The 112,499-nt window shown below is 65.9% G+C and carries 109 protein-coding genes, 2 tRNA genes and 1 pseudogene (2 of these 112 running past the window's edge); 43 read left to right on the top strand and 69 right to left on the bottom strand.

Annotated features, from left to right (window positions below; genetic code table 11):
• Positions 1-597: the 3' portion of a glutamine--fructose-6-phosphate transaminase (isomerizing) gene (glmS, locus tag BFF94_RS20750; RefSeq protein WP_128843363.1), read on the top strand. The gene continues 1,221 nt to the left of window position 1, outside the view; 597 of the gene's 1,818 nt are visible here — the last part of the coding sequence; its start codon lies off the left edge, out of view; its stop codon occupies positions 595-597.
• Positions 598-744: 147 nt separating this feature from the next.
• Here glmS and BFF94_RS20745 read toward each other — a convergent pair.
• Both BFF94_RS20745 and BFF94_RS20740 read right to left on the bottom strand, forming a co-directional pair.
• Positions 745-1,092: pseudogene (locus BFF94_RS20745) on the bottom strand (transposase); the annotation flags it as partial.
• 220 nt (positions 1,093-1,312) lie between these two features.
• Positions 1,313-2,233, bottom strand: coding sequence for a LysR family transcriptional regulator (locus BFF94_RS20740; RefSeq protein ID WP_128843391.1), 921 nt, complete (start codon positions 2,231-2,233; stop codon positions 1,313-1,315).
• 110 nt (positions 2,234-2,343) lie between these two features.
• Between BFF94_RS20740 and BFF94_RS37970 the strand changes: the two genes are divergently transcribed.
• From BFF94_RS37970 to BFF94_RS20715, 5 genes are all read left to right on the top strand, one after another.
• Positions 2,344-3,465, top strand: coding sequence for an SDR family oxidoreductase (locus BFF94_RS37970; protein ID WP_246637377.1), 1,122 nt, complete (start codon positions 2,344-2,346; stop codon positions 3,463-3,465).
• Complete coding sequence (locus tag BFF94_RS20730) at positions 3,462-3,851, top strand: DUF4031 domain-containing protein (RefSeq protein ID WP_128843364.1); 390 nt, start codon at positions 3,462-3,464, stop codon at positions 3,849-3,851. Before BFF94_RS37970 ends, BFF94_RS20730 begins: the two co-directional genes overlap by 4 nt.
• Complete coding sequence (locus BFF94_RS20725) at positions 3,848-4,228, top strand: hypothetical protein (protein WP_128843365.1); 381 nt, start codon at positions 3,848-3,850, stop codon at positions 4,226-4,228. Before BFF94_RS20730 ends, BFF94_RS20725 begins: the two co-directional genes overlap by 4 nt.
• Positions 4,225-5,106 carry a hypothetical protein gene (locus tag BFF94_RS20720; protein ID WP_128843366.1) on the top strand — a complete coding sequence of 294 codons (882 nt, stop codon included), beginning with the start codon at positions 4,225-4,227 and terminating at the stop codon, positions 5,104-5,106. The genes BFF94_RS20725 and BFF94_RS20720 overlap by 4 nt, the downstream gene beginning before the upstream one ends.
• 208 nt (positions 5,107-5,314) lie before the next feature.
• Positions 5,315-6,409: a tyrosine-type recombinase/integrase gene (locus BFF94_RS20715; RefSeq protein WP_128843367.1), complete on the top strand. Its 1,095-nt coding sequence runs from the start codon at positions 5,315-5,317 to the stop codon at positions 6,407-6,409.
• Positions 6,410-6,419: 10 nt separating this feature from the next.
• On the opposite strand, the gene BFF94_RS20710 is transcribed toward BFF94_RS20715, so the two are convergent.
• Together BFF94_RS20710 and BFF94_RS20705 are read right to left on the bottom strand one after the other, a co-directional pair.
• Positions 6,420-6,496: transfer RNA gene (locus BFF94_RS20710), tRNA-Arg, on the bottom strand.
• Between the two features lie 169 nt (positions 6,497-6,665).
• Positions 6,666-7,496: an undecaprenyl-diphosphate phosphatase gene (locus tag BFF94_RS20705; protein WP_128843368.1), complete on the bottom strand. Its 831-nt coding sequence runs from the start codon at positions 7,494-7,496 to the stop codon at positions 6,666-6,668.
• 480 nt (positions 7,497-7,976) lie between these two features.
• Between BFF94_RS20705 and BFF94_RS20700 the strand changes: the two genes are divergently transcribed.
• From BFF94_RS20700 to BFF94_RS20680, 5 genes are all read left to right on the top strand, one after another.
• Positions 7,977-8,888 carry an aldose epimerase family protein gene (locus BFF94_RS20700; RefSeq protein ID WP_128843369.1) on the top strand — a complete coding sequence of 304 codons (912 nt, stop codon included), beginning with the start codon at positions 7,977-7,979 and terminating at the stop codon, positions 8,886-8,888.
• A gap of 131 nt (positions 8,889-9,019) precedes the next feature.
• Positions 9,020-9,721, top strand: a complete 702-nt coding sequence (locus tag BFF94_RS20695) for a peptidoglycan DD-metalloendopeptidase family protein (protein ID WP_128843370.1) — start codon at positions 9,020-9,022, stop codon at positions 9,719-9,721.
• A 368-nt stretch (positions 9,722-10,089) separates the two neighbouring features.
• Positions 10,090-11,709: an acyl-CoA synthetase gene (locus BFF94_RS20690; protein WP_219139755.1), complete on the top strand. Its 1,620-nt coding sequence runs from the start codon at positions 10,090-10,092 to the stop codon at positions 11,707-11,709.
• A gap of 73 nt (positions 11,710-11,782) precedes the next feature.
• On the top strand, positions 11,783-12,106 hold the full coding sequence (locus BFF94_RS20685; RefSeq protein WP_128843371.1) for a DUF2288 domain-containing protein: 324 nt from the start codon (positions 11,783-11,785) through the stop codon (positions 12,104-12,106).
• Positions 12,107-12,116: 10 nt separating this feature from the next.
• Entirely contained in the window at positions 12,117-13,508 is a 1,392-nt protein-coding gene (locus BFF94_RS20680; protein ID WP_128843372.1) for an MATE family efflux transporter, read from the top strand.
• Between the two features lie 19 nt (positions 13,509-13,527).
• Here the strand turns inward: BFF94_RS20680 and BFF94_RS20675 are convergent, their stop codons facing one another.
• Positions 13,528-13,704, bottom strand: coding sequence for a hypothetical protein (locus tag BFF94_RS20675; RefSeq protein WP_164497735.1), 177 nt, complete (start codon positions 13,702-13,704; stop codon positions 13,528-13,530).
• Positions 13,705-13,840: 136 nt separating this feature from the next.
• On the opposite strand from BFF94_RS20675, the gene BFF94_RS20670 reads away from it, so the two are divergent.
• Entirely contained in the window at positions 13,841-14,011 is a 171-nt protein-coding gene (locus tag BFF94_RS20670) for a hypothetical protein (protein ID WP_164497736.1), read from the top strand.
• A 201-nt stretch (positions 14,012-14,212) separates the two neighbouring features.
• On the opposite strand, the gene BFF94_RS20665 is transcribed toward BFF94_RS20670, so the two are convergent.
• Both BFF94_RS20665 and sixA read right to left on the bottom strand, forming a co-directional pair.
• The gene (locus BFF94_RS20665; RefSeq protein ID WP_128843373.1) at positions 14,213-15,019 is read right to left on the bottom strand and encodes a GNAT family N-acetyltransferase; all 807 of its coding nucleotides are present in this window, start codon (positions 15,017-15,019) and stop codon (positions 14,213-14,215) included.
• Positions 15,020-15,189: 170 nt separating this feature from the next.
• Positions 15,190-15,651: a phosphohistidine phosphatase SixA gene (sixA, locus tag BFF94_RS20660; RefSeq protein WP_128843374.1), complete on the bottom strand. Its 462-nt coding sequence runs from the start codon at positions 15,649-15,651 to the stop codon at positions 15,190-15,192.
• 160 nt (positions 15,652-15,811) lie between these two features.
• On the opposite strand from sixA, the gene BFF94_RS20655 reads away from it, so the two are divergent.
• The 3 genes from BFF94_RS20655 to BFF94_RS20645 all read left to right on the top strand — a co-directional run bounded on the left by BFF94_RS20655 (position 15,812) and on the right by BFF94_RS20645 (position 17,022).
• A tRNA-Pro gene (locus tag BFF94_RS20655) sits at positions 15,812-15,888 on the top strand.
• 202 nt (positions 15,889-16,090) lie between these two features.
• The gene (locus BFF94_RS20650) at positions 16,091-16,447 is read left to right on the top strand and encodes a hypothetical protein (protein ID WP_128843375.1); all 357 of its coding nucleotides are present in this window, start codon (positions 16,091-16,093) and stop codon (positions 16,445-16,447) included.
• Positions 16,448-16,596: 149 nt separating this feature from the next.
• Positions 16,597-17,022 carry a hypothetical protein gene (locus BFF94_RS20645; protein ID WP_128843376.1) on the top strand — a complete coding sequence of 142 codons (426 nt, stop codon included), beginning with the start codon at positions 16,597-16,599 and terminating at the stop codon, positions 17,020-17,022.
• A gap of 607 nt (positions 17,023-17,629) precedes the next feature.
• Here BFF94_RS20645 and BFF94_RS20640 read toward each other — a convergent pair.
• Genes BFF94_RS20640 through BFF94_RS20615 form a run of 6 tightly spaced genes read right to left on the bottom strand, consistent with a single transcriptional unit; the run spans position 17,630 to position 24,795 of the window.
• Complete coding sequence (locus tag BFF94_RS20640; protein WP_128843377.1) at positions 17,630-18,094, bottom strand: hypothetical protein; 465 nt, start codon at positions 18,092-18,094, stop codon at positions 17,630-17,632.
• 12 nt (positions 18,095-18,106) lie between these two features.
• Positions 18,107-19,240, bottom strand: coding sequence for a hypothetical protein (locus BFF94_RS20635; protein WP_201260392.1), 1,134 nt, complete (start codon positions 19,238-19,240; stop codon positions 18,107-18,109).
• Between the two features lie 15 nt (positions 19,241-19,255).
• Positions 19,256-20,167 (bottom strand): ankyrin repeat domain-containing protein, encoded by a 912-nt coding sequence (locus BFF94_RS20630; protein WP_246637376.1) that lies wholly within the window; start codon positions 20,165-20,167, stop codon positions 19,256-19,258.
• Positions 20,168-20,204: 37 nt separating this feature from the next.
• The gene (locus BFF94_RS20625) at positions 20,205-21,395 is read right to left on the bottom strand and encodes a Tle-like phospholipase domain-containing protein (RefSeq protein ID WP_246637375.1); all 1,191 of its coding nucleotides are present in this window, start codon (positions 21,393-21,395) and stop codon (positions 20,205-20,207) included.
• Positions 21,380-22,672, bottom strand: a complete 1,293-nt coding sequence (locus BFF94_RS20620; RefSeq protein ID WP_128843378.1) for a DUF2169 family type VI secretion system accessory protein — start codon at positions 22,670-22,672, stop codon at positions 21,380-21,382. The genes BFF94_RS20625 and BFF94_RS20620 overlap by 16 nt, the downstream gene beginning before the upstream one ends.
• A gap of 11 nt (positions 22,673-22,683) precedes the next feature.
• Entirely contained in the window at positions 22,684-24,795 is a 2,112-nt protein-coding gene (locus BFF94_RS20615) for a type VI secretion system Vgr family protein (protein ID WP_128843379.1), read from the bottom strand.
• A 140-nt stretch (positions 24,796-24,935) separates the two neighbouring features.
• Between BFF94_RS20615 and tssF the strand changes: the two genes are divergently transcribed.
• Positions 24,936-26,816, top strand: coding sequence for a type VI secretion system baseplate subunit TssF (tssF, locus tag BFF94_RS20610; protein WP_128843380.1), 1,881 nt, complete (start codon positions 24,936-24,938; stop codon positions 26,814-26,816).
• Position 26,817: 1 nt separating this feature from the next.
• On the opposite strand, the gene BFF94_RS20605 is transcribed toward tssF, so the two are convergent.
• The 3 genes from BFF94_RS20605 to gstA form a co-directional block, all read right to left on the bottom strand.
• Positions 26,818-27,387: a hypothetical protein gene (locus tag BFF94_RS20605; RefSeq protein WP_128843381.1), complete on the bottom strand. Its 570-nt coding sequence runs from the start codon at positions 27,385-27,387 to the stop codon at positions 26,818-26,820.
• A 17-nt stretch (positions 27,388-27,404) separates the two neighbouring features.
• Complete coding sequence (locus tag BFF94_RS20600) at positions 27,405-27,821, bottom strand: DUF3592 domain-containing protein (RefSeq protein WP_246637374.1); 417 nt, start codon at positions 27,819-27,821, stop codon at positions 27,405-27,407.
• Positions 27,822-28,338: 517 nt separating this feature from the next.
• Entirely contained in the window at positions 28,339-28,983 is a 645-nt protein-coding gene (gstA, locus tag BFF94_RS20595) for a glutathione transferase GstA (protein WP_128843382.1), read from the bottom strand.
• Between the two features lie 96 nt (positions 28,984-29,079).
• On the opposite strand from gstA, the gene BFF94_RS20590 reads away from it, so the two are divergent.
• Positions 29,080-29,934 carry a LysR family transcriptional regulator gene (locus BFF94_RS20590; protein WP_128843395.1) on the top strand — a complete coding sequence of 285 codons (855 nt, stop codon included), beginning with the start codon at positions 29,080-29,082 and terminating at the stop codon, positions 29,932-29,934.
• 295 nt (positions 29,935-30,229) lie between these two features.
• Positions 30,230-30,664, top strand: a complete 435-nt coding sequence (locus BFF94_RS20585) for a hypothetical protein (protein ID WP_128843383.1) — start codon at positions 30,230-30,232, stop codon at positions 30,662-30,664.
• A 54-nt stretch (positions 30,665-30,718) separates the two neighbouring features.
• Here the strand turns inward: BFF94_RS20585 and ppx are convergent, their stop codons facing one another.
• On the bottom strand, positions 30,719-32,233 hold the full coding sequence (gene ppx, locus BFF94_RS20580; RefSeq protein ID WP_128843384.1) for an exopolyphosphatase: 1,515 nt from the start codon (positions 32,231-32,233) through the stop codon (positions 30,719-30,721).
• Between the two features lie 281 nt (positions 32,234-32,514).
• Here ppx and ppk1 point away from each other — a divergent pair, with 281 nt between their 5' ends.
• Positions 32,515-34,578 carry a polyphosphate kinase 1 gene (ppk1, locus tag BFF94_RS20575; protein ID WP_128843385.1) on the top strand — a complete coding sequence of 688 codons (2,064 nt, stop codon included), beginning with the start codon at positions 32,515-32,517 and terminating at the stop codon, positions 34,576-34,578.
• Positions 34,579-34,706: 128 nt separating this feature from the next.
• Here the strand turns inward: ppk1 and phoR are convergent, their stop codons facing one another.
• From phoR to BFF94_RS20520, 11 genes are all read right to left on the bottom strand, one after another.
• Positions 34,707-36,026 carry a phosphate regulon sensor histidine kinase PhoR gene (phoR, locus tag BFF94_RS20570; protein ID WP_128843386.1) on the bottom strand — a complete coding sequence of 440 codons (1,320 nt, stop codon included), beginning with the start codon at positions 36,024-36,026 and terminating at the stop codon, positions 34,707-34,709.
• Between the two features lie 57 nt (positions 36,027-36,083).
• Positions 36,084-36,785: a phosphate regulon transcriptional regulator PhoB gene (phoB, locus tag BFF94_RS20565; protein ID WP_027787869.1), complete on the bottom strand. Its 702-nt coding sequence runs from the start codon at positions 36,783-36,785 to the stop codon at positions 36,084-36,086.
• Between the two features lie 32 nt (positions 36,786-36,817).
• Positions 36,818-37,522 carry a phosphate signaling complex protein PhoU gene (gene phoU, locus BFF94_RS20560; protein ID WP_128843387.1) on the bottom strand — a complete coding sequence of 235 codons (705 nt, stop codon included), beginning with the start codon at positions 37,520-37,522 and terminating at the stop codon, positions 36,818-36,820.
• 18 nt (positions 37,523-37,540) lie between these two features.
• Positions 37,541-38,389 carry a phosphate ABC transporter ATP-binding protein PstB gene (pstB, locus tag BFF94_RS20555; protein WP_128843388.1) on the bottom strand — a complete coding sequence of 283 codons (849 nt, stop codon included), beginning with the start codon at positions 38,387-38,389 and terminating at the stop codon, positions 37,541-37,543.
• Between the two features lie 15 nt (positions 38,390-38,404).
• Complete coding sequence (gene pstA / locus BFF94_RS20550) at positions 38,405-39,298, bottom strand: phosphate ABC transporter permease PstA (protein ID WP_128843389.1); 894 nt, start codon at positions 39,296-39,298, stop codon at positions 38,405-38,407.
• Positions 39,295-40,281, bottom strand: coding sequence for a phosphate ABC transporter permease PstC (pstC, locus tag BFF94_RS20545; RefSeq protein ID WP_128843390.1), 987 nt, complete (start codon positions 40,279-40,281; stop codon positions 39,295-39,297). The genes pstA and pstC overlap by 4 nt, the downstream gene beginning before the upstream one ends.
• Before the next feature lie 94 nt (positions 40,282-40,375).
• Entirely contained in the window at positions 40,376-41,410 is a 1,035-nt protein-coding gene (gene pstS, locus BFF94_RS20540; RefSeq protein WP_219139754.1) for a phosphate ABC transporter substrate-binding protein PstS, read from the bottom strand.
• A gap of 443 nt (positions 41,411-41,853) precedes the next feature.
• Positions 41,854-43,209, bottom strand: a complete 1,356-nt coding sequence (glmM, locus tag BFF94_RS20535) for a phosphoglucosamine mutase (protein WP_219139753.1) — start codon at positions 43,207-43,209, stop codon at positions 41,854-41,856.
• A gap of 66 nt (positions 43,210-43,275) precedes the next feature.
• Positions 43,276-44,169, bottom strand: coding sequence for a dihydropteroate synthase (gene folP, locus BFF94_RS20530; RefSeq protein ID WP_443627109.1), 894 nt, complete (start codon positions 44,167-44,169; stop codon positions 43,276-43,278).
• A gap of 76 nt (positions 44,170-44,245) precedes the next feature.
• Positions 44,246-46,144: an ATP-dependent zinc metalloprotease FtsH gene (gene ftsH, locus BFF94_RS20525; protein ID WP_128842914.1), complete on the bottom strand. Its 1,899-nt coding sequence runs from the start codon at positions 46,142-46,144 to the stop codon at positions 44,246-44,248.
• Between the two features lie 166 nt (positions 46,145-46,310).
• Positions 46,311-46,973, bottom strand: coding sequence for an RlmE family RNA methyltransferase (locus tag BFF94_RS20520; RefSeq protein WP_128842913.1), 663 nt, complete (start codon positions 46,971-46,973; stop codon positions 46,311-46,313).
• A 193-nt stretch (positions 46,974-47,166) separates the two neighbouring features.
• Between BFF94_RS20520 and BFF94_RS20515 the strand changes: the two genes are divergently transcribed.
• On the top strand, positions 47,167-47,694 hold the full coding sequence (locus BFF94_RS20515; protein ID WP_128842922.1) for a YhbY family RNA-binding protein: 528 nt from the start codon (positions 47,167-47,169) through the stop codon (positions 47,692-47,694).
• A gap of 49 nt (positions 47,695-47,743) precedes the next feature.
• Here the strand turns inward: BFF94_RS20515 and BFF94_RS20510 are convergent, their stop codons facing one another.
• From BFF94_RS20510 to gloB, 8 genes are all read right to left on the bottom strand, one after another.
• On the bottom strand, positions 47,744-48,202 hold the full coding sequence (locus tag BFF94_RS20510; protein ID WP_128842912.1) for a DUF4149 domain-containing protein: 459 nt from the start codon (positions 48,200-48,202) through the stop codon (positions 47,744-47,746).
• 14 nt (positions 48,203-48,216) lie between these two features.
• Entirely contained in the window at positions 48,217-48,693 is a 477-nt protein-coding gene (gene greA / locus BFF94_RS20505; RefSeq protein WP_128842911.1) for a transcription elongation factor GreA, read from the bottom strand.
• Between the two features lie 118 nt (positions 48,694-48,811).
• Entirely contained in the window at positions 48,812-52,066 is a 3,255-nt protein-coding gene (gene carB / locus BFF94_RS20500; RefSeq protein ID WP_128842910.1) for a carbamoyl-phosphate synthase large subunit, read from the bottom strand.
• Positions 52,067-52,115: 49 nt separating this feature from the next.
• Positions 52,116-52,775: a leucine efflux protein LeuE gene (gene leuE / locus BFF94_RS20495; protein ID WP_128842909.1), complete on the bottom strand. Its 660-nt coding sequence runs from the start codon at positions 52,773-52,775 to the stop codon at positions 52,116-52,118.
• A 37-nt stretch (positions 52,776-52,812) separates the two neighbouring features.
• Positions 52,813-53,958 carry a glutamine-hydrolyzing carbamoyl-phosphate synthase small subunit gene (carA, locus tag BFF94_RS20490; protein WP_128842908.1) on the bottom strand — a complete coding sequence of 382 codons (1,146 nt, stop codon included), beginning with the start codon at positions 53,956-53,958 and terminating at the stop codon, positions 52,813-52,815.
• Positions 53,959-54,322: 364 nt separating this feature from the next.
• On the bottom strand, positions 54,323-55,540 hold the full coding sequence (locus BFF94_RS20485) for an MFS transporter (protein ID WP_128842907.1): 1,218 nt from the start codon (positions 55,538-55,540) through the stop codon (positions 54,323-54,325).
• A 157-nt stretch (positions 55,541-55,697) separates the two neighbouring features.
• Entirely contained in the window at positions 55,698-57,272 is a 1,575-nt protein-coding gene (locus BFF94_RS20480; RefSeq protein ID WP_128842906.1) for a transglycosylase SLT domain-containing protein, read from the bottom strand.
• 151 nt (positions 57,273-57,423) lie between these two features.
• On the bottom strand, positions 57,424-58,230 hold the full coding sequence (gene gloB, locus BFF94_RS20475) for a hydroxyacylglutathione hydrolase (RefSeq protein ID WP_128842905.1): 807 nt from the start codon (positions 58,228-58,230) through the stop codon (positions 57,424-57,426).
• 18 nt (positions 58,231-58,248) lie between these two features.
• On the opposite strand from gloB, the gene BFF94_RS20470 reads away from it, so the two are divergent.
• From BFF94_RS20470 to dnaQ, 3 genes are read left to right on the top strand one after another with little or no spacing between them, the layout of a single operon-like run.
• Positions 58,249-59,061: a class I SAM-dependent methyltransferase gene (locus BFF94_RS20470; protein ID WP_219139751.1), complete on the top strand. Its 813-nt coding sequence runs from the start codon at positions 58,249-58,251 to the stop codon at positions 59,059-59,061.
• Positions 59,058-59,501: a ribonuclease HI gene (rnhA, locus tag BFF94_RS20465; RefSeq protein ID WP_128842904.1), complete on the top strand. Its 444-nt coding sequence runs from the start codon at positions 59,058-59,060 to the stop codon at positions 59,499-59,501. The genes BFF94_RS20470 and rnhA overlap by 4 nt, the downstream gene beginning before the upstream one ends.
• Positions 59,502-59,539: 38 nt before the next feature.
• Positions 59,540-60,274: a DNA polymerase III subunit epsilon gene (dnaQ, locus tag BFF94_RS20460; protein ID WP_128842903.1), complete on the top strand. Its 735-nt coding sequence runs from the start codon at positions 59,540-59,542 to the stop codon at positions 60,272-60,274.
• A gap of 27 nt (positions 60,275-60,301) precedes the next feature.
• Here dnaQ and BFF94_RS20455 read toward each other — a convergent pair whose 3' ends face one another.
• A complete protein-coding gene (locus BFF94_RS20455) occupies positions 60,302-60,634 on the bottom strand; it encodes a YnfA family protein (RefSeq protein ID WP_219139750.1) in 333 nt (110 codons plus the stop codon).
• Positions 60,635-61,175: 541 nt separating this feature from the next.
• Between BFF94_RS20455 and proP the strand changes: the two genes are divergently transcribed.
• Entirely contained in the window at positions 61,176-62,666 is a 1,491-nt protein-coding gene (gene proP, locus BFF94_RS20450; RefSeq protein ID WP_128842901.1) for a glycine betaine/L-proline transporter ProP, read from the top strand.
• A 108-nt stretch (positions 62,667-62,774) separates the two neighbouring features.
• Here the strand turns inward: proP and BFF94_RS20445 are convergent, their stop codons facing one another.
• A complete protein-coding gene (locus BFF94_RS20445) occupies positions 62,775-62,972 on the bottom strand; it encodes a hypothetical protein (protein ID WP_128842900.1) in 198 nt (65 codons plus the stop codon).
• Positions 62,973-63,155: 183 nt separating this feature from the next.
• Entirely contained in the window at positions 63,156-63,785 is a 630-nt protein-coding gene (locus BFF94_RS20440) for a glutathione S-transferase family protein (RefSeq protein WP_128842899.1), read from the bottom strand.
• A gap of 171 nt (positions 63,786-63,956) precedes the next feature.
• On the opposite strand from BFF94_RS20440, the gene BFF94_RS20435 reads away from it, so the two are divergent.
• Complete coding sequence (locus BFF94_RS20435) at positions 63,957-65,168, top strand: polyhydroxyalkanoate depolymerase (RefSeq protein ID WP_219139749.1); 1,212 nt, start codon at positions 63,957-63,959, stop codon at positions 65,166-65,168.
• A gap of 7 nt (positions 65,169-65,175) precedes the next feature.
• On the opposite strand, the gene BFF94_RS20430 is transcribed toward BFF94_RS20435, so the two are convergent.
• The 11 genes from BFF94_RS20430 to madL form a co-directional block, all read right to left on the bottom strand.
• Positions 65,176-65,820, bottom strand: a complete 645-nt coding sequence (locus BFF94_RS20430; protein ID WP_219139748.1) for a phosphoribosyltransferase — start codon at positions 65,818-65,820, stop codon at positions 65,176-65,178.
• A gap of 125 nt (positions 65,821-65,945) precedes the next feature.
• Complete coding sequence (locus BFF94_RS20425; RefSeq protein ID WP_128848713.1) at positions 65,946-66,467, bottom strand: phospholipase D-like domain-containing protein; 522 nt, start codon at positions 66,465-66,467, stop codon at positions 65,946-65,948.
• A gap of 105 nt (positions 66,468-66,572) precedes the next feature.
• Positions 66,573-67,505, bottom strand: a complete 933-nt coding sequence (locus BFF94_RS20420) for an acyltransferase domain-containing protein (protein ID WP_219139747.1) — start codon at positions 67,503-67,505, stop codon at positions 66,573-66,575.
• The gene (gene mdcB, locus BFF94_RS20415; protein WP_219139746.1) at positions 67,502-68,368 is read right to left on the bottom strand and encodes a triphosphoribosyl-dephospho-CoA synthase MdcB; all 867 of its coding nucleotides are present in this window, start codon (positions 68,366-68,368) and stop codon (positions 67,502-67,504) included. Before mdcB ends, BFF94_RS20420 begins: the two co-directional genes overlap by 4 nt.
• Entirely contained in the window at positions 68,365-69,033 is a 669-nt protein-coding gene (mdcG, locus tag BFF94_RS20410; protein ID WP_219139745.1) for a malonate decarboxylase holo-[acyl-carrier-protein] synthase, read from the bottom strand. Before mdcG ends, mdcB begins: the two co-directional genes overlap by 4 nt.
• A complete protein-coding gene (gene mdcE, locus BFF94_RS20405) occupies positions 69,020-69,727 on the bottom strand; it encodes a biotin-independent malonate decarboxylase subunit gamma (protein WP_219139744.1) in 708 nt (235 codons plus the stop codon). The genes mdcG and mdcE overlap by 14 nt, the downstream gene beginning before the upstream one ends.
• Positions 69,714-70,727, bottom strand: coding sequence for a biotin-independent malonate decarboxylase subunit beta (locus BFF94_RS20400; protein ID WP_246637373.1), 1,014 nt, complete (start codon positions 70,725-70,727; stop codon positions 69,714-69,716). The genes mdcE and BFF94_RS20400 overlap by 14 nt, the downstream gene beginning before the upstream one ends.
• Complete coding sequence (mdcC, locus tag BFF94_RS20395; RefSeq protein ID WP_006485317.1) at positions 70,727-71,041, bottom strand: malonate decarboxylase acyl carrier protein; 315 nt, start codon at positions 71,039-71,041, stop codon at positions 70,727-70,729. Before mdcC ends, BFF94_RS20400 begins: the two co-directional genes overlap by 1 nt.
• A 10-nt stretch (positions 71,042-71,051) precedes the next feature.
• Positions 71,052-72,698: a malonate decarboxylase subunit alpha gene (gene mdcA / locus BFF94_RS20390; protein WP_128851259.1), complete on the bottom strand. Its 1,647-nt coding sequence runs from the start codon at positions 72,696-72,698 to the stop codon at positions 71,052-71,054.
• 132 nt (positions 72,699-72,830) lie between these two features.
• The gene (gene madM / locus BFF94_RS20385; RefSeq protein WP_128851256.1) at positions 72,831-73,598 is read right to left on the bottom strand and encodes a malonate transporter subunit MadM; all 768 of its coding nucleotides are present in this window, start codon (positions 73,596-73,598) and stop codon (positions 72,831-72,833) included.
• Positions 73,599-73,609: 11 nt separating this feature from the next.
• Positions 73,610-74,005, bottom strand: a complete 396-nt coding sequence (gene madL, locus BFF94_RS20380; protein WP_128851254.1) for a malonate transporter subunit MadL — start codon at positions 74,003-74,005, stop codon at positions 73,610-73,612.
• Positions 74,006-74,334: 329 nt separating this feature from the next.
• Between madL and BFF94_RS20375 the strand changes: the two genes are divergently transcribed.
• Positions 74,335-75,183, top strand: a complete 849-nt coding sequence (locus BFF94_RS20375; RefSeq protein ID WP_219139743.1) for a LysR substrate-binding domain-containing protein — start codon at positions 74,335-74,337, stop codon at positions 75,181-75,183.
• A gap of 177 nt (positions 75,184-75,360) precedes the next feature.
• Positions 75,361-75,639 (top strand): DUF4148 domain-containing protein, encoded by a 279-nt coding sequence (locus BFF94_RS20370; RefSeq protein WP_128851251.1) that lies wholly within the window; start codon positions 75,361-75,363, stop codon positions 75,637-75,639.
• A 24-nt stretch (positions 75,640-75,663) separates the two neighbouring features.
• On the opposite strand, the gene BFF94_RS20365 is transcribed toward BFF94_RS20370, so the two are convergent.
• Positions 75,664-76,581: a 3-hydroxyacyl-CoA dehydrogenase NAD-binding domain-containing protein gene (locus tag BFF94_RS20365; protein WP_128851249.1), complete on the bottom strand. Its 918-nt coding sequence runs from the start codon at positions 76,579-76,581 to the stop codon at positions 75,664-75,666.
• A gap of 246 nt (positions 76,582-76,827) precedes the next feature.
• Between BFF94_RS20365 and BFF94_RS20360 the strand changes: the two genes are divergently transcribed.
• Both BFF94_RS20360 and BFF94_RS20355 read left to right on the top strand, forming a co-directional pair.
• Complete coding sequence (locus BFF94_RS20360; RefSeq protein WP_128851246.1) at positions 76,828-77,268, top strand: Hsp20/alpha crystallin family protein; 441 nt, start codon at positions 76,828-76,830, stop codon at positions 77,266-77,268.
• A gap of 22 nt (positions 77,269-77,290) precedes the next feature.
• Complete coding sequence (locus BFF94_RS20355) at positions 77,291-77,701, top strand: Hsp20/alpha crystallin family protein (RefSeq protein ID WP_128851267.1); 411 nt, start codon at positions 77,291-77,293, stop codon at positions 77,699-77,701.
• Between the two features lie 113 nt (positions 77,702-77,814).
• On the opposite strand, the gene BFF94_RS20350 is transcribed toward BFF94_RS20355, so the two are convergent.
• Together BFF94_RS20350 and BFF94_RS20345 are read right to left on the bottom strand one after the other, a co-directional pair.
• Positions 77,815-78,126 carry a TFIIB-type zinc ribbon-containing protein gene (locus tag BFF94_RS20350; RefSeq protein ID WP_219139742.1) on the bottom strand — a complete coding sequence of 104 codons (312 nt, stop codon included), beginning with the start codon at positions 78,124-78,126 and terminating at the stop codon, positions 77,815-77,817.
• Between the two features lie 91 nt (positions 78,127-78,217).
• A complete protein-coding gene (locus BFF94_RS20345) occupies positions 78,218-78,973 on the bottom strand; it encodes a TerC family protein (RefSeq protein ID WP_128851243.1) in 756 nt (251 codons plus the stop codon).
• Between the two features lie 107 nt (positions 78,974-79,080).
• Here BFF94_RS20345 and BFF94_RS20340 point away from each other — a divergent pair, with 107 nt between their 5' ends.
• Positions 79,081-79,980, top strand: coding sequence for a LysR family transcriptional regulator (locus tag BFF94_RS20340; protein WP_219139741.1), 900 nt, complete (start codon positions 79,081-79,083; stop codon positions 79,978-79,980).
• Positions 79,981-80,139: 159 nt separating this feature from the next.
• Complete coding sequence (locus tag BFF94_RS20335; RefSeq protein WP_219139740.1) at positions 80,140-81,165, top strand: DUF2242 domain-containing protein; 1,026 nt, start codon at positions 80,140-80,142, stop codon at positions 81,163-81,165.
• A gap of 238 nt (positions 81,166-81,403) precedes the next feature.
• Here the strand turns inward: BFF94_RS20335 and BFF94_RS20330 are convergent, their stop codons facing one another.
• Positions 81,404-82,324, bottom strand: a complete 921-nt coding sequence (locus BFF94_RS20330) for a pyridoxal-phosphate dependent enzyme (protein WP_219139739.1) — start codon at positions 82,322-82,324, stop codon at positions 81,404-81,406.
• A gap of 159 nt (positions 82,325-82,483) precedes the next feature.
• Here BFF94_RS20330 and BFF94_RS20325 point away from each other — a divergent pair, with 159 nt between their 5' ends.
• The 6 genes from BFF94_RS20325 (at position 82,484) to BFF94_RS20300 (ending at position 90,440) form a co-directional block, all read left to right on the top strand.
• On the top strand, positions 82,484-83,395 hold the full coding sequence (locus tag BFF94_RS20325) for a LysR family transcriptional regulator (protein WP_128851240.1): 912 nt from the start codon (positions 82,484-82,486) through the stop codon (positions 83,393-83,395).
• A gap of 701 nt (positions 83,396-84,096) precedes the next feature.
• Complete coding sequence (locus tag BFF94_RS20320; RefSeq protein ID WP_219139738.1) at positions 84,097-85,302, top strand: MFS transporter; 1,206 nt, start codon at positions 84,097-84,099, stop codon at positions 85,300-85,302.
• Between the two features lie 557 nt (positions 85,303-85,859).
• On the top strand, positions 85,860-86,345 hold the full coding sequence (locus BFF94_RS20315) for a Csu type fimbrial protein (RefSeq protein ID WP_372454255.1): 486 nt from the start codon (positions 85,860-85,862) through the stop codon (positions 86,343-86,345).
• 15 nt (positions 86,346-86,360) lie between these two features.
• Positions 86,361-87,080 (top strand): fimbrial biogenesis chaperone, encoded by a 720-nt coding sequence (locus tag BFF94_RS20310; protein ID WP_128851237.1) that lies wholly within the window; start codon positions 86,361-86,363, stop codon positions 87,078-87,080.
• A 100-nt stretch (positions 87,081-87,180) separates the two neighbouring features.
• On the top strand, positions 87,181-89,481 hold the full coding sequence (locus BFF94_RS20305) for a fimbria/pilus outer membrane usher protein (RefSeq protein ID WP_246637372.1): 2,301 nt from the start codon (positions 87,181-87,183) through the stop codon (positions 89,479-89,481).
• The gene (locus tag BFF94_RS20300) at positions 89,478-90,440 is read left to right on the top strand and encodes a Csu type fimbrial protein (RefSeq protein ID WP_128851235.1); all 963 of its coding nucleotides are present in this window, start codon (positions 89,478-89,480) and stop codon (positions 90,438-90,440) included. Before BFF94_RS20305 ends, BFF94_RS20300 begins: the two co-directional genes overlap by 4 nt.
• A 34-nt stretch (positions 90,441-90,474) precedes the next feature.
• Here BFF94_RS20300 and BFF94_RS20295 read toward each other — a convergent pair whose 3' ends face one another.
• The 4 genes from BFF94_RS20295 to BFF94_RS20280 form a co-directional block, all read right to left on the bottom strand.
• Positions 90,475-90,762, bottom strand: a complete 288-nt coding sequence (locus BFF94_RS20295; RefSeq protein WP_219139736.1) for a hypothetical protein — start codon at positions 90,760-90,762, stop codon at positions 90,475-90,477.
• Between the two features lie 104 nt (positions 90,763-90,866).
• Complete coding sequence (locus BFF94_RS20290) at positions 90,867-91,889, bottom strand: histone deacetylase family protein (RefSeq protein ID WP_219139735.1); 1,023 nt, start codon at positions 91,887-91,889, stop codon at positions 90,867-90,869.
• Between the two features lie 25 nt (positions 91,890-91,914).
• Complete coding sequence (locus BFF94_RS20285) at positions 91,915-93,186, bottom strand: Zn-dependent hydrolase (RefSeq protein WP_219139734.1); 1,272 nt, start codon at positions 93,184-93,186, stop codon at positions 91,915-91,917.
• A 31-nt stretch (positions 93,187-93,217) separates the two neighbouring features.
• Positions 93,218-94,528 (bottom strand): MFS transporter, encoded by a 1,311-nt coding sequence (locus tag BFF94_RS20280; RefSeq protein ID WP_219139733.1) that lies wholly within the window; start codon positions 94,526-94,528, stop codon positions 93,218-93,220.
• Between the two features lie 189 nt (positions 94,529-94,717).
• Here BFF94_RS20280 and BFF94_RS20275 point away from each other — a divergent pair, with 189 nt between their 5' ends.
• A complete protein-coding gene (locus BFF94_RS20275; protein WP_114176621.1) occupies positions 94,718-95,674 on the top strand; it encodes a LysR family transcriptional regulator in 957 nt (318 codons plus the stop codon).
• Positions 95,675-95,732: 58 nt separating this feature from the next.
• On the opposite strand, the gene BFF94_RS20270 is transcribed toward BFF94_RS20275, so the two are convergent.
• The 4 genes from BFF94_RS20270 to BFF94_RS20255 form a co-directional block, all read right to left on the bottom strand.
• A complete protein-coding gene (locus BFF94_RS20270) occupies positions 95,733-96,803 on the bottom strand; it encodes a porin (protein ID WP_128842601.1) in 1,071 nt (356 codons plus the stop codon).
• 158 nt (positions 96,804-96,961) lie between these two features.
• Positions 96,962-98,392, bottom strand: a complete 1,431-nt coding sequence (locus BFF94_RS20265; RefSeq protein WP_128842602.1) for a purine-cytosine permease family protein — start codon at positions 98,390-98,392, stop codon at positions 96,962-96,964.
• A 303-nt stretch (positions 98,393-98,695) separates the two neighbouring features.
• Positions 98,696-99,373, bottom strand: coding sequence for an SOS response-associated peptidase family protein (locus tag BFF94_RS20260; protein WP_128842603.1), 678 nt, complete (start codon positions 99,371-99,373; stop codon positions 98,696-98,698).
• Positions 99,374-99,502: 129 nt separating this feature from the next.
• Positions 99,503-99,967, bottom strand: a complete 465-nt coding sequence (locus tag BFF94_RS20255) for a GNAT family N-acetyltransferase (RefSeq protein ID WP_128842604.1) — start codon at positions 99,965-99,967, stop codon at positions 99,503-99,505.
• Positions 99,968-100,014: 47 nt separating this feature from the next.
• Between BFF94_RS20255 and BFF94_RS37965 the strand changes: the two genes are divergently transcribed.
• On the top strand, positions 100,015-100,464 hold the full coding sequence (locus tag BFF94_RS37965; RefSeq protein WP_308286054.1) for a substrate-binding domain-containing protein: 450 nt from the start codon (positions 100,015-100,017) through the stop codon (positions 100,462-100,464).
• Between the two features lie 15 nt (positions 100,465-100,479).
• Positions 100,480-100,629, top strand: coding sequence for a hypothetical protein (locus BFF94_RS37960; RefSeq protein ID WP_246637370.1), 150 nt, complete (start codon positions 100,480-100,482; stop codon positions 100,627-100,629).
• Positions 100,630-100,656: 27 nt separating this feature from the next.
• Here the strand turns inward: BFF94_RS37960 and BFF94_RS20245 are convergent, their stop codons facing one another.
• From BFF94_RS20245 to BFF94_RS20215, 7 genes are all read right to left on the bottom strand, one after another.
• Entirely contained in the window at positions 100,657-101,286 is a 630-nt protein-coding gene (locus BFF94_RS20245) for an NAD(P)H-binding protein (protein WP_128842605.1), read from the bottom strand.
• Between the two features lie 181 nt (positions 101,287-101,467).
• A complete protein-coding gene (locus BFF94_RS37955) occupies positions 101,468-101,752 on the bottom strand; it encodes a helix-turn-helix domain-containing protein (RefSeq protein WP_246637369.1) in 285 nt (94 codons plus the stop codon).
• Positions 101,753-101,778: 26 nt separating this feature from the next.
• Positions 101,779-103,170, bottom strand: a complete 1,392-nt coding sequence (lpdA, locus tag BFF94_RS20235; RefSeq protein WP_219139732.1) for a dihydrolipoyl dehydrogenase — start codon at positions 103,168-103,170, stop codon at positions 101,779-101,781.
• 5 nt (positions 103,171-103,175) lie between these two features.
• Complete coding sequence (locus tag BFF94_RS20230) at positions 103,176-104,486, bottom strand: dihydrolipoamide acetyltransferase family protein (RefSeq protein WP_219139731.1); 1,311 nt, start codon at positions 104,484-104,486, stop codon at positions 103,176-103,178.
• Between the two features lies 1 nt (position 104,487).
• Positions 104,488-105,534: an alpha-ketoacid dehydrogenase subunit beta gene (locus BFF94_RS20225; protein WP_219139730.1), complete on the bottom strand. Its 1,047-nt coding sequence runs from the start codon at positions 105,532-105,534 to the stop codon at positions 104,488-104,490.
• The gene (locus BFF94_RS20220; protein WP_128843718.1) at positions 105,531-106,763 is read right to left on the bottom strand and encodes a 3-methyl-2-oxobutanoate dehydrogenase (2-methylpropanoyl-transferring) subunit alpha; all 1,233 of its coding nucleotides are present in this window, start codon (positions 106,761-106,763) and stop codon (positions 105,531-105,533) included. The genes BFF94_RS20225 and BFF94_RS20220 overlap by 4 nt, the downstream gene beginning before the upstream one ends.
• 404 nt (positions 106,764-107,167) lie before the next feature.
• Positions 107,168-107,794 (bottom strand): flavin reductase family protein, encoded by a 627-nt coding sequence (locus BFF94_RS20215; protein WP_219139786.1) that lies wholly within the window; start codon positions 107,792-107,794, stop codon positions 107,168-107,170.
• Positions 107,795-109,070: 1,276 nt separating this feature from the next.
• Between BFF94_RS20215 and BFF94_RS20210 the strand changes: the two genes are divergently transcribed.
• The 3 genes from BFF94_RS20210 to BFF94_RS20200 all read left to right on the top strand — a co-directional run.
• Positions 109,071-110,186 carry a hypothetical protein gene (locus tag BFF94_RS20210; RefSeq protein WP_128843717.1) on the top strand — a complete coding sequence of 372 codons (1,116 nt, stop codon included), beginning with the start codon at positions 109,071-109,073 and terminating at the stop codon, positions 110,184-110,186.
• A 321-nt stretch (positions 110,187-110,507) separates the two neighbouring features.
• Positions 110,508-111,533: a LacI family DNA-binding transcriptional regulator gene (locus tag BFF94_RS20205; RefSeq protein WP_128843716.1), complete on the top strand. Its 1,026-nt coding sequence runs from the start codon at positions 110,508-110,510 to the stop codon at positions 111,531-111,533.
• Positions 111,534-111,609: 76 nt separating this feature from the next.
• Positions 111,610-112,499, top strand: partial view of an ABC transporter substrate-binding protein gene (locus tag BFF94_RS20200; RefSeq protein ID WP_128843715.1) — the 5' portion only. Its footprint extends 139 nt past the window's final position; the window shows 890 of its 1,029 coding nt (coding positions 1-890); its start codon is at positions 111,610-111,612; the stop codon falls past the right edge of the window.

Below are 112,499 nucleotides of genomic sequence, written 5' to 3'. Positions count from 1 at the left end.
CTGTTCATTCTCGCCGTCACGCTCGGGCGGCTGCGCGGCTATGTCGACGACGCGCAACTCGCGCGCTACACAATGCAACTGCGGCGGCTGCCCGACGCGCTCGACGACGTGCTCGGGCTGGAACCGCAGATCGAGCGCTGGGCGGCGGAATTCTCGCGGCGCGAGAATGCGCTGTTTCTCGGGCGCGGGCTGCACTACCCGATCGCGCTCGAGGGCGCGCTGAAGCTGAAGGAGATTTCGTATATCCACGCGGAAGCGTATCCCGCGGGCGAGCTGAAGCACGGGCCGCTGGCGCTCGTGACCGATACCATGCCCGTCGCGACGATCGCGCCGAACGACGCGCTGCTCGAAAAGCTCAAGTCGAACATGCAGGAGGTGCGGGCCCGTGGCGGGCAGCTTTACGTGTTCGCCGACGCCGATACGCGAATCGGCAACAGCGAAGGCGTGTCGGTGCTGCGGATGCCGGATTACTACGGGCTGTTGTCGCCGATTCTGCACGTCGTGCCGTTGCAGCTGCTCGCGTATCACGCAGCGTGTTTACGCGGCACGGATATCGACAAGCCGAGGAATCTGGCGAAATCGGTGACGGTCGAGTGATGGGGTTGTGTGGATCGATCAGATGTGTTGCGCTGAGGGAGTGATCGTACGCGATCGAGACCCTGAGTTTCGACCCGCAGACGACAAGGGACGCGAGGCAGCAAGAACCTGTCCGCATTTTTGTGGGCGACGCGGTTGAACAGCACGTTATCCGCGCGCCTGCGTGAATCGCTCACCGAACAGGATAGCAAACTGTTTCATCGCTGATTTCCAGTCGAAAGCGGCCCGCACGGTATTGGCGAGCACATTGCGCAGCGCCCGCCAGAGCAACTTGATCGCTGCCTCGTCGTTCGGGAAGTGACCACGGGTCGTGATGATCTTGCGCAGTTGCATGTTCGGACTGTCAATGGCGTTCGTCGTGTACCCAACCCGTCGAATCTCCGGCGGAAACACGAAGAACGGCATGACGTGCTCCCTTGCGCGTTGCCACGATTGCACGATGGTCGGATATTTCTTGCCCCACGGACCATCAGCGAAGTCCTGTAGCGCCGCGGCCATCACCTCGTCGGTGACCGAGCTGATGAAATCGGGAAATACCAGCGGGACCGATTCGACCGGCCGGTTCGCCGTCGCGTCCATCAATCAGTTGACGCCGTCGACATCCAATCACCAAACCGCGATTCGCGTCGCCATTCGGCACCGGTTCTGATCCGCTGCGACCCCTTCGACTCATGTGTCGAAGCGTCGCGCTGAAGCGAGCATCATCGAAAGGGTGTCACTTATCGGCCGCATACGAAGCAAAAACCTTCTTTAGGTGTGCAACGAATGCTTTGACGTTCGGGCTGCCCCGACGGCTCTCCGGCCACAGAGCAGTGATAGTGGAGCGCGGTTCAATGAACTCGGTGAGGAGCGGCACGAGCTCCCCGCGCTTGACGTAGGACGCGGCGACATAGGTGGGTGTAATTCCAACGCCTCCACCGGCGACCATCACTGCGGTGACGGCATCGCTGGTATCGACAACGATGCCGGCGTCCGGTATCAGGTTGAGCGATCTTTCACCGGTGACAAAAGTCCAGCGGAAGAGCTGTCCTGAACTCTGAAAGCGGAAATTTACACAATCGTGATCCACGAGGTCTTCGGGGTGTTTGGGGACACCGCGCTTGGCCAGATAGTCCGGGGACGCATAGGCTCCGATACGGTGAGGGGAAAGCTCGCGCGAGATCAAACGAGAACCGGTGAGATCTCCTACGCGAACGGCCACATCAACCCCTTCACCGACGAGATCGACGAAATGGTCGCCCAGGCGGAGGTCTATGGACACCTTTGGAAAGCGCTCTCGAAACGCCGGTAGCGCAGGAGCGATCAGATGGATCCCAATCGGGAGCGGCGCAGTCACTTTCAGGACGCCGGCGGGCTCAGATCGTGCCGAGACCGCCGCCTGTTCGATCGCCTCCATTTCCGAAAGCAGGCGCAACGTGCGTTCATGCAAGTCGCGACCCTCCTGGGTCAGGGTCAATGATCGAGTGGTCCGGTTGAACAGTTTGAGCTCGAAGTGCTGCTCCAGACGCTGGATACTCTTGCTCACGGCGGAAGGTGTTACGCCCAGCGCTCGCGCGGCGGCCGAATAGCTCCCCAACGAGGCCGCACGGCTGAATGCAATAAGACCGGTAAGGCGGTCCAGGCTAATTTGTTCCATGGTGGAAAGACTAAAGAGAGTTGGGCGCTGATTATCAATATCTATTTGCAAGTATAGAGTGCTGTCCACGACGCCGCATTGGGTTGCGTCAGCCGACAGGACTTACTTTCATGACCACCGATTTCGCCGCCCATTCACTCGAGAATCAGTCCGTCCTCATCATCGGCGGAACCTCCGGCATTGGCCTTGCGGCCGCCAAGCAAGCCAAGGCTGCCGGGGCTAACGTCACCGTGATCGGCTTCAACGCGGAGGGCGCTGAGCGAGTCGCCACCGAGAATGGCTTTGCCGGTTGGCGGGGCGCCGACGTGACCAAGCCGGAAACCATCACCTCGGCGCTGGCCGACATCGCGCACGTCGACCATCTCGTTCTCCTCGCAGGGACCTTCGTGGCAGGCAAGGTGCTGGAAGCGGATGTCGACTATCTACGTCGGGCGTTCGAGGAGCGCGTCTGGGCAGCCGTCCACACGTTGCGCGCGCTGGGCGACCGCCTGGCCGCCGATGGCTCCGTCACCTTCATTTCCGGCGTGCTGGCCGACCGACCCAATGCCTACGGCACCGCCATTCTTGCGTCGGCGTCCGCCGCGATGGAAGCCCTGGCCAGGGGTTTGGTGCTGGAACTTGCGCCTCGCCGCGTCAACACCGTCTCGCCCGGCACCACTGACACGCCGCTGCTTGCTCGCACGCTCGGCGAGCCGTGCGGATACTTCAAGATGAAGAAGGCACGAGACGAAGCCCGCGAAGCCGCCTTGCGTGCGCGTAACGCAGCAGTGCGCACCCTTGAAGCGAAGGGCTACACGTACGTGGACGGTGCGGAGTATTGGACAGCACCGCAGCCTGATCAGAGTGCTTACGATGTGCTCATTGAGCGGGGTAAGCAGGCCGAGGCCGAAGTATTCCGTCTCAACGCAATTATCAACACGCCGCACAACGACGACTTCTACAAGGGCGTATCGATTGAAGAGGAATACCAGCGTCAGCTTCACGGCGTCGACGCAACCGATGCGCGCTTTGACTGGGCGCAATACCTCTGGGTGACCGGCTATCTGCTCAACAAGGCTCTCGCAGCTTGCAAGACTGGCGAAGGTGACGGCGAAAAAGCCAAGCATCATCTGATTACGTCCGCTGCACTCATCAAGAACTGGCACAACGTTCTCACCGGGAAGCCGGCGGCCAGTGTTCATGAGAATAGCGGGCGAGAAATTGCGTTGCGCCTGGCAGGAGACGCGCCATGACCGTCTACGTCGACGACATGTATCTGTACGCGATCGGTGAGTTCAAAACGAAGAGCGGACGCGTCTACAAGATGTCGCATTTGATCGCGGATACCTCCGACGAGCTGCTCGCGATGGTCCGAACGATCGGCGTGAACCCGAATGACATCCAGCACCGAGGAACGCGCGACGAGCATTTTGACATCGCGAAGAGCAAGCGCGCCGCAGCGATCGCCGCCGGCGCGATTCCGATCACTTTTCGCGAGTGCGGCGCGATGAACAAGCGGCGGAAGGTCACTGGCTCTCTCGGCTCGCCGTCCGATGCGGTCGAATGGCTCGAGCGATTCGTTGCAGACCGACATGCTGCGCGCGAGGCGGCGAAGCCGGCTGTAGGGGAACTATCGTGAACGACGAATTCTATCTGCAGGACAGCCGCTCATTCGTCGGCAACGACGTGTTGTGGTGGGCGCAAAACGGAAACGGCTACACGACCGATCTGCGCAAAGCACACGTGTACACGCAAGAGGCAGCGCAGGCGCGCCACAACGCGCGCGAGACCGACATCCCGTGGCCGAAGGAATACATCGACGCGAAGTGGCGACCGGCCGTCGACGTGCAGCACATCAAGCGCGACGAGGCGCTCGCCGGTACCGGAATCATGCTGGCCAAGCCATCGAAGGCGCGAGCCTACCAGGTGAACTGCGTCGGGTGCGGCCGATTCCTGCGAGACGCTGACCGTTACTCACTCGACTGCCCGCATTGCGGCGCGGATAACCGACCATGAAAGAACGACCGATCCTTTTCAGCGGCACGATGGTGCGTGCCATCCTAGAAGGCCGTAAAACGCAGACGCGCCGCGTCGTGACCGTGCGCGGCGAGCAGCCACCTGCATGGGCGACATTCGCATCCGAGGGGCATTCGCCCACCTACACCAAGTGGTCGAAGCCGACCGGGTTGTTCTACTGGTCAGAATCCGATGATGCTCCGACGAAGGAGCTGCGCAGATGGCCTATTCTCCCGCCATCGCATGCTATGGCTGGCGATCACTACTGGACGCCATGCCCGCACGGGAAACCTGGTGATCGTCTATGGGTGCGCGAGACGCATGCCCAAGTTTTCGAGGTTGACATTCCCTCAGGTCGGCCCACCGGGCCGACTGGCACGGCCGGATCGCCAGCGCGCCCCGATTGGAAATCTCGTTACGTTTATTGCGCGGACGGCCCGATGCCGAATGTGCAGTGGCACCATATAGGCGATAGCCAGCCGGTCCGATGGACGCCCAGCATCCATATGCCACGCAGAGCGTCGCGTATCACGCTCGAGATCACCGGCGTGCGCGTCGAGCGGATGCAGAGCATCAGCGAGGCTGATGCGATTGCTGAAGGCGCTGTCTATACGGACTTCGGAATCGAGCCACCGAAAGGTTCGCTCAGTCTCGATGGCGGCCGCACCTTCCATCCAGTCGTGCGCAGCACGCAGCGCAACGGTTGGCATATGGGCGATGCGACGAGCCACAAGAGGTGTATGGGGTCGGCCAAATACGCTTTCGCGAACCTGATCAACCGGCTGCATGGCGGCGAGAACTGGAACCTGAAAGGGCCCGGCTTGTGGGAGGCAAACCCTTGGGTGTGGGTCATCGAATTCCGGAGGGTCGAACAGTGAGCGAACAAGGAGAAACCGCCCTCACCCTTCAGCAAGTCGCTGAGCGCATGCAACTCTCGTACAGCACGATTTTTGCGATGCGGAAGCAAATCGGTTTCCGGTTGCCGGGCTCTCGAGTCTGGCGCGTGTGGCCGTCTCGACTTGCCGACCTCTCAGAAAAGCGCAACAATCTGACCCGGCTGTCGTTGCGGGTCGGCGAGGAAGATAAATGTCAATCCGCAAAGATAAAAAATCCGGCATCTGGCATCTCGACGTCAGCGCGCCAGGCGGTGAAAGAATTAGACGATCTACTGAAACAACTGAAAGGCGGGCTGCGCAGGAATACCACGACCGGCTAAAGGCGGAACTCTGGCGTCAGGAAAAACTTGGAGAGGCGCCTCCAAAGCTGTTCGAGGAAGCGATCGTCCGGTTTCTCCTTCTCTGCCAGGGACAGAGGGACTTGGCGGGAAAGATCCGACATACTGAGTATTGGCGTGATCAGTTTGCCGGCAGGGCCGTACGATCGCTGACAGCCGACGACATATTCAATGCGATCCCTACGCATCGGATTGTCGACGGGAAACCGGCGAAGGCGCTTGCGCCAGGGACGCGCAATCGATACGTCAACACGATCCGGCGCTTGCTGAATCTGTGCCTTGAATGGGGATGGATCGACCGCGTGCCGAAGCTCCAGCGGTTCGAGGAGCCCGATGTGCGGGTGCGCTGGGAGTCGCCGGCGGTCATCATTTCGATGATCAACGCGTTGCGCTTGCCATGGATGCGTGACGCGGCGATTGTGGCCGTGGCGACTGGGATGCGTGAATCGGAGCTGTTTGGTATGCGTGTCTCGCAGCTTGATCTCGAGCAATGCAATGCGTGGATCACGCATGAGGGCGCGAAATCGAAGCGCGCACGATCGGTGCCGCTGAATGAGGACGCAATGAGCGTTCTCGCACGGCGGGCCCAGGCGGCGACGGATCTCATTTTTACGCGCGGGTACACGCGCGGGAATGGGCCGGCGAAGCTGATCGGGCAGATCGACAAGCGAGATTTCGCGCGGGCGTGCAAGACGGCCGGTATGGTGGATTTCAACTGGCACGATCTGCGTCACACCTGGGCAAGCTGGCATGTGCAGCGTGGGACACCGCTGATGGTGTTGAAGGAGCTGGGCGGTTGGGAGACGGTCGCCATGGTACAGAAGTACGCGCACCTCGCGCCGAGCCATCTGGCGCAGCACGCCGGCAACGTCAAGTTTCTGTCAATGTCGGCGGAACGACAACCAAAAGTGGCGCTGACAGAAACGGCGCAAAGCCTTGCTGCATAAGTGTTTTGACTGGCCCGCCCTACACGATTCGAACGTGTGACCTACGGCTTAGAAGGCCGTTGCTCTATCCAACTGAGCTAAGGGCGGTCGAGGAGAAAAGACACGACCCTGCACGGACCGCATTTGACACAAGGCTACGAGCGACAGCAAAACCACCGAACTCGAGGCCCCGAAACAAAACGGGCCCGGCATGGAGCCGAGCCCGAAATTATACCCGATCATCGCGTCACATCACGCGAGAGCGGCCGCCGCGGCCTCAAACCGGTTGCGGATGCAGCATGAACCAGCCGAGGCAGCACACGCCGGCGATCACGCAATACACGCCGAACGACGCAAGCCGGCCGCGCCCTTCGAAATAGCGCATCAGGAACCGCACGCTCAGGTACGCGGCAATCGCCGTCAGCACGCCGCCGAGCAGCGCATCGGCGAGCTGGTCGCGCGCGTGGAACAGCTTCGGCAGTTCGAGCACGCCCGCCGCGAAGATGATCGGCGTGCCGAGCAGGAACGAGAATTCCGCCGCCTTCTCCGCCGTCAGCCCCGCCGCATTGCCGGCGATCATCGTCAGCCCGCTGCGCGAGAAGCCCGGAATCAGCGCGCCGATCTGCGCGAGGCCCACGAAGAACGCCTGCTTGAACGTCATCTTCTCGGGCGGCTGATGCGCGCGGCTGCGCTGGATGCGATCGCCGAGCCACAGCAGCACGCCGTTCACGATCAGCGCAATCGCGACGATCCGCAGGTCATGAAACACGCGTTCGATGCGCTTCTCGAGCAGCAGCCCGACGATGCCGGTCGGGATCGTGCCGATGATGAGCGCCCACATCAGGTGCCCGTCGTCATTCTTGCGGCCGCCGAGCTGCGCGAAGAAGCCGCCGATCAGCGCGACCCAGCGCGCGCGGAAGTACCACAGCAGCGCCAGCGCGGTGCCAAGGTGCAGCGCGACGAGGAACGGCAGCAGTTGCGGCGCGTGCTTGTCGATGTGCATGCCGAACAGCGCCGGCACGAGCAGCGTATGGCCAAGGCTGCTGACGGGGAAGAGTTCGGTGACGCCCTGCAGGACGCTCAGGAATACCAGAAACCAGAGACTCACGCGTCGGTCCTTTTAGTGAAAATTAAGCGGGAAGAAAAGCGGACGACGCGATGCGCGTCCGAAAAAAACGCGCCCTGATTATGCCGAGCCCGGATTACCGCGCCAAGGCATTTGGCCGGATATTGCGGTAATGCACACAAACACTTGCAACTTGTAAGCATGCAGAAAGCAAAAAGCCCGCCATTTGCATGGCGGGCTTTTCGACTTCGGCAGGAATTGCCGTCAGCGGCCGAGCTGATAGAAAAATAATACCGTGCTGCCGGTGAACATGCCGAACAGTGCGAGACCCATTGCCATTGCCAGATCCATGGCCCCCTCCACGAAGTGTCATGACCCGGCAACATCACCGGTTTAGAGGCATTATCCAGACCGTTGACAGTCTTAAAAACTCGCAATTTCCCCAGAAGGGTTTTCCCCAACCGGCCGCGGCCCGATAATGGAGCGCGCCGTGCCCCGTCCACCCGCCCAACCCGATTCGCCATGCCGATCTTCCAGCAACACGACATTCACGAACTTCACGCCGGCCCGTCGCTCGTCCGGGTCGCCCCGCAATTCGGCGGCCGCCTGCTGTCATGGGACGTCGACGGCGAACCGGTCATTTTCTGGCCGGAAACGGCCGACTGGAGCAACCTCGCGCGCGTGCGCGGCGGCAACCCGCTGCTGTTCCCGTTCCTCGGCCGCCACCGCGTCGACGGCGAACTCGGCCGCTGGCGCGACGCCGCCGGCGTGGTCCGCGACCTGCCGATGCACGGCTTCGCGCGCGACCTGCCGTTCGCCGCGCAACCGTCGGCCGATGGCGCCGCGCTGTCGATGACGCTCGACGCGACCGATGCGCTGCACGCGAGCTACCCGTTCGATTTCCGGTTCGAAACGACCTATCGGCTGGTCGACACGCACACGCTCGAAGTCGCGCTCACGACGATCAATCGCGGCGACACGCCGCTGCCCTACTACGCCGGCCACCACTTCTATTTCGCGTTGCCGCACGGCGAGCGCGCCGCCACCACGCTCGAGCTGCCGCCCACGCATCGTTGCGCGCAGCGCGCGGACGGTTCGATCAGCACGCCCGAACCCGGCGAAGCCCGTTACCGCCTCGACAATCCGGACATCCTCGACCGCTTCCACTGCCTCGACGGCGGGCCGTCCGCGCCGGTGCGCATCGTGATGCCCGGCCGCCGCCGCACGATCGAGATCGCGCTCGACGTGCCGGGCTCGATTCCGTGGTACGCGGTCACAACCTGGACCGAAAAGCCGGAGTCGGACTTCTATTGCGTCGAGCCGTGGCTCGGCCTGCCGGATGCGATCCACAACGGCCTCGGGCTGCGCATGCTCGCGCCGGGCGCGACCGAAACGGCCACGCTGCGGATTCGCGTCCTCCCGCTCGCCGGCTGATACGCGGCACGCCGAACCGGCGCGCGACGGCGCCGGCAACGGCCCAAACTGCGGTGTGCGGGTCGAACCCGTTAAAATCGGACGTTTTGTGTTGCCTGCCGCGTCACGAGCGGCAGGGTTTGCGAGGTTCAATGTTCGGAACAACAACGAAGCGACTCTTTGCAGCCGCCTGCGCCGCCCTGCTCGTCGCGTGCGGCTCCGCGCCCGTCGGCCCCGGGTTCTACCGCGTCGAGCGTGGCGACACGCTCTACAAGATCGCGCGCGACAACCGCACGTCGGTACAAAACATCGTGCGCTGGAACCAGATGACCAACCCCGACGCGATCGAAGTCGGCCAGGTGCTGCGCGTCGCGCCGACGCCCGGCACGGCAACCGCATCGACGCCGTCGACCACCGGCACCGGCAGTGCGGGCCGCGCGCGCCCCGCGCCTTCCGCACCGGTCGAATCGGCAGTCAAGCCGGCCACGAGCATCGCGCTGATCTGGCCGGCAGCCGGCAACGTGGTTCGTACGTTCGACGGCTCGAAATCGAAGGGCATCGACATCGCAAACTCGCCGGGCACGCCGGTGGTTGCGGCTGCGCCGGGCGTCGTGGTCTATGCGGGCAACGGGTTGCGCGGCTACGGCAACCTGATCATCCTCAAGCACAACGCCGACTACCTGACCGCCTACGCGCACAACCGCGCACTGCTGGTGAAGGAAGGCCAGTCGGTCACGCAGGGGCAGTCGATCGCCGAGATGGGCAACAGCGACAGCGATCGTATCGCGCTGCATTTCGAATTGCGCTACGGCGGCCGGTCGATCGACCCGTCACGCTACCTGCCGGCGCGCTGAGCGCCCGACAGTCGACACGCGATGCCAGCACGCATCGCGTGCCGTCGCGGCGAAAATCGGGAAAAGTCGAGTCAGCGCTTGCGCAGACGTCCGGTGAAACGGCCGGACAACGGATCGACGTGACGAGCAAACGCTACCAGCACGCCGATTCCGATCAGGCTGAACCCCGCAGCTATCAGAAGCAAATCCATGGTCACATCACTGTTTTGTCGTGATCTTATGCGTCATTGTGGAATCGTGCACTGAGCCGTGGCTATTGGACGAGTCCGAATAATCCCTATCATCAGATGCCATTGTGGATTCGTCTACGTGAAACCCTGATGTAATCCGATCGCCCGACACCTGCTCGCCACCCAGGAGACAACGCGATGCTGCCCGCCGCCGACCGCTACGACGACCTGCTCTCCCGCTTCGCGTGGGACGTTCCGGCGCGCTACAACATCGGCGTGGACGTTTGCGACAAATGGGCCGACGGCAGCGGACGCCTCGCGCTGATCCACGAAACAGCGCAAGGCGACGTTTTCCGCATCACGTTCGACGACCTGAAGAATGCTTCTAACCGGCTCGCGAACAGCTTTGCGCGTGCCGGCCTGCGACGCGGCGACCGGATCGGCATCTTTCTCGCGCAGGGCCCCGAAACGGCCGTGGCGCACCTTGCCGCGTACAAGCTCGGCGCGATCGCGGTGCCGCTCTTCACGCTGTTCGGCGTCGATGCGCTCGAATTCCGGCTGGCGAACAGCGAGGCGGCTGCGCTCGTCACGGACGCGGCCGGCTACGCGAAAATCGCGCCGCTGAGCGCGCAATTGCCGGCACTGCATACCGTCTACTGCATTGGCGACGATGCGCCCGACGTGCCGGGCGTGCTGCGCTACGATGCGGCGCTCGCCGCCGAAACACCGGACTTCGTACCGGCCGATACGGCCGCCGACGATCCGGCGGTAATCATCTACACGTCCGGCACGACAGGCAAACCGAAAGGCGCGCTGCACGCCCATCGCGTGCTGCTGGGCCATCTGCCGGGCGTCGAGATGTCGCAGCAATGCTTCCCGCGCGACGCACGACTGTTCTGGACGCCCGCCGACTGGGCATGGATCGGCGGCCTGCTCGACGTGCTGTTGCCGTCATGGCACCACGGCGTGCCCGTGCTCGCCCGCCGCTTCGAGAAGTTCGACGGCGACGCGGCGTTCGCGCTGATGGCACGGCACGGCGTCACCCACGCGTTCCTGCCGCCCACCGCGCTGAAGCTGATGCGCGCCGTCCCGGCACCGCGCGAACGCTACGCGCTGTCGCTGCAATCGGTCGCGAGCGGCGGCGAATCGCTCGGCACCGAGCTGACGGCCTGGGGACGCGACGCGCTCGGCGTGACGATCAACGAGTTCTACGGGCAAACCGAGTGCAACATGGTGCTGTCGTCGTGCGCGGCGCTGTTCGACGCGCAGCCGGGCGCGATCGGCAAGGCGGTGCCCGGTCATGCGGTCGCGATCGTCGACGCGGACGGCACGCCGCTGCCGCCAGGCGTCGAAGGACGCATCGCGGTGCGCCGCCCCGACCCGGTGATGTTCATCGAATACTGGCGCAACCCCGACGCGACGCGCGACAAGTTCGCGGGCGACTACCTGCTCACCGGCGATACGGGCACGATCGACGCCGACGGCTTCGTGCGCTTCGTCGGCCGCGACGACGACGTGATCACGAGCGCCGGCTACCGGATCGGCCCGGGCCCGATCGAGGACTGCCTGCTCACGCATCCGGCAGTGCGGATGGCGGCCGTCGTCGGCGTGCCCGACGCGACGCGCACCGAGATCGTCAAGGCGTTCGTCGTGCTGAACCCCGGCCACGTCGGCGACGAGTCGCTCGTCCGCGCGCTGCAGGCGCACGTACGCACGCGGCTCGCCGCGCACGAGTATCCGCGCGCGATCGCGTTCGTCGACAGCCTGCCGATGACCGCGACCGGCAAGATCGTGCGCCGCGCGCTGCGCGACGCGTGAGCTGCACGCCGCCCGCTCGGCCCGCCCGGCCGGATGGTTTATAGTGGCGCCACGCAGTCTTTCCAAGAAACCGATGTCCTCTGAACACCACTCCGCCGCGGGCGCGTCGCACAGCCCGCTCTACACCAAACTCCTCGGCGAGACCGCCAAGATCGACTGGTGCGATCTCGAACGCTTCTTTGCGCAGGGCAAGCTGCTGTCCGTCGCGCGCGACCTCGATCTCGTCAGCGTCGCGGAAGCGGTCGCCGGCGACGATGCCGAACAGGTCACGCGCTGGCTGTCGGCCGGCCTCGTCGCACGCATGCCGGCCGAGACCGCCGCCGACTACGCGGCGCGCAATCCGGAGCTGTGGGCAGTCGTCGTATCGCCGTGGGTCTGCGTGCAGGAACGCGCCTGACGCGTCCGCCATGTCCGAATCCGCGTTACCGCACGGGGCCGGCACCGGCTCGGCCACCCATTCGGCCATCATCACGCACCGGCGCGTCCTCGCGCTCGCCTTCCCGATCGTCCTTGCGAACCTGACCCAGCCGATCCTCGGCGCCGTCGACACAGCCGTCGCCGGCCACCTCGACGGCGCGCAGTATCTCGGCGGCGTCGCGCTCGGCGGGTTGTTCTTCAATTTCGTGTTCTGGGGTTTCGGCTTCCTGCGGATGGGGACAACCGGCCTCGTCGCGCAGGCGCACGGCGCCGGCGACGCCGCCGGGATCCGCCTGAACCTGCTGCGCGCGCTGATCGTCGCATTCGCGCTCGGCGCCGCGGTGCTTGCGCTGCAGGTGCCGCTGCTGTCGTTCGCGCAGGCCGCGCTCGGCGGCAGCGATGCCGTCCGCGCGACGGCGCTCGCGTACAGCCACGCGCGGATCTGGAGCGCACCGTTCGCGCTCGCGAATTACGTCGTGCTCGGCTACCTGCTCGGCGTGCAGCGCGTCCGGCTTGCACTCGTCGCGCAGGTGTTTATCAATGCGGTGAACATCGGCGCCGTGCTGCTCTACGTGTATGGCTTCGGCTGGGGCATCGCCGGCATCGGCGCCGCGACCGCCACGGCAGACGCATGCGGCTTCGCGCTCGGCGCGTGGATGCTGTGGCGGCTGAGGCCGCGCGGCCTCGCGCCGATCGTCGCGCGCGCGCTCGCCGACCGCGTCGCGCTCAAGCGGCTGATCGTGCTCAATCGGGACATCTTCCTGCGCACGCTGTGCCTGCTCGGCGCATTCGGCTGGTTCGCACACCTCGGCGCGAAACAGGGCGATGCGACACTCGCGGCGAACGCGCTGCTGCTGAATTTCCAGACCTTCATGGCGTACGGCCTCGACGGCTTCGCGCACGCGGCCGAGGCGCTCGTCGGCGCGGCGGCCGGCGCACGCGATCGCCGCGCATTCCGGCAGGCCGTGCGCGTCACGCTGTTGTGGTCGGCGCTCGGCGCGCTGCTGTTCACGCTCGTTTACTGGGCGGCCGGCGGCTGGATCGTTGCGCGCCTGACCGACCAGGCCGAGATCCGCGAAGTCGCGCTGCGCTACCTGCCGTGGGCCGCCATTTCGCCGATCGTGTCGGTCTGGGGCTTCCTGCTCGACGGCGTATTCATCGGCGCCACGCAAACGCAATCGCTGATGCGCGCGATGGTCGTATCGTTCTCGATCTTCATCGTGGCCACGCTCGCCGCCGTCGGCATGTTCGGCAATCACGGGCTCTGGTTCGCGCTGCTGCTGTTCATGGCCGCGCGCGGCGCGACGCTTGCGCGCTACCTGCCGGGACTGTTGCGGCGCATTGGCGCCGACGCGCACGCCGCACCCGCGGCCCGCGCCTGACGGCTGGCCGGGCCGGCCGTTACTGCGTGGGCTTCGGCGCCGGTGCGTCGAGCATCGACGGCGGCGTCATGTCGGTCGGCACGCCACGATAGTCGGCCGGATCTTCCGGCGGGTGGCCGCGGCGCGCCTGGCGAGGATCGCTGGTGCAGGCGGCAAGGAGGGATGCGGCCAGCACGGCCAGCATGAAACGGGTCATCGGGTAGGGCTCCGGAAAACGGCGCGCCCATCGCGCGCCGGGACCGCGCCGAGTCTAGCGGAAATCCGGTTTCAGGGTCGCGCCGCACATGTCCTACTATGTACGCATGGCGCTGTGCCGAGGAAAGGAGGCTGCCATGTCGTCTGAGGAAATTGCGGGCCTGATCGGCCTGTTCATCGGTCTGATGGTGCTTGCCGCGCTGTCGTTCTTCGAGTCGCGCGAATACAAGCGCAACCATGGCGGCGAAGGGATGGTCCACCACTGGATGGCCGAACACCACCTGCTCGACTGGCGGCGCAAGCACTGACGCGCCGCCCGGCAGTCCGGCCCGCCCCCGGGCCGTTCGCGCGTGCCATCCCGCGGCACGGTGGCGCTTGCGCATCGCTGAAATTAACAGGGTCCCATACGCACACGTTGGCCGGATACACAAACGCCGTCGCGTGACAGCAGTCGCGCGACGGCGTTCGCTTGCGCGCGCCCCGCACGGGCGCGACGCGGTTCGGACGGCTCAGCCCAGGAAGTGGCGGGCGTAGCGTGCGTTGATGTCGGACAGACGGAACAGCGTCAGAAAATCGGCGCAGTTGAAGTCGGGATCCCAGGCCGGCGCACCGCAGATCTTCGCGCCGAGACGCAGGTAGCCCTTGATCAGTGGCGGCGGCGCCACGACGGTGCCCGTCTGCAGTTCGTCGACCGGCAGTGCCGTGTGCGGGAATGCGCGATACTCGGGCGCCGTCAGCGAGCCTGCCGACAGCGACTGGTACAGGTTCGCCGCATAGTGGCCGCCGTCGGCCATCGACACGCTCGCGCAGCCGAGCATCGTCTCGTAGCCGTTCTGCATCATGTACGCGCCGAGGCCGCCCCACAGCGCCATGATGACGGCGCCGCTGCGGTAGTCGCTGTGCACGCACGAACGGCCGACCTCGACCATCTTGCCGCGCAGGTGCGTGAGGCGCGACAGGTCGAATTCGCCTTCGGCGTACAGGCGGCCGACCCGCGCCGCCTGGTGCGGCGGCAGCACGCGATACGTGCCGACGACCTTCAGCGTATCGAGATCGCGAACCAGCAGGTGGTCGCAGTACGCATCGAACGGATCGACGTCGAGACCGGAGGGGCCGCTGACCTGCGCACCCATCTCTTCGGCGAACACGCTGTAACGCAGGCGCTGGGCTTCGCGCAATTCGTCTTCCGTGCGCGCCCACGCGGCGCGCAGGCGGTACTCCGATGTGACGGTTTCAGCAGCGCGCGGCAGGTGGCGCCGCGACGTCTCGAGGGGCAGCGAGGCAAAAGGGAGCGTAGGCGTCGGCAGTTCTCGCATTAGGCTTTCCTGATCGTAAGGAATAAGACGACATGCCCGCCAATGTAGTAATCGGCCGTGACCGTTATGTGGCACGACCGTGTCCTTTCAATGACGTGTCGCCGAATTGACTTTAGCAGAAAGCTTGCGAAACCGTATGATGAATCCCCTTTAACCCCTTCAGGCCGGCCTCACACGAGTTCGGGCGTCAATACCGCCCGCAGCACGGCCTGCCGGCTGCCGTCGCGCGTGCGGCTCGCGAGCCACACGATTCCGCCCTTCTTGACGCTCCAGCTGTCGTCGCTGCCGGTGATCAGTTGCGCGGCGACGCTGCCGAGTGTCGGCTGGTGCCCGACGACCACGACCGTCGGTGCGATGCCTTCCGGCCAGCCGGCCGCCTCCAGCACGTCGTCGACGCTGCCGCCCGGCGCGAGCGCGTCGACAGTCCGGTACTGGTCGGTCAGCGCCTCGACGGTCTGCACGGTGCGGGCCGCCGGGCTCGCGAGGATCACGGCGCTCGTCTCGAGCCGGCCACGCAGCCATTTCGCCATCGCCTGTGCGTCCTTGCGGCCACGCGCGGTCAACTGGCGTGCGAGATCGCTCGTCGCGTAGTCCTCGGCTTCGGCGTGGCGCCACAGGATCAGGTTCATCATGATGTTCTCCTTGCTTCGGCGAGCGGCCCCCGCACATGCGTCCGGGTCGGCCGATTACCGTGCGAATTGTCGCAAATCGCGGCCGGTTCGCCGCCGCGGCATTTACCTGCATATCGCGATTGACCGAACCAGTCATTCAACGATACAATCTTTGGCTCGTCGGAGCGTAGCGCAGCCTGGTAGCGCATCTGATTTGGGATCAGAGGGTCGTAGGTTCGAATCCTATCGCTCCGACCAAAGGAATCAAGGGGTTACAGGGATTTTTCCCTGTAACCCTTTTTTCTTTTTTGCATCCATGTAACCAAATTCGATCTGCATGTATCAATGCAGATCCATGCCAAAGCGGCGTCCTATCCGCCTCGTCCGGATTGCGGCGATCGTTCGGTACGCTATCTGACGGGGCGATCCGGCGTGCTATCTCGCCTACATCGACAAAAGCATGGGCTCGACGATCCAGGTAGAGCAGATCATTGGGCGCGCACTTCGCCAATACGGCGCGACGCGCTATGACAATGCCCTGCTGAATTCGGCGCATTTTTTCCTGCGCGTCGACGACCAAAGTGTGTTCAGCGACAAGATTGGCTTGGTCAAGAAAAAGCTTCAAAGCGAAGGCGCGCCGATCGAGATCGTGAGCAACTTCGGCGGAGCCGGTTCGGGCGCGATCGATCTACGCCCGAAAGACAACGTCAGCGCCCCGCTCTGCCATGTCACGTTGAAGCCGATGTCGCCACGAAGCACATCGCCAAGCTTGTCGCGCAGTTCACGACGTTCGCCAAAGGCGGTGTCGACGCGATAGCTGAAGCTCACGGCGCGAGCCAGCTTGTCGACCTCAAGAACCTCGGCGGCGAATTCAATCCGATTGCTTGGATTGCCCGGGGCAATACCAATCCCGTTCGCCTGCGCTGGTTGTTTAACAACGCTCTGCGCCGGCGATCCGGACGCGCCTTGGCGGCAACGAACGTCACCACCTCAAAATTTGACGTGCGCGTGCAAACGCATAGCAATGCGCACAAATATGTCGAATGGTTCGCCGACGAAGTCGTGAAGAGCTACTTCCATCATGCCGAACTGGTGTATGCCAGCGAGGATCCGTTTCATTTCGGCACGATGAGAGTGCCCAAAGGGGCAACGGCCTTCTCCAACGGACTGTATGAGCGATACCACGGCTTCAACAAATTTGAAAAATCGTTTGCTGACGCAATCGACTCGTCTGGCCATCTGTGGCATCGCAATCCGAGCGCCGGTGGCTTCTCAATCCCATTCGACACGGCGTGCTTTTATCCGGACTTCATCGTCTGGAAAAACGGCATGGTCTACTGCCTCGACACCAAGGGCGGTCATCTTTTGAGCGATGCCGTCGCTCGCAAGTAGTTCGACATTCAGGAGGACGGCAATACGAAGGTCCGGGTCCGATTCATCACCGAGGGAACCCAAAGTGAACTACGCGGCAAGGTAACCAAAGGCGGCTTCACGGTTTGGAAGATGAAGTCGGGCTCCCCGGCCGCAATTCAAGTCGACAACCTTGGCGACGCGCTGACTGAGTGTTTGAAGTAGCCATCTTGCTTAATCAAACAACCTCTATCAGGTGTCGGCAAGGAGAAAAAATAGCGACATGAAGTCTTGACGCACCTGCACGCGACGGATGATGTCCTAGCTTATATGCTGGGCCGTCTTTGGCAGCTCGCTTGTCAAGCGAGTAGGATACAAGGCCCGTACGCGACTCGGCGCGGCCATTTCCTGATCCGCTTGGGCACAAGGCATGATGTCAGCGCTTATAGAGTTCAGCACGGATCATGTGAATCATGCCCGCGATCGCCGATCGTAGACATGATCTATCTGGATCTATACTGCACCGGCAGTATCAGCTCGGCAGACGTCTGTTTGCCTACCACGTCCGGGGTACCAGTTCGACAATGCGGTTAATCACCTAAAAGAGCTCCGCTGTGGCGTGTCGAATTCTCCGAGCTGGAATTGCATATCACTCCTCTTCGGCCAAGCCACTCAAGTCTACCGGCTTAGGATTCACCTGTGCATCCACAGCACGCTGTAGTGTTCCCGGCCTTTTACGAAGCGCGTATGCTCGCATCACTGACAGCGGCGCAAACTCCAGCCCCTCGATTGGTGTATGCCCAACAATAACCGGGGTATTGAAATTTATATTCTTCTCGTCATCCAAGGGTAATACCCATTTTCCGCCATAGCTTTCCCTGACAACCTCGCCAAGGAAGCGAGCGAATGTAACAACGAGTCCCGATACATAGTCCTTGTCCTTCCCACTAGACAAAAGATTGAATAATTTCTCCAACTTCGGCAGGTCATCTAACTCAACAGCCAACTTAATTCCATGCCCCTTCGCCTCATCGGACAACCAATCCAGCTGATCATCCATTATCATCACGAAGTCATCAAACGCCTCTTCGGCTGCCTTTCTATCAAATGCCATCTCATATTCCTTTTATGGAATTTTTGGACCAATATGTGCGTCCACACCGGCCTTCTCTAGAGCGTCAAGATACGGCTTCGACGCCCCTTGCTCAAGGATGTGCTCGACCTGCCAGCCTTGCTTGACAAGTTCACCATCCTTCTGAATTGCCAAGATGTTTTCCTTGGTCAAGCTTACAGGACCTGTTTTAAGTTGTCCGGCATACATTTCGTCTGCCTTCAGAATATCAATCTGACGATTTGTAAGAGGTGTCTTGAGCGTTCCTTCCGAAGCGTCCATGGCGTCACGGTATGCAGACTCACGCGCAGCACCAAATTGATAGTTGCGCATATTCGTGTCGTATTGTTTGCTCCAAGCCTCATAGTCCTTCTTTCCCCCTCTTGCCTTGTATCTTTCCCACCTTGATGCTTTATGTTCGGGCGTACCGGGCTTCAGCTCAGCCTTGGCAGGCTTGAGCACTTTAGCGCCATCCCCCGCCGAACCTCCGGCACCGACACCATCAGTTGCGCCCGTTGCCTTGCCAACGACTGTAGGAGCATCAGCTGCCTTGGCCCCCTCTGCGATAGTCCCTTCAGTCTGAAGCACTTTCCCCGTGGCTGCGGCAGTCTTACTGAATTCAGCTCCTTCAGCAGCACCCACCTTACCTAAGGTGGCTACACCTTTTATCCCGCCCTTGACTATCCCGGCTCCCCCGGCGGCAAGCGACACCGCTGTCACAATTTTGTCGCCGCCGGCTTGGGCTGCATTACTCATCTTGAACTTGGGTAGCTCGATAGAGCCGGCGCTTGCCTTAACCTCCTGTGCCGCTTGCGTCAATGCTTCGGCAGACTGCGTTTGCCCAAACACACTTTGCATGGCCGCAGCCTGCTCCATTTGCCCTGCGGTTTGGAGCGTACTACCTTTGATCAGCAACTCGCCAATATCTGACGGTATGTTGGCGATCCCTTTGACCGCCCCTTTCGTCGCCTCCCATGGGTGATCTGCAGCCTCACTAAGCTCGTGCTTTGTGTTGCCCCACCATTTGGAGAGCCAACCCTCCTCCTCCGGTGTTTCCGCCTTCACGGGCGGATTGGCTGACGACGCAGGAGTATTCGACATGGCCGCCTGACCGTACAGTCTGCCGACAGTATTGCCCTTATCACCCACGATGCGCTCCCCGACTTATTTTTGGCTCATTTGCTCTCGGACCTTCGCCGGCGGGTCTGGCGGAAATTTCGCCCCCTTTTCAATCATCAGCGTGCGCAGGTGCTCGAATTTTTCTAGCAATTTATGCCCTTCCGGCGTAGTGCCCGGGCTCGGCTGCGCCTGAGTCGTCACGACCGGCTTACCGCCTTGATCGAGCGTGACGGCAGTTGTGCTCACAGACTTGCCATTCGGCTGAAGGTGATCAATCTCCCATTGCACCGAATAGGCCACGCTCACACCGTTGGTCGTATGTGCATTCACGTCCGCCCCGTGCTCAACCAAATAGATGGCAAGATCGGGCTTCGATACATCAATGGCCTTATCCAGAGCGGCACTGCCGATAGAGTCTCGAAGATTGACGTTTGCCCCGTGCTCCACAAGCAAACGTACATGCTCCGGCGCCTTCTCACCTTCCAGCGCGCGTTGAAGCAACGTGGTGCCGTCCGCATCCTGGAAGTTCGGCGACAGCCCACCCTCCAGCATTGCCTGTAGAACGTGCGGATCATCGTTCGTCAACGCGACATGGAGCGCACTTCCAAGACCTTCCACTACCTGCTTGTCCGGTTCAGCACCATGCGCGACCAGCTCACGAATAGCGTCGTAGTTCTTCTGCAGGATCGCGTACCAAAGCAACGTCATATCGTCGCGTCCCGCCGCATTGACGTTGAGGCCGGTGAGCGATTCCTTCAGCCGTGCGGTGTCGCGATCATTGATCGCCTTTGCTGCATTCAGGTACGGCCCCTCGAAGAACTTGCCAGGAGAATTTGCGCTCATGTTGCATCCAGTGGTGACGAGTGCCAGTACGACGAAAGATGCGCCGGCCAGCTGGCGCCATGACTTTTGGCCGAAACGCACGAGTCGTTGCAGAGAAATGGTTGTATCCGTCATCGCGTTGACGATCGACTATCTGAAAGCACGGTTGGGTTCACCCTCCAATTTCCTTGAGGATCGTTGTCTGGTCTTCCGTCTTTTGCTGCTCAATTCCGTCAATCACCTTGTCCATACCGTGCTTCGCGATCGAGCCGCCTTGGCCCGGCAAGATATGCGGCTCGCCCACTGCTGTAGGCATAAGCCCATGACTCTTTTCCTGAGACGCTGTCAGGACCTCTCCTTCAACGCGATATGCCTGAATGTCCGAGGTGACCGGCATCCCGCCGTAACGAGCAACCGTCGCGGGATTGAGACCGGCCGAGTTAAACGTAGTCGCGGCAATCCCGCTCGTTCGCGACGCAGCCGAGGCCATCCCGCCGCCCAGCGAGTGCCCGACAATATTGACGTCAGCCCCGCTCTTCGCGAGCGCCTTGCCAATCGATACAGCACGGCTGTAATACGCTGAGTCTTTGTTCATGCCCTGCATGAGGTTGTTTTTCCAATCGGACAGTTTGTACTTATCCGTGCCCTGAAACACCACCTGGGGCTTGAAATCGCTCCCGAACACGTCCTTGTCCGGTTCATACACCTGCGCACGGAAGTTCGTTCCTGGAATAGAAAAATCGCCAGATTTCAGTTTGTACTGCGCAAGTTTCGCCGGATCGCCACTGACGTTGTTCCAGCCTTCCGGTGTATCAAGCTTGGGGTTATAAACGTTTTGCGCCAACTTGGCCTGCTCAACCACGGAATTGTTCTTCTCGAAGCGATCCGCAGCGGCCTGCAACTTGTCACGCTCAGCGCCCGGCGGCAAAGAACCAGCCTTCTCCCGCGCCTCGGCAATTTGGGCCTTCCGACCTCGCCAACGTGCAGCCTTCGCGTCCTTTCCGACGTAATTACCGTTCATCCAGAACTGGTCGCTGTGGCGCACAACCATCTTGCTTTCAACCCGGACGGTCTTGCTATGGTCGATCGGCCAGCATTTGGCACCAACGGTTCCGCTTTCGATGCCATGCGCCACACCGGCCTGATCGCCAATCGTATCCGGCGCGAAACTCGAATCGAACCGAACGATCGGATTCCCGTTTGCAAACACCGTCTTCGAGGTCATCTGGCTATCGCCAAGGCTCGCCGTGACAGGATAAGGTACGGGCGGTGTGCTGCTTCCCATGGGGGTTTTGCACACGTCGGGCATCATCGACACGATGGTCCACTGGCCATCCTTGCGGGCCATTACGTTGTCTGCCACGTGTCCTCCGGTTCGCTCGTTGTTTCCAGGGCCGACATTCGCAGCAGGGGCGCATGCCGATCGAGTTCGAAACGTGCCTCACACACGCGTACTGCTGGCTGCAACGGGAAAACCGCTCGCCACGTCACCGATACATGCATTTCCTCGGTGTCGATCAAAAGCGTGTCGAGCTTCATCTCGAGTGGCACGATTTCCCCGCTCTTGAAGCGAAGCGCCACAAGCGCACGATGTCCGGGAAGCCGCGCACGCAGAAATCCTGTGCGCGTATGCTCCGGCAACGCGAGATTGGCAAGCTCGAAGGCTGGCCCGGGTGCAGGCCACGCAATCTGTTGGTCTGCCGGCGCGCCATTCCAGTAATGGAAGTCGTGATCGACGGGGTGATACGGCCACCTCGTCTCTCTCCACGTTTCATCGTAAGTCCCGGCGAACTGAAGGCGCGGCGTCCAGGCGCGGCCAACAACGCCCAAACCAACAGGCGTCGCCGCGTATCCAGCCGCGACCTCTTTCATCTGCTTGGTGTCCAGCGCTGACGCCGAGTGCTCGACGACGTCGAGGCCAGCAACCGGAATGTCCCACGCTTCGACCTGTGGCGCGGGGATTTCGGCAATTTTCGGCAACGATCCAAGCGCCCATGCAGCGCAAGGTGAGGCCACAACGGATTTGTGCGTCGCTCGGTCAAGAAAGCGCTTCTCTACCCATCCACGTCCGAGAGGGTTAGTGAAACAGACCTCGTTCAGCTCAAGTTCCGCACTCGCTCCCGTTGCACCCGGCGCAAGGGCGACGCGACTCGTGCCGCCGTACGCCTGCTCCCAGCGTACCGGAATAGCCGTCGCCGGTTGAGGATCGCCGAGCTTCCACGCACGCCAGCCTTTGGTGAATGAGCGCGGCCCCGTCACCCGAAGCCCTTTGTCGACGACCATATTGCCGTCGTCAAAAACTCTCAGGCGAACGGGCCACGAAGCGGCTGGAGTGCCATGCGGCGCGTAAGCCGTCGCGCGAACCAGAACGTCGCACTTCGGCTTGAACGGCGCGAGATCGCTTTCCCATTTCACGCTGCTTGTGCCTGTTTCGGCTTCGTATTCGTCGGCCATCGCCAATGGAACGGCGTTGTCGCCGCTCAGCAGCACGCAGCGATGCGTATCACCGGCAGAGTCATGTGATTGCGTCGGCTCCAGCCGGTACACCGCCTTGAGCGCAACCACGTGAATCTCGTTGCCGGGCACGTCGACGGCGTTGAACGCCATCGCGTGCAGCGGCGTAAGGTTACGAAACTCCATCGTCGTCGTGCTCAGTTCAAGTCGACGGTCTTGCCGTCCACTTTCACGGCATCCGAACCGAGAATGTCGATGTCCGTGCCGCTGATCGTAATGTGCCCACTGCTTTCGAGAACGATCGATGCTTTGCCGGTTCGCAACTCAATGCGATCGCCAGCCGTCACCGTGTAGGTCTTACCCACCATCGTGGTTTTCGACAGGCCGACCTCTTCGGCACTCGCAAGGCCGGCTGCCGTGTTGATCGCTCCGGCAACCGTGACCGTATATGCACCGCCGACCGTCAAGGCTTTTGCAAGCCCGACCGTTTCTGTGGACGTCAATGCGATCAAGAGGTTTTCCATTCCTTCGATCGTCTCGTTCCGGTTGCCGCCTACCGTCAGCGTCTCGTTGTTTCCGACGGTTTCTGTCCGATCCACGCCGATATGGATGGTCTCGTTGTTGTCGACCGTCTCGGTTCGGTCGTGGCCGACATGCACCGTTTCGTCATGGTCGATGTTCTTGCTGCGATCGTTGCCGACCCAGTGCGACTCATCGTGCTCGACTTCGATGCGCTGATCCTTCTCGGCATGCAGCCAAACCTCTTCCGCGCCCTTCTTGTCCTCGAAGCGAATAGCATTGGCGGTGTTAACGTTACCGGTCTTGGTTGAACGCGTCAGAATCCCGCTCTGTGTCGCGTTGGCCGGCAGTTCCCAAGGGGGCATGTTCTGCGAGTTATAGACGCGCGATGTCACTAGGGGACGGTCTGGATTTCCGTCAAGAAAACTTACGACTACTTCGTCCCCGATTCGCGGAATCTGAACCATCCCGAATCCGCTCCCCGCCCACGGCTGACTCACGCGCACCCAGCATGAACTGCCTTGATCGCGCTTGCCGAGGCGATCCCAGTGAAACTGGACCTTCACGCGGCCGAGGCTATCGGTATAAATCTCCTCGCCCTTCGGGCCAACGACGATCGCCGTCTGCGGCCCGACGATCGTCGGACGCTCGCCCTCGAACGCCGGACGGTACGGAATTTTCTTGCGAATGCACGTAAAGCTACATGAGTACGCCGAACTTCCCTCGCCGGGCTCATAGTTGTTCGTACCAGTATGAGAGACCGTCAACAACAGGAACTGCCGGTCTTCCTGTTTGGTACTCGCATGATCGTAATGGTCATCGAGCTCGAAGTAACGGCACGGCATCATCCGCCGACTGGTTGTCACCCCGGAGAACGTCTTGCTGTGCGCGGCGAGCGCCTCTGTCCGGAAGCGCGTGAGCTCCTCACCCCGGTCGCTATCGGCAAAGCCATGTTCCCCAAGATAGTCGTAGATTTCGTAGGAAGGCACCTCGCCTTGGTTGACCTCTGTCCCGCCCGAAGCGAATCGCCGTGCCTGGGGGATCTTGTAGTCGAAGGTCTTCAATCCAACCGTGCCAGGGGCAAGATGACGTTGCGCCTGAAACGACGTTACGACGGCCAGATTATCGAGCGGCTCGTCCTGGTTGTACTGCAGCGACGGACTACGTCCGTCGATCGGCTTGGCCGTCACCGAGTTATCCGCGATGATCAGCTTGTGCCCGTCCTTCGCATGCTCGAAGTAGTAGAACAGGCCATCCTCTCGCATCAGCCGTTCGACAAATGCAAGATCCGTCTCTCGGTACTGCGTGCAATAGCTGCGATTCTTCGTTCCCTTCGACAGACGGAACTCGAACGACGCGAGCTTGCCATACTCCCGGAATACGCGTGAGAGGATCGCCTCGGTATTCTCTTCCTGGAAGATGCGGATGTCTTGTCGACGAGAGAGCATCCAGAGCCACGGCAGAATCGTTGCGCTATACATCGCAAAACTGCCATCAGTATCGAGATGCGAGAACGCTGCAACATATCCGTGGAAATAGCGCTCTTCGGAACTGGCGAGCGCATCGGTCAATTGCAAGGTAATCGTAACCGGTTGACCAATCAGCTTTTTCAGTTCGATGTTCTTATCTTGAGACGCGAGTCGAACATGGGTCTCGAAATTCTGAGATAACCCCTCGGTACAATGGAAATCGACGAGCACCAAATCCGATCGACCTTTCAATGGCGTTTCGATCGTAAATAGACGATTGCTCTGGAGCTGGAAGAAGCTCGCAATTTCTGACATTTGCATATGTAGCCTCGGAATCTCTCAGCGGAGGGGCAGTTTTTGTCGGCGAAGCCATTCTAATATGGCTGTGCGTCGTTTGAGCCAGATCTCGACTCTGGAAAAACAGGGCCGGAATATTGTGGATTTTTGAATATTCGTAGCGAATGGACCATCTGCTGTCACATTACGAACGCGAAGTTGGGATACTGGTCCGCCATCTGGCGGAATTTGCTCGGCGCTTTCCCAAGATCGCGGCTCGCCTCGGCATTGCCGGCGCTCATGTGGAGGACCTGCATGTCGATCGCATGATGCAGACGTTCGCACTACTGGCTGCACGTATTGACGCGAAACTCGACGACGACTATCCGCAATTCACCGAAGCCCTTCTCGAAGTTGCGTATCCGCAGTACCTGCGCACCATTCCGTCATGTGCGCTCGCCTCGTTCGATCCGTCGATCATGTTTGGCCAGCTGACCGAGCCGATGACCATCGCACGCGGCACGATGCTTGGCGCCAACGCGGCGCCCTGCCGGTTCCGTACCGTGTACGACGTCACGTTGTCGCCATTGCGCGTTCATGCGGCCCGCTATTCACCCGCGACGCTCGCGCCTGCAGCGGCACGCATCTCCGCAGAAGTAACCGGCATCATTTCGATTAGCTTTGCGAGCGAAGCTGCATCACAGATCTTCGACGGCACGATCCCGTCCGAGCCTGTTCGCTTACACCTGGCCGGAGATAGGCCGCTGGTCGTCGCACTTACCGATGCGCTGCTGCTTCGGGCGTCGAGCGCGTATGTAGAAGTGGACGACTGCGGACGCTGGATCAGCTTGTCGAAAGTCCCCGTCGAAGCAGTTGGCTTTGGCAACGACGAGCATCTATTGCCCGACGAAGAGCCAACAAGCTCACAGTCTTTCCAGAGTCTGATCGAGTATTTCGCCTATCCGGAAAAATTCGATTTCGTCGACGTTGACCTGGGTCGAATCCGCCGCGCTGCACGCGCCGCCGGAGCGCGGCGCCTAACGCTCCACGTTGCTGTGCGAGGTACGCCCCACGAATCTGCCTCTGCTCAAATTCTGGCAACGCTAGGCACAAGCGCGCTCCGGCTATTCTGTACCCCCGTCGTCAATCTGTTCGAGCGCGCGGCAACCCCGATCCAGCTAACCAGCAGCGACGCCGCCTATCCCATCGTCCCGATCCCGTTGGCGACCGGCGTCCCCCTCGGCGTCTATTCGATCAAGGGCGTGTACCTGGGCGATCGTACGGAATCGGAGAAGGACAAGGTGCCCGCTGTCGAGCGCCCGACGTCCAGAACTCGGGTATTACCATATAGGGCGTTTAGTCACACTCAGCCGCAGGACGCTTCCACCGTGTATTGGGTCGTCGGCCGAGATCCGGAAGCTGCGCCAAGCGCTGCGCTTACAACACCATTACTGACGTTGCTTAACTTAAACGGCCATACAGCAAATCCGCGACATCCACAGGTCGACGTCGACGTACTAGCGACAAACGGAGAACTGCCGTCGCGCTTGCCGATCGGTGCGCCGGATAGCGATCTTCTGTACGAAGGCTCGGCACTTGCATGCCCCATTACCCTTCTTTCACGACCAACCTTGCCGGCATCCCTGCCGCGTGGCCACGGGGCTCTATGGCGCGTCCTGTCGGCCTTGGCACCCCACCCGCTCGATTTGACACGATCCGGATTGCCGGCCTTGAAGGATTTTCTCCGTCAGCATGCCCCACGATCCAGCGTAGTGGCTCAACGTTGCATCGACGCTATCGTGGGCCTCGACTACAAGCCGGCAATCAGGTGGATGTCCCTCGACAGTCAATTTCCCTCATTCGTCCGGGGCGTTGAAATCCTGCTGTCATTTACCGAATCAGCAACAAGAGACGTGAGCCTGTATCGATTCGCCACCGTCATAGACCAGTTCTTCGGCCCGTACGCTCAGTCAAACAGCTACATTCAACTCGTCGTTCTATCAGCTGAAACCGGCAGCGAACTCCTACGCAGTCCTCCCCACCCTGGGACGCAACCCCTGATATAGGTCAATGGACATATCCGGCAAGAATTCCCGCCCCTCCCCCGAAACCCATGCCGTTGGCATTCAGGCCGGCATTGACGCCGACCATGATCAGGAGCGCTTTCGCCCGTCGTATCACCCATTCGAACATAAATGGATTGACCGCGATCTGGCTCAAAGCGAGTGAAAGCAAAGCCGGATTGATGCCAAGCAACATCACCGATCCACCGCCACCACCCAGAATGATTTCCGCGCTTCCGTCCAGATAGACGGCACCGCCCTGCAAGTCGGATCGCTCGAGCTCCGTTCCCGAAAAAGCCGACGTCATGTAGATCCAGCCGGTACTGGGGAATGCCTCCGCCGAACCGCTTCCGCTGATAGCCTTGCTGTTGATTGCGAATTTCGGCAGCCGGACCTTGGGGATTTTGACACCGAAACCCAAACCTACACCTAGGCCACCGTACCAGAAGCGCTGAAACTGACCAGAGGGATTCTTCAACAAAATCTCACCTCCCGAGCCCATGACGAGTTCAATGCTCGCGCCAAAGGTCGAGCCGGTCTGGTACTCCCATTGACTACGTCGCAAAAAAGACATGGACTTATCCCAGAAGGTCAGGGCCGAGGGAAACTGAAGAAACCACCTAACACCGCACTAACACCAAAGAAACCCAGGAAGATGGGTACGGTCCAGATCGCCAAAAATCGATCCAAAGTTGCAGACGTCTTGGGCGAAGACGCAAGATAGCGCACCTGCACCGCGTCACCGACTTTCATGCCGAACACGAGACCGCCTTGAGCGTATGACACATGCTCGCCGGTGGACGTCACGAATGCAATTTCCGGATGACTACCGCCGGCATTTAACGCAATGACCTGTCCATTCGCGACCTCAGCTTCCTTAAGAAAGGAGCGCGTATCAACGATCGAATAGACCATGCCTGCGAGTAAGGCCACACCAAGCAGGCAAAAAAACACTGCTTTTATTGTATCGGCTGACTTCGTCATATTCGTGTATTCGCCTCGATTCATGGCAGACGGCCACCTATCGGTAGGCCAATTTTACAGTCTGAGTTTATCGGAACACCCAATCGTCGTGCCCGACAAAAATAACCTTGTGCTCTCTCTCGTTATGTCCGCGACCGCAAATTCATGATCCCGCACTCGATCGCGACCGCGCCCATGATGCCAAAAGCGATCGTCGAATCCCAAATTTCTGCAAAGAAGTTCATCGTTGCACTGCCGTCAGGATCATCGGCCTGGTATCGCACTTCAACCCGCTGGCGAAGTGACCCGCGGCGGAATTTTGTGACCAATCAGGCAGTGGCGTCGATATTATCGGAATCCAGCCAGGCTCGACGGACCGTGGCTGGAGTGTAGTGGCCCAATGAATCCGGACACTGATTTAGGCGCGAATGGTCGCCATGAAGAGGTGTCTGATGAGCAAGCAGCGACGTACGTTTTCCCCTGAGTTCAGATTGAAGGCGGCCACGCACGCTTCCGTCCTGCAAGCAAAACCCACTCGCGATCGAAAGGAAAACACCGCCCGCTAACGCTCCAGCAGCGAATGCGGAGGGCCTTCCACGTCGAGCACTTCGCGAACCGTCGGCCGCGCCATGACCCGATCGAAGAAACCCGTCAGATTGGGCCATTGCGCAATATCGAGCGATAGCCGCCGCGCCCAGGTCAGCATGGTGAACAGATACGCATCGGGCGCCGAGAACCGGTCGCCCAGCAAGAAATCGCGCCCCGCAAGCATCTGGTCGACATACGCCAGCCGCGGCGACACGCGAGCCCGGGTCTCGCCCTGACCGAATTCGGTCTTCGACAGAAAATTCGCGGCCACGCCACCGTGGCGCTCCGGCGTAATGAAATTCTTGTGCAACTCGGTGGCGATAAAAACCAGCCACGACAACGCGTGATAACGCTCGCGCGTGCCGACTGCCGGCAGCAATCCCCGCTCCGGAACCTGATCGGCGATGTACTGCAGAATCACCGCCCCCTCCGTCAGCAAATCGCCATCGTCCAGCCGAAGCGCGGGGACATAAGACTTGGCATTGATGTGCCGGTAGTCTCCTCCCGACCATTCATGCCCGACAAGATCGACCCGTTCGAGGCCAAACGGAAGTTCAGCCTCGCGAAGCAAAATATGCGACGCCTGGGAACTGGCGCCGGCAGCGTAGAACAACAACATCGACGTTCTCCGGAATTAGGTTGGAGACAAGATTAACGTCCCGATATCGTTGCGAAAATGCGTGAACGTGAAAGCCAGGCGTGCAAAAATGCACATATGTTCGACTGGCAAGACATGCGCTATTTTCTCGTCGCCGCGCGCCTCGGCTCGTTGACGGCCGCTGCGCGAGAACTCGGCATCGACCATGCGACCGTCGGACGGCGCATTGCCCGACTGGAACAGGCGGTCGGCCTGAAGCTCATCGACCGGCTGCCCCGCTCGACACGGCTGACGGAACATGGCGTCGCGCTTGCCGAAGCGGCTGCAACCATGCAGGAAAGCGCCGACACCGCAGTCCGCCACCTTCGCGGGATCGATCAGGGACCTGCGGGAAACGTCACGGTCAGCGCCTTGCCGGCACTCGCCATGTTGATCATCACCCCGAGCCTGCCGGCACTGATCGCCCGGCATCCCGGCATCCGCATGACCCTTTCGGCCACGTCTTCGCTGGCCTCGCTCGAACAAGGCGACGCCGACATCGCCATCGGCTTTGTCAGGCCGAGCCTGCCGGGGCGGGTCGTGCGGCGGATCGGTGCGGTGAAATTCGGTTTCTACGCAACGGCATGCCATGCCGAGCGCTCACCGGAAAACTGGTCCTTCATCGGATTCGAAGCGTCGCTACGCGATATCCCTCAACAACGCTGGCTGACGCAGGCCGCTACCGGACGCGTGATTGCGCTGCGATCGAACGACGTTCGGACACAAGCCGAAGCGGCACAACAGGGCGTCGGAATCGCACTGCTCCCGTCCTTCGTCGCGCACGCCGGCACGCGCCTCGTTCGCATCGACGCCCTGCCGCAGTTGCCGAGCCGGCCGCTCTGGATGTCGGTCCATGCCGACGTGCGCCGCTCGCCGGCGGTGCGCGCCGTCATGGATCACCTCATCGCGATCCTGAGCAATCTGCACGATTGATGCATCGTCTGCGGATCGGAATCCGCGACGACAAGCGAAGAGGTACGGACTGTCGGCCGAACGGCCCGGTTACAGGCACCGGGAAACGTATTGGACGTCGCGAAAAGCAGGTGAAACAACTGTTCGAATCTTTGCTTTCGTTCCAGCCCCGACACCGCGAAACGAGTCAAATCCTTCAGCTCGCCGTCTTGTCGATTTTCGGGCACGGCGCGGCGCCGCCCGGCAGCCGCTCCCGCTCGGAGCGCGCCGCGCGCGGGAACACGCGATAATGCTCGCGAACAACCCGCCTCCGCGCATGAAAAACAACATTCTCAAGACCGCCCTCTGCGCATCGCTGCTCACGCTCGCGACTGCCGGCACCGCATCGGCCAAGGCGCTCGACGACGCGCTCGACTGCCACTCGAACGGCCACAAGTTCGTCGCGCCGCTGCTCGCCGCCGGCGACATCCACCCGGAGCCGATGCACGTCGAATCGAATTCGGTCAACGCATTCCGCACGAGCCGTTCGCTGACCGCATACGGCTTCGGTGTCTACGTCGTACTCGGTTACCAGGCGAACGACCCGATCTTCCGTCCGGGCGACGGCACGCCGATCGGCGACTGGGCCTACGGCGTCGTGGTGCGCGGCACGAAGAGCGCGGTGGAGGAAGCCGTGCGCAAGGCCGGCAGCGACGCGACCGTCAAGCAGGCGTTCCCGTTCCTGACCGCGATCGTCTGCTCGTCGGACTGAACGGCCTGACGACGCACCCGTGCGGCGTGCCCGCAGGCGCGCGCCGCATCGCGGCTACGCGCCGGTATACACCACGCGATACGGGATGCCGACCTTCTCCCACTCGGCGGCCTCCTGGCTGAGGCTGTAGTCGGTCAGCGGGTTCTGCTCGACCCATGCGCTCGGCAGCCGCACCTCATACCCGCCCTTCTTCATCTGCGAAACGGAAATGTCGGGCAGCCCCGCATCGGTCCGGCGCCGGCACAGCAGCGCCGCGAGCCGCAGGCAGAACAGCAGCGGCCACTCGACCTCGCGCGCCTGCGACAGCTTGCCGAGCTTGCCCGCGTGACCGAGCACGAGCGCGGCGAGCCGCGCCTGGTCGGTACGCGAGAAACCCGGCATGTCGGCATTGCTCGCGATATAGGCCGAATGCTTGTGATACGCGCTGTGCGAGATCGACAGGCCGATCTCGTGCAACGCGGCCGCCCAGCCGAGGAACATCCGCCCTTCCTCGCGCGCTTCGTCGTCGGCTTCCTCGAGTTCGTCGTAAAAACGCGCCGCCAGCGCGCCGATCCGCTCCGCCTGTGCACGATCGACACCGTAGCGTCGCGTGAAGCCCTCGACGGTCACCGCGCGCATGTCCTCATGCTGCGTCCGGCCGAGCAGGTCGTACAGCACGCCGAGGCGCAGCGCGCCGTCGGTCGTATCGACGTAGTCGACGCCGAGCTCCTCGAACACCGCCAGCATGATCGCGAGGCCGCCCGCGAGCACGGGCACGCGATCGGGTTTCAGCGCGACGAGCTTCAGCCGGTTGACGTTCTCCGACTTGATCAGCGCGCGCTTCAAACGCTCGAGGCCGCCGCGCGAAATGCCGTGCGTGATGCCCGGATCGTTGAAGCCGTTCGCCTCGACGAGTTCCGCGAGCGCACGCGCGGTGCCGGACGAACCGATCGCCTGGTCCCACCCGGCCTTCTTGTACTCGCTCGAAATGATCTGGATCTCGCGCTTGGCCGCGAGCTCAGCCTGCCGCATCGTGTATTCGTCGACGTTGCCGGCCGGAAAGAAGGCGCGGCTATGGCTCACGCAGCCGATATAGAGACTTTCCATCACGATCGGCGTGTAGTGCGAGCCGATGATGAATTCGGTCGAGCCGCCGCCGATATCGACGACGAGCCGCTTGCCGGCGCTCGCCGGCACCGAGTGCGCGGCACCCGCATAGATCAGCCGCGCCTCTTCGCGGCCCGCGATCACTTCGATCGGGAAACCGAGCGCCGCTTCGGCCTCGCCGAGAAATTCGCCCGCGTTCTTCGCGACGCGCAACGTGTTGGTGGCCACCGCGCGCACATGATCGGGATGGAAATCGCGCAGGCGCTCGCCGAACCGCTTGAGCGCCTCCCAGCCACGTTCCTGCGACGCGCGATCGAGCATCTTGTCGCTCGACAGGCCGGCGGCCAGCCGAACGGGCTCGCGCAGCGCGTCGACGGGATAGATCTGGCTGCCCGCCGACGTTTCCTCGACACGACCGACGATCAGCCGGAAGCTGTTCGAGCCAAGATCCACGGCAGCCAGCAAGTGGGGGGTTGTAACCATCAGAATGGGGCTCCGTGCGCGTTCGCCCGCGGCAGCCGGTCCGGCAACCCTGGGCGATTAATCTCAAAGGCGACATTTTAAGCGTGGAACGCTTGCCATTGCCACGCTTCACAGGCATGCACACTGCTCGACACCATATAGCCGAAACATTTATGAGACGAAACGGTTGCGGCGTAGGATTTCCCGATATAAATACATTATCGTCATCAGCACGTCATCGTACCGTGAGAGCTTCCGAGCGTCCTTTCGAATCATCGCCTGAATCACCCCCTACTCTGCCGATGTCCGTCCGTTACCCGCTTCTCAATCGTGAACTCGGCATCCTCGGTTTCAACGAGCGCGTGCTGGCCCAGGCGGCCGATCCGCAAGTACCGTTGCTCGAGCGCCTGCGCTTCATCTGCATCACCAGCAGCAACCTCGACGAATTCTTCGAAGTGCGGATGGCCGGCCTTCAGGAGCAGATCCGAGACAACCCCGGCGCGCTGACGCCCGACGGCATGTCGTTACAGCATGCTTACGATCTCGTCGTCGAACGCGCGCAACGGCTCGTCCATCGACAGTACACGATGCTGCACGAAACCGTGCTGCCCGCGCTCGAACAGGAAGGCATCTACTTCCACGCGAGCGACACGTGGAACGACGAGCAGCTCGAATGGGCCCGGCACTACTTCCTCGACGAGCTGCTGCCGGTGCTGACGCCGATCGGCCTCGATCCGGCCCACCCGTTCCCGCGCGTGCTGAACAAGAGCCTGAACTTCGTCGTCGAGCTCGAAGGCCGCGACGCATTCGGCCGCCAGGCCGTGATGGGCATCGTGCAGGCGCCGCGCGCGCTGCCGCGCGTCGTGCGCATGCCGCACGCGCTGTCGGGCTTCGAGCACGGCTTCGTGCTGCTGAGCTCGTTCTTGCAGTACTTTGTCGGCGAACTCTTCCCGCAACTCGTCGTGAAGAGCTGCAACCAGTTCCGTATCACGCGCAACAGCGAGCTGTTCGTCGACGAAGACGAAATCACGAACCTGCGCGTCGCGCTGCAGGGCGAACTGCCCGCGCGCCACCTCGGCAACGCGGTACGCCTCGAAGTGTCGGCCGACACGCCGCCGCACATCGTGCGACGCCTGCTCGTGGAAAGCGAACTCAGCGAAAAGGACTGCTATCGCGTGGCCGGGTCCGTGAACCTCGTGCGCCTGATGCAGATTCCCGATCTCGTCGACCGCCCCGAGCTCAAGTTCACGCCGTTCACCGCGTCGATCCCGGCCGCGATCACGAACGCGCCGACGATGTTCGACACGATCGACAACGGCGACATCCTGCTGCACCACCCGTACGAAAGCTTCCAGCCGGTGCTCGAACTGCTGCAGCAGGCCGCGAAAGACCCGAGCGTCGTCGCGATCAAGCAGACGATCTACCGCACCGGCACCGATTCGCCGCTGATGGACGCGCTGATGGAAGCCGCGCGCAACGGCAAGGAAGTGACCGTCGTCGTCGAGCTGCTCGCGCGCTTCGACGAGGAAACCAACATCAACTGGGCGTCACAGCTCGAAGCCGTCGGCGCGCACGTCGTGTACGGCGTGGTCGGTCACAAGTGCCATGCGAAGATGATGCTGATCGTGCGGCGCGTCGTGCAGGCCGGCAAGGCGTCGCTGCGCCGCTACGTGCACCTCGGCACCGGCAACTACCACCCGCGCACGGCGCGCCTCTACACCGACTTCGGGCTGATGACGGCCGACCAGAAGATCTGCGAGGACGTCCATCACGTGTTCCAGCAACTGACCGGAATCGGCGGCGAACTCACGCTGCACGAGCTGTGGCAATCGCCGTTCACGCTGCATCCGCGCATCATCGAATCGATCCACGCGGAAATCGACAATGCGCGTGCCGGCAAGCGCGCGCGCGTCGTTGCGAAAATGAACGCGCTGCTGGAGCCGTCGGTCATTGCCGCGCTGTACGAAGCATCGCAGGCCGGCGTCAAGGTCGACCTGATCGTGCGCGGCGTCTGCGCGCTGCAGCCGGGCGTGCCGGGGCTGTCGGAAAACATCACGGTGCGCTCGATCGTCGGCCGCTTCCTCGAGCATCACCGGATCTATTATTTCCACGCGGGCGGCGCAGAGGACGTCTATCTGTCGAGCGCCGACTGGATGGACCGCAACCTGTTCCGCCGCGTCGAGGTCGCGTTCCCGATCCGCGAGCGCAAGCTCAAGCGGCGCGTGATCGCCGAAGGCCTGTCGGTATGCCTCGGCGACAACCAGTCGGCGTGGCAGATGCACAGCGACGGGCACTACCGCCGGCGGCGCTCGGGCAAGACGATCCGCAACGCGCAACTCGGGCTGCTTGCGAAGTTCTGCTCGTGAGCGTGCGGCATGGCGCCGATCGCGCGCCGCCGCACATCCGATAAAAAAATGCAGCCCGTGGGCTGCATTTTTTATGGCGGACCTGACATGGGCCGCTCGCCGACCGAGCGATGGATGCCGCTACGCGATCATGCCTCGTACGCGGCCGGCCGGATCGCGATGATGCGCGAGCCCGGAAACCGCGCGGTGAACGTGCTGCCGCGCCCTTCCTCGCTCTGCACGTACAGGTGCGCGTCGTGCCGCTGCAGCACGTGCTTGACGATCGCGAGCCCGAGCCCCGTGCCACCCGTGTCGCGCGAGCGGCTGCGGTCGACGCGGTAGAAGCGCTCGGTGAGCCGCGGCAGGTCGGCGGCCGGAATGCCGAAGCCGCTGTCCGTGACGGAAAATACGCCGTGCGCGCCCTCGCGCCGCCACGACACGGCGATCTTGCCGCCGTCCGGCGTATAGCGGATCGCGTTCGTGACGAGATTCCCGAATGCGCTGAACAACTCCGTCTGAGCGCCCGTGACGCCGAGCGTCTCGTCGATCGAGAACGAGATGTCGTGATGCCCGTTCGACAGCGTCTGCGCATCCTCCTTCAGATGGTCGAACACAGCCCGCATGTCGATCGCGTGGTCGGCCGGCGGCTTGCTCTCGCCCTCCAGCTTCGCGAGCACCAGCAGGTCGGTCACGATGTGCCGCATCCGCGAAGCCTGTTGCTCCATCATTTCGAGATAGCGTGCGCGGTCTTCCTCGTTCAGCGGCAATTCGCGCATCGTCTCGAGGAAGCCCGACAGCACGGTGAGCGGCGTCTTCAATTCGTGCGACACGTTCGCGACGAAGTCGCGTCGCATCGCGTCGGTGCGCTCGAGCTCGGTGATGTCCTGCGTGAGCAGCAGCTTGCGGTTCTCGCCATACGGAAACACCTGCACTTCCAGCACGTTCTGCCGCGAGTCGCCCATGCCGCGCATCACGAGCGTCTCTTCGTAATGCTGCGCATTCAGGTAGCGGACGAAATCGGGATGGCGCACCAGGTTCGTGATGTGCTGGCGCAGGTCGCGCTTCGCATCGAGGCCGAAATGGACCTCGGCGATCTCGTTGCACCATTCGATCTGGTCGTGGTCGTCGAGCATCGCGACGCCGTTCGGCGATGCCTGGATCGCCTGGATGAAGCGCGAATGCTGCTGTTCGACCTGCCGCACCTGCGCATGCCACTGCTTCGCGAGCTTGTGCAGGCGATAGTAGATTTCGCCCCAGATGCCCGGCGCGCTCGGCACCTCGCCGTAGACCGGCGCATCGAGCAGCCGCCACAGGCGCTGCGTATGGAAGGTGCTGAAAAAGCCCTGCGCGACCAGCATCACGACCACGAACACGAGGCCCGCGGTCGGGCCGGCGAAGACGCCGACCAATACGCCGATCAGCACGAGCAGCACGAGCGACACCAGAAAGCGCGCCCAGATGATGTTCATGATTCAGCGCCCGAAAGAATGAGCGGCACGCCGTGGCACACGGCATGTCCGGATACGTTACGCGTGCTTGGCGAGCCGGTAGCCGCTGCCGCGCACGGTCTCGATCATCGCATCGCAGCCGGCCGGTTTCAAGGCCGCGCGCAATCGTTTGATGTGCACGTCGACGGTGCGCTCCTCGACGAACACGTGGTCGCCCCACACCTGGTCGAGCAGTTGCGTGCGGCTGTGCACGCGCTCCGGATGCGTCATGAAGAAATGCAGCAGGCGGAACTCGGTCGGGCCGAGATCGAGCTTGATCTCGCTGCCTTCCGCATGCGCGGCGACGCGATGCGTGGCCGGGTCGAGGCGCAGCCCGTTGATCGACACGACGTCCTCGGTCAGCTGCGGCGCGCGACGGCGCAGCACGGCCTTGATCCGCGCCATCAGTTCCTTCGGCGAGAACGGCTTCGTCACATAGTCGTCCGCACCGATTTCGAGGCCGAGCACCTTGTCCTGCTCGTCGCCGCGCGCGGTCAGCATGATGATCGGGATGTGCTTGGTCCGTTCGTTGTTGCGCAGGTCGCGCGCGAACGCGATGCCGGACTTGCCCGGCAGCATCCAGTCGAGCAGCACGAGATCGGGCAGCACATCGCTGATCAGGTTCTGCGCCTGTTCGGCGTTGTACGCACGGATCGGGCAGTGACCGGCGTGCTGGAGATTCACCGAGATCAGTTCGGAAATCGCGGGCTCATCTTCAACGACGAGAATGTTGCTGGGCATCGGCACCTCTGTTCTTCCTGTTCCGGTTCGCGTTAACTGTTGGCTTCACGGTCGAGCGTGTCGCGCGGCTGGTGCCGTACGTCCGTGCCCTTCACGATGTAGATGATGAATTCGGCGAGGTTCTTCGCGTGGTCGCCGATCCGCTCGATCGCCTTCGCGATGAACAGATATTCGAGGCCGACCGAGATCGTGCGCGGATCTTCCTGCATGTACGACACGAGCTTGCGCACGAACGCGCGGAATTCCAGGTCGATTTCCTTGTCGTCCTTGACGATCTGCGCGGCAGCCACCGTATCGAGGCGCGCAAACGCGTCGAGCGCGCGGCGCAGGATCGTCACGGCCATCTCGCCCGACACCTTGATCTCGGCGATGTTGACCGCGCGCGCGGCCGGCTCGTCGATCAGGCGGCGCACGCGCTTCGCGATCTTCTCGGCCTCGTCGCCGGCTCGCTCGAGGTTCGTAATCGTTTTCGAAATCGACATCAAAAGACGCAGGTCGCGCGCGGCAGGCTGCCTCCGCGCGATAATGTTGCCGCACTCCTGGTCGATGTCGACTTCCATCGCGTTCAGGATCTCTTCGTTCGCGATCACCTTCTCGGCCGCATCGCGGTCGAATTCGTTGAGCGCGTGCATCGCGCCGATGATCTGCGACTCGACGAGCCCGCCCATTTCCAGCACCTTCGACGACACCGCGTTGAGATCGGCGTCGAACTGGCTCGACAAATGTTTATCCGACATGGCTGTTGTTCTCCGTCATCAGCCGAAGCGGCCGGTGATGTAGTCTTCCGTTTCCTTGCGCACCGGCTTGATGAAGATCTTTTCGGTTTCGCCGAACTCGATCAGTTCGCCCAGGTACATGTAGGCCGTGTGGTCCGAGCAGCGCGCAGCCTGCTGCATGTTGTGCGTGACGATCACGACCGTGTAGTCGCTCTTCAGCTCCGCGATCAGCTCTTCGATGCGGCCCGTCGAGATCGGGTCGAGCGCCGAGCACGGCTCGTCGAGCAGCAGCACTTCCGGACGGATCGCGATGCCGCGCGCGATGCACAGACGCTGCTGCTGGCCGCCCGACAGGCCGTAGCCGCTCTGGCCCAGCTTGTCCTTCACTTCGTTCCACAGCGCGGCCTTCGTGAGCGCCCACTCGACGCGGTCGTCCATTTCCGAGCGCGTGAGCTTTTCGAACATCTTCACGCCGAACGCGATGTTGTCGTAGATCGACATCGGGAACGGGGTCGGCTTCTGGAACACCATGCCGATCCGCGCGCGCAGCAGCGAGATGTCGCGCTTCGTCGTCAGCAGGTTCTCGCCGTCCATCAGGATTTCGCCTTCGGCGCGCTGCTCCGGATAGAGCGCGAACATCTTGTTGAACGTGCGCAGCAGCGTCGACTTGCCGCAGCCCGACGGGCCGATGAACGCGGTCACCTTCCCTTCCGGAATGCGCATGTTGATGTTCTTCAGCGCATGGAACTTGTTATAGAAGAAGTTGAGGTTGTTGACCTCGATCTTCGCGTTCAGCGGCTCGAGCGGGCGACCGTTCGCCGCATCGTGCGTGCCGGCGGGCGCAGCGGTGCGCTCGACCGGATTCAGGTGGCTTTCTGCCATATTCATCGGATTGCTCCGCCGTTACTTTTTCGAGAAGATCGAGCGCGCCAGGATGTTGAGTCCGAGCACCCCGAGCGTAATCAGGAACACACCCGCCCATGCGAGCGCCTGCCATTCCGCGAACGGGCTCATCGCGAACTTGTAGATCGTGACAGGCAGGTTCGCCATCGGCTGGCCCATGTCCCACGAGAAGAACTGGTTCGACAGCGCGGTGAACAGCAACGGTGCCGTTTCGCCGGCAATCCGCGCGACCGCGAGCAGCACGCCGGTCGTGATCCCGCCGACCGATGCGCGCAGCGTGATCTTCATCACCATCCGCCACTTCGGCGTGCCGAGCGCGACGGCCGCTTCGCGCAGCGCGTTCGGCACGAGCTTCAGCATGTTCTCGGTCGTGCGGATCACGATCGGGATCTGCAGCAGCGCGAGCGCGATGACGCCGGCCCAGCCCGAGAAGCGCCCCGACTTCGCGACGACGATCGCGTACACGAACAGGCCGACGACGATCGACGGCGCGGACAGCAGGATGTCGTTGATGAAGCGGATCGTGCTCGCCAGCAGGTTCTTCTGACCGTATTCGGCGAGATAGACGCCCGCGAGGATGCCGATCGGCGTGCCGATCAGCGTGCCGAAGCCGCACAGCAGCAGGCTGCCGACGATCGCGTTCGCGAGACCGCCGCCTTCCGTGTTTGGCGCCGGCGTCGATTCGGTGAACAGCTGCAGCGACAGGCCGCTGATGCCGAGATGCACCGTCGTGTACAGAATCCACACGAGCCACAGCAGGCCGAAGGCCATCGCGCCGAGCGACGCGGCGAGCGCGATCGCGTTGATGGCCTTGCGCTTGCGCTGCAGGCGGTTGCGCATCGCGTCGAGCACGGCGCCGTCCGGCCCCGGGAAATTCATGATGGGCTCGCTCATTTCTTGCCCTCTCCCTTCTCGAGACGAAGCAGCAGCAGTTTGGAGATGGACAGCACGATGAACGTGATCACGAACAGGATCAGGCCCAGCTCCATCAGCGCGGACGTATGCAGGCCCGGCTGCGCTTCGGCGAATTCGTTCGCGAGCGCCGACGTGATGCTGTTGCCCGGTGCGAACAGCGACACGCTGTCGAGCAGGTTCGTGTTGCCGATCACGAAGGTCACGGCCATCGTTTCGCCGAGCGCGCGGCCGAGACCGAGCATCACGCCGCCGATCACGCCGGTCTTCGTATAGGGCAGCACGACCTTCCACATCACTTCCCAGGTCGTGCAGCCGATCCCGTATGCCGATTCCTTCAGCAGCACGGGCGTGACTTCGAACACGTCGCGCATCACCGATGCGATGTACGGGATGATCATGATCGCGAGGATCACGCCGGCCGCGAGGATGCCGATACCGATCGGCGGGCCGGCCGTCAACGGGCCGAGCACCCACACGTCCTTGAAGATATGGCCGAGCGGCTTCTGGAAGTATTCGGCGAAGATCGGCGCGAACACGAGCAGGCCCCACATGCCGTACACGATCGACGGAATCGCGGCGAGCAGTTCGATCGCGATGCCGAGCGGGCGGCGCAGCCACACGGGCGACAGCTCGGTGAGGAACAGTGCGATGCCGAAGCTGACCGGCACGGCGATGATGAGCGCGATGATCGACGTCACCAGCGTGCCGTAGATCGGCACGAGCGCGCCGTAGATGTCCGAGTTGGGATCCCACTCGGATTGCCACAGGAAGCCGAGGCCGAACTTCTGGATGGTCGGCATCGACGCGATGATCAGGGAAACGATGATCCCGCCGAGCAGCAGCAGAGTCACGATCGCGGCAAGCCGTGCAAGGCCGCCGAACACAACGTCCCCGAGACGGCTCGGCGCGCGTTGCGATGCAACGTCGGCGGACCGTGAGGACGAGTAGGAAATATCAGACATGGGTGCCTGCTTTTGATTGCCGGGCGCCGTAACGCCCGGCTCTACCGCACACGCTGCCCGACCGGCACGGCCGGACAGCGAACCGCTGCAAAGCTTACTCGGCTGCGACCGGCTTGCCCGATGCGTCCGTCACCTTCACCTTCCACTGCTTGCGGATTTCCGTCTCGACCGCCGGCGGCAGCGAGATGTAGTCGAGGCTGTCAGCCGCCTTCTCGCCGTTCTTGAACGCCCAGCTGAAGAACTTCAGCGTTTCCGCACCCTGTTCCGGCTTGTCCTGCTTCGTGTGCAGCAGCACGAACGTCGCGCCGACGACCGGCCATGCTTCCTTGCCCGGCTGGTTCGTCAGGATCTGGTAGAACGACTTCGACCAGTTCGCGCCGGCAGCAGCGGCCTTGAACGTTTCCGTCTTCGGCTCGACCACCGTGCCCGTCGAGTTCTTCAGGGCCGTGTAGACCATGTTGTTCTTCTTCGCGTACGCCCACTCGACGTAGCCGACTGCGCCCGGCAGACGCTGCACGAAGGCCGCGACGCCGTCGTTGCCCTTGCCGCCCGTGCCCGTCGGCCAGTTGACCGTCGTGCCTTCGCCGATCTTCGACTTCCACTCGTCGTTGACCTTCGACAGGTAGTTCGTCCAGATGAAGCTCGTGCCCGAGCCGTCAGCGCGGCGAACGACGGCGATGTCCGTGTCCGGCAGCTTGACCTTCGGGTTCAGCGCGGCGATCTCCGGATCGTTCCACTTCTTGATCTTGCCGAGGTAGATGTCGCCGAGCACCGGGCCCGACAGCGTCAGCTCGCCCGGCTTCACGCCCGGCACGTTGATGACCGGCACCACGCCGCCGACCACCGTCGGGAACTGGAACAGGCCGTCCTTCGCGAGATCTTCATCCTTCAGCGGAGCATCCGAACCGGCAAAATCGACCGTCTTCGCGTTGATCTGCTTCAGGCCGCCCGACGAACCGATACCTTGGTAGTTCACCTTCGCGCCGCCGGACTGCTGATAGTCGGCAGCCCATTTCGTATAGATCGGCATCGCGAACGTGCTGCCTGCGCCCGTGATGTCGGCAGCTTGCGCAGCAACGGCGAAAAGCGCGCCAGCCAGGCCGGCAATCGCGGTTTGCATCAATTTCATGAGACCTCCAGTGTGTGAGCGGATGACTACGGCACCGCGAAGATTAGGGGCTCCTCATGACGGTAATGTGACAATCAATGAAACTGGCGTGACAGTAACATGACTGATTGAAAGGGAGTAGCGGGCGCCGCGCGGGCAGTGTCGGGACGGCGATGTCGGCAAGAATTGCCTGCCCGGGAAGGACGGGTGGACACCCGTTTCGCAGGTGCGCGGGACGATCGTAGCGCAGCGTCGGCGGCACGGGAAGCCCGCCTGCGGCGGGCGCGATAACAGGGGTCGGAGGATTTATTCGATCGGACGGACGCGTTGGTCGAGACGGTTCTCTATTAGGTATCGCAAACCTTTGCGTCTGACGAAATTGCGGCGCACTGAAGGCGCCGCATGCCGGAGAACCGGAGAGCCGGCGCGCGGGCGGCCGGACCGCCCCGCGCCGAACCCGCGCGTCAGGTCGTCGCTGCGCGCACCGCGTCGGCGATCGTCTCCGCATGGCGGACCGCATCGGCCGCCTGCTGCGCCTCGACCATCACGCGCAGCACGGGCTCCGTGCCCGATGCGCGGATCAGCACGCGGCCGCTGCCGGCAAGCGCCGCTTCGGCTGCGTCGATCGCGGCGCGAATCGACGCGCTGCCCTTCCAGTCGGCGCCCGGCTTCATCCGCACATTGATCAGCTTCTGCGGGAACAGCGTGACGCCATCGAGCATCTGCGCGAGCGAACGGCCGCTACGCTTCAGCGCGGCCAGCACGAGCAGCGCCGACACGATGCCGTCGCCGGTCGAATGCCGGTCGAGCGACAGGATGTGCCCCGAGCCTTCCGCGCCGAGTTGCCAGCCGTGCTCGCGCAACTGTTCGAGCACGTAGCGGTCGCCGACCGCCGCACGGACGAACTTCACGCCCTCGCGCTGCAGCGCGACTTCGACGGCGAGGTTCGTCATCAGCGTGCCGACCGCGCCTTCGACCTTGCCGTCGGTCGCGATCCGGTCCTTCACGAGCACGTAGAGGAGTTCGTCGCCGTTGTACAGGCGACCGGTCGAGTCGACGACCTGCAGACGGTCCGCATCGCCGTCGAGCGCGATGCCGAGATCGGCGTGGTTCGCGCGCACCGCGCGCACCAGCGCGTCCGGCGCGGTCGCGCCGACGCCGTCGTTGATGTTGAAGCCGTTCGGCGCGACGCCGATCGGGATCACGTCCGCGCCGAGCTCGTGGAATACGTGCGGCGCGATCTGGTACGCGGCGCCGTGCGCGCAATCGATCACGAGCTTGATCCCGCGCAGGTCGAACGCGGCCGGGAACGTGCTCTTGCAGAACTCGATGTAGCGGCCGGCCGCGTCTTCGAGTCGGCGCGCCTTGCCGAGGCCGTCGGACGACGCGCATTCGAGCGGCTTGTCGAGCCACGCTTCGATCGCGGCTTCGGTGTCGTCGGGCAGCTTGTTGCCGTCGGCGGAGAAGAACTTGATCCCGTTGTCGTGATACGGGTTGTGCGATGCGCTGATCACGACGCCGGCCGACAGGCGCAGTGCGCGCGTCAGATACGCGACGCCCGGCGTCGGCATCGGGCCGGCCAGCATCACGTCGACGCCGGCCGCCGAGAACCCGGCCTCGAGCGCGGCTTCGAGCATGTAGCCCGACACGCGCGTGTCCTTGCCGATCAGCACGGTCGGACGCGACCCTGCCGTGACGTCGGCCGAGCCGGCCAGTACCTTGCCGGCCGCATAGCCGAGGCGCAACACGAAGTCCGGCGTGATGGGCGCTTCGCCAACCGTGCCGCGAATGCCGTCCGTGCCGAAATATCGACGTCCCATAGCGAATCTTCCTCCTTCGTCTTCTGACTTATCGTTGCCGCGCGGTGTCACGCACGGCACTCCAGATTATCGTTGCCGCGCGGCGTCGCGCACGGCATTCCAGATTTTCAGCGCATCGACCGTCGGCGCGACGTCGTGCACGCGCACGATCGCGGCGCCGCGCTCGACCGCGCACAATGCGGCCGCCACGCTCGCCGCGACGCGCTCCATCGGCGGCTTGCCGCCGATCACCGCGCCGAGCATCGACTTGCGCGACATGCCCGCGAGTATCGGATAAGCGCGCCCGTCGGGCCGCGCGGGCGCCGTGTCCGGCAACGCGGCCAGCAGCGCATAGTTGTCGTCGACGACCGCCTTGCCGAACCCGAACCCGGGATCGACGCAGATCCGCTCCGGCGCAATGCCCGCGTCGCGCAGCGCCTGCGCGCGCGCGGCGAGAAAATCGCGCACGTCGGCCACGACGTCGCCGTAATCGGGTTCGCCGACCTGCATCGTCTGCGGCTCGCCGAGCATGTGCATCACGCACAGCCCGCTGTTGCCCTCGCGCACCGCGTCGATCGCGCCCGGCTGACGAAACCCCCAGATGTCGTTGATCAGGTCCGCACCGGCGGCCAGCGCCGCGCGCATCACAGCCGGCTTGTAGGTATCGACCGATAGCGGCACGTTCAACGGCCGCAACGCTTCGACAAGCGGAATCACGCGTGCGAGTTCCTCGTCGAGCGGCACGGGCGGCGCGCCGGGGCGCGTCGATTCGCCGCCGATATCGAGGAGATCGGCGCCGTCGGCAATCATCCGCTCGGCCTGGCGCAGCGCATCGTCGCGCGCGAGGAAGCGACCGCCGTCGGAGAACGAATCAGGCGTGGCATTGAGGATGCCCATCACGAGCGGGCGTTCGAAGGTCAACTCGAAGCGGCCGCACCGGAGTGGCGCGGGAATGAACGGCGAAACAGCGAAATCGGACACGAGCGACTGGCTTGAATGAATGCAAAACGGGCCGGTGTGAAGCCACACCAGCCCGTGAACGGTGCTAAAGCGGAGGTTACGCCGCCGGCGTAGCCGGCGCCGGCGCGTTGCCGGGCTTGACCTCGGCGCTGCTGCCGCCACCCGACGAATCGCCGCCGACAGCCGGCGAACTCTTCGGCGAGCGCGGCGGACGGCCTTCCATGATGTCGTTGATCTGGTCGGCGTCGATCGTCTCCCACTCCATCAGCGCGGCCGTCATCGCTTCGACCTTGTCGCGGTTCTCGTCGAGCAGGCGGCGCGCAAGGTTGTACTGATCGTCGAGCACGCGGCGGATTTCCGAGTCGACCTTCTGCTGCGTCGCTTCCGAAATCGTGCGCGTGAAGCCGCGGCCGAACGGCGACGCCTCGTTCTCGTCGTCGACGTAGACCATCGGCCCGAGCGCATCGGTCATGCCGAAACGGGCCACCATCGCACGTGCCGTCTGCGTTGCCTTGTTGAAGTCGTCCGATGCGCCGGTGCTGACGAGATTCATGAACAGCTCTTCCGCCACCCGGCCACCGAACAGGATCGCGAGGCGGTCCAGCAGGTAGTCCTTCGAGTACGTCTCGTTGTCATGCTCCGGCAACTGCCACGTGACACCCAGCGCACGGCCGCGCGGAATGATCGTGACCTTGTGCACGGGATCGGCCTTCGGCAGCAGCTTCGCGACCACAGCGTGGCCCGACTCGTGATACGCGGTCGCACGCTTCGCTTCCTCGCGGATCACGGCCGACTTGCGCTCCGGCCCCATGAAGATCTTGTCCTTCGCGTCCTCGAAATCCTGCATCTCGACGATGCGCTTGCCACGACGTGCGGCGAACAGCGCGGCCTCGTTCACGAGGTTCGCGAGATCGGCGCCCGAGAAGCCCGGCGTGCCGCGCGCAATGACTGCCGCATCGACGTCGTTCGAGATCGGTACCTTGCGCAGGTGCACGCGCATGATCTGCTCGCGGCCGCGGATGTCCGGCAGGCCGACATAGACCTGGCGGTCGAAACGGCCCGGACGCAGCAGCGCCTTGTCGAGCACGTCGGAACGGTTCGTTGCGGCGATCACGATCACGCCCGAGTTCGCCTCGAAGCCGTCCATCTCGACGAGCATCTGGTTCAGCGTCTGTTCGCGCTCGTCGTTGCCGCCGCCCATGCCGGCGCCGCGATGACGGCCGACCGCGTCGATTTCGTCGATGAACACGATGCACGGTGCATGCTTCTTCGCCTGCTCGAACATGTCGCGCACACGGGCCGCACCGACGCCGACGAACATTTCGACGAAGTCCGAACCCGAGATGCTGAAGAACGGCACCTTCGCTTCACCCGCGATCGCGCGGGCCAGCAGCGTCTTGCCGGTACCCGGGGGGCCGACGAGCAGCACGCCGCGCGGAATGCGGCCGCCCAGCTTCTGGAATTTCTGCGGATCGCGCAGGAAGTCGACGAGCTCGGACACTTCCTCCTTCGCTTCGTCGCAGCCCGCGACGTCGGAGAAATTCACCGCGTTGTTGTTCTCGTCGATCAGCCGCGCTCGCGATTTGCCGAACGAGAACGCGCCGCCTTTGCCGCCCCCCTGCATCTGCCTCATCATGTAGAACCAGAACACGATGATCAGGATCGTCGGCCCGAGGTAGTACAGCGCGGACATCAGCGCGTTCGGCTCGTCGTCGGCCTTGCCGCTGACCTGCACGCCGTACTTCATCAGATCGCCGACCATCCAGATGTCGCCGGGCGACACGATCTGGTATTTCTGGCCATCAGCCGGAGTGACGGTGAGGTTGCGCCCCTGCACGATGACGTTCTTGACCTTGCCGGTCTTGGCGTCGTCCATGAACTGCGAATAGGACACGCCTTCCTGGACGCGGGGCTTGTCGAACTGCTTGAACACCGTAAACAGCACCAGTGCGATCACCAGCCACACCGCTGCCTTCGAAAACATATTGTTGTTCAAAGCACCACTCCTTCACTCGTAGACGAGCGCCTACATTTTCCTTGCGGCGCCCCTCGGTCATTCTAATCCAGTCCGACCACCCTCGCCATAAGCATTGACAACCGCCGCGATAGCGCTTCGCTTGTCTGGCAAGGGCCGGAGCCCGTTTGCGGCACCCCGCTGCGCATCAGCGCGGTTGCTTCAGATGCCGACCCAAAATGAACGTTTCGGACGATTTGTCGCGGGACGCCTTGGGCTTGCGCGGCGCGACGGTCTTAAACTGCTGTTTGAATTTCTCGACGATCTGGCTATAGCCGCTGCCGTGAAAGCATTTCACGAGCAGCGCACCATCCGGCTTCAGATGGTTCTGCGCGAATTCGAGCGCCAGATCGCACAGATGCTCGATGCGCGCCGCGTCCGCCGAGGCTACGCCGGATAGGTTGGGGGCCATGTCTGAAATAACAAGGTCCACCGGGCGACCTTCGAGCAATTCCTCGAGCTGCCGGAGGACTTCGTCGTCGCGGAAGTCGCCCTGGATGAAGTGGACGTCGGCGATCGGCTCCATCGGCAGCAGGTCGAGCGCAATGATCGTGCCGTCGATGCCGCCTTCGCGCTCCGCGTCGCGCTTCTTGCCCTGCGCGAGCTTGTTGCGGGCATACTGGCTCCAGCTGCCCGGCGTCGCGCCGAGATCGACGATGACCTGGCCCGGACGGACCAGCTTGTCCTGCTCGTCGATTTCCTTCAGCTTGTACGCGGCACGCGCGCGATAGCCCTCCCGCTGCGCCATTTTGACGTACGGGTCGTTGATGTGGTCGTGCAGCCAGTGCTGGTTAAAACGGTTTTTTGCCATTCGAGAGAGAGATTGCTGCCATTTGCTTCGTGAAGCCGCGCTTTTAGCGGATAATACGCGTCTTCTTCGCGCGGCTGCGGCCCCTTTTCAGGCCCAAGCCGCGATTTTACGTGGTTTCGGCGCTCGGCTGACGCGGCAACTTCCCGCGATCGCTTTTCAGTCAGCGCGCCCTTATTTAGAATTCGACATTTCCATGCCCGCCCTTTCGCTTTCTCCCGCCGAGCGCTCCGCGCTGCGCTCCCAGGCCCATGCGCTCAAGCCCGTCGTGCTGATCGGGGCCGAAGGGCTGACCGACGCCGTGCTGAAGGAAATCAAGGTGCACCTCAGCGCGCACCAGTTGATCAAGATCCGCGTGTTCGGTGATGAGCGCGACGAGCGCGTCGCCATCTACGACGAGATCTGCGACCGCCTGAGCGCGGCGCCGATCCAGCACATCGGCAAGCTGCTGGTGATCTGGAAGCCCGAAGCCGCCGCGGCGGCCCCGGCCCGCGGCCGTCGTGCCGGCACGCTGCCGAGCGCGGCCGAAGCCGCCGACGACAGGAAAGGCCGCGCACCGCGCACCGTCAAGGTCGTCAAGGTGTCGCCGAACGCGAGCCCCGTGCGTCGCCCGAAGCCGACGAAGGTCGTCGTGCGCGGCAACGAGCGCGTGACGGCGGGCGGCAACGTGAAGCGCGCGAAAAAGCGCCAGGCAAGCACCAAGCGGCCGTTCCAGGACAAGTAAAACGCGTGCGCGGCACGGAGCATCCCGTGCCGCCCTGCCCGCGCGGCGCTCAGGCGTCGCGCGTCGGCAGACGCCAGATCAGCATCAGACCCAGCACGCTCTCGACAAGATAGAACACGCTCGAAACGCCGTGCAGCATCCCGAAGCGACTCGCATACGGCGAGTTCGCGATATCGGTGCCCGCATCCATCGCGGCCACCCGCAGCGCGTTCATGAACGGCTGCAGCGCGAAATACCCGACCAGCATGCACACGACCATCGCGGCGACGATCCAGCGCACGCGGCGATATTCGCTGCCGCCGCGCCGCACCTGCTGGTTCGACAACGCGAGCAGCAGCACGCCGCACACGACACCGAGGATCGCCTCGATACGGAACAGCTGGGCGGCGACCGAACCGGCCGTCATCCGCTCCAGCGTCTTGAACAGCACGGGCGCGACCGCATACCCGATCGTCAGCAGGCTGCCGACCCACACGGCCGACAGCAGACGGAACACGCGATGCGGCATCACGTCGCTCCGCTTCAGATGTAGCTGACCGAGATGATCTCGTATTCGCGCACGCCGCTCGGCGCCTGCACGGCCGCGACGTCGCCTTCGGACTTGCCGATCAGTGCGCGCGCGATCGGCGAGCTGACCGAGATCAGGCCGTGATCGATATCGGCTTCGTCGTCGCCGACGATCTGGTACTTGACGGTGTCGCCCGACTCGAGATCCTCGAGTTCAACCGTCGCGGCAAACACCACGCGGCCATCGGCGTCGAGCACCGTGGGATCGATGATTTGCGCGGCGGACAGCTTCGATTCGAGTTCCGCGATGCGACCCTCGATGAAGCCCTGCTTTTCCTTCGCGGCATCGTATTCGGCGTTTTCGGACAGATCACCCTGTGCGCGGGCCTCCGAGATCGCATTGATCACGGCCGGCCGCTCGACGGACTTGAGGCGCTGCAATTCATCGCGCAGTTGCTCTGCGCCACGCTTTGTCAACGGAATGGTGCTCATAAACGGCTCAATCGCTAAAATCGGCTATAAAAAAAATCACCGCGATTAAGCGCGTTTCCGATGCACTGGAAACACCGCCTAATCGCGGCACGTGTTGCTTCGACAGGTAACTGATTGCTTAGTTTAGGCGAGCGTGAAGACCTTGTAAATCATAGACTTCCAGATCCTTCAGGTAGCGCAAGCCTTCGACGGCCGCGCGCGCGCCCGACATCGTCGTGTAGTACGTGACCTTGTGCGCCTGCGCGCTCATCCGGATCGAACGCGAATCGGCGATCGCCTGGCGCGTCTCGTCGACCGTCGTGAACACGAGTGCGATCTCGCCGTTCTTGATCATGTCGACGATGTGCGGACGGCCGTCCTTCACCTTGTTCACGACCTTCACCGGCACGCCGGCCGCTTCGATTGCAGCAGCCGTGCCCTTCGTCGCGACGATCGGGTAGCCGAGGTCGTGCAGCATGCGCGCGACTTCGACCGCCTTCGGCTTGTCGGCGTCCATCACGGTCAGCAGCACCGTGCCCGACTCCGGCAGGCGCGAACCGGCCGCGAGCTGCGACTTGAACAGCGCTTCGCCGAACGTCTGGCCGACGCCCATCACTTCGCCGGTCGAACGCATTTCAGGCCCGAGGACCGGATCGACGGTCGGGAACTTGACGAACGGGAACACGGCCTCCTTCACGCTGAAGTACGGCGGCTCGACTTCCTTCGTCACGCCCTGCTGCGCGAGCTTCTGGCCGACCATCGCGCGCGCCGCGATCTTCGCGAGCGGCAGGCTGGTCGCCTTCGACACGTACGGCACCGTGCGCGATGCGCGCGGGTTCACTTCCAGCACGTAGATGATGTCCTGCTTCGAACCGTCCGCCTGCGGCACCTGCTGGATCGCGAACTGCACGTTCATCAGGCCGATCACATTCAGCGCCTTCGCCATCGCGCCCGTCTGGCGCTTCAGCTCGGCAATGGTTTCCTTCGACAGCGAGTACGGCGGCAGCGAGCATGCCGAGTCGCCCGAGTGGACGCCCGCCTGCTCGATGTGCTCCATCACGCCGCCGATGAACACGGCTTCGCCGTCGCAGATGCAGTCGACGTCGCACTCGATCGCGTCGTTCAGGAAGCGGTCGAGCAGCACCGGCGAATCGTTCGACACCTTCACGGCCTCGCGCATGTAGCGCTCGAGATCGCGCGGCTCGTGGACGATTTCCATCGCGCGGCCGCCCAGCACGTACGACGGGCGCACGACGAGCGGATAGCCGATTTCGGCCGCGAGCACGAGCGCTTCGTCTTCGGCGCGCGCGGTGCGGTTCGGCGGCTGGCGCAGGCCGAGGTCCTGCAGCAGCTTCTGGAAGCGTTCGCGGTCTTCGGCCGCATCGATCATGTCCGGCGACGTGCCGACGATCGGCACGCCGTGCGCCTCGAGGTCGAGCGCGAGCTTCAGCGGCGTCTGGCCGCCGTACTGGACGATCACGCCGACCGGCTTTTCCTTGTCGACGATCTCGAGCACGTCTTCGAGCGTCAGCGGCTCGAAGTACAGGCGGTCGGACGTGTCGTAGTCGGTCGACACCGTTTCCGGGTTGCAGTTGACCATGATCGTTTCATAGCCGTCCTCGCGCATCGCGAGCGCCGCGTGCACGCAGCAGTAGTCGAACTCGATACCCTGGCCGATCCGGTTCGGGCCGCCGCCCAGCACCATGATCTTCTTGTTGGTGGTCGGCTGCGCCTCGCACTCTTCCTCGTAGGTCGAGTACATGTAGGCGGTTTTCGTCGCGAACTCGGCCGCGCAGGTGTCGACGCGCTTGTAGACCGGGCGCACGTTGAGCTCGACGCGGCGGCGGCGGACGTCTTCCGGCGTCGCGCCGAGCAGCTTCGCGAGGCGGCGATCGGAGAAGCCGCTCTGTTTCACGTAGCGCAGCTCGTCGAACGTCAGCGACGCGAGCGTGCGGCCCGCGAGCGCCTTTTCCTTCAGGATGATCTGCTCGATCTGCTCGAGGAACCACGGATCGATCGCGGTTTCCGCGAAGATTTCCTCGGCCGTCATGCCGATGCGGAACGCATCGCCGACATACCAGATGCGGTCCGGGCCCGGCTCGTGGATCTCGATCGCGATCTCGTCGCGGTCGGTCGACTTCTCGTCGAGACCGTCGACGCCGACTTCGAGGCCGCGCAGCGCTTTCTGGAACGATTCCTGGAACGTGCGGCCGATCGCCATCACTTCGCCGACCGACTTCATCTGCGTGGTCAGGCGCGAATCGGCTTCGCGGAATTTTTCGAACGCGAAACGCGGGATCTTCGTGACGACGTAGTCGATCGTCGGTTCGAACGATGCGGGCGTCTGGCCGCCGGTGATTTCGTTCTTCAGCTCGTCGAGCGTATAGCCGACCGCCAGCTTCGCCGCGACCTTCGCGATCGGGAAGCCCGTCGCCTTCGACGCGAGCGCCGACGAACGCGACACGCGCGGGTTCATCTCGATGACGACCATGCGGCCGTCCTTCGGGTTGATCGAGAACTGCACGTTCGAGCCGCCGGTGTCGACGCCGATCTCGCGCAGCACCGCGAGCGATGCGTTACGCAGGATCTGGTATTCCTTGTCGGTGAGCGTCTGCGCCGGCGCGACCGTGATCGAGTCGCCGGTGTGCACGCCCATCGGGTCGAGGTTCTCGATCGAGCAGACGATGATGCAGTTGTCGGCGCGATCGCGCACGACTTCCATCTCGTACTCCTTCCAGCCGAGCAGCGATTCCTCGATCAGCAGTTCGCGCGTGGGCGAGAGATCCAGACCGCGCTTGCAGATCTCTTCGAACTCTTCGCGGTTGTACGCGATGCCGCCGCCCGAGCCGCCGAGCGTGAACGACGGGCGGATCACGACCGGGTAGCCGCTGCCGCCGGTGAGCGCCATGATCTCGGCCTGCACCTTGGTCGCTTCTTCCATCGAGTGCGCGATGCCCGACTTCGCGGAACCGAGACCGATCTTGGTCATCGCTTCCTTGAACTTCTGGCGGTCTTCCGCCTTGTCGATCGCTTCCGGCGACGCGCCGATCAGCTCGACGCCGAACTTCTCGAGCACGCCGTGGTGGTGCAGGTCGAGCGCGCAGTTCAGCGCGGTCTGGCCACCCATCGTCGGCAGGATCGCGTCCGGGCGCTCCTTCTCGATGATGCGCGCGACGACTTCCCACGTGATCGGCTCGATGTAGGTCACGTCGGCCGTGTTCGGGTCGGTCATGATCGTCGCCGGGTTGCTGTTGACGAGAACGACCTTGTAGCCCTCCTCACGCAACGCCTTGCAAGCCTGCGCGCCCGAATAGTCGAACTCGCACGCCTGGCCGATGATGATCGGGCCGGCGCCGATGATGAGGATGCTCTTGATGTCTGTGCGTTTTGGCATGGCTTGTGAATTCAATAAGTAATCGTTGTCGTGGGTCGGCCGGCTGCGCTCAGCTGATGGAAGCCAGCGCGAGCTTCACCGAGAAACCGATGAACAGGCCGCCCACGCTGCTCGCCGCACCTGCCGCAAGCTTGCGGCGGCGGCGGAAGTGCTCGGCGAGCCGCGCACCCGCGAAGATCAGCGTGCTCAGGTACAGGAAGCTCGCGCATTGCGCGATCGCCCCGAGCACGACGAACGACAGCGCGGGATGCGGGAATGCCGGGTCGACGAACTGGATGAAGAACGAGATGAAGAACAGGATCGCCTTCGGATTCAGCAGGCTCACGATCAGCGCCTTGCGAAACGGCCGCTCGCCGTCGACCGCGCGCGGCGCGTCGGCCGGTGCATTGGCCGGCGCGCGCAGCTTCTGCCACGCGCTGCGCAGCATGCCGGTGCCGATGTAGAGCAGATACGCGGCGCCGCCGTACTTGACGACGGAGAACAGCAGCGGGTTCGCCTTCAGCAGCGACGCGACGCCCGCGGCGGACAGCACCATCAGTACCGTGTCGCCGACGAACACCCCGCAGGCCGCGCGATAGCCGGCCTTCACGCCGCGCTGCGCCGCGAGCGACAGCACGTACATCGAGTTCGGCCCCGGCAGCAGGATGATGAAGATCACGCCGAACACGTAGGTCCAGATATCCGTGATGCCGAGTGCGTGGCCGAACATGATGCGAATCTCCCGTCCTTCGGTTGCGTCGGTAACGTTAAGCGGTGCGCTGCTTCGCCGCGTCCATCAGCGCGGTGAAACGGTCGAACAGATAGCCGATGTCGTGCGGGCCCGGCGATGCTTCCGGGTGGCCCTGGAAGCAGAATGCCGGCTTGTCGGTGAGCTCGAAGCCCTGCAGCGTGCCATCGAACAGCGACACGTGCGTCACGCGCGCGTTGGCCGGCAGCGAATCCGCGTCGACCGCGAAGCCGTGGTTCTGCGACGTGATCACGACACGGCCGTCGCCGAGATCCTTCACCGGGTGGTTCGCGCCGTGGTGGCCCGTCTTCATCTTCAGCGTCTTGGCGCCGACCGCGAGGCCCATGATCTGGTGACCGAGGCAGATGCCGAAGGTCGGCACGCCGCGTTCGATGAATTCCTTGGTGGCCGCGATCGCGTAATCGCACGGCTCCGGATCGCCGGGGCCGTTCGACAGGAAGATGCCGTCCGGATTCAGCGCGAGCGCATCGGCTGCGCTGGCCTGTGCGGGCAGCACCGTCACTTGGCAGCCGCGCTCCGCGAGCATGCGCAGGATGTTGTACTTGACGCCGAAATCGTACGCGACGACGCGGTACTTCGGCGCTTCCTGCATGCCGTAGCCGCCTTCGAGGCGCCATTCGGTCTGCTTCCACTCGAACGGCTTCGCGGTCGACACGACCTTCGCGAGATCCATGCCCGCGAGGCCCGGGAACGAGCGCGCGAGCTCGATCGCCTTCGCCTCGTCATCCGAGCCCGTCAGGATGCAGCCGTTCTGCGCGCCCTTGTCGCGCAGGATGCGGGTCAGCTTGCGGGTGTCGATGCCGGCGATCGCGACGACGCCTTCGTCGCGCAGGTAATCGCCGAGCGTGCGGTCCATGCGGAAGTTCGATGCGAGCGTGGGCAGATCACGGATGATCAGGCCGGCGGCATGGACTTTCGTGGCTTCGACGTCTTCGGCATTGACGCCGACGTTGCCGATATGCGGGTACGTGAGCGTGACGATCTGGCGCGAGTAGCTCGGATCAGTGAGGATTTCCTGATAACCGGTGATCGCGGTATTGAACACGACTTCGCCGATCGTATGGCCTTCGGCCCCGATCGAATAACCACGAAAGACCGTGCCGTCGGCGAGTGCAAGCAAGGCGGGAGTAAAAGACGGCAACACGGGAGGCTCCTTGGGGAACACCCTGCTGCCGACCTGTTTACCCTGCCGCGCAAGCGCCGCGCTGCGTGAGCGCGCGCGGTCGCTAGCTGGACGCGGCCTGCGTTGTCGAGACGCGAACCCGGCGCATGGCGCACGAGGCTTCGCGGCATCGCCCGGCAGGCGGCGTGCGGCGGATGAACGGGATGAATGAGGTAGGCGCTAGGGTGCGAGGTTGATCAGCACAAACTTTCAAATTATAGCCTGAAAATGGCCCTATCTTCAATTGATATGGCCACCCGACCATGCGTGCGCCATGCCCGGCAACGCGGCGCAACGGGCTGCGGCCCCGTTTCCGCGGCCGCCCTACCCCCAGCGTACCGCCGGATCAGTGCGCTTGGCCAGTGCCGCGCGCGGGCCAACCGTACCAGACCGCGCTCGCGAGCTGCAGCGCGAGCAGCACGCCCCACGCGGTAATGTGCGCAGCGGCCGGATAACGGCCGTCGATCGCCGGCCAGTGCGACAGCACCGCGCCGACGCCGATCTGGAACGCAAAGATCAGCAGGAAGATCACGAGCGTGAGCGTCGTGTTCGCGCGGCCGATCAGATGGGCGGGAAAGTGCCCGGCCATCACCGCGTAGGTCAGGATGCCGACGCCGCCGAACATCCCGTATGCAGCCCACAGCACGGCCGGCGGCAACGGCACGCGCGCAACGATCGCGACCTGCGTCGCGACGAACAGCGCCATGCCCACGCCGCAGAACGCGTAGACGGACACGCCGCGCCGCTCGAGCACGCGCGCCGCGGCGCCGAAGCCGACACAGCCGACCATCATCGCGAAACCGAGCACCGACACGAGGCGCGCGGCATGCGGCGCATCGAACCCCGCGACGTCGCGCAGGTAGGGCCCGACCCAAAGCGACTGCATCGCATAGAACACGCCCTGCGTGACGACGGAGAACGACGAGAGCTTCCAGAACGCGCGGCTGCTCAGGATGTGCCACGTGCCCTTGAACTGGCTGACGAGCCCGCCCTGGTGACGCGCCTGCTTCACTTCGGGCGCGCCCAACCCGATCGAGGCCGCGACGGCCACCGTCAGCACCGCGAGGCCGAAACAGATCGCGCGCCAGCTCGTCCAGCCGAGCAGCCAGGTCAGCGGCGAACCGACCATGACGCCGCCGAGGCCGCCGACGGCCATCACGAGGCCGTTGACGAGCGGCAGCCGGCCAACCGGGAAATGCTGCGCGAGCGCCTTGAACGCCGCGCCGAGACACACCGACACGCCGACGCCGATCAGCAGCCGGCCGACCATCATCGTGCCGATGCCGTGCGCGGCACCGAACACGGCCGCACCGGCCGCCGCGAACAGCAGCATGCCGGCCGTCACGCGGCGCGGGCCGAAGTGGTCGAGCATCACGCCGGCCGGGATCTGCGCGCCCGCGAAGCCGAGGAAATAGAGACTGGTGAGCAGGCCGAGATCGGCAGCCGACAACCCGAGCTCGTGCGTGACGAACGGCGCGAAGCCCAGATTCACGCCACGAAACACATACGACACGAAATACCCGATCGAAAACAGCGCGAGCACCCTCACCTGCACCGACGACATCGCTTCCCCTTGTTATATGAAGACGCCCGAAGCAGCGCCCCCGCGCCGCGCACAAACGAAAACGCCGTCACCTCGGTGACGGCGTTTCGTCGCATTTCGTCGGATCATAGCCCAATCGCGCGGACCGGATCGGCCGCACGATGCGTTCGCAGCCGCGTTATTTCTTCTTGCCCTTGTGCGCGGCGGCGTTGGCCGGCGCGGCTTTCGCGGGAGCCGCCTTCGTCGATTTGGCCGCCGGCTTCGCGGCGCCGCGCTTCGCGCCATGCGACTTGCCGCCCACCGACAGGCTCGCGCGCTCGATGCGCGCACCGCCGGCCGACGTCGCGATCCGCTCCGGACCCGGCTCGGCCGGCACCGAACGACCGACCGGCACGTGCAGCACGAGCGCCTGGCCCGGCATCGCGAGATCGCGGTGCGTGCGGTTCCACGCCTTGAGCTGGCCGACCGATACGCCGTAGCGGCCGGCGATCGCCGCCATCGACTGCTTGCGGCGCACGCGGATCAGCATCTTGCGTGTGTCGGGCACGTCGGGTTCCATCGCGAGCGCGCCGTTTTCGGCGACGTCGGCGCTGATGTCCTCGTCATCGTCGTCGCCGCGCGGCACGACGATCGTCGAACCCGGCTTCAGGCGCATGCCGGCCGGAATCTTGTTGACCGACATCAGCGTATCGGCGTCCACGCCGATCTTCTCGGCGATCGCCGCCGGCCGCGCACGTTCGCTGACCGTATAGGTGGTCCACGTCGAAAGCTGGCCGTTGTATGCCTTCAGGCTCTTCTCGAACGCCGACGCGTTGTCGAACGGCAGCAGGATCTGCGGATCGGTCGCGCCGAGAATCACCGGCTTCGCGAACGACGGGTTCAGCGAGCGGAACTCGTCGAGCGACAGGTTTGCGAGCTTCGCGGCAACCGCGACGTCGATGTCGCGCGACGTCGTGACCGTCACGAAATACGGGTGGTTCGGGATGTCCGGCAGCGTCAGTCCGTACTGCTGCGGGCTCGCGATGATGTTCTTCACCGCCTGCAGCTTCGGCACGTAGTTGCGCGTCTCGTTCGGCATCCGCAGGCTCTGGTAGTCGGTCGGCAGCCCGGCCGCCTGGTTGCGCGCGATCGCGCGCTGCACGTTGCCCTCGCCCCAGTTGTACGCGGCCAGCGCCAAATACCAGTCGCCGAACATGTCATGCAGGCGCGACAGGTAGTCGAGCGCGGCACTCGTCGACGCGAGCACGTCGCGGCGCTCGTCCTGCCACATGTTGCGCTTCAGGTTGTACGTGCGGCCCGTGCCGGGCATGAACTGCCACATGCCGGCCGCCTTCGCGACCGACAGCGCCTGCGGGTTGTACGCGGATTCGATGAACGGCAGCAGCGCGAGCTCGGTCGGCATGTGACGCGCCTCGAGCTCCTCGACGATGTGATACAGGTACTTCTGCGAGCGCTCGGTCATGCGCTGCACGTAATCGGGCCGCTGCGTGTACCAGGTCGTCTGCATGTCGACGAGGTCGCTCTGCAGGTCGGGCATCTGGAAGCCACGGCGGATGCGCCCCCAGAGATCGGGGTCGGCACTGGTCAGGTCGCCGACGGATTGCTTGTCGACGTCGACAGTTTCTTTGGCGGTGGCTGATTTACGGAGGTAGCTGGACGTCGCCTGCGAATCGGCGGCGTTGTTGGCGACAGGAGCCTGGCTCGCACAAGCGGCGAGCAGCAGGACCACCATCGCACTCAATATAAGTCGCATGAAAATCTCGGCTTCCGACGGCTGGAAATTGCTGGCGATACTACGGAAGTGCGTGCTTCACGTCAATAAAAACACCGAAAACTCAGCGAAATCCTACATTTGGAGCAATTTTTACAAGCTCCGCCTGAGCTTTGGAGTCCTCCGAAAATGATCATCGGAACCGGTTTTTCCATTCGCGCATCAGCGTGAACGCCGCCAGACGATCCGGCACCGTTTCGTGCAGTTCGGTCTCGAGCGTCGCGCGGATCGCATCGCTGTCCGCCCGCATGAACGGGTTAACGGCGCGCTCGTGCGCGATCGTAGTGGGCAGCGTCGGCACGCCGCGTGCGCGCAGCGCCTGCGCGTCGTCGCGCCACGCGGCGAGCGCCGCATTGCCGGGCTCGCACGCGAGTGCGAAGCGGATGTTCGACAGCGTGTATTCGTGTGCGCAATGCACGCGCGTGTCGCCCGGCAGCGCCGCGAGCGCGTCGAGCGACGCGAGCATCTGCGCGGGCGTGCCTTCGAACAGGCGGCCGCAGCCGCACGAGAACAGCGTGTCGCCGCAGAACACGTGCGGCGCCGCGGCGCCGTGCCCGGCCGCCTGGAAATAGGCGATGTGGCCGCGCGTATGACCCGGCACGTCCAGCACGTCGAACGCGACGGCCGGCGCGTCGAGCGCCACGCGATCGCCGCCCGCGAGCGGCCGCGTGACCACGCCGATCGCCTCGGCCGCGGGGCCGTAAACGGCAAGCGGAACATCGTCCGGTTGGCTGTTTCTCAGCGCCTCGACACCGCCGACATGGTCGGCGTGGTGGTGCGTGAGTAAAATAGCGGTCAACCGCCAGCCTCGTTCGGCAAGAACCCGGCGTACGGGCGCGGCTTCACCCGGATCGACGGCGATCGCATCGCGGCCGTCCGACACGAGCCAGATATAGTTGTCCTCGAATGCCGGAACCGGCACGTACTCCAGCTCGTTCATGGGCGCGCAACCATCGTTATGTCTGATCGTCAAATTATAGACTGGCCCGCCTGGACCGACTCGTCTCCCGGCCGCTACGTGCTCGGCTGGGAGCAGGCGCAACTCGACCGGATCGTGTCCGACGTCTTCGGGTTCCACGCGCTGCAGCTCGGCCTGCCGCAGCTCGACGCATTGCGCGAGAACCGCATGCCGTATCGCGGCCTCGTGCTCGATCCGGCAAGCGGCGCGAGCGCGCCGTACCAGTATCCGTGGGCGCGCGAAGCGCACGCGCCGGAGCACGCGCCCGCCGAGCGCAGCACGACCTGGTGCGACCTGCTCGACCTGCCGTTCGAGTCGCAAAGCGTCGACCTGATCGTGATGCCGCACACGCTCGAATTCACGTCCGACCCGCACCGCCTGCTGCGCGAGGCCGAGCGCGTGCTGATGCCGGAAGGCCAGCTCGTGATCACCGGCTTCAACTCGCTCAGCCTGTGGGGCATGCGGCAGTCGTTCGGGCGCATGGCGAACCGCCCGTTCGTGCCGGCCACGCGCGACCAGATCGCGTTCATCCGGCTCAAGGACTGGATCAAGCTGCTCGGCTTCGACCTCGAACGCGGCCGCTTCGGCTGCTACCGGCCGCCGCTCGTTACCGACAAGTGGCTGGCCCGCTACGGCTTCATGGAAGCCGCCGGCGACCGCTGGTGGCCGATCTTCGGCGCCGTCTACATGGTCACGGCCGTCAAGCGCGTGCGCGGCATGCGCCTCGTCGGCCAGATCAGGATGAAGAAGCCCGTGCTCGCGCCGGGCCTCACGCCGGCGGCCTCCCCGACCACCCATCAAGAACACTCATGACAACCGATATCATCGACATCTATACCGACGGCGCCTGCAAGGGCAACCCCGGCCCCGGCGGCTGGGGCGCACTGATGCGCTACGGCGACCGCGAAAAGGAGCTGTTCGGCGGCGAGCCCAACACGACCAACAACCGCATGGAGCTGATGGGCGTGATCGCCGCGCTCGAAGCGCTGAAGCGGCCGTGCCAGGTGATCGTGCATACCGACTCGCAATACGTGCAGAAAGGCATCAGCGAGTGGATCCACGGCTGGAAGAAAAAAGGCTGGATCACCGCGGCAAAGACGCCCGTGAAGAACGCCGACCTGTGGAAGCGGCTCGACGCGCTCGTCGCGCAGCACGAGGTCGAGTGGCGCTGGGTCAAGGGCCACGCGGGCCATCCCGAAAACGAACGCGCGGACGCGCTCGCGAATCGCGGCGTCGAATCGCTCACGGCCTGAACGCCGGCCGCCCCCCTGTTTCCTTCGTTTTTCCAGACATGCGCCAGATCATTCTCGATACCGAAACCACCGGCCTGAACGCCCGCACGGGCGACCGCCTCATCGAAATCGGCTGCGTCGAGCTGCTGAACCGGCGGCTCACCGGCAACAACCTGCACTTCTACGTGAACCCCGAGCGCGACAGCGATCCGGGCGCGCTGGCGGTGCACGGCCTCACGACCGAATTCCTCAGCGACAAGCCGAAATTCGCGGAAGTCGCCGACCAGATCCGCGACTTCGTGAAAGACGCCGAGTTGATCATCCACAACGCACCGTTCGACCTTGGCTTCCTCGACGCCGAATTCACGCGGCTCGGCCTGCCGCCGTTTTCCGAACAGTGCGGCGGCGTGATCGACACGCTCGTGCAGGCCAAGCAGATGTTCCCCGGCAAGCGCAACTCGCTCGACGCGCTGTGCGACCGCTTCGGCATCAGCAACGCGCACCGGACGCTGCACGGCGCACTGCTCGACTCGGAGCTGCTCGCCGAGGTGTATCTCGCGATGACGCGCGGCCAGGACAGCCTCGTGATCGACATGCTCGACGACGTGGGCGCCGGCGGCAGCGCCGCGAACGGCCAGCGCGTGTCGCTGGCCGCGCTCGACCTGGCCGTGGTGGCCGCGAGCGCCGACGAGCTCGCCGCGCACCAGGCGCAGCTCGACGAGCTCGACAAGTCGGTCAAGGGCACCTGCGTGTGGCGCAATTCCGCCGACGCGGGGGCCGCGGAAACGACCTGACGCACCCGGCACGCGCTGCAGCCACGCTCACGCGCGCGGCTGCAGCGCGATGACGGCCATCCCGCCGAGCGCGAGCACCGCGCCGGCCACATCCCAGCGGGACAGCGCGACGCCGTCGACCACCCGCAGCCAGATCAGCGCAACCGCGATATACATGCCGCCGTACGCGGCATAGGTGCGCCCCGCCGCACTCGGGTGCAACGTCAGCAGCCACGCGAACAGCGCGAGCGACAGCGCGGCCGGCACCAGCAGCCAGACCGGGCGCCCGGCCTTCAGCACGAGCCACGGCAGGTAACAGCCGACGATTTCGGCCAGCGCTGTGGCGGCGAACAGCGCCGCGATCCTCATCAGTTCGGTCATCCGGTTCCTCGTGAATTCGGCCTCCGTCACCGGGGGCCGCGCGGCTTGGCCGCGCGCCGCCGATCATACCCGAGCAGGCCCCGCCGAACGCCCCGCCAGACGGGCGTTTCCCGGCAATTTGCGCGATCATCCGTCATCGTGCTATCATGTCGCCTGTTTCAACATTCAATCTCTGTCTATTCGATTTCGACAGAAGTCCGTCCGCGCGTTGCGGGCCGGCCCTTCGAGCGAAATCGCACCCACAGGAAAGCCCGCCCGACAGGCCCGCTTTTCTCGTTTCGTTGCCCCTCCGGGGCGCTTGCCGGAACGCCGGACATCGGTCCGCACCGGCATCTGCCGCCTGCATCACGCGGCCCATTCTTCATGAGCGCACAGTCGCGACGGCCCATCGGGCCCGCGTCGAAGCAGCCCCTTGCGGCCCTTTACCGCCTTTTGTGCAGTAAGTGCTTAATGGCCTGCCCCGACGCGCCGTACGCGACACCGCGCTCGCCGGCAAACCGTGTCGGACGGCCCGCCCGTTCCGGCGCAGTCAAAGGAGTGCATGACCTTGACCGCAACACACGTCAGCCCGACCGCTGCCTCTTCCTCCGCTTCGCCGTCCGGCGAGGCTCCGCTCGCCGCGGACGACATCACCGTCGTCGACCAGAGCCTGCTCAAGCGCGCCGTCAGCGCGATGGCCATCGGCAATGCGATGGAATGGTTCGACTTCGGCGTCTACAGCTACATCGCCGTCACGCTCGGCAAGGTGTTCTTCCCGTCCAGCAGCCCGTCCGCGCAGTTGCTCGCGACCTTCGGCACGTTCGCGGCCGCATTCCTCGTGCGCCCGCTCGGCGGCATGGTGTTCGGCCCGCTCGGCGACCGTATCGGCCGCCAGCGCGTGCTCGCCGCGACGATGATCATGATGGCCGCCGGCACGTTCGCGATCGGCCTGATCCCGAGCTATGCGTCGATCGGCATCATGGCGCCCGTGCTGCTGCTCGTGGCCCGCCTCGTGCAGGGCTTCTCGACCGGCGGCGAATACGGCGGCGCGGCCACCTTCATCGCCGAATTCTCGACCGACAAGCGCCGCGGCTTCATGGGCAGCTTCCTCGAGTTCGGCACACTGATCGGTTACGTGATGGGTGCGGGCGTGGTCGCGCTGCTCACCGCGTCGCTGTCGCAGGAAGCGCTGCTGTCGTGGGGCTGGCGCGTGCCGTTCCTGATCGCCGGCCCGCTCGGCCTGATCGGCCTCTACATCCGGATGAAGCTCGAGGAAACGCCCGCGTTCAAGCGCCAGGCCGAAGAGCGCGAAGCGCAGGACAAGGCCGTGCCGAAGGCGCGCTTCCGCGAAACGCTGATGCGCAACTGGCGTGCGCTGCTGCTGTGCGTCGGCCTCGTGCTGATCTTCAACGTGACCGACTACATGGTGCTGTCGTACCTGCCGAGCTTCATGTCGTCGACGCTGCACTTCGACGAATCGCACAGCCTCGTGCTCGTGCTGCTCGTGATGGTGCTGATGATGCCGATGACGCTCTACGCCGGCCGCCTGTCCGACAAGGTCGGCCGCAAGCCCGTGATGCTGGCCGGCTGCGTGGGCCTGCTCGTGCTGTCGATCCCGTCGATGATGCTGATCCATACGGGCACCACGGCATCGGTATTCGGCGGCCTGCTGATCCTCGGCGTGCTGCTGTCGTGCTTCACCGGCGTGATGCCGTCGGCACTGCCGGCGCTGTTCCCGACCGAGATCCGCTACGGCGCGCTCGCGATCGGCTTCAACGTGTCGGTGTCGCTGTTCGGCGGCACGACGCCGCTGGTGACCGCGTGGCTCGTCGAGGTCACCCACAACCTGATGATGCCCGCGTACTACATGATGGGCGCCGCCGTGATCGGCATCGTGTCGGTCGTCGCGCTCGCGGAAACCGCGCGCCAGCCGCTGAAGGGCTCGCCGCCGGCCGTCGCGACGCGCCGCGAAGCGCACCAGCTTGCGCGCCGGTTGCGCGAAGAGGACGACAGCGCCGAGATTTACGGCGTCGCATCGCCCGCACGCGCCTGAGCGCCGCCCAATGAAAAGCCCCGGCCGAAGCCGGGGCCCGATCGAACCCGATCCGCCCGACCGGCTTGCGCCGGCCGGGCTTTTTTTATCCATTCGATGCGAACGCGCTCATGCGTGTGCTTCGCTGCCACGGCAGAAGATCAGTGCACGCGAACGCGATACGGCCGCCTGCGCGCCGCGTGCCGCGACGATCAGCCCGACCTGGCCGAGATTGAAATCGCGCTCGACCATCAGCTGCGTCAGCGCGACGAGCGGCAACATGAAGGACGGGTGGTACAGGCTCGATTCGATCAGGGCTTTCATCATCGGCTCCATCTGGCATGACTTGATTCGATGGAGTGGATTCTAGGGACCGGCCGCTTCCGGATAAACAGCGCGAATGCGAAGTCACTTGTCAGCCGCCGAGAACAATCGGCAGCGGCTTGCCTGGCGGGGACGAGCGGGCGGCAGACGGCGGTGCCGGCGGCCCGGCACCCCGCCGCAGGCCCCTTAGGCGAGCGGTGTCGCGACGAACGCCGGCAACGCTTCCGCGCACGCCGAATGCGCGGCGAGCGCCGGATAGCGGGCCGGATCGATCCGCGCGAGCACCGGGTAATCGGCCGTCATGAACTGCGTGAAGCGCCATGCCACCGCGACTGTCACGTCGGACTGCAGCAGGCGAGCGCCGCCGAGCCAGCCGTTCGCGGCCGCGACGAGCGGCTCCAGTTCGCCGTACGCGCTCTCGAGCTGGCTCAGCACGCGCTCGATCCACGGCGCGTGCTGCTTGGCTGACGGGCGCAGCGCCTGCTCGTAGACGACCTGCACGGTCTTCTCGGCGGCCGCCAGCGCGAAACCGACCGGCACCAGCGCGCGCAGCCGCGCATCGGCGGCGTCGGGCAGCAGGCGCCGCTCGGGCGCGACCAGGTGATCGAGATAGTCGACGATCAGCGACGAATCGATCAGCGTCGCGCCGTCGCCGATCACGAGCGTCGGCGCCTTGACGACCGGATTGACCGTCCTGAACTGCTCGAAATGACGAAACACCGAGAGCGACTCGTGCTCGAACGGCAGGTCGAGCAGCCTCGCCGAAATCGCGACACGGCGCACGAACGGGGAATCCAGCATGCCAATCAGCTTCATCGCAAACGCTCCGCTTGAGGGAATGGGACGGATGACTGTAGCAGCGTCGCGCGGCATCGCCTAGCGTGCCCGTGCGCTTGATGCGCGTCGGGCGCTCGTGAACCAGGCTCCCGCTGCCCCGCCACAGTGACCATAATGCAAGTTCACGCCCCTTCCGCCCCAAGGTTCGCCATGTGGTATGCCCTCGTCGAGCAGCAGCGGGAATGGATGCGCGTCTGGCGCGCGGCGACGCGGCACGCGTTCGACGCGTGGCCCGCGGCCACGCTGCCGCACGCCGCGTCGTCGTGCTACGACGACCTGTTCGAGCCGCTGCTCGGGCCGCCAGCCAGGCCGCCGCGCTTCGACATCGGGCGGCCGGCCGTCGACGAACGGGTCGCCGCGCACACGCCGTTCTGCGACCTGCGGCGCTTCACGCGCGCCGATGCCCGGCGCACGGTGCTGCTGTGCGCGCCGCTCGCCGGGCACGCGGCCGTGATGATGCGGGAAACCGTCGAGACGCTGCTCGCCGACGGCGACGTCTGCGTGACCGACTGGCGCAATGCGCGCGACGTGCCGCTCGCGTCGGGCCGCTTCGGGCTCGACGACTATGTCGCGATGCTCGACGGCTTCGTCGACGGGCTCGCGCACGACGATCGGCCGCTGCACGTCGTCGCCGTGTGCCAGGCGACCGTGCCGGCGCTCGGCGCGCTCGCGCTGCGGGCCGCGCGCGGCCTCGCGCCACCCGCGAGCGTCACGCTGATCGGCGGCCCGCTCGACGCGCGCCTGAATCCGAGCGCGCTCGGCACCGCCGCAGCCGCCCATTCGCTCGACTGGTGCCGCCGCCACCTGATCGACATCGTGCCGCCCGGCTTCGCGGGGCACGGCCGCCACGTGTTCCCGACCTATCTCCAGCAGGGCGAGATCGCGCTCATGTACCCGCAGCGCTTCCTGACGCTGATCGAGGCCTACGCGCTGGCCGCGTCGCGCCTCGACATGGCCGGGCTCGCCGGTGCGCGGCGTGCGCTGCTCGAATACACGGCGCTGCTCGACATGCCGGCCGACTATTTCCTCGACACGGTCGACGTCGTGTTCCAGCGCATGAGCCTCGCGAACGGCACGTGGAACGTCGGCGGCCGGTGCGTCGAGCCGGCCGCGCTGTGCGGCATCGCACTGCTGACCGTCGAGGGCGCATGCGACGCGGTCACGGGCGCCGGCCAGACGCACGCGGCGCTCGACCTGTGCAGCGGCGTTGCCGCTGACGAGCGCTTCCGCGTCGACGTCGACGATTGCGATCACTACGGGTTGTTTACGGGTGCGCGCTGGCGCGACAGCGTCCATCCGGCGCTGCAGCGCGTGTTCGCGCTGGCCGAAGCCGGCGGCCCGCGCCGCGTCGGGCGGGCGTGAAGCCGCGTCAGAGTCGGGCCGCGTCGAGCAACGTACGCACCTCGTCGTCGCCCGTCTGCTCGAAGCGCGCGTAGAACTGGCTGATTCCGAAGAACCGCAGCGGCTGCGACACCGTGACGAACGCGTCGGCCAGGTCGTCGAACGCATGCCGCGTGCCCGGCGGCGCGACCGGCGCAGCCGCCACGACGCGCGCGGGGTGGCGCTCGCGCAATGCCTGCAGCGCGACGCGCATCGACGCGCCGGTCGCGACGCCGTCGTCGACGACGATCGCGATGCGTCCGTCGACCGGCAGCGGCGCCGCCGCGCCGCGATACAGCGCTTCACGACGATGCAGCTCGGCGGTCTCGCGCGCGATCACGTCGGCAAGCTGCGCGTCGGATACGCCCATCGAGCGGATTACCGAACGCTGAAGATGCATCGCCCCGCCCGTTGCAATCGCGCCCATCGCGAGTTCGGGATCGTATGGCACGCCGAGCTTGCGCACGACCAGCACGTCGAGGGGTGCGCGCAGCGCGCAGGCAATCGCATACGCGACGGGCACGCCGCCGCGCGGCAACGCGAGCACGACAACGTCGCTACGCCCCGCGTAATCGCGCAACGCGTCGGCCAGTTGCCGGCCGGCATCGGCGCGATCGACAAAACACTCGGTCACGATCGGCTCCCTGCCGTTGCGCCGGTTGCGCGAAACCCGCGCCGGCGCCTGTCAACGAGCATGGTTCATCGGCCGCGCCGATGCAAGCAGGGTCACACCGGCATCCGCGACACCGGACGAAGGGGTCAGAGGCCGCCGGCCTGCCGGTACAGCCGCCAGAACGACTGCGCGTAGGATTGGGCGAGCTCGGGCGCGCGTCGAAACACGTTCACCGTTTCCGCGTGCGCGGCCGCGCCGTCGGACAACGTCGTCAGTACGACGCTGTCGTCGACGATCACGAAGCGCGGCGCGGGGTCTCCCTGCCGCGAATCGATCGCCACGTCGATGCCCGCGGATTTCAGATAGCCGGCGCCGCTGTACTTGCCCGCGCGCGCCGAGCGCGCGAGCACGACACGTACCTCGATCCCGCGCGCGCGCGCCGCGCGCAGCGCGCTCGCGACGGCGGGCGGCACGTGCGTATAGCCGGCCAGCAGCACGCGGCGCTGCGCCTGTTCGATCAGGTCGACGGTCGCATCGGCCGCCGCGTTGTCATACGAAAAGTATGTGCCGACCGATGCGGCGTCGGACGGAATCTGGCTGGCGTGGGCGCTCGCCGCGCAGCAGAGCGCGGCGAGAAGGAAGGCGGCTGGTCTCATGGCGGGCGCCATTGTAGCGACGCCAATTCGCGTGGCAAGCGCCGGCTGCGACGCTGCTGCGCCGGCGCAACACACAGTGCGGAACGGGTGCCCGACGGGTGTGTTTCAGGCCGTCGATCAGCCGGCCGCGACGCGCGCGAGCCAGCTCGTCACGCCGTCGACGGAACGGAAATCCGCGAGGCTACGCGCCGGCAGCGCCGGATACGCGCCGCCCGCCATCTCGGCCAGCGCGCGCCCGGGGCCGAGTTCGAGAAACGCGGTCGCGCCGGCCTCCACGCAGGCGGCAAGACAGGCCGCCCACTCGACCGGCTCCGCGATCTGCCGCGCGAGCTTGTCGAGGCCCGCGTCGACGTCGAGCACCGACGCACCGTCGATCCCCGAAACCAGCCGCGTGCCGGGCAGCGGCCGCCGCACGCGCGTCGCGGCGAGCGACGCGCGAAACACCGGCACGGCTGCCGCTAGCCGGCGCGTGTGCGACGCGATCCGCACGCAGACGGGCGCGACGCGCAACGCGCCTTCGCGTGCCGCGTCGTCGGCCACCGCATCGACATCGGCCTGCCGCCCCGCCACCACGAACGCGTCGCCGGGGTTCGCGATCGCGATCGCCGCGTCCCGGCCGTCGCACAACCGCGCGAGCTGCGCGCGCGTCAGGCCGCGCACGAACGCCATCCGCTCGTCGCCGCCGCTCGCGGCATCCATCGCGCGCGCGCGCGCATCGGCCAGGTCGAGCGCGTCATCCGGATCGATCATTCCCGCGACGCCCCACGATGCGACCTCGCCGACGCTGTAGCCCGCGACGCAGCGCCGGCGCGGCCACACCGCGTCGAGCAGCGCGGCGGCGGCAAGCGCCTGGACCGTGCAGAGGATCTGCGCGGCACGGTTTTCGCGCAGCGCGTCCGGCCCGGCCCGCCGGACCCAGGCGCGCGGATCGTCGCCGAGGAGCCGGCCGGCATGCGCGAACAGCGCGTCGGCCTGCGGCGCCGACCCGGTCAGGTCGAACATGTCCGCGCGCTGCGCGCCTTGCCCCGAACAGAGGATCGCCAGCGTCATCGCGCGTCCCCGTCGGCTTCGAGCGCATCGACGAACACGCTCATCGCGAGCAGGTCGGCCGCCCCGCCCGGGCTCAACCGGCGCGCCACGAACGCACGATGCGCGGCGGCGGCGCGCAGCCGCCAGTCGCGCGCACGCACGCCGCCGCGTGCAACGAACGCGCGGGCGGCCGCCCGCGCGAAGTCGAGGCCGGCCTGCCCGCCCCGGTGCAGCAGATTCGTGTCGTCGAGCGCGGCGATCAGCGCGAAGCACGCATCGACGCGCGCGGCTTCCCGGTCGCCCGGCAGGTCGCGCCGTGCGCGGCGCAGCGCGGGCAACCCGACCGCATATACGGTCGTGAAGCCGTCGGCCGCCTCGCGGCGCGCGCCGCCGACGCCGTAGCGGCGACTCGCGCGCTCGCCGTGGCTGTCCGGCAAACGCGGGCCGCCAAGGATATCGGTGCCCCAGCGGCGGGACACGAACGCGCCGAGCGTCATCCCGTCCGGCACGGCCCCCGGCATCGCGCGCCGGCCCGCAGCCGCGCACAGCAGCCCGAGCCCGAAGATCGCGCCACGATGCGTATTGACGCCGCCGGTCGCGGCGAGCATCGCGTGCTCGGCACGCAGGCCGATCTTGCGCAGCACGGCCATGTCCGCATCGCGCGCGCCCGCATCGGCGAGTTCCGCGAAGTACGGCCGCAGCGCGGCGGCGCTGCGCGCGAACGTCGCGGCATCCATGTCCGAATGACTGCCGGTGTCGATGTGACTGACCAGGCCCGGCTTCGGATAGGTCTCGATCTCGAGCACGAGGCTACACTCGGCCAGCCCGGCGATGCGCTCGGCATCGGACGGCACCGGTACGCGGCAGGCAGCCCACGCGCTCATCGCGCGCCTCCGGTGAATGCGTCGGCCGGCATCAGCTCGACGTCGATCGCGGTCTTGACCGCGACTTCAGGCAGCCGCGCCTGCAGTTCGCGCCAGTTGACGCCCGCGCCGTCGTCGCGCAGCAGTTCACCGTCGATGCGCATCGGCGCGCGTGCGTCGATCTCCGCGAGGCCATCGAGCAGCGGCGCCATCGACGCGGCATCCGGCAGCGGAAACACGATATCGAGATCGGACGACGCGCCCAGGTATGGCTCGCCCGTCAGCGCCTGCCACGCGAGGCTGCCGAACACGCGACCCTGCACGCCGCAGCGCGCGCCGAGCGCATCGAGCTCGCGCAACGGCGCATGCCATGCGTCGGGCGCGGCGGCGAGCACGTCGGCCAGCGCGGGCAGCGGGCCGACCGTCGCGAGCGCGTCGGCGGCAGCGTTCAACGCGATGCGCCGCTTGCCCGCGGAAGGCGGCAACGGCAGGCCGAGCGGCACGCGGCCGGCATTGGCCTCGTCGGGCGACGCGCGGCGCACGATCAGCGGCCAGCCGCGCGCGGCCCACGCCTGCACGAGCGGATCGGCCGCGAGCGCGGGATCGCGCGCGCATGCCGCGCCCCACCCCGCCGCCGTCAGCGTGACGAGCGTGTGGCGGCGCAGCGGCATCTCAGTGTGCGGCACGCGCGAGTTCCTCGACGCGCCGTGCGACGTCGGCCGCGACCGGCCGCCCGCGCGCCGCGCGACGGTCGACGCGATCGGCCGGCTTGCCGAGCCATTCGCCGACCTGCGCGTCGAGCGCGCGGGCCGGATCGAGCACGGCGTCGACGGCGCCCATCTTCACGAGGTTGTCGAGCCCCGGCGCGAACACCGGGGTCGAACGCGACATCTCCTTCAGCACGTCGATCGGCAGCTTGGTCACGCGCGACATCGACGGCAGGTCCATCACCTCCGGCTCGGCGCCCGGCACCGCGAGCAACGTGCGCGTCGCGAGTGCGGTCGCGATGAACGCGCCCGCGGCCGTGTGGCCGTACAGCACGCCGATCGTCCGGTGCCCGGCGAGATCCGCGTGCATCAGGCACTTCGCGAGATGCGACAGCCCTTCGTTCAGGCCGAGCAGTTCGTCGCGCTTGCTCATCCGCTGGCTGTCGCTGTCGACGAGCACGAGGATCGGCGTATCGCCGCCGCGCGCGATCGTGTCGAGCACGCGCGACGCGAGCGTCAGCGCCTCGTCGATGCCGAACGGCAGACGGTCGGCGACACCGATCACGTCGACGCGCAGGCCGGCCAGCTCCGCGTGGCCCGTCAGCAGGCCGCCGGTACGGGCGATCGAATGGCCGTGGGGAAACATCGAGTTCAGTACTTCATCGAGCGTCATGCGGGCTCTCCTGCAATTGATCGGCGAGCGTGGCGAACGCATCGTCGGGCATCCCGGGAATCGCTTCCGGCGCGCCCGCACCAAGCGTGCGCCACACGTCGAGCGCATCCTTGCATGCGCCGAACCGTTCGACACGCGCTTCGAGGCGCGCCTGTTCCGCGCGCAGCATCGCCGCATCGAACGCCGGCGCGTGGCCGAGCAGGTCGAGCGCCGCCGCGCGGAACGCGTCCGGCGTATCGGCCACATAGCGGTCCGCGCCGCCGATCAGCCGCCGGTGCTTGCCGCCCATCGTGCGCCAGATCAGCGCGCGATCCTTCGCGTCGAATTCCTCGACGCCGCGATTGGTCTCGATCACTTCGGGGCCCGACACGCTGATGCGCCCCTGCTCCGACACCGCGAGCGCCGAACAGCACGCGGCGAGCAACCCGCCGCCGCCGTAGCAGCCCGCGCGCCCGCCGATCATCCCGATCACCGGCACGCCGGCCGCGCGCGCTTCGACGAGCGCGCGCATGATCTCGGCGATCGCAAGCTCGCCCGCGTTCGCTTCCTGCAGCCGCACGCCACCCGTATCGAACAGGATCAGCACCGGCTTGCCGACTTCGCGCGCGGCACGCAGCAGCCCCGTGAGCTTCGCGCCGTGCACCTCGCCGAACGCGCCGCCCATGAAGCGGCCCTCCTGCGCGGCGACGAACACCGGCCGGCCGTCGAGCCGGCCGTGGCCGACCACCATCCCGTCGTCGAACTGCTGCGGCAGGTCGAACAGCGGCAGGTGCGGGCTCGTCACGCGTTCGGCCGGCCCGAGGAATTCGCTGAAACTGCCCGCGTCGAGCAGCCCGTCGATGCGCTGCCGCGCCGACGCTTCGTACCAGCTCGCGCCGTTCGCGACGAACGCCGGTGCGTCGTGGATCGCGTCGTTCGGCGCCTCCCGACGGGCCGCCCCTAGGGAGGCGCCCGCCCCCTCGGGGGGCAGCGAACAGATGTGAGCGTGGGGGTTGTTCATTAAGCGTCCCCCTCGATCGCGCGCACGGCTTGCGCGAGCCGCAGCGACACCATGTCGGGCCGCGCGCCGCCGTCGTTGATCGACAGCTTCAGGCCGCCCGGCGTGCGCCGCTCGACGAAATCCGACACGACGGCCTGCCACACCGCGCCGAAGCCGACCGCCGCGGTGCGGATGTCGATCTCGCATTCGTTGCCCGGCAGCACGCGCTCGACGAGCACCTCGAGATTGCCGGACGCGACCACGCCGACGAGCGCCGCGGCCTGCTCGCCCTTCGCTCGCTCGCGTGCGGTGAAGCGATAGTTCAACTGTTCCATGCCCTCTTCCTCACCAGTTGCGGAACCGGGCCGGCGGCGCATAGAGCCCGCCCGACCAGTGCACGAGATCCTTGATCGAACGCGCGGCGAGCCAGCGGCGGTCGGCGTCGAGCGGGTCGATGCCGAGATCCTCCGGACGGCGGATCACGCCGCGCTCGCGCAGCCGCTCGACCATCTTCCGGTCGCGGCCGCGGCCGATATCCGTATAGCCGGCCACGCCGCGGATCGCGTGCTCGCGCTCGTCCTTGTCGCGGCACATCAGCAGGTTCGCGATCCCTTCCTCGGTGACGATGTGCGTGACGTCGTCGCCGTAGATCATGATCGGCGCGAGGTCGAGCTGCAGCTTGTCGGCGAGCTTCAGCGCGTCGAGCTTCTCGACGAACATCGGCACGTTCTTGTCGCCGAACGTCTCGCCGATCTGCACGACGAGCTTGCGGCCGCGCCTGAGCGCCGCCGGCGTGTCGGGGTCGGCTTCGGCGCCGGCCTTCAGCCACGGCTCGCTCGGATGGCGCCGGCCGCGCGCGTCGCTGCCCATGTTCGGCGCGCCGCCGAAGCCGGCGATCCGCTCGGCCGTGACCGTCGACGAATGGCCCGACAGGTCGATCTGCAGCGTCGAGCCGATGAACATGTCGCACGCATAGAGGCCGGCCGTCTGGCAGAACGCGCGGTTCGAGCGCAGCGACCCGTCGGGACCGGTGAACCACACGTCGGAGCGCGCGCGGATGTAGTCGTCCATCCCGACCTCGGAGCCGAAGCAGTGGATCTGCTCGACCCAGCCCGACTCGATCGCGGGAATCAGCGTCGGGTGCGGGTTGAGCGCCCAGTGCGTGCAGACCTTGCCCTTCAGCCCGAGCTTCTCGCCGTAGGTCGGCAGCAGCAGCTCGATCGCCGCGGTGTTGAAGCCGATCCCGTGGTTCAGGCGCCGGATGCCGTACGGCTCGTAGATGCCCTTGATCGCGAGCATCGCGGTGAGGATCTGCGTTTCGGTGATCGCGGCCGGATCGCGCGTGAACAGCGGCTCGACGTAGAACGGCCGGCCGGCCTCGACGACGAAATGCACGCGGTCGCCGGGGATGTCGACGCGCGGCACCTTGTCGACGATGCGGTCGACCTGGGCGATCACGATGCCGTCCTTGAACGCGGTGGCTTCGACGATGGTCGGCGTGTCCTCGGTGTTCGGGCCCGTGTACAGGTTGCCGTCGGCGTCGGCGCTGACCGCGGCGATCATCGCGACGTGCGGCGTGAGGTCGATGAAGTAGCGCGCAAACAGCTCGAGATAGGTGTGCACCGCGCCGAGCGCGATCTTGCCGCCGAACAGCAGCTTCGCGATCCGCTGCGACTGCGGGCCCGAATACGCGAAATCGAGGCGCTTCGCGATCCCGCGCTCGAACACGTCGAGATGCTCGGGCAGCACGACGCCCGACTGCACCATGTGCAGGTCGTGGATCTTCGCGCTGTCGACGTCGGCGAGCGCCGTCGCGAGCAGGTCGGCCTGCTTCTGGTTGTCGCCTTCGAGGCAGACGCGGTCGCCGGGCCGCAGCACCGCTTCGAGCAACGCCACGGTGTCGCGCGCATCGACCCGCTTGCCTTGCGCGAAACGCGCACCGGCCGCGAGGCGTGCATCGCGCGCCTGCCGCGCGTGATTCCATCCCGTCATGAACAGTTCTCCCGCTTCGATGGTCCAGCGGCATTCTAAGCCTGGCGCCGCCGCCGATTGATGATGTTGACGAATGCGACTCAGAGGACGCGGCGATGGATGCGGCCCGCCGGCGGGCCGCATCGCGCAACGCTATGCGCCGACCAGCGCGCGCGTCGCGAAGAACAGCACCGACGGGCCGAGCAGGCAGCCGACGCCCGTATGGAACGTCGCGACCAGCGCGCCGTACGGGACGAGCCGGCGGTCGGTCGCGGCGAGCCCGGCGCTCACGCCGCTGACGGTGCCCGCGAGGCCGCCGAAGATCATCGCGGAACGCGGCGTCTTCAGGCCCATGAAGTTGGCCGCGACCGGCGTGCCGACCATCACGATGATCGCCTTCACGAGGCCCGTCGCGATGCTGAGCGCGATCACGTCGGAACTCGCACCGATCGCCGCGCCCGTGACGGGGCCGACGATGTAGGTGACGGCGCCCGCACCGATGGTCGTCATGCTGACCGCATCGGTATAGCCGAACGCGCGCGCGATGCATGCGCCGACGATGAACGGCAGCACGGTGCCGAGCAGCAGCGACACGACGCCGACGAGCCCGGCCTTGCGCGCCTCGGTCGGCTGCACTTCGAACGCGGTCGCGACGATCGCGAAATCGCGCAGCATCGCGCCGCCCATCAGGCCGACGCCCGCGAACAGCCGCACGTCGGCGATTCCCTTCTCGCCGCCGGTGAACGCGCCGCCGACGTACGCAAGCGCGAGACCGATCACGATCGCGATCGCGGAGCCGTGCACGCGGCCGAACGTGAGCTTGCGCGACGCGATCGACGACAGCCACATGATCAGGCCGACCAGCGCGAACGACGCGACGAGCCCGTTGTGGGCGACGGTTTTTTCGAGCATCTGCAGCATGGCGGCCTCCGTTACTGTTCTTCGAATTGCGGCACGCCCGCGAAGGCCGTGTCGTCGCGCCCCATGCGCACGAGTACCGCGATGCAGCATGCGCAGATCGCAACCGCGCCGATGGCGGCGAGCAGTGCGACCGGCCCGCCCTTCAGCGCGGCGACGACGTTCTGGTTCGCGGCCATCGCGACGACGACCGGGATGTACATCGCGCCCCAGAAACCGACGCCCGCCTCGGTCTCCTTCGGCAGCCAGCCGCGCCGGTGCAGCCACAGGCGCAGGCAGATCAGCAGCAGCATCGCGATGCCGACGCCGCCGACATTGGTCTTCACGCCGATCGCGGTGCCCAGCAGGTCGCCGAGGAACAGTCCGGCCAGATGGCAGAACGCCAGCAGCGCGGTTCCGTAGATGATCATGAGTCGTCTCCAGTCTCTTCGTGACGGGCGCCTGACGCGTGCGGGAGGCTGGCCCGCACGCCGATCCCGGGCGCGGACTTGTCTCCTGCGGCGGTGCGCCGCGACCCGGCGGCTCGTCGTGCGAGCGCGTTCTCGGGCGGTCGATGGGATGATGCGGTTTCGGGCCGGACGCCGGATGGCTTAGACTGACCGATACAGTCGGCGGCGCGACACGGGCTACGCGTCCGGGGCGCCCTCTTGCAGAGGCCGCACCGGGGCGTGATCCGATACTAGCCCCGCAAAATCCGGCCATTTATGAAGTTGTCGAAACCGATTCAGTGGATTTAGCAATGCGTCCGTTACCGCCCGAGCTGCTGCGCAGCTTCGTCGCCGTCGCCCAGTCCGGCAGCTTCACCGCCGCGTCCGAGCGCGTGAACCTGTCGCAGTCGACCGTCAGCCAGCACATCCGCCGCCTCGAGGAGCTGCTCGACCGGCCGCTGTTCGAGCGCGACACGCGCAACGTGCACCTGTCGCAGCACGGCGACGCGCTGTTCCGCTACGCGGTGCGCATCCTCGAACTGATGGACGAAGCCGTCACGTCGGTATGCGGGCCGCCGCTGTCGGGCAACGTGCGGCTCGCGATGTCGGAGGATTTCGCGTCGGCGCACCTGACGGCGGCGCTTGCGAGCTTCGTGCAACGCAATCCGGAAGTCGAGCTCGCGATCTCGACCGGGCTGTCAGGCGACCTGTTCGACGCGCTCGACGAAGGCCGGCACGATCTCGTGTTCGCGAAGCGGATTGCGGGCAGCCGGCGCGGCCGCGTGATCCGCAGCGAGCCGCTGTACTGGTGCACCGGCCCCGATTCGCGGATCACCGGCCACGAGGCCGTGCTGCCGCTCGCGATGCATCCGGAGCCGAGCGTGTCGCGCCGCCGCGTGCTCGAATCGCTCGAGGCCATCGGGCGGCCGTACCGGATCGCGGTGGTGAGCAGCAGCATCGCGGTGCTGCGCGCGGCCGCGAGCGCGGGGCTCGGCGTCAGCGCGTTCGCCGGCTACGTGATCCCGGCCGGGCTCACGCGGCTCGACGCGGGGCTGCCCGAACTCGGCGAACTCGAATACGTGATCGACCGGCCGGCGACCGCGTCACGTTCGACGCTCGCGCTCGAAGCCACGCTGATCACGGCGGCGGCGGAGTTGTAACCGCGCCGGGCACACCGGGTGCGCCGCATGCATGCGCGGCCGCGCCCGCAACTGACAGCTTTGCCCGCAACACGTCATCGTCCGCGCAGCACCCGCTCGCGACAATGGGACCCATCGGATGGGCACGGCCAATCGCCGCGCGTATCCGGTACCCCGTCCCCTTGATCGGAGCCCGCCATGAACGTCCTGCGATTCGCCGTCGCGACCGCTGCAGCCGCCCTGCTATCCCCCGCCTTTGCCCAGACCGACGCCACGGCGCCCGTACCGGGCCTGACACGCGCGGAAGTCATCGCCCAGCTCAAGCAGGCCTATCTCGACGGCGAACTGCCGACGAACGACAGCAACTACCCGCCGAGCGCCGCGACGCGCGCGCGCAACCGCGAACTGGTGCAGGCCACGAGCCCCGCCTGGCTTGCCCAGACGCCGCCCGCGCCGCAGACGACGTCGCAGCAGTAGCCGGGCGCTGTCGCTCCGGCGCGGTCAGGGCAAAAAGCTGCGGCGCCGCGCGTCGATCAGCTCGACGAGCAGCCGGTCGCGTTCGGCCGCCAGCTCCTGCATCGAGCGCTCGCCCTGGATCGCGCGCAACTCGTCGTTCAGCTTGCGATCGACTTCCGGATCGAACGAAGGCGTGCCGAGGTCGTCCCACCAGCTCGTGATCGGCCCCGACAGGTGTTCGAGGAAGTGCGCGATCCCGCCCGCGCCGCCGCCGAGGTGGTAGGTCAGGCACTGCCCCATCAGCCCCCAGCGCAGGCCGGGCCCCCATGCGACGGCCTTGTCCGCATCGGCGACGCTCACGACACCTTCGCCGACGAGGTGATACACCTCGCGGAACAGCGCGGCCGCGAGCCGGTTCGCGACATGGCCGGTCATCTCCTTGTTGAGGACGATCGTCTGCTTGCCGAGCGCATCGTAGAAATCCTTCACGCGTGCGATCACGTCCTGGCCGGTCGCGTCGCCGCCGACCAGTTCGACGAGCGGGATCAGGTGCGGCGGATTGAACGGATGCGCGATCAGGCAACGTTCCGGATGCTTCGCGCAGGCGGTCTGGATGTCCGACATTTTCAGGCCCGACGAGCTCGATGCGATCGGCACGTGCGCGGGCAGCACGTCGTCCATCTGCCGGTACAGCACACGCTTCAGGTCGAGCCGCTCCGGGCCGTTCTCCTGCACGAAATCGACGCCGTCGAGCGCGCGCACGAGATCGGCGTCGAACGACAGCCGCGCGGAAAGTTCGTCGGCCCGGCCGCCGAGAAACGCGGCCAGCGCGTCGCGCAGCCGCGCATCGGCTTGCGGCGCCGGGTCGGTCGCGACGACGTCGAAGCCCTTCGTCAGGTAGAAAGCTGCCCAGCTCGCGCCGATCACGCCGGCGCCGACGATCGCGATGCGTCGAATGTCCATGGTTGTCCCGAGTGGTTGGTCTGCAGATAGGTCGCGGCGATTGTCGCATCGAATCCCGCGGGCCTGCGTTGACGCAGATTGCGGATTCCCTCTTGAAATGCGCCGCGGCGGCCACTAATTACGCATCGTCGGGCAGTACTCCATGCAACGCACTGCCCCCGTTTCGACCCAGTGGAGCCACCCGTCGCGCCCGCCGCAGGCGTCGCGCCGTCACGTCTCCCGCGTTCCCTGTTCAGGAGGACCAACATGAGCGGTATCCATTTCGGCAACGACCTGTTCGACGAATTCGCCCGCGTGCAGCGGCAGGTGGCGAACCTGCTCGGCGAACGCCCGTCCGGCATCCGTGCGGTGCGCCCGGGCGCCTTTCCCGCGCTCAACGTCGGCGCCACCGACGACGCCATCGAGATCGTCGCGTTCGCGCCCGGCATGGCCGCGACCGACTTCGACGTGTCGATCGACAAGGACCTGCTGACGATCAGCGGCGAGCGCAAGCCGGCGCCGCGCGGCGAAGGCGACGACCTGCGCATGTATGCGCAGGAGCGCTTTCACGGCGCGTTCCGCCGCGTCGTCGAGCTGCCGCGGGATGCGGATCCCGACCAGGTCAGCGCCCGTTATGAAAACGGCTGCCTGCTGATTCGCGTCGGCCGGCGCGAAGCATCGAAGCCGCGTGCGATCACCGTTCAGTAATCTTCAGGATACCGACATGAACATGAATGCGAACCCGACCCTGGCCGAACGCCAGACGAGCACCGTTCACCCTGCTGCTGCCGAAGCCGCGCGCCGGCCCGCGATCACCCCGTCCGTCGACATCGTCGAAGACCATCGCGGCGTCACGCTACGGGCCGACCTGCCCGGCGTGCCGCGCGAAAACCTCGACGTGAAGGTGCACGACAACACGCTGACGATCGAAGCCGACACGCGCATCGACACGCCGGCCGACCTGCGCGTGCGGCACGCCGAAGTCCGCGCGCCGCGCTACGCGCGCACGTTCGTGCTGAGCCCCGACCTCGATACGTCCAAGATCGACGCGAACCTGCGCGACGGCGTGCTGACGCTGACGATTCCGCGCCGCGAAGAAACACGTCCGCGTCGCATCGACGTGACGGCCGGCAACGCGTAAGCGCCGGCGCGTGTCGCGAAGCGGCGCGCATGAAAAAAACCCGCCCGGGCGCAATGCCGGGCGGGGCTTTTTTTGCGACGGGTGACGCACGTGCGGGTGCGCCGTCTCCGGATTCAATCGAAATCGAACAGGTCGAACACCGACTTCTTGCGACGCTGCCCGTCGTGCCTGTAACGATCGTCGTGCGAGCGGCCGTCGCGCCCCCAGCCGTCGTCGCGACCGCGCTGCTGCACCTGCGCCTGCGCAGCGTGCCGCGCGGGCGCCTCGTCGCGGCGGGCCGGCGCATCGCCGGTCTCGCGTGTGATCAGCTTGTCGAGTTCGCCGCGATCGAGCCACACGCCGCGGCACGTCGGACAGTAGTCGATCTCGATCGACTGGCGCTCGGCCATCAGCAGGTCGGGCGTCTTGCAGACAGGACATTTCATCGCGTTTCTCCTTTCCGTGCGAATTTCGTCTGAATTCCGTATGAAGGCGCGCGAGCCGGCCGCTGCGGCGGCCGGCGTCGCACGCAGTGGCTCAGTGGCCTTCCACCCGTGCCGCGCGCTTCGACTTCGCGCGCCGCGCCAGCATGTTCATGCCCTCGACGAACGCCGAGAACGCCATTGCCGCGTAGATGTAACCCTTCGGCACGTGCGAACCGAAACCTTCGGCGATCAGCGTCATGCCGATCACGACGAGGAACGACAGCGCAAGCATCACGATGGTCGGGTTGCGGTCGATGAAGCGTGCGAGCGGCTGCGCGGCGAACAGCATCACGGCCACGGCGACGATCACCGCGACGAACATGATCGGGACGTGCTCGGTCATGCCGATCGCGGTCACGATGCTGTCGATCGAGAACACGATGTCGAGCATCACGATCTGGCCGATCGCGGCCCATACCGTCAGGCCGGCCGCGCCGCCGGAACCGCCCGCGCCGTCGCCGTCGGGCGACAGGTGGTGATGGATCTCGGTGGTCGCCTTCCAGACGAGGAACAGGCCGCCCGACAGCAGGATCATGTCGCGCCACGAGAACGCATGGTCGAAGAGCGTGAACACGGGTTCGGTGAGACTCGCGATCCACGCGACGCTGCCGAGCAGCGCGAGGCGCATCACCAGCGCGAGCGCGATGCCGAGGCGCTGCGTGCGGGCGCGCTGCGCTTCGGGCAGCTTGTTGCTGAGGATCGAGATGAAGATCAGGTTGTCGATGCCGAGCACGACTTCCATCACGACGAGCGTCAGGAGCGCAGCCCAGACGGCGGGGTCGACGGCAAGCGTCAGCAGGTAGTCCATGAGTGGGCCGATACGAAAGTGGAAAGTCCGATGATATTCCGCGCCGAACTTCGGAAAAATCAGAGAGAATCTGACTTTAAGTTCGGTTTTTACGAAGTTTCGATCCGATGCTGAATTTCCGACATCTGTACTATTTCTGGGTCGTCGTGAAGGAAGGCGGCTTCGCGCGCGCGGCCGGGCGGCTCGACATGGCCGTGCAGACGATCAGCGCGCAGGTGCGCGAGCTCGAGAAATCGCTCGGGCACCAGTTGCTGCGCCCGGCCGGGCGCGGCGTCGCGATGACCGACGCGGGCCAGGCCGCGTTTGCGCGCGCGGAAGTGATCTTCGAGATGGGGCGGCTGATCCCCGACGAAGTGCGCGCGGCGGCCAGCCAGCCGACCGTGCGGCTCGCGGTCGGCCTCGCGGACGGCATCTCCAAGCTCGCCGCGCACGCGATCCTCGCGCCCGTGCTCGACACGCCCACGCTGCGGCTGCTGTGCCACGAGGGCGAGCACGATGCGTTGCTGGCGGAGCTCGCGCTGCATCATCTCGATCTCGTGCTGGCCGGCCAGGGCGCGCCGTCGGGGTCGGGGTCGAACCTGCGCGTGACGAGCGAACAGCTCGTCGCGTCGCCGGTCGACTGGTATGGCCCCGCGGCGCTCGTCACGCCGGCCGCGCGGCAGCACTTTCCGCAGTGCCTGGCCGACCTGCCCGTGCTGCTGCCGACCGCACATTCGGCGCTGCGCGCGCGCCTCGACCGGTGGCTGGAAGGCGAACGGATCGTGCCGCGCGTGGCCGGGGAATTCGAGGACAGCGCACTGATGGCCGTCTTCGCGGCGCGCGGCCTCGGGGTATTTCCGCTGAGCGAACTCGGCGCGAACGATGCGTCGCTGCTGCGCGGCCTCAGGCGGCTCGGGCGCGCGGGCGACGTGACCGAGGAGATCCACGCGATCCGCTCGCGGCGCGGCGAACATCATCCGCTGACGTCGCAGTTGCTGGCCTCCGCGCGACCGTCGCCGGCCGGCTGAAGCGAGCGCGACATCAAAGGAAACTATAATGACGCCCCGGCCATCCGAGATTGCCATGCGCCCCATGCCGGCCCCGCCCTTGCGCGCCGGCCGCCAATCGATCGCCGCGCATTGCGCGCGGCCCGGCGCGGCACCTCGCCGAGCCTTCTGAAAGACGCCATGCACAACCGATTTCGCCTGTTTTCCGTTTCGTGCGCGCTCGCGGCCGCGGCCGTGCTGGCGGCGTGCTCGTCGCCGCCCAAGCCGATCTACCAGCAGGAACAGTTCGACGCGACGAGCAGCCCGTATGCGCATACGTTCCACTCGAAATCCGACGCGGCCTGCGAGGCCGCGCGGCGCGCGCTGTTGAGCCAGGGCTATGTGGTGTCGTCGTCGCGCAACGACGCGGTCGACGGCAGCAAGAATTTCCAGCCGAACAACGACATGCACGTCGTGATCGAGTTTCACGTCGTGTGCGCGGATGCGGACGCGGACGGCTCGTCGAGCATCGCGTACGTGAACGCGGTGCAGGACCGCTACACGCTGAAGAAGTCGAATACGTCGGCCAGCGTCGGCCTCAGCGTGTTCGGCTCGCTGTCGCTGCCGATCGGGTCGAGCGACGATGCGCTCGTCAAGACCGCGAGCGAGACGATTCCCGCCGGCGTGTTCTATGAACGCTTCTTCAATCTCGTCGACCATTTCCTGAAGATCGACCCGGCCCGCCGCGACCGCGCCACCGTGAAGGCGGCCGAGAAGGAACCCGTCGCGCCGCTGCCCGAACCCGCGCCGACGCCGCAGGGCGAGCCGATGAAGATGACGACGCCGGTCGTGCCGACGCCGCCCGCGGCGCCGGTGCCGCTCTCGGTGCCGGGCATCGCGCCCGAATCGGGTGCGAACGCGGTGCCGGCCGCAGCTTCCGCCGCCGCACCGGCTGCGATGCGCGCTGCGGCGCCGGTGGCGGCTTCCGGTTCGGGGTCGGTACCGGCTTCGGCGCCCGCACCCGCTTCCAGCCCGGCGGTGCCTGCCGTCGCGGCATCGACGCCCGCCGTTGCGGCGCCGGCCGCTGCTACACCGGCATCGGCCGTGCCGGCGCCTGCGCCTGCGTCCGCAACGTCGGCACCCGCGCCCTCGAGCGCATCGCCGGCCGCCGACCATCCCGTCGCGTCGTCCGTACCGTCCGGCGCGAGCGCACCGGCCGCGAACTGACCGGTCGTCCATATCGTCGCGGCCGGTCGCGCCCGGCCACACCCGGCGCCGCGCGACGATACGTACCCGTTCCCCGTCATTCTCCATAGGAATGTCCACGCCTCCGGCTGCCTGCCGGCTGCGTGGACATCATCGCGTTGACGCTTCGCGGTAGCTCACGCGCGGTCGATGCCCGCGTTCGCCGAAATCGACGGCCGTCCGGCCGTCGCCCGTCCGACCCGCTTGCCGGCTCCCCCGCTTACCGCAACGTCGCGTGCAGCGTATGCAGCTGCTCGACGGTCGCCGTCACGCCGCCGCAGACGATCACGGCGATATCCGTCACCGCCGCGAGCACGGGCACCGGCCGCTCGAGCGCGGCCAGCGCCGCGCCGCACGCGGGCTCGACAACGATCCGGTGTTCGTCGAGGAATCGCAGCGATGCAGCCACCGCGTCGGCGTCGGACACGACGACGGGATGGATCTCGTGCCGCGTCGCCCATTCGACCGCCGCGTCGCACGGCCGCTTCGCGCCGAGCGACGTCGCGATGCTCGTGATCGCCGGCAATTCGACCGGGCGCCCCTGCGCGACCGAGCGCGCATAGCAGTCGGCACCCGCCGTTTCGGCCGCGACGACCGGCACGTCGTGCCAGCCGTTGCGCGCCAGCCCTTCGAGCACGCCGCACAGCAGCCCGCCGCCGCCGACCGCGAGCACGACCGCGTCGGGCTTCGGGCCGGCCGCCGCCATCTCGTCGATCATCGTCGCGTGGCCCTGCCACAGCACGTGGTCGTCGAACGGATGCACGAATGCGTCGTGTTCGCCGAGCGCCGACTGCGCGAACGCGTTCGCCTCGGCCCAGCTCGCGCCGTGCACGACCAGCTCCGCGCCCTCGATCCGGATCAGCTCCCGCGCGCGGGCCGACGCGCTTTCCGGCACGACGACGCGCACCGGCACGCCGAGTTCGCGGCCGCAATACGCGACCGCGATGCCCGCGTTGCCGCCCGACGACGACACGAACCGCCGCGCGCCGGCCGCATGCCGCGCTTCGCAGACGGCGCCGATGCCGCGCAGCTTGAACGAGCCCGACGGCTGCAGCGCATCGAGCTTCAGCCGGAGGGTCCTGCCGAGCCGGCGGGACGCGATTTGCGAGCGGATATAAGGGGTCGGGATATGAAGCGGCATGGGACGGGACGCAATGGGCACGGAGGGAGAACACACGCGACTCGCGAACGAGTGCGGCAATGACGGCCATCGTACGGCACGCACATCATGCTTTCCAATACCATCGGATGACGTTTGCTATGCTTCACAGGCATATCAACGAACGGGAACGGACACCGCATGCGCCAGATCGAATTGCGTCACCTGCGCTACTTCGTGGCCGTCGCGCAAGCCGGCAGCGTGATGGCCGGCGCCCGCGCCGCCGGCATCGTCCAGCCCGCGCTGTCGCGGCAGATCCGCGAACTCGAGGACGCGATCGGCACGCCGCTGCTGATCCGCCGCGCAACGGGCGTCACGCTCACGGCGGCCGGCGCGAGCTTCCTGCAGGATGCGACCGGCCTGCTCGCGACGCTGCAGGACAGCCGTGAACGCGCATTGCGCAGCGCGGCCGGCCAGCTCGGCGAACTGAGGCTCGGCGCGTTGCCGAACTGCCTGCCGTTGCCGGTCGTCGCGAACGTGCTCAAGACGTTTCGCGACGCGTGTCCGGACGTGAAACTGTCGATCGCGCCGATGCTGTCGGCCGAACAGGCAAGCGCGCTGGTACGCGGCCAGCTCGATGGCGGGATCATGGCGTGGCGTCGCGACGAGGCGCCGCACCTGTCCGGCGTGCGGCTGGTGAGCGACCGCTTCGTGCTCGCGATGCCCGCGCCGCCGGGCAGACGCTTCAGCGCGCCGCGCACGCTGGCCGATGTCGCGAACGAGCCGTTCGTCTGGTTCGACGCGCAACGCTCCGCCGCGCACCACCGGTTCCTGATGGCGCAGTGCCGGCAGGCCGGCTTCACGCCGCGCATCGCGCAGGTCGGCAGCGACATCCCGACGCTGATCGGCCTCGTCGCGGCCGGGATGGGCTGTGCATTCGTGCCGGAAAGCGCGTCGCCGACCTGCCCGCATACGGTCCGGCTGGTCGCGCTCGACGAGCTCGCGAGCCGCTTCGACATCGAGTTCGTGTTCGACGGCGCGGCAGCGGTACCGTCGCCCGTCGTCGCCCAGTTTCTCGCGGCCGTGCGCGATGCGGCCGGCGAACCGGATTGACAGCACGCCACGCGCACCCGGCCGGCGATCAAACGGCGCGATTCGCACCGCCGGCCGACGAGCGGAAGCCACCCTCCGTCAGATCAACGCTTTAGCCGCTCCAGCGCGCTAAACAACGGCACCTTGCTCGCGAAAATTCCTTCAAATCGATGACATCGAGCGCCGCAACGCCGGCATTTTTAAATTGACACCAAAAACGGCCGTTTAACGCCGATTCGAATCGTCATGTGCCGAAATATACTTCGCGCGCATCCAACCCTCGTGCCAAAGAGAGGATGCGTTTCCGCCCCGGTCACGGTCCCCCTGTGACCGGGGCTTTTTTTGCCCGCACGCATTGCCGGGCATGGATTTTCGGCCGTGACGCGATGCCCGCGCCGGGTTATGGCCGGCGCCTGGACCGCCCGCCCGATCCGCCCGGCGGCGCGTCGCCGCACGATCGCCGGGCAACTCCCGGACTGCCGCGCGGCACGGCCATCGATCCGCCACCGGATTACGATCTCCCGGCCGGAAACCGCGCCTTTCGCGTTACAAAAAACATTCGCGAAAGGCACCATCGTTTCGCCCGCCCCGCTGGAGCGTCGCCCGCCCCACATTGTTGACATGAAATCAAGATAATTTCGTCTGTCTACGGCTTTTTCCGCAAAAGTAATGCGGGCACACTTCACGCTGTCCTCAGTCCACCGATTACAGGAGCCCATCGCGTGAACACCACGACTTCCACTCCTTCCCGCCCGGGCGGCAGCGCCGCGCTGCCGCTGCTGGCGCTCGCCGCCGGTGCGTTCGGCATCGGCACGACCGAGTTCTCGCCGATGGGCCTGTTGCCCGTGATCGCCGACGGCGTGCACGTGTCGATTCCGCAAGCCGGCATGCTGATCAGCGCGTATGCGATCGGCGTAATGGCCGGCGCGCCGCTGATGACGCTGCTGCTCGCGCGCTGGTCGCGCCGCTCGGCGCTGATCGCGCTGATGTCGATCTTCACGATCGGCAACCTGCTGTCGGCCGTCGCGCCGGGCTACACGACGCTGCTGCTCGCCCGCCTCGTGACGAGCCTCAACCACGGCGCGTTCTTCGGGCTCGGCTCGGTGGTCGCGGCCAGCCTCGTGCCGCGCGAAAAGCAGGCCAGCGCGGTCGCGACGATGTTCATGGGTCTCACGATCGCGAACGTCGGCGGTGTGCCGGCGGCGACGTGGCTCGGCCAGATCATCGGCTGGCGCATGTCGTTCGCGGCAACCGCGGGCCTCGGCCTGGTCGCGATCGCCGGCCTGTTCGCCGCGCTGCCGAAGGGCACAGCCGGCAGGATGCCCGACCTGCGCGCCGAACTCTCGGTGCTGACGCGCCCCGTCGTGCTCGGCGCGCTCGGGACGACGGTGCTCGGCGCCGGCGCGATGTTCACGCTCTACACGTATGTCGCACCGACGCTCGAACACCTGAGCGGCGCAACGCCCGGCTTCGTGACCGCGATGCTCGTGCTGATCGGCGTCGGCTTCTCGATCGGCAACATCGCGGGCGGCCGCCTGGCCGACCGCTCGCTCGACGGCACGCTGATCGGCTTCCTGCTGCTGCTGATCGCGACGATGGCCGCGTTCCCGCTGCTCGCCGGCACGCATGCCGGCGCCGCCGTCACGCTGCTCGTCTGGGGTATCGCGACGTTCGCGGTCGTGCCGCCGCTGCAGATGCGCGTGATGCGGGCGGCCCACGAAGCACCGGGGCTCGCGTCGGCCGTCAACATCGGCGCGTTCAACCTCGGCAACGCGGTTGGCGCGGCAGCCGGCGGCGCGGCGATCTCGGCCGGCTTCGGCTATGCGGCAGTGCCGCTCGTCGGCGGGCTGATCGCCGCGGCCGGACTCGCGCTCGTCGTGCTGCAGGTTGCGCAGCGCCGCCGAGCACCGGCCGCCGCGAACGCGTAAGCGCGACACGCCCGAACCGTCGCCCCGTTCAGCACGCATTCCCACGGCCGCGCATTGCGGCCGATTTCATTTTCAGTCGGCCGTCCGGATTCACCGTTTTTTCAATCGGGATAAATCCTTAATATCCCCTCCCGACATCATTCGATTCGAATCGATTCACGGGCCGGCGAAATCGATTCAATGCCCCGAATGATTCATCGCTGCGACTTCCATTTCGGCAAACGTATTAATTACCATTCTCAGGTCGATACGACGCGCCGCATGGAAAAATCGTATCGCACCGCACAAGCTGTATAGCCATTTCCACATTGCAGGAAAATCTTTCGCCCCGACACGAATAATCAAATCGAAAAATGCAATGTTTTCCGACTTTATTCAATCAATAATCGATCCAACTGTAACAAAATGAAACAGCCCAAACTTTAAGATTGAAAGACTCATCGATTCGGATCAGCATTTACCGTGCCGCGGCGTGCAGGGCGCGGCTAAATCCAATCAAAAAAAGATGAGGGGGAAGTTTGAAAGTCGCCATCGCTTCCACGACATTGTCGCTTGCGCTGTCCATCGGCCTTTCGACGCCCGCCGCCGACGCGGCCACCTATTCGAACGGCACCGCGACCGCCACCTTCAACGTCACGCTGACCCTGCAGCCGAACTGTACGATCGCCGCGAACCCGCTGGCCTTCGGCACCAACGGCGTGCTGGCCACCGCGATCGACCAGCAGACGACCGTCAGCGTCACCTGTACCAACACGACACCGTACAACGTCGGCCTCGATGCCGGTTCGGTCACGGGATCGAGCATCGCGAGCCGCCTGATGGCCGGCACGTCGACTGGCAACACGACGACGACCGTCGGCTTCCAGCTCTACCAGGACGCCGGTCGCACGACGATCTGGGGCAACACGCAAGGCACGAACACCGTGGCCGGCACCGGCACGGGCGCCGCGCAGGCGCTGACCGTCTACGGCCAGGTGCCCGCGCAGGCGACGCCGAAGCCGGATACCTATCAGACGACCATCACCGCAACCGTCTACTTCTGACCGGCGCCGCAACGCATGACCGCAATACGTCGAACGCTCGCCGCGCTGCTGTGCGCGGCCGGCGCCGCGCACGCCGCGTCGCTGCAGATTTCCCCCGTCACGATCGAATTCGGGTCCGACGACACGGCCACCGGCATCACGCTGCGCAACCCGGGCGAGCGGCCCGTGTACGGGCAGGTGCGCGTGTTCCGCTGGGACCAGGCCGACGGCCAGGACACGCTGACGCCCACGCAGGATCTCGTCGCGAGCCCGCCGCTGATCGAGGTCGGCACGCTGTCCGAGCAGCTGATCCGCGTCGTGCGCGCGTCGCGCACGCCATCCGGCATCGAGCAGAGCTACCGGCTGCTGATCGACGAGCTGCCGCAGCCCGGCGAAGCGCCGACCAACGGCGTGTCGATCCGGCTGCGCTATTCGATTCCGGTGTTCGTCGAGCCGGCGACCAACGGCGCGCCGCAACTCGACTGGGCACTCGTGCGCAGCAACGGCGGCTGGGTGCTGCGCGTGCACAACGGCGGCGCGCGCCGCGCGCAACTGGCATCGGTCGAGCTCGTGACCGGCGACGGACATGCGTACCCGCTCACGCACGGGCTGCTCGGCTATGCACTCGCGGGCCGCACCGGCCAGTGGAGCGTGCCGCTGCCGGCCGGCGTCACGCTCGGCGGCAAGGTCACGGTGCGGGCGGCCGTCAACTCGCAGCCGGCCAGCGCAGTCGTCGCGGTGGAGCCGCCGGGCTAGACCGCCGGTGCACCGCCCGGCTCCTTCCCCTTCGCCATGCGCCGGCACGCGCCCGGTCAACGGACGCGGAACGTCACGACGCTCTCGGCGCATCGCGCTCGTGGCCGTCGCGGCCGTCGCGGCTGGCGGCCTGCTCGTGCCCGGCGGCGCAAGCGCGGACGAACCGGCGGCGCTCGTGATGACCGACAGCACCCACGACGTGATCCTCGAAGTCAGCGTCAACGGCGAAAGCACGACGCTGCTCGCGCACTTCCGCGAACGCGACGGCCACCTGTCGGCGAGCGGCGCCGACCTGCGCACGATCGGCGTCGCGACCGACCGGCTCGGCATCGCCGACGCGGCGACGGTCGAGCTCGACACGATTCCCGGCCTGCGCTACCGCTACGACGCGGCACACCAGAGCGTCGACCTGCAGATGCCCGATACGCTGCGCCGGCCGTACGCGGTCGACAGCCGTGCGTTGCCGCCCACGCAGGCGGCCACCGCGTCACGCGGGGTCGCGATCAACTACGAGGCGTACGCGCAGACGCTCGGCGACCGGCAGTTCTCGCTCTACACCGACGTGCGCTATTTCGATCCGAACGGCGTGTTCAACACCACCGGCACCGCGTATTTCTATAACGGCCAGCGGCGCTACACGCGTTTCGATACGTCATGGAGCCGCTCGGACCCGGCACGGCCGAGCACCACGCAGATCGGCGACGCGATCTCGGGGTCGCTCGCGTGGACGCGCTCGGTGCGCCTCGGCGGCTTCCAGTGGCGCAGCAACTTCGCGCTGCGGCCCGACCTCGTGACGTTCCCGATTCCGTCGCTCGCGGGCTCCGCCGCCGTGCCGTCCGCGGTCGACCTGTACATCAACAACGTGCGCCAGTACACCGGCAACGTGCCGAGCGGCCCGTTCATCATCCACGATGTGCCGGGCATCACCGGCGCCGGACAGGCGACCGTCATCACGCGCGACGCGCTCGGGCGCACCGTCGCGACCTCCGTGCCGCTGTACGTCGATACGCGCATGCTGTCGGCCGGGCTGTCGAGCTATGCGTTCGAGGCCGGCTTCCTGCGCCGCAACTACGCGCTGCAGTCGTTCGACTACGATGCGCGGCCGGCCGTCAGCGGCTCGATGCGACGCGGCGTCAGCGATACGCTGACCGTCGAGGGACATGCGGAAGCGACCGGCGGCGTGCTCAACGCCGGCGTCGGCGCGCTGATGCGGCTCGGCTACGCGGGCGTCGTGAGCGGCGCGGTAGCGGGCAGCGTCGGCCGCTATCCGGGCACGCAGGTGAGCGTCGGCTACCAGCTGATCGAACCGCGCTTCTCGATCAACGCGCAGACGATCCGCGCGTTCGGTCGCTACGGCGACCTTGCGTCGCGCGACGGCGCGCCGGTGCCGGCGGCGACCGACCAGGCAACCCTTGCGCTGCCGTTCCTGCACCGCCAGACGCTGTCGCTCAGCTATATCGGCTTCCGGCTGCCGCAAGGCCCGAGCGCGCGGATCGGCACCGTGTCGTACACGCTGAGCTTCGGCGATCTCGCGTCGCTGAGCATGAGTGCCTATCGCGATTTTGCGCAGCAGGGCGCGAACGGCGCGTTCGTGTCGCTCAACATCGGGCTCGGCCGCAACACGTCGATCAACGCGACCGTCGGCCGCCAGCGCGGCCAGTCGAACTACACCGTCAACGCGAGCCGTCCGCCCGACTACGACGGCGGCTGGGGCTGGGGCGTGCAGACGGGCGGCGCGGGCGCGGTGCCCTACCGTCAGGCGCAGCTGCGCTATCTCGGCCATGCGGGCGAAGTCATCGCGGCCGCACAGAGCATCGATCGCCAGACCGGCGCATCGCTCGACGTCAGCGGCGCGCTCGTGTTCATGGATCGCAGCCTGCAGTTGTCGCGCCGCATCGACGACGGCTTCGCGCTCGTGTCGACCGACGGCGTCGCGGGCATCCCGGTGCTGCACGAGAACCGCGTGATCGGCACGACCGATCGCGCGGGGCATCTGCTGGTGCCCGACCTGAATGCGTACCAGAACAACCAGGTCGCGATCGATTCGATGAAACTGCCGGCCGATGCGCGGATCGCCCGCACGTCGATGACGGTCGTGCCGCAGGCGCAATCGGGCGTCGTCGCGCATTTCGGCGTGTCGCGCTATCGCGCGGCGTCGGTGATCCTGCGTGACGCCGCCGGCAACCCGCTGCCGGCCGGCGCGCGCGTGCATCACGCCGAAAGCGGCGCGGACACGATCGTCGGCTACGACGGGCTCACGTTCATCGACGGACTGAAGGAGGACAACCATCTCGTGATCGACTACGGCACGCAACGCTGCGTCGCGGAATTCGCGTTCACCGCGCCCGGCAACGGCACGCTGCCGACCGTCGGCCCGCTGACCTGCCGGGCGGCGCCATGAGGTTCGCGCTGCTGCTCGTCGTCGCATTCGCCCTGTGGTGCGGCGTGCCGCGTCACGCGCAGGCCGAGTCGTGCACGGCCACCGCGTCGACGGTGAGCTTCGGCTCGGTCAGCCCGATCTCGAACGCGCCGGTCGCCGTGACCGGCACGGTCAGCATCACGTGCACGTGGTCGACCGTCTCGCTGACGCCGAACGTGCTCGTGTGCCTGAACCTCGGCGGCACGAGCCCGCGCAGCCTCGTCAACGGCACCAACACGATGCAGTACGACCTGTATCTCGACGGCGGCCATACGCTCGCGTGGGGCTCCGTGTATTCCGGCACGACGCCCGCGTCCGTCACGCTCGTCAAACCCGCGCTCGGCACCAGCGCGAGCGCCACGGTCACGATCTACGGGCAGATCACGTCGAACCAGCCGACCGTGCCGACGACGGGCAACAGCACGACGACCTACTCGCAGCTGTTCGGCGGCAACACGACGTCGCTCAACACCGGGTTCTACCTGCTCGCCGCGCCGACCTGCGCGTCGCTGACGACGTCGAGCGGCACCTTCCCGTTCAGCGCGACGGCGGATGTGATCAACAACTGCAACATCAGCGCGACCAACGTCAGCTTCGGCACGGCGAGCTTGCTGTCGGGCGCACTCGCGGCGACCGGTTCGATCACCGCGCAGTGCACGAACGGCGACGCGTGGAAGATCGCGCTGAACGGCGGCAGCAGCGGCAACGTGAGCGCGCGCCAGATGCAGCGCAGCGGCGGTGGCGGCACGATCAGCTACGGGCTTTACACGGATGCCGCGCGCTCGATCGCATGGGGCGACGGCACGGGCGGCAGCTCGACGGTCACGGGCGTCGGCACCGGCACGTCGCAGGTCGTGACCGTGTACGGCGCCGTGCCGGCGCAGACCACGCCCGCGCCCGGCAACTACAGCGACACGATCACCGCGACGATCAGTTTCTAGCGGGAATGGCAGGACGACGGGCCGCGCCCGCCGTTCAGAACGTGACGGTCCATGCGGGCGGCGCGCCCGCGCCGACGCCGCGCGGCGCCGATCTCGGGTCGGGCAGCGGCGCGCGGCTCAGCATGAACGGCGTGCCGTGCGCGCAACTGACGCTCGGCATGTCGGCATCGACGGCCTGCCGAACGGCGGGGCCGATCGTGCAGGTTTCCGGAATGGTGAGACTGACGCGCAGCGGAATCGACGGTTCCGCGCGGCACGCGAGCGACCCTGCGCCCAGCACCGCGAGCGCGATCGTTCCGTGTTTGATTCGGCCGGCTGCCATCGTGCGGCCCTCCTTCGTGCATCCATCCAGCATATGCGCGAATTATCGGCGTGCGCGCGGAGAACTTGAACCCGCGCGCAAGCGATCCGGCCCCGCTCCGTCAGTCAGCGCGCGGCGGCGAACCCGCCGAAGAACGCACGCGCGTTCGCGTCGAGGCTGTCGAGGTGATAGCCGCCCTCCTGCACGATCACCGTCGGCAACCCGAGCGCGCCGATCGCGCCGCCGAGCCGCCCGAACCCGTCGGTCGTGACGGCGACCTGCGATTGCGGATCGTCCTTGTAGATGTCGAAGCCGAGCGCGAGCACCAGCGCATCGGGCTGGAACCGCGCAAGCGCGCGCAGTGCGTCGCCGAGCCGCTCGAAGAACGCCGATTCCGGCGCGCCGTGCGGCATCGGCAGGTTCAGGTTGAAGCCGTCGCCCGCGCCCGCCCCCGTCTCCTCCTCGTAACCCGCGACGACCGGGTAGAAGTTGGTCGGGTCGCCGTGGATCGATACGTACAACACGTCATCGCGGCCGTAGAAGATCTCCTGCACACCCTGCCCGTGATGCATGTCGGTGTCGAGAATCGCGACCCGGCGATGGCGGCCGAGCAGCGACTGCGCGGCGATCGCCGCGTTGTTCAGGTAGCAGAACCCGCCGGCCGCGTCGCGGCGTGCGTGATGGCCGGGCGGCCGGCACAGCGCGTAGGCCTCGCGCGCGCCGTCGTTGACGTCGGCCGCCGCCGCGAGCGCGCCCTGCGCGGACCAGTAAGCGGCGCGCCACGTGTTCGCGCCGACCGGGCAACTGCCGTCGGCAAGGTAGCGCGCGGCTTTCGCGAGCACGCCGCGCAGCGGGTTCGGATCGCGCACGAACACGTTCGACATCACTTCGTCGCCCCAGTCGTCGGGCATCTGCTTCCAGTCGCGATGCGCATCCTCGAGAAAGCGCAGGTAGTTCATGTCGTGCACGGCCGCGATCGGCGCGGTGCCGCGGTCGGCCGGCTCGCGCACGTCGAAGTCCAGCGACCGGACGGCCGCGACGAGCCGCGCCGCGCGCTCGGGCACTTCCTGCGGCTCGCGCATCTGGCCGCGCGACAAGTAGCTGCGCGGATGGTGCAGCAGTTGTTCGGGATGGAAATAGGTTTTCATCGTTCGTCCTCGTCGGTTCGCCGCATCATGCACCGTGCGCGGAAGCAGCCGCTTCGACCTGCGCCGCGACGCCGGCGCGCGCGAGCACCGCATGGAGCAGCACGTTCGTGCCGCGCGTCACGTCGTCGGGCAGCGCATCCTCGGCCTCGTTGTGCGACAGGCCGTCGACGCACGGGATGAACACCATCGCGGTCGGGAAGCGGCGCGCGAGCAGGATCGCGTCGTGGCCGGCGCCGCTGACGATCCGCTCGTTCGTGTAGCCGAACGCGGCCGCCGCCTGCGCGACCAGTTCGACGCAATCGCGGTCGAACGGCGTCGCCGGGCTGCGCCAGCAGGTGTCGATCGCGACCTGCACGTCACGCGCGGCGGCAACGCGTGCGCACGCATCGCGCAGGTCGCGCTCCATCGCATCGACTTCGGCATCGTCGTGATGACGGAGGTCGACCGTCAACGTCACGTCGCCGGCAATGGTATTGCGCGACGCGTTGCGGATGCCGACCTGCCCGATCGTCGCGAGCCCGCGCGGCGCACGACCGGCGACGATCCGTTCGAGTTCGAGCGCCATCTGCGCGCTCGCGAAATACGCGTCCTTGCGATACGGCATCGGCGTCGTGCCCGCATGCGCGGCCACGCCCGTGACCGTCACGTCGAGCCAGCGGATCGCCTGCCCGCCCGTGACGACGCCGATCGTCGTGCCGTTCGCCTCGAGCACGGGCCCCTGTTCGATATGCGCTTCGAAATACGCATCGACCGCGCCGCCTGTCGCACGCGTGCCGCGATAGCCGCATGCGTCGAGTGCCGCGCCGAGCGCGACGCCGTCGGCGTCCTGCTTCGCGAGCGCATCGTCGAGCGGCAACGCACCCGTGAACACGGCCGAGCCGAGCATCGCCGGCGCGAAGCGCGCGCCTTCCTCGTTGGTCCAGGACACGATCTCCAGCGGCTTGCCGGTCACGACGCCCGCGTCGTTCAGCGTGCGCACGAGCTCGAGCGCGGCGAGCACGCCATAGACGCCGTCGAAGCGGCCGCCTTCGGGCTGCGTGTCGAGATGGCTGCCGATCAGCACCGGCGCGGCCTGCGCATCGGCGCCATCGCGCCGCGCAAACAGGTTGCCGACCGCGTCGACGCTTACCGTCATCCCCGCGTCGCGGCACCATTGCGCGAACAGGTCGCGTCCGCGCCGGTCCTCATCGGTGAGCGCGAGGCGCCGCACGCCGCCGCGCGGCGTCGCGCCGACGCGCGCCATGTCCGCCAGGCTCCGCCACAAACGGGCACCGTCGATTTCCAGCAATTCTTTCATTTGCACTCCGGATGAATTCGTTCATTGAGGTTCAATGCGAGCCGAGCGCTTCGGCCGTGGCCGGCTGCGCCGCACGGCGCGCGTCGAGCGCGACGATGCAGAGCAGCGAGATGCCGGCCAGACACGTGTAGAACACCGCGAGCGGCCACCACTGGCCCGCGAAGCGATGCGCGAGCCACGTGCCGACGAGCGGCGTCAGGCCGCCCGCGAGCGCGCCGCAGATCTGGTACGCGAGCGAGATCGCCGAATAGCGCACATGCGCGGGGAACACGTCGCTCACGAAACCCGCGATCACCGAGTAGAAGCCGGCCATACACACGACCGCGAGCGCGATGCCCGCGACGAGCGATGCGGACGTGCCGCTCTGCACGAGCATGAACATCGGATAGGGCGACAGCATCGCGAGCAACGCCGCGACCTTCAGGAAGCGCGCGCCGCCGATCCGCTCGGCGATCCGTGCGGCGATCGGCTGCGCGATGAACTGGATGATCGCGACCGCGAACAGGCTGTCGAGAATCAGCGAACGCGATACGCCGACGTACTGCGTCGTGTACGCGATCATGAACGTGTTCGTGAAATAGACGCCGGCGATGCCGATCGTGTTCGCGCCGATGCAGAGCAGCACGAGCCCCGACGACGAGCGGAACACTTCGGCGACCGGCAGCTTCACCGTGCGGTTCGTTTCCTTCACGCGCGCGAATTCCGGCGACTCGTTCACGCCGAGCCGGATCAGGATGCCGACCACGAGCAGCACCGAGCTCGCGAGAAACGGCAGGCGCCAGCCCCACGCGAGGAAGTCGGCCTTGTCCATCGACGTGACCGCGCGGAACGCGATCAGCGACAGGATCAGCCCGGCCGGGCTGCCGAGCTGCGCGAACGACGCGAAGAACGTGCGGCGCCCCTGCGGCGCGTGCTCGCCCGCCATCAGCACCGCGCCGCCCCATTCGCCGCCGACCGCGATCCCCTGCACCACGCGCAGCGCGACGAGCAGCGCCGGCGCGAGCATGCCGACCGTCGAATAGTCGGGCAGCAGCCCGACGCAGACGGTCGCGACGCCCATCATCATCAGCGTCGTCATCAGCGCCTTCTTGCGGCCGATGCGGTCGCCGAGATGGCCGAAGATGACGCCGCCGAGCGGCCGCGCAAAGAAGCCGACCGCGAACGTCGCGAACGACGCCATCGTGCTGACGAAGCGGTCATGCGACGGGAAATAGAGTTCGCCGAACACGAGCGCGGCGGCGGTCGCGTAGATGTAGAAGTCGTACCACTCGATCATCGTGCCGATGAACGCGGCCGTCGCGGCGCGTCCCGGCTGGCGGGCGGAAGAAAGGGACTGGGTCATGCGGGCTCCTGACGCGCGCCGCTGCGGTGCGACGCGCCATATCGTGGACGGCCGTCTGTCGCGGCCTCGCGCCGCACGCTGCGGCACCCCTCCTTTATCGGCGACCGCAAATCATTAGTCAAATTTCAAGTTATTATTCGCTGTATAAATTCAACTAATAACTGGTTTAACGCCCCGCCCGGAGACCTGATGCGCCCCGACCTCGCCCCGTTCCTGAACGACCGCCTCGACTGGAACCTGCTGCGCACCTACCTGGTGATCATGCAGGAGCGCAGCGTGAGCCGCGCGGCCGCGCGCCTGCACGTGACGCAGCCGGCCGTGAGCCAGGCGTTGCGGCGGCTCGAGGACACGCTCGAGCGCCGGCTGATCGAGCGGCGCGGCGCGCACTTCGCGCCGACGCCGGCCGGCGAAGCCGTGTACCGGATCGCGAGCGACATCTACGGCGGCATCTCGCGCCTCGAAACGGAAATCGACGACAGCACGGCCGACCTCACCGGTTCGATCCGGCTGCTGACGGTGAGCCGCATCGAGTCGCCCGTCTATGACGAGTTCCTCGCGGATTTCCATCGCGCGTATCCGCGCATCGACCTGCAGATCGAGGTGATGCGCTCGTCGGACATTCTTTCTTCGCTGCTGCAGAAGACGGCCACGGCCGGGCTCGGCCTGTGCCGCACGCCGCACGACAAGCTGGAGATGCGCTGCTTCCTGCGCCAGCGCTATGCGATCTACTGCGGCCGCCATCACCGGCTGTTCGGGCAAACGCAACTGCGGATGGACGATCTGCTCGCCGAGAATTTCGTGTCGTTCACGAGCGACCAGATCGGCGACAGCCTGTCGCCGCTCACCGTGTTCCGCGACCAGAAGGGTTTCACGGGGCGTATCGTCGCGTCGTCGCCGAGCCTCGAGGAAGTGCGGCGGCTGATCTTTGCCGGCTACGGGATCGGCTGCCTGCCCGAACACATCGTGCGCGACGACATCGCGCAGCAGCGGCTGTGGCGGCTGCCGCCCGACGACGGGCTCGTCGATGTCGACGTGTTCCTGCTGTGGCACCGCGACCGCAAGATGAACGCGGCCGAGCACGCGTTTCTCGACGCGATGGAGCGCTGCATGCAGCGCTATTCGCTCGCGGAGCGGCTGGGGAAATAGCGGCGCGAATGCGCCAGAAGAAAACGCCGGGCGCACACGGCCCGGCGCGTCGCCCTCGTCAGAAGCGATGCACGATGCCGAGCTGCACGCCGCGCGCATTCGCGCCCGGATACGCGAGCGGCAGGCCGGGATTCGCCGCGCCGGCGAGCGTGTAGCCGGCCTGGTTGCGGTTGCGCAGGTACGACAGCGCGCCGTAGAAACTCGTGCGCTTCGAGAGGTCGTACTCGTACATCAGCCCGAGCTGGTCCGCATTATTGCCCTGCGACGACTGGTCGTGCAGATACGCGTAACCGAGCGCGATGTAGTTCGCCGGATTGAACTGGTATTTGACCGACAGCCCGTACACACGCGAATCGATCCCGAAATCTGCCCACTTCACCGCGGAGAAGCCGCCGTACACGGTCGCCTTGCCGATCGCATACGATGCGCCGGCCATGATCGTGCGATCGGTCGTGGACGCCGTCGCGTTCTTCAGCCACTGGCCCGCGACAAAGGCCCCGAACGGCCCGTGTTCGTAGGTCAGGTCGAACTGCTGGCTGGAGCCTGCCGAACGCACGCCGCCCGCATCGCCGAACCCGAAGTACAGTCCGCCCTGGAAGCCCGCGATCTCCGGGCTCTGGTACGACAGCGTATTGCTCGTGCGGAACGCGAACACGGTCAGGTTGTCCATGCCGGACGCCTGCGTGACGCCGCCGAACGCATCCTGCCCGCCCTGGTCGTTGAACAGCGGCGAATTCTGGCGGCCCGCGCGCACCTTGCCCCACTGCCCCGCAATGCCGACCCACGCCTGCCGGTTGAACAGGCTGCCCGAACTCGCCAGCGAACCGTCGTTCGGATTGAAGCCGTTTTCCAGCGCGAACTCGATCTTCTGCCCGCCGCCGATATCCTCGCCGCCCTTCAGCCCGAACCGGCTGCCCCACTGGCCACCCGAGTTGATCGCCGCCGTATAGCCGTTGCCCGTATTCACGTACTGCGCGAATTCGTCGATCACGCCGTACAGCGTGACGCCGTCCTGCGCGAGCACGGTGCCCGAACCGGCCAGGCAGGCGGCCGCCACCGTCATGCGAAGACCGGCGTGCACCGGCCGCACGCGGCAATCGCTGCCGCGCGCTTGAGTTTGTTTAGTCATACTATTCAATAGTCGGATAATGAAACGATGCCTGGCGCGGCATTGACGCCGCGCCGGCATCGCGGGAACGGAAATGGATTTGACCGAGCCCGGCGCTGGCTGCGCCCGGCTCGACGCTCAGGCCGGCGGCTTACCGGCCCGATGCGCGAGACGCGTCGTCAGTGGTGAACTTCGCCGCGTTCGAGCGGCAGGATCAGGCGTTCGGGGATGCTGCGCCGCGACGTGCGCGCGCCGACGTAATACAGCACGGCCGGCACGACGAGGCCGAGGATCCACGAGATGTCGGTGCCGCCGAGCGCATCGACGAGCGGCCCGGTGTAGATGTGGGTCGACATGAACGGCAGTTGCACCAGGATGCCGACCACGTAGATCGAGATCGCCATCACGTTCCAGCGGCCGTAGCGGCCGTCCGGATCGGACAGCGCCGGCACGTCGTAACGCGAACGCGTGAAGCAGTAGTAGTCGACCAGGTTGATCGCGCTCCACGGCGTGAAGAACGCGAGCAGGAACAGGATGAACGCGGTGAATTCCTTCAGGAACGAATGGCGGCCCGCGAGCGCGATCAGCGTCGATACGCAGATCATCCCGAAGATGTACACGAGGCGGCTCTTCGACGACACCGCGCCCTTGCCGCGAAAGCCGCTGACGATCGTCGCCATCGACATGAAGCTGCCGTACGCGTTGAGCGCCGTCACCGTCACCTTGCCGAACGCGATGCTGAAGTACAGCAGCGCGGCCACGGCGCCCGTCGAGCCCAGGCCGACGATATACGACACTTCATGGTGCGCGAACTGGCTGCCGGCCAGCGCGGCCGCGAACACGCCGAACACCATCGCCGCCTGCGCGCCGATCACCGAGCCCAGGCCGACCGCGAGGAACGTCGCGACCGACGACGTCGAGCGCGGCAGGTAGCGCGAATAGTCGGCAACGTACGGGCCGAATGCAATCTGCCACGACGCGGACAGCGACATCGCGAGCAGGAAGCTCGCGAGCGAGAAATGCTTGTTCGCGAGCAGCGCGCCGACGTCGTGGTTCGCGAACAGTTGCGCGAACATGTAGACGAACGCGGCGATGCCGACGACGCTCGCGATCCGGCCGACGAAGTGGATCGCGCGATAGCCGAACACGGTCAGCACGACGATCACGGCCGCGAACAGCAGGATGCCGGCCGCGTCGTCGACGTGCAGCAGCTGCGCGACGGCCTGCCCGGCCAGCACCGAGCCGCTGGCGGAAAAGCCGATGTACATCAGGCACACGAGCACGATCGGGATCATCGCGCCGTACACGCCGAACTGCACGCGGCTCGAGATCATCTGCGGCAGCCCGAGCTGCGGCCCCTGCGCGCCGTGCAGCGCCATCACCGCGCCGCCGACGAGCTGGCCGAGCAGCAGCGCGACCAGCGACCAGAACACGTCGCCGCCGAGCACGACCGCGAGCGCGCCCGTGACGATGGCCGTGATCTGCATGTTGGCCGACAGCCACAGCGTGAACTGGCTCAGCAAGCCGCCGTGGCGCTCGGCATCGGGAATGAAATCGATCGAGCGTACCTCGATCAGGCCGCCGGCTTTTCCACTGGAATTCGTTGACACGGGTCAATCTCCAAAATACTCAGGACCACACATGGTTTGAAAGAGACAGGAAGCTGCGAGCCGCCCTTTCGGCTCTGCGGGTGCGGGGCGCCGTGGATCGCCGGCATGCGCCACGCACGCACGGTCTGCACGCTGGCGCGCAAGCGGCACGACGCGTGCCGACATTGCCAGCGGATGATCTTGTATATACAACTTGCGAGGTATCGGTGATTACCCGGTGTCGATCGATCCTGGAAATCGTCTGAACAATCGCGGCACGTCCGGGCAGTTTCGACGCAAGCCGGGCGTCGGGAAAATGAAAGCTCAGGCGCCCGCCGGCGGTGCCTGATCGGGCGCGGCCGTCATGTCGTCGGCGGAGAACAGGTTCAGCATGCGCCGCGCGGCCTCGATGTCGCGTGCGTGCAGCCATTCGTCGTAGTCGTCGCGGCGCAGGATCACGACGCCGCGCTTTTCGTCGCCGGGCCGATGCATCCGCGCGAACAGCGGGTGATCGTCGGCGTTCACCGTGAGCATCGTCATGCCGATGCATTCGCGCCCGTCGCTGCCTTCGTAGCGCCGCCAGATGCCGGCGACGCAATACGGTTGCCAGCCGTCGACGCCGATCCGGTGCCATACGTTGCGGCCGGTCTCATAGCACGGTTCGCAGATCCAGCGCACCGGAATCAGGCAGCGCTGGCCGTTGCGCCAGGCATTGCCGTAGAGTCGCGACGAGCCAACCGTTTCCGCGCGTGCGTTCACCGTATCGAGCTTCTTTCTTTTTCGGCCGTGCTCGTCGAGCCGCTCGGGCTGCATGAATTTCGGCCAGAAGCCGAACACGGCCGCCACGACCGCGAGGCCATCGCCGTCGGCGCGCGCGACCGGCGCCGCGTAGTCGGGATAGACGTCGGGTGCCCACGGGTCGCGGCGGTACAGATCGCCGATGCCGATCTTCAGTTCGCTGATGCCCGGGTCTTCGTCGGGGGCGCGGTAGTGGGTGCACACGGCTCGAAGCGCGATGGAAACAATGCTTCCATCGTAGGTCGGCATGCGTGCCGCAATCGCGTTATTGCTTTGTATGACGAAACAGTCTTACGGATCGGGGAAACGCCGCGTTCCGGACAACGCCTGTCGTCAAGCGCGCTGCCAGACCCGCAGCGTCAGGATTTCATCGCCGGCATCGTCGTGCCTCCCGGTCGATACCCAGCCGAGATGTCGATAGAACCCGTACGACCGGGATGCCGGATCGGTCGAGCAGCCGAGAAACAGCGACGTGAAGCCGTTCGCCGCGAAGTCGTCGACTACATGCTGCAGCAGCCGCTTGCCGATCCCCGCTCCCTCGTACTCGGGCAGGATCGCGAGCACGACGATCTCGCCCGAACCGGTGTCGCCGAAGCAGTAGCCGGCCATGCGCCCGTTCGCGCAGCAGACATGGCCCGAGAACAGGCCGCCCCTTATCCCGTCGCTCCAGCTTTCGACGGTGATGCCGAGCGCGCGCAGCTGCGCTTCGGTGAACGCGTTCTCGCGCGTCTTTCCGCGCAGTGCGATGCACGCGGCCGCGTCGTCTGGAACGGCCTTGCGCCAGGTGATTTCAGTCATCGTTCGATTGTTCCGTTGTCTGCCGCCGTCGCGATGCATGCAGATAGATCAGTTCCAGCGCGATCGTCGCGCCGGACATCGTCGAATCGATCGCGGCGGCCGTCGGCCGCTTTCGCGAACAGGCGCCGGACATCCTGATCGAGATGGTCGCGGTACCGCCCGACGAACTGGAGCACAGGCTGCTGAAAGGCGAACTGCAGCTCGCGATCGGCTACTTTTCGGGCCACCAGGCCGGCCTGCACGATGCGCCGCTGTTCGTCGAGCACCAGTCGCTGCATTGCGGTGCACGCCATCCGCTGTTTGCGAAGAATACCGTGTCGGCCAACGACGTCGCGCACACGAGCAACGTCGCGCGGCTCTACAGGACGAACACGTCGGATGCGGCGCTGCGCAACGCGCAGCCGACCGCGTTCTCCGAAAACGTCGATGCCGACGTGATCTTCATCCTGTCCGGCGCGCATGTCGGCTTCCTGCCCGACCACGTCGCGGCACCGTGAGTCGCCGCGGGGAAGATGCGCGGGTTCCTCGCGAGCAAGCTGAGCCATACGGTCGAATTCCAGCTCGCGACGCCCAGGAACTGCGACGGCAGCGAAGCGCTGGATGCGTTCACGGCAGCGCTCGCCGAGCAGTTCGGCGGGCTCGACGATTTGGCAGGCCGATAACCGGGCAGGCCCCCCGCCCGCTCCGCTTCAGACGAGCCGGTCCGACGCGACGACCTGCACGCCGGGCCGTGCGTCGATCGCCGCGTCGAGCAGCGCACGCGCGATCCGCGACGCGGGATTCACGCGCCACTTCGCCGGCAATACGGGTCGTGCGACGTTCAACGCGAACACCAGCAGCCGCTCGCCGAACCTGAACTCGTCGCGGCTGCCGCCGATCAGGCCCGGCCGCACGTACGTAAGCGACGCGAACCCGACGCCGGCGAGCGCCTGCTCGACCTCGCCCTTCACGCGGTTGTAGAAGATGCGCGACGCAGGATCCGCGCCGAGTGCGGAATTCAGGACGTAGGTCGGCGTGCCGTGGCGGTGCGCGAGCCGCGCGACCGCGAGCGGATAGTCGTGATCGACACGCCGGAATGCCGCCTGCGAGCCGGCGGCACGCATCGTGGTGCCGAGCGCGCAGATCACCGCATCGGCCTGCCACCAGTCGGCCTCATCGGGCAGATGATCGAAATCGACCTCCAGCGCGCGCATCTTCGGGTGCGGCGACAACGGCCGGCGCGCGAGGACGACCACCTGGTCGACCCGCGAATCGGCAAGCGCGACTTCGAGGACGTGACGCCCGACGAGTCCGGTCGCGCCGACGAGCAGCAGTTTCATGTCCGGTTCTTCCGTATGGAGCCTGCGTTGGCGGGCCCGATGCGGCCCGGTTTCCGGCTCTCGACATGATGGTCGACCAACGCGGCGCCGACAACCTTTCCGCATCTCGAAAAATTACGGAATCCGCTTACCGCCTATTTCGAATTTCACCCTTTTCTCCATTTCCATCGCACCCCATCCATCAAAGCGCATGAGCCGGATCGCTCGCGGGCTTCCGGCATCGACGTCGGCGACGCCGTGCACGGATCGTGCGCGACGCCCCGGCCGTTTCCTGTCGCGACACGCTCGGCGCAACACCCGTCCGGCGCTTGTACGCCTGCGAGAACGACGACATGTCGCTGAACCCCGGCTCCTGCGCGATTTCCTTGATCGACAGGCGCCCTTCGGCGATCAGCGCCTGCGCGCGGGCCTTGCGCCCGCGTGCCGACGCTGTAACCGGAAAGCCGCCGATGCACGCGCTGCGCATCGGCGGCGCGCTGTCAGGCCCGCACGTCAGACATGCAGTGCATGCCCGAGCGCGCGCAGCGCGGCCTCCTGCAGCGCTTCGCCGAGTGTCGGGTGCGCATGGATCGTGCCGCCGATGTCCTCCAGCCGCGCGCCCATCTCCAGCGACTGCGAGAACGCCGCAGCCAGTTCCCACACGCCGCGCCCGACGGCCTGCCAGCCGACAATCAGGTGGTTGTCGCGCCGCGCGACGACCCGCACGAAGCCGTCGGTCGCCTGCAGCGTCATCGCGCGCCCGTTCACCGCCAACGGGAACGATGCGCTCAGGCAATCGACACCGGCCGCGTGTGCATCGTCCGGCGACCAGCCGGCCGTCACGATCTCGGGATCGGTGAAGCACACCGCCGGAATCGACGCGGGCATGAACTGGCGGCGCCGGCCGGCGATCAGCTCGGCCACCATCTCGCCTTGCGCCATCGCGCGATGCGCGAGCATCGGCTCGCCCGCGACGTCGCCGATCGCCCACACGTTGCGCATCGATGTCCGGCATTCGTCGTCGATCCGCAGCGCGCGGCCGTTGCGCTCGAGCAGCAGCGACTCGAGCCCGAAACCGTCGACGCGCGGCCGCCGGCCAACGGCAACCAGCACGCGATCGGCCGGCAGCGTCTGCTCGGCGCCGTCGGCCGCCTGCACGCGCACCGCGCCCTGCTCCGCCAGCCCGAGCACCTGGTGGCCGAGCCACAGCCGGACGCCGAGCCGCGCGAGCGAATCGGCAACCGGCCGCGCGAGTTCGGCATCGTACGCAGGCAGCACGCGCTCCGCCGCTTCGACGACGCTGACGTCGACACCGAGCTTGCGGTAGACGATCCCGAGTTCGAGCCCGATATACCCGGCCCCGACGACGACCAGCCGCTTCGGCAACGCCGCGGGCGACAGCGCCTCGGTCGACGACACGACATGCCCGCCGAACGGCATCGACGGCAGTTCGACCGGTTCGGAACCGGTCGCGAGCAACAGGTGTTCGCAACCGATCCGCACCGCATGGCCGTCGGTGACGACATCGACGGTCTTGCCGTCGATCACGCGCGCGTCGCCGTGCAGCACGCGCACGCCGTTCTTCTTGAGCAGCGCGCCGACGCCGCGCGTCAGCCGATCGACGATGCCGTCCTTCCACGCGACGCTCTTCGCGATGTCGATCTCGGGCGTGCGCACGCGAATCCCGAGCGCCCCTTCGCCGGCATGGCCGCACGCCTGTTCGAATGCGTCGGCCACGTGGATCAGCGCCTTCGACGGAATGCAGCCGATATTCAGGCACGTACCGCCGAGCCGGTCGCGCTCGACGAGCACGGTCGGGATGCCAAGCTGGCCGGCGCGGATCGCGGCGACGTAGCCGCCCGGGCCGCCACCGACGACGAGCAGTGTGGTGTGTTCGTTTTTCATCGCGCTCACTCCACGAACAGCATTGCCGGGCGTTCGAGCACCGTGCGCACGGCCTGGATGAATTCGGCCGCGTCCGCGCCGTCGACGACGCGATGGTCGAACGACGACGACAGGTTCATCATCTTGCGCGCGACGACCGCGCCTTCGCGGATCATCGGCCGCTCGACGATCCGGTTCACGCCGACGATGCCGACTTCCGGATGATTGATGACCGGCGTCGACACGATGCCGCCGAGCGCGCCGAGGCTCGAGATCGTGATCGTCGACCCGCTCAACTCGTCGCGCTGCGCGCGGTTCGCGCGCACCGCGTCGGCGAGCCGCGCGATTTCGGCGGAAATCGACCACACGTCGCGCGCTTCGGCATGACGCAGCACGGGCACCGTGAGGCCGCCGTCCGTCTGCGTCGCGACGCCCATGTGCACCGCGCCGTAGCGCGTGACGACGCCCGCTTCGTCGTCGAAGCGCGCATTGATCTGCGGGAAATCGCGCAACGCGATCACCATCGCGCGGATCAGCAGCGGCAGCGGCGTAAGCCGGCCGCGCGTATCGCCATAGCGGCGGTTCAGTTCCGTGCGCAACGATTCGAGCTCGGTGACGTCGATTTCCTCGACGTAGCTGAAATGCGGAATGCGGCGCTTCGCTTCCTGCATCTTGCGCGCGATCGCACGCCGCAAACCGATCACCGGCACGTCGGTTTCGTCGTTGCGTTCGTCGTAGCCGTGCGCTTGCGACGATCGCGCCGCACCGCCACCCGCGCGCGCATACGCATCGAGATCCGCATGCAGGATCCGCCCTGCTTCGCCTGTACCGTGCACGTAGCGCAGCTCGATGCCCAGGTCCCACGCGCGCTGACGCACGGCCGGCGACGCGAGCGGCCGCTCTCCCGGCGCCCGCGCCACGCGCGGTCGCGTCGCCGCTTCCTCGCGACGCGGTTTCGCGGGTGCGCGACTCACCGCAGGCTGCGCAGGCGGTTCGGCCGGCATGTCGGCCATCGGCATCGACGGCGCCGCCGCGACCGGTGCGGTTTCCACCTTTGCTTCACGCACCGGTGCACCGGCCTTCAGGTTGCCGTCGCCTTCGACTTCGAGACGAACCAGCTCGCTGCCGACCGCCATCATCTCGCCGATCCGGCCGCCGAGCTCGATCACCTTGCCCGTCACCGGCGACGGAATCTCGACCGCCGCCTTGTCGGTCATCACGTCGGCGAGCGGCTGATCTTCCTTGACCGTCTGCCCGACTTCCACATGCCAGGCCACCAGCTCGACCTCGGCGATCCCTTCGCCGATATCCGGCATCTTGATGACATGAATCCCCATCTCACGCCTCCATCACGCGTCGCAACGCTTCACCGACCCGGGCCGGGCCCGGAAAGTACGCCCATTCCTGCGCATGCGGATACGGCGTGTCCCAGCCCGTCGTGCGCTCGACCGGCGCTTCGAGGTGGTAGAAGCAATGTTCCTGAACCAGCGACACGAGTTCCGCGCCGTAGCCGCAGGTGCGCGTCGCCTCGTGCACCACGACGCAGCGCCCGGTCTTGCGCACCGACGCGACGATCGTGTCGAGGTCGAGCGGCCACAGCGTGCGCAGGTCGATCACTTCCGCGTCGATGCCCGTCTCCTCGGCCGCGGCGAGCGACACGTGCACCGTCGTGCCGTAGGTCAGCACCGTCACGTCGTTGCCGGGCCGCACCACGGCGGCCGTATCGAGCGGCACCGTGTAGTAGCCCTCGGGCACCACGCTCGCCGGATGCTTGAGCCACGACGTGACGGGCCGTTCGTGATGGCCGTCGAACGGCCCGTTGTACAGCCGTTTCGGCTCGAGGAAAATCACCGGATCGTCGTTCTCGATCGATGCGATCAGCAGCCCTTTCGCGTCATACGGATTCGACGGCATCACCGTGCGCAGCCCGCACACCTGCGTGAACATCGCCTCCGGGCTCTGGCTGTGCGTCTGGCCGCCGTAGATGCCACCGCCGCACGGCATCCGGATCGTCATCGGCGCGATGAACTGGCCGGCTGAGCGATAGCGCAGCCGCGCGCCCTCCGACACGATCTGGTCGGATGCCGGGTAGAAGTAGTCGGCGAACTGGATCTCGCACACCGGGCGCAGCCCGTATGCCCCCATCCCCACCGCCACGCCGACGATCCCGCCTTCGGAGATCGGCGCATCGAACACGCGCGACTTGCCGTATTTGTTCTGCAGTCCTTCGGTACAGCGGAACACGCCGCCGAAATAGCCGACGTCCTGCCCGAACACGACCACGTCGCTGTCGCGCCCGAGCATCACGTCCATCGCCGAGCGCAGCGCCTGGATCATCGTCATCGGCTGTGCCGCCGTGCCGGTCTCGAGTTGCGCCATGGTCATGCTCCCAGTTCCTGGCGCTGACGGCGCAGGTGCGCGGGCAGCTCCTTGTACACGTCGTCGAACATCGAGGCCGGCGACGGAATCCGGTCGTCGGCCAGCGTCCCGTATTTCTCCGCTTCCTTCTGCGCGGCGATCACCTCGGCCTCGAGCTCGGCCGTCAATGCATCGTGCGCGCTGTCCGACCAGATGCCCTTCGCGATCAGGTGGCGCTTGAAACGGTCGATCGGATCACCGAGCGGGAAATGGGACCAGTCGTCGCTCGGCCGGTACTTGGTCGGATCGTCCGACGTCGAGTGTGCGCCCGCGCGGTAGGTCACCCACTCGATCAGCGTCGGGCCGAGATTGCGGCGCGCACGTTCGGCCGCCCAGCTCGACGCCGCGTAGATCGCGAGGAAGTCGTTGCCGTCGACGCGCAGCGACGCGATCCCGCAGCCGACGCCGCGCCCCGCGAACGTCGTGCCTTCGCCGCCCGCGATCGCCTGGAACGTCGAGATCGCCCACTGGTTGTTGACGACGTTCAGCACGACCGGCGCGCGGTAGACGTGCGCGAACGTGAGCGCGGTGTGGAAGTCGGCTTCGGCCGTCGCGCCGTCGCCGATCCACGCGGACGCGATCTTCGTGTCGCCCTTGATCGCCGACGCCATCGCCCAGCCAACCGCCTGGATGAACTGCGTCGCGAGATTGCCGGAAATGGAGAAGAAGCCCGCGTCGCGGTCCGAGTACATCACGGGGAGCTGGCGGCCCTTCAGCGGGTCGCCTTCGTTCGACATCAGCTGGCAGATCATCCGCTCGAGCGGCACGTCGCGCGCGATCAGGATGCTCTGCTGCCGGTAGGTCGGGAAGCACATGTCGCCGTCGCGCAATGCCATCGCGTGCGCGGTGCCGATCGCCTCTTCGCCGAGGCTCAACATGTAAAAGGAGATTTTCTTCTGGCGCTGCGCGATCATCATGCGCGCGTCGAAAATGCGGGTCTTGAGCATCGCGCGCAGCCCGGCGATCAGCCGCGCATCGTCGAGATCCGGTGCCCACGGGCCGACGGCCTTGCCGCTGTCGTCGAGCACGCGCACGAGGCTGCGGGCGAGATTGGCGGTGTCCGCCGCGGCAACGTCGATCGGCGGGCGGCGAACCGCGCCGGCCGGCGATAGATGCAGATAGGAAAAGTCCGTCTTGCAGCCCGGGCGCCCGGTGGGCTCCGGCACATGCAGACGCAATGGCTCTGACAGGCTCATCGTGTCGTCTCCACGCTCGATTGTGTCTCACGCTGTTTGGGAACGCGCGGCCGGTTGCCGGCCTGCGCGCGGGCTGACGCGCGGGTAAGCACGTCAACCTTCCAAATCTATGCCTTGCGGCGCCGGACGTCGATGCCCAAGCCGCTCGATTGCGGTGAGCAGATTTGCCATGGGAGCTTCGGCGGGCCGTGAGCACGCCCGGCGCGCGGGATGAATGGCGCGTTTGCGGCGGTGCAGTATCAGGCCGGGGGGATCGGGCATCGGGGCCGGACAGGCCAGCGCGCCCCGATGGTGTGAGGATACGTAGCAAAAGACCCCGAGAAATCCTTGATTTCCGCGGGGTCTCTCACGGTGTGACCGGGCGCTTCGGCACCCGCTTGCCGGTCGTTCCGGCGCGCGATGAATTATGCGTCGGGACGAAAGATGTCGAACCGGCTGTCGGGCTTGACGTGCACATAGGCCGACGGGCCGCCCGCGCGAAGGATGATGCCCGCGCCGAACGTGTCGAAGATGCCGTCTTTCAGCAGATCCTGCCGAATATGAACGGCGACGACCTCGCCCAGTACCAGCGACGCCGGCGTTTCCACGCCCTGGTGATCACGCAGGCGAATCACGTCGGTCACCTTGCATTCGAAGTTCACGCCGCTTTCCGCAACGCGCGGCACGTCGACCAGGCGCGACGGCACGGCGGTCAAGCCGCCGAGTTCGAACTCGTTCACGTCGTACGGCACCGCGGCACAGGTCTGGTTCATCCGGTCGGCGAGATCGCGCGTCGCGAGGTTCCAGACGAACTCGCCGGTTTCCTGCACGTTGCGCAGGCTGTCCTTTGCAGCGGTGCTCGAAAAACCGATGATCGGCGGATGGTAGTTGAACGCGTTGAAGAAACTGTACGGTGCAAGGTTGACCGTGCCGTCGATGCCGCGGGATGAAATCCAGCCGATCGGACGCGGGCCCACGATCGCGTTCAAGGGATCATGCGGAAGGCCGTGGCCTTGCGACGGTTCGTAATAGTGATGGGTCGAGTCGGTCATGACGGGTGGTCTTGCGACATGCAAACTGCGTTGGATTTCATCGGCAAACTCATGTGCGCCGATATCGGTAACGGCGTCCGGTGCGACGTGCGTGCCAAGTATCACATGGCGTCGCGTTCGTCGCAGCGAGGCGGCAAGCGTCGCCGGCCCGCAGGCACGATCTGAATGCCCGATCAAAGACACGCCGTATCGAAACACGTCGCGATCCGACAACCGCAACACGGCCAGTCGGTCTTGCCGCGAATCGTCTTCGATCGGCCGCATCGGCATCGATGCTCGATCGAGCGCTCGAAACAGGTCGAACGAGCGGGCGACGGCCGAGCGGAAAAGGTCACGTTCCGCACTCGCGCCGATCCAGGCGCCGCAAAAACAAAAAACCCGCGAGCGCGTGGCTTCTCGCGGGTTTTTTGAACCGTCGTCGAATCGCCATGAAAGCGATCGTGGTGCCGGGGACCGGACTTGAACCGGCAAGCCAATTAAGGCGGCGGATTTTCGTCACACTGCTTCTTTCAAAGCCGGCGTCGCGTGGGCGATGCCGTTCGTGCGCTGGACTATGCCTTCACCGTCGCGCTCGGGCGTGACCGCTGCCCGTGCGCCTTAGGCGCCCCCCGTCTAGTCTCTACACCTTCCTCGCGAGTGCCGCGAGGCTTGGCTCGGCGTTGCCTCGATGCGTGCATCAGGGGTTTCGCCGAATTTGAAGGGTTCTGCACCGACCGTTTCCGGGCGGGCACTCAATCGTTTAAGTCCGCTATGTTTACCAATTTCATCACCCCGGCAAGAGGGCGGACCGGATTCTACCACTGCCCGGCCGGATCTTCCGCATTTGACCCTGTCACCCCGTAATCGCCGACACCCAATTTCACCGTCGCCGCCCCGGCAGCCCATGCCTCCTGCCGTGCTGCGTCCGCCATCGAGTCTCAATCGCATGACGCTCGCTGCATACCAGCCAAATCGATGCCGCCATTCAGCATCCACCATTTCAGTTGCATCACGAATAGTTTTAATTCTGCTTGGTGTCGACTTACGCATTGCGCTCACCCTATCGCGCCAATTTCATTGAAGCTTCGCCGTTCCGCTCGATTCGAACGACGCTCTTAATCCCGACTTAAGCTTCGCCGTGCTAGCGCCGGCAATCCTTTCGCGCGATCGCAGAGGGTGCGCGAGTTTGTCACCGAAAAGAAACATGTGCGGCATAGCCTGACCCGCGTTGCCCGTAACAGACGGTAATAAGCACATTTCATTCATCCTGCATCATCAATTCAGTTAGGAAATCTTAATGTTAAGAAAGCCCCTGTTAATCGCGATGTCGGCATCGGTCTTTCTTGCCGCCTGCGGCGGCGACGACACAACGTCCACCCCCGGCATCGCGCCGACCAATACCGCGGCCGTGCCGAACACCGCCACCGCGTCCGGCTATACGTTGTCCGTGTTCGCGAAAGCACCGACGTCCACGGACAAGCCCGATTCGATCGTCCAGTTCAACAACACGGTCTTCATCGGCTACCAGAAGGTAGGTGACGTAAAGGACGGCTCCGTGCCCAGCCTGACCAACGACATCGTGCAATACGACCTGAGCGGCAACGTGCTCAAGACGTATACGGTGCCGGGCCACGTCGACGGCCTGATGGCCCGCGCCGATTCGAACACGCTATGGGCGATGGCCAATGAGGACGGCAATCCCGAACTGACGATCATCGACCTCAAGGCCGGCACGCAGAAGACCTACGCGGCGACCGTCAATCCGACCACACACGGCGGCGGCTTCGACGACATGCAGTTGCTCAACGGGAACGTCTACGTGAGCGCGTCGAACCCGACGACGCCCGGCACCGCCGCACCGACCGTCGGACAGCTCACGCTGAACGCGAACGGCACGACGTTCGACGTCGCCCCGGTGCTCGCCGGTAATGCGCAGGCCACCGACGTGACCCCGTCCGTTGGCGGATCGCCGAATCCCACCCTCAACCAGCAGGTGACACTGAGCCTGACGGACCCCGATTCCGAAGCGATCGATTCCGCCGGCGATCTCGTGCTCGACAGCCAGGCCGACGGCAAGCTGGTGTTCATCCACAATCCGGGCGCGAGCCAGACCGTCAGCGTGCTGACGCTCACGCTCTTCAGCGACAAGGACGGCCCTGTCTATCCGGTCGACGATACGCGCTGGGTGCCGGCGCCGGGCCCGCAAGGCAAGACCTTCATGCTGTTCACCGACGCCAGCAACACGACCTACCGCGTCGATGCGCCGTTCTCGCAAGGTGACGCCTACAGCGCCGGCCAAGGCCAGGTGATGAAACTGGACCCGAAGTCCGGCCATCTGACGCCCGTCGCGACGAGCGTCGGCAACGCATCCGCCCTTCAGGACCCGCACGGCATGCTGTTCGTCGCGCTGTAACGCCAACCCGCCCTGCGGCGCCGCCGCGTGATCGCCGCGAACCAGCGGCGAGACGCGGCGCGCGCATCCCGCCCGCATGCGCGTGCATGCCCGGCCGTCTCGCGCCCGACGACGGACATCGCGCACCGCGCCCGCGTTCGCCGATACAATCCACGGCGGCGCCGCGCGGCCGATCCTTCCCATGAATCCGCCCCGCCCGACGTTCCAACCGTCTGACGTTTGTATCGTGCTTTTTGCGAAACAAACGTCGCGTGCGTCATCGCGAAGTCACAAACATTTTCGATAATTTCCCGAACGAAAACGTTTACATCGCGCTATTTCATGACCCCGACCATCAAGGACGTTGCTGCCCTCGCGGGCTTCTCGATCGCCACCGTTTCGCGTGCGATCAACGCGCCGCATACCGTCAGCCCCGCCACGCTGCAGACGATCCGCACCGCGATCGACACACTGCAGTTCCGCCCGAGCCCGCTCGGCCGGCAGTTGCGCGGCGAGCGCACGCGGCTCGTCGGCGTCGTCGTGCCGACGCTGTCGAACCCCGTGTTCGCCGACTGCCTGCAAGGCATCGACGAACTCGCGACCGCGGCCGGCTTCAAGCTGATCCTGATGACGACCGAATACGACGCGGCGCGCGAGCGTCATGCGATCGAGACGCTGCGCGAGCAGCGCGTCGAAGGGCTGATCCTCACCGTCGCCGACGCGGACACGCACCCGCTGCTCGACATGCTCGACCGCGACGGCCCGCATTACGTGCTGATGCACAACGACACGCAGCGCCGCCCGTCGGTATCGGTCGACAACCGCCGTGCCGCCTATGACGGCGTGCGGCTGCTGACCACGCGCGGTCACCGTCGCGTGCTGATGCTGGCCGGTTCGCTCGCCGCATCGGATCGCGCACGCCAGCGCCATCTCGGCTATGCGCAGGCGCTCGAGGAAATCGGCATGGCCACGCTGCCGCCGGTCGAAGTCGACTTCAATGCGCCCGAGCTGCCCGACGCGGTGCTCGCGCATCTGACCGCGCACGCAACGCGCCCGACGGCCCTCTTCTGCAGCAACGACCTGCTCGCGATGGTCGTGATGCGCGGCCTGCGCCGCGCCGGCTTCTCGATCCCGGACGACCTGTCGGTGCTCGGCTTCGACGGGATCGCGATCGGCGAATTGCTCGCGCCGCCGCTCGCGAGCGTCGCGACGCCGAACCGCGACATCGGCCGCCACGCATGGCAGCGTCTCGTCGAATGCATCGGCGGCGCGACGATCGAACGCACGTCGCTGATCCTGCCGCACGTGGTGCGCGACGGTGCGACGGTCGCGCCGCCGGCCACCGACCTGCAATTGCGCAAGGCCTGAACGCGCGGGCCGCGCCGCCACGCACGCCGGCAACCACACCACCCCAGCGCTACCCACACTCGCCCGGAGACCTACCGTGTCCTTTCGCCTGACCTCGCTGCTGCGCGCGCTTGCCGCGCCGCTCGCCTGCGCCGCGCTCATCGCCGGCGCGCCCGCCGCCCACGCCGACGAAACGGCGATCTGCTACAACTGCCCGCCCGAATGGGCCGACTGGGCCGCGCAGATCGCGGCGATCAAGCAGAAGACCGGCATTCGCGTGCCGTTCGACAACAAGAACTCGGGCCAGTCGATCGCGCAGCTGATCGCCGAGCAGAAGAGCCCGGTGGCCGATGTCGTCTACCTCGGCGTGTCGTCGGCGTTCCAGGCGAAGGACAAGGGCGTGATCGCGCCGTACAAGCCCGCGCACTGGAACGACATTCCCGCGAACCTGAAAGACCCGCAAGGCTACTGGTTCGCGATCCACTCGGGCACGCTCGGCTTCTTCGTGAACAAGGACGCGCTCGACGGCAAGCCGGTGCCGCGCTCGTGGGCCGATCTGCTGAAGCCCGAATACAAGGGCATGGTCGGCTATCTCGATCCGTCGAGCGCGTTCGTCGGCTATGCGGGTGCGGTCGCCGTCAACCAGGCGCTCGGCGGCAGCCTCGACAACTTCAAGCCGGCGCTCGACTGGTTCAGGAAGCTGAAGGCGAACGCGCCGATCGTGCCGAAGCAGACCGCGTATGCGCGCGTGCTGTCCGGCGAGATTCCGATCCTGCTCGACTACGACTTCGATGCGTATCGCGCGAAGTACAAGGACAACGCGAACGTCGAGTTCGTGATTCCGAAGGAAGGCACGATCGCGGTACCGTACGTGATGAGCCTCGTGAAGGGCGCGCCGCACGATGCGAACGGCAAGAAGGTGCTCGACTTCGTGCTGTCGGACGAAGGCCAGAAGCTGTGGGCCAACGCGTACCTGCGCCCGGTGCG

The sequence above is a fragment of the Burkholderia catarinensis genome (genome assembly GCF_001883705.2).
Classification (GTDB): domain Bacteria; phylum Pseudomonadota; class Gammaproteobacteria; order Burkholderiales; family Burkholderiaceae; genus Burkholderia; species Burkholderia catarinensis.
Note: the sequence above shows the minus strand (reverse complement) of the source record. Positions and strands in the feature narration are given on the sequence as shown.

Excerpts from the sequence above, each read along its gene's own strand:
- BFF94_RS20670 (WP_164497736.1), top strand. The coding sequence starts at position 13,841 with ATGTCGTCTGAGGAAATTGCGGGCCTGATCGGCCTGTTCATCGGTCTG.
- BFF94_RS20230 (WP_219139731.1), bottom strand. The coding sequence starts at position 104,486 with ATGGGGATTCATGTCATCAAGATGCCGGATATCGGCGAAGGGATCGCC.
- BFF94_RS20695 (WP_128843370.1), top strand. The coding sequence starts at position 9,020 with ATGTTCGGAACAACAACGAAGCGACTCTTTGCAGCCGCCTGCGCCGCC.
- BFF94_RS20720 (WP_128843366.1), top strand. The coding sequence starts at position 4,225 with ATGAAAGAACGACCGATCCTTTTCAGCGGCACGATGGTGCGTGCCATC.
- BFF94_RS20445 (WP_128842900.1), bottom strand. The coding sequence starts at position 62,972 with ATGATGAAAGCCCTGATCGAATCGAGCCTGTACCACCCGTCCTTCATG.
- BFF94_RS20700 (WP_128843369.1), top strand. The coding sequence starts at position 7,977 with ATGCCGATCTTCCAGCAACACGACATTCACGAACTTCACGCCGGCCCG.
- BFF94_RS20350 (WP_219139742.1), bottom strand. The coding sequence starts at position 78,126 with ATGAAATGTCCTGTCTGCAAGACGCCCGACCTGCTGATGGCCGAGCGC.
- BFF94_RS20470 (WP_219139751.1), top strand. The coding sequence starts at position 58,249 with ATGTCTGATCGTCAAATTATAGACTGGCCCGCCTGGACCGACTCGTCT.
- pstC (WP_128843390.1), bottom strand. The coding sequence starts at position 40,281 with ATGTCTGATATTTCCTACTCGTCCTCACGGTCCGCCGACGTTGCATCG.
- BFF94_RS20335 (WP_219139740.1), top strand. The coding sequence starts at position 80,140 with ATGCACAACCGATTTCGCCTGTTTTCCGTTTCGTGCGCGCTCGCGGCC.
- mdcC (WP_006485317.1), bottom strand. The coding sequence starts at position 71,041 with ATGGAACAGTTGAACTATCGCTTCACCGCACGCGAGCGAGCGAAGGGC.
- BFF94_RS20245 (WP_128842605.1), bottom strand. The coding sequence starts at position 101,286 with ATGAAACTGCTGCTCGTCGGCGCGACCGGACTCGTCGGGCGTCACGTC.
- ppx (WP_128843384.1), bottom strand. The coding sequence starts at position 32,233 with ATGGTTACAACCCCCCACTTGCTGGCTGCCGTGGATCTTGGCTCGAAC.
- BFF94_RS20600 (WP_246637374.1), bottom strand. The coding sequence starts at position 27,821 with ATGAATCGAGGCGAATACACGAATATGACGAAGTCAGCCGATACAATA.
- BFF94_RS20435 (WP_219139749.1), top strand. The coding sequence starts at position 63,957 with ATGTGGTATGCCCTCGTCGAGCAGCAGCGGGAATGGATGCGCGTCTGG.
- lpdA (WP_219139732.1), bottom strand. The coding sequence starts at position 103,170 with ATGAAAAACGAACACACCACACTGCTCGTCGTCGGTGGCGGCCCGGGC.
- BFF94_RS20590 (WP_128843395.1), top strand. The coding sequence starts at position 29,080 with ATGTTCGACTGGCAAGACATGCGCTATTTTCTCGTCGCCGCGCGCCTC.
- BFF94_RS37955 (WP_246637369.1), bottom strand. The coding sequence starts at position 101,752 with ATGCGCAGCGCGTGCATCGGCGGCTTTCCGGTTACAGCGTCGGCACGC.
- madM (WP_128851256.1), bottom strand. The coding sequence starts at position 73,598 with ATGCTGCAGATGCTCGAAAAAACCGTCGCCCACAACGGGCTCGTCGCG.
- BFF94_RS20455 (WP_219139750.1), bottom strand. The coding sequence starts at position 60,634 with ATGACCGAACTGATGAGGATCGCGGCGCTGTTCGCCGCCACAGCGCTG.
- phoB (WP_027787869.1), bottom strand. The coding sequence starts at position 36,785 with ATGCCCAGCAACATTCTCGTCGTTGAAGATGAGCCCGCGATTTCCGAA.
- pstB (WP_128843388.1), bottom strand. The coding sequence starts at position 38,389 with ATGAATATGGCAGAAAGCCACCTGAATCCGGTCGAGCGCACCGCTGCG.
- pstS (WP_219139754.1), bottom strand. The coding sequence starts at position 41,410 with ATGAAATTGATGCAAACCGCGATTGCCGGCCTGGCTGGCGCGCTTTTC.
- BFF94_RS20680 (WP_128843372.1), top strand. The coding sequence starts at position 12,117 with ATGTCCGAATCCGCGTTACCGCACGGGGCCGGCACCGGCTCGGCCACC.
- carB (WP_128842910.1), bottom strand. The coding sequence starts at position 52,066 with ATGCCAAAACGCACAGACATCAAGAGCATCCTCATCATCGGCGCCGGC.
- BFF94_RS20330 (WP_219139739.1), bottom strand. The coding sequence starts at position 82,324 with ATGCCGCTTCATATCCCGACCCCTTATATCCGCTCGCAAATCGCGTCC.
- BFF94_RS20275 (WP_114176621.1), top strand. The coding sequence starts at position 94,718 with ATGCGCCCCGACCTCGCCCCGTTCCTGAACGACCGCCTCGACTGGAAC.
- BFF94_RS20690 (WP_219139755.1), top strand. The coding sequence starts at position 10,090 with ATGCTGCCCGCCGCCGACCGCTACGACGACCTGCTCTCCCGCTTCGCG.
- BFF94_RS20375 (WP_219139743.1), top strand. The coding sequence starts at position 74,335 with ATGCGTCCGTTACCGCCCGAGCTGCTGCGCAGCTTCGTCGCCGTCGCC.
- glmM (WP_219139753.1), bottom strand. The coding sequence starts at position 43,209 with ATGGGACGTCGATATTTCGGCACGGACGGCATTCGCGGCACGGTTGGC.
- BFF94_RS20270 (WP_128842601.1), bottom strand. The coding sequence starts at position 96,803 with ATGACTAAACAAACTCAAGCGCGCGGCAGCGATTGCCGCGTGCGGCCG.
- BFF94_RS20370 (WP_128851251.1), top strand. The coding sequence starts at position 75,361 with ATGAACGTCCTGCGATTCGCCGTCGCGACCGCTGCAGCCGCCCTGCTA.
- BFF94_RS20290 (WP_219139735.1), bottom strand. The coding sequence starts at position 91,889 with ATGAAAACCTATTTCCATCCCGAACAACTGCTGCACCATCCGCGCAGC.
- gstA (WP_128843382.1), bottom strand. The coding sequence starts at position 28,983 with ATGTTGTTGTTCTACGCTGCCGGCGCCAGTTCCCAGGCGTCGCATATT.
- madL (WP_128851254.1), bottom strand. The coding sequence starts at position 74,005 with ATGATCATCTACGGAACCGCGCTGCTGGCGTTCTGCCATCTGGCCGGA.
- ppk1 (WP_128843385.1), top strand. The coding sequence starts at position 32,515 with ATGTCCGTCCGTTACCCGCTTCTCAATCGTGAACTCGGCATCCTCGGT.
- BFF94_RS20280 (WP_219139733.1), bottom strand. The coding sequence starts at position 94,528 with ATGACCCAGTCCCTTTCTTCCGCCCGCCAGCCGGGACGCGCCGCGACG.
- BFF94_RS20675 (WP_164497735.1), bottom strand. The coding sequence starts at position 13,704 with ATGACCCGTTTCATGCTGGCCGTGCTGGCCGCATCCCTCCTTGCCGCC.
- BFF94_RS20365 (WP_128851249.1), bottom strand. The coding sequence starts at position 76,581 with ATGGACATTCGACGCATCGCGATCGTCGGCGCCGGCGTGATCGGCGCG.
- BFF94_RS20345 (WP_128851243.1), bottom strand. The coding sequence starts at position 78,973 with ATGGACTACCTGCTGACGCTTGCCGTCGACCCCGCCGTCTGGGCTGCG.
- mdcE (WP_219139744.1), bottom strand. The coding sequence starts at position 69,727 with ATGACGCTCGATGAAGTACTGAACTCGATGTTTCCCCACGGCCATTCG.
- BFF94_RS20605 (WP_128843381.1), bottom strand. The coding sequence starts at position 27,387 with ATGTCTTTTTTGCGACGTAGTCAATGGGAGTACCAGACCGGCTCGACC.
- BFF94_RS20740 (WP_128843391.1), bottom strand. The coding sequence starts at position 2,233 with ATGGAACAAATTAGCCTGGACCGCCTTACCGGTCTTATTGCATTCAGC.
- BFF94_RS20485 (WP_128842907.1), bottom strand. The coding sequence starts at position 55,540 with ATGTCGTCGGTGCAGGTGAGGGTGCTCGCGCTGTTTTCGATCGGGTAT.
- rnhA (WP_128842904.1), top strand. The coding sequence starts at position 59,058 with ATGACAACCGATATCATCGACATCTATACCGACGGCGCCTGCAAGGGC.
- phoR (WP_128843386.1), bottom strand. The coding sequence starts at position 36,026 with ATGAACATCATCTGGGCGCGCTTTCTGGTGTCGCTCGTGCTGCTCGTG.
- BFF94_RS20620 (WP_128843378.1), bottom strand. The coding sequence starts at position 22,672 with ATGGAGTTTCGTAACCTTACGCCGCTGCACGCGATGGCGTTCAACGCC.
- BFF94_RS20440 (WP_128842899.1), bottom strand. The coding sequence starts at position 63,785 with ATGAAGCTGATTGGCATGCTGGATTCCCCGTTCGTGCGCCGTGTCGCG.
- BFF94_RS20360 (WP_128851246.1), top strand. The coding sequence starts at position 76,828 with ATGAGCGGTATCCATTTCGGCAACGACCTGTTCGACGAATTCGCCCGC.
- BFF94_RS20715 (WP_128843367.1), top strand. The coding sequence starts at position 5,315 with ATGTCAATCCGCAAAGATAAAAAATCCGGCATCTGGCATCTCGACGTC.
- BFF94_RS37960 (WP_246637370.1), top strand. The coding sequence starts at position 100,480 with ATGCGCGGGTTCCTCGCGAGCAAGCTGAGCCATACGGTCGAATTCCAG.
- gloB (WP_128842905.1), bottom strand. The coding sequence starts at position 58,230 with ATGAACGAGCTGGAGTACGTGCCGGTTCCGGCATTCGAGGACAACTAT.
- greA (WP_128842911.1), bottom strand. The coding sequence starts at position 48,693 with ATGAGCACCATTCCGTTGACAAAGCGTGGCGCAGAGCAACTGCGCGAT.
- BFF94_RS20325 (WP_128851240.1), top strand. The coding sequence starts at position 82,484 with ATGCGCCAGATCGAATTGCGTCACCTGCGCTACTTCGTGGCCGTCGCG.
- phoU (WP_128843387.1), bottom strand. The coding sequence starts at position 37,522 with ATGTCGGATAAACATTTGTCGAGCCAGTTCGACGCCGATCTCAACGCG.
- BFF94_RS20420 (WP_219139747.1), bottom strand. The coding sequence starts at position 67,505 with ATGACGCTGGCGATCCTCTGTTCGGGGCAAGGCGCGCAGCGCGCGGAC.
- BFF94_RS20255 (WP_128842604.1), bottom strand. The coding sequence starts at position 99,967 with ATGACTGAAATCACCTGGCGCAAGGCCGTTCCAGACGACGCGGCCGCG.
- BFF94_RS20730 (WP_128843364.1), top strand. The coding sequence starts at position 3,462 with ATGACCGTCTACGTCGACGACATGTATCTGTACGCGATCGGTGAGTTC.
- BFF94_RS20205 (WP_128843716.1), top strand. The coding sequence starts at position 110,508 with ATGACCCCGACCATCAAGGACGTTGCTGCCCTCGCGGGCTTCTCGATC.
- BFF94_RS20220 (WP_128843718.1), bottom strand. The coding sequence starts at position 106,763 with ATGAGCCTGTCAGAGCCATTGCGTCTGCATGTGCCGGAGCCCACCGGG.
- BFF94_RS20650 (WP_128843375.1), top strand. The coding sequence starts at position 16,091 with ATGGGCTCGACGATCCAGGTAGAGCAGATCATTGGGCGCGCACTTCGC.
- proP (WP_128842901.1), top strand. The coding sequence starts at position 61,176 with ATGACCTTGACCGCAACACACGTCAGCCCGACCGCTGCCTCTTCCTCC.
- BFF94_RS20225 (WP_219139730.1), bottom strand. The coding sequence starts at position 105,534 with ATGACCATGGCGCAACTCGAGACCGGCACGGCGGCACAGCCGATGACG.
- BFF94_RS20400 (WP_246637373.1), bottom strand. The coding sequence starts at position 70,727 with ATGAACAACCCCCACGCTCACATCTGTTCGCTGCCCCCCGAGGGGGCG.
- BFF94_RS20585 (WP_128843383.1), top strand. The coding sequence starts at position 30,230 with ATGAAAAACAACATTCTCAAGACCGCCCTCTGCGCATCGCTGCTCACG.
- BFF94_RS20310 (WP_128851237.1), top strand. The coding sequence starts at position 86,361 with ATGACCGCAATACGTCGAACGCTCGCCGCGCTGCTGTGCGCGGCCGGC.
- tssF (WP_128843380.1), top strand. The coding sequence starts at position 24,936 with ATGGACCATCTGCTGTCACATTACGAACGCGAAGTTGGGATACTGGTC.
- BFF94_RS20630 (WP_246637376.1), bottom strand. The coding sequence starts at position 20,167 with ATGACGGATACAACCATTTCTCTGCAACGACTCGTGCGTTTCGGCCAA.
- BFF94_RS20515 (WP_128842922.1), top strand. The coding sequence starts at position 47,167 with ATGCCCGCCCTTTCGCTTTCTCCCGCCGAGCGCTCCGCGCTGCGCTCC.
- BFF94_RS20520 (WP_128842913.1), bottom strand. The coding sequence starts at position 46,973 with ATGGCAAAAAACCGTTTTAACCAGCACTGGCTGCACGACCACATCAAC.
- BFF94_RS20425 (WP_128848713.1), bottom strand. The coding sequence starts at position 66,467 with ATGGCGCCCGCCATGAGACCAGCCGCCTTCCTTCTCGCCGCGCTCTGC.
- BFF94_RS20510 (WP_128842912.1), bottom strand. The coding sequence starts at position 48,202 with ATGCCGCATCGCGTGTTCCGTCTGCTGTCGGCCGTGTGGGTCGGCAGC.
- leuE (WP_128842909.1), bottom strand. The coding sequence starts at position 52,775 with ATGTTCGGCCACGCACTCGGCATCACGGATATCTGGACCTACGTGTTC.
- BFF94_RS20340 (WP_219139741.1), top strand. The coding sequence starts at position 79,081 with ATGCTGAATTTCCGACATCTGTACTATTTCTGGGTCGTCGTGAAGGAA.
- BFF94_RS20215 (WP_219139786.1), bottom strand. The coding sequence starts at position 107,794 with ATGACCGACTCGACCCATCACTATTACGAACCGTCGCAAGGCCACGGC.
- BFF94_RS20640 (WP_128843377.1), bottom strand. The coding sequence starts at position 18,094 with ATGGCATTTGATAGAAAGGCAGCCGAAGAGGCGTTTGATGACTTCGTG.
- mdcA (WP_128851259.1), bottom strand. The coding sequence starts at position 72,698 with ATGACGGGATGGAATCACGCGCGGCAGGCGCGCGATGCACGCCTCGCG.
- BFF94_RS20355 (WP_128851267.1), top strand. The coding sequence starts at position 77,291 with ATGAATGCGAACCCGACCCTGGCCGAACGCCAGACGAGCACCGTTCAC.
- BFF94_RS20615 (WP_128843379.1), bottom strand. The coding sequence starts at position 24,795 with ATGCAAATGTCAGAAATTGCGAGCTTCTTCCAGCTCCAGAGCAATCGT.
- BFF94_RS20480 (WP_128842906.1), bottom strand. The coding sequence starts at position 57,272 with ATGCGACTTATATTGAGTGCGATGGTGGTCCTGCTGCTCGCCGCTTGT.
- sixA (WP_128843374.1), bottom strand. The coding sequence starts at position 15,651 with ATGATGAACCTGATCCTGTGGCGCCACGCCGAAGCCGAGGACTACGCG.
- BFF94_RS20665 (WP_128843373.1), bottom strand. The coding sequence starts at position 15,019 with ATGCGAGAACTGCCGACGCCTACGCTCCCTTTTGCCTCGCTGCCCCTC.
- BFF94_RS20300 (WP_128851235.1), top strand. The coding sequence starts at position 89,478 with ATGAGGTTCGCGCTGCTGCTCGTCGTCGCATTCGCCCTGTGGTGCGGC.
- BFF94_RS37970 (WP_246637377.1), top strand. The coding sequence starts at position 2,344 with ATGACCACCGATTTCGCCGCCCATTCACTCGAGAATCAGTCCGTCCTC.
- pstA (WP_128843389.1), bottom strand. The coding sequence starts at position 39,298 with ATGAGCGAGCCCATCATGAATTTCCCGGGGCCGGACGGCGCCGTGCTC.
- dnaQ (WP_128842903.1), top strand. The coding sequence starts at position 59,540 with ATGCGCCAGATCATTCTCGATACCGAAACCACCGGCCTGAACGCCCGC.
- BFF94_RS20685 (WP_128843371.1), top strand. The coding sequence starts at position 11,783 with ATGTCCTCTGAACACCACTCCGCCGCGGGCGCGTCGCACAGCCCGCTC.
- mdcB (WP_219139746.1), bottom strand. The coding sequence starts at position 68,368 with ATGAGCGCGTGGGCTGCCTGCCGCGTACCGGTGCCGTCCGATGCCGAG.
- BFF94_RS20285 (WP_219139734.1), bottom strand. The coding sequence starts at position 93,186 with ATGAAAGAATTGCTGGAAATCGACGGTGCCCGTTTGTGGCGGAGCCTG.
- BFF94_RS20210 (WP_128843717.1), top strand. The coding sequence starts at position 109,071 with ATGTTAAGAAAGCCCCTGTTAATCGCGATGTCGGCATCGGTCTTTCTT.
- BFF94_RS20295 (WP_219139736.1), bottom strand. The coding sequence starts at position 90,762 with ATGGCAGCCGGCCGAATCAAACACGGAACGATCGCGCTCGCGGTGCTG.